Annotated in this window: 110 protein-coding genes, 1 tRNA gene and 1 other RNA gene (2 of these 112 only partly in view); 62 read left to right on the forward strand and 50 right to left on the reverse strand. The window is 60.1% G+C overall.

From position 1 onward, the window contains the following. The 8 genes from Q1A32_RS18025 to Q1A32_RS18060 all read left to right on the forward strand — a co-directional run. A protein-coding gene (locus tag Q1A32_RS18025; protein ID WP_299656257.1) for a dihydroxyacetone kinase subunit DhaK crosses the window boundary here: on the forward strand, positions 1–1,179 show its 3' portion. 444 nt of this gene lie to the left of the window's left edge; only the last 1,179 of its 1,623 coding nucleotides appear in the window; the start codon falls outside the window, past its left edge; its stop codon occupies positions 1,177–1,179. 4 nt (positions 1,180–1,183) lie between these two features. Further along, positions 1,184–2,236 carry a LacI family DNA-binding transcriptional regulator gene (locus Q1A32_RS18030; RefSeq protein WP_299656260.1) on the forward strand — a complete coding sequence of 351 codons (1,053 nt, stop codon included), beginning with the start codon at positions 1,184–1,186 and terminating at the stop codon, positions 2,234–2,236. A gap of 22 nt (positions 2,237–2,258) precedes the next feature. Beyond that, entirely contained in the window at positions 2,259–3,314 is a 1,056-nt protein-coding gene (locus Q1A32_RS18035) for a sugar phosphate isomerase/epimerase (RefSeq protein ID WP_299656263.1), read from the forward strand. Further along, on the forward strand, positions 3,314–4,447 hold the full coding sequence (locus Q1A32_RS18040) for a Gfo/Idh/MocA family protein (protein ID WP_299656266.1): 1,134 nt from the start codon (positions 3,314–3,316) through the stop codon (positions 4,445–4,447). Before Q1A32_RS18035 ends, Q1A32_RS18040 begins: the two co-directional genes overlap by 1 nt. Before the next feature lie 63 nt (positions 4,448–4,510). Beyond that, positions 4,511–4,584: transfer RNA gene (locus Q1A32_RS18045), tRNA-Gly, on the forward strand. An 85-nt stretch (positions 4,585–4,669) separates the two neighbouring features. Continuing rightward, a complete protein-coding gene (locus Q1A32_RS18050) occupies positions 4,670–6,481 on the forward strand; it encodes an ABC transporter transmembrane domain-containing protein (protein WP_299656269.1) in 1,812 nt (603 codons plus the stop codon). A 218-nt stretch (positions 6,482–6,699) separates the two neighbouring features. After that, positions 6,700–8,598: an acyl-CoA synthetase gene (locus Q1A32_RS18055; protein WP_299656272.1), complete on the forward strand. Its 1,899-nt coding sequence runs from the start codon at positions 6,700–6,702 to the stop codon at positions 8,596–8,598. A 318-nt stretch (positions 8,599–8,916) separates the two neighbouring features. Continuing rightward, positions 8,917–9,384 (forward strand): thioredoxin family protein, encoded by a 468-nt coding sequence (locus Q1A32_RS18060; protein ID WP_299656275.1) that lies wholly within the window; start codon positions 8,917–8,919, stop codon positions 9,382–9,384. On the opposite strand, the gene Q1A32_RS18065 is transcribed toward Q1A32_RS18060, so the two are convergent. From Q1A32_RS18065 to Q1A32_RS18120, 12 genes are all read right to left on the reverse strand, one after another. Beyond that, positions 9,385–10,218, reverse strand: a complete 834-nt coding sequence (locus tag Q1A32_RS18065; protein ID WP_299656278.1) for an alkaline phosphatase family protein — start codon at positions 10,216–10,218, stop codon at positions 9,385–9,387. Between the two features lie 157 nt (positions 10,219–10,375). Continuing rightward, entirely contained in the window at positions 10,376–12,010 is a 1,635-nt protein-coding gene (locus Q1A32_RS18070) for an ABC transporter ATP-binding protein (protein ID WP_299656281.1), read from the reverse strand. Positions 12,011–12,080: 70 nt separating this feature from the next. After that, on the reverse strand, positions 12,081–12,899 hold the full coding sequence (locus Q1A32_RS18075; RefSeq protein WP_299656284.1) for an ABC transporter permease: 819 nt from the start codon (positions 12,897–12,899) through the stop codon (positions 12,081–12,083). A 12-nt stretch (positions 12,900–12,911) separates the two neighbouring features. Continuing rightward, a complete protein-coding gene (locus Q1A32_RS18080; RefSeq protein ID WP_299615116.1) occupies positions 12,912–13,868 on the reverse strand; it encodes an ABC transporter permease in 957 nt (318 codons plus the stop codon). 117 nt (positions 13,869–13,985) lie between these two features. Next, complete coding sequence (locus Q1A32_RS18085; RefSeq protein WP_299656287.1) at positions 13,986–15,578, reverse strand: ABC transporter substrate-binding protein; 1,593 nt, start codon at positions 15,576–15,578, stop codon at positions 13,986–13,988. 139 nt (positions 15,579–15,717) lie between these two features. Beyond that, entirely contained in the window at positions 15,718–17,670 is a 1,953-nt protein-coding gene (locus Q1A32_RS18090; RefSeq protein ID WP_299656290.1) for a CocE/NonD family hydrolase, read from the reverse strand. 151 nt (positions 17,671–17,821) lie between these two features. Beyond that, positions 17,822–18,922: a DUF4147 domain-containing protein gene (locus Q1A32_RS18095; protein ID WP_299656294.1), complete on the reverse strand. Its 1,101-nt coding sequence runs from the start codon at positions 18,920–18,922 to the stop codon at positions 17,822–17,824. Positions 18,923–19,747: 825 nt separating this feature from the next. Then, on the reverse strand, positions 19,748–20,194 hold the full coding sequence (dtd, locus tag Q1A32_RS18100) for a D-aminoacyl-tRNA deacylase (RefSeq protein ID WP_299656297.1): 447 nt from the start codon (positions 20,192–20,194) through the stop codon (positions 19,748–19,750). Further along, positions 20,191–20,862 carry a nitroreductase gene (locus Q1A32_RS18105; protein WP_299656300.1) on the reverse strand — a complete coding sequence of 224 codons (672 nt, stop codon included), beginning with the start codon at positions 20,860–20,862 and terminating at the stop codon, positions 20,191–20,193. Before Q1A32_RS18105 ends, dtd begins: the two co-directional genes overlap by 4 nt. Continuing rightward, complete coding sequence (locus tag Q1A32_RS18110; protein ID WP_299656303.1) at positions 20,859–21,980, reverse strand: TFIIB-type zinc finger domain-containing protein; 1,122 nt, start codon at positions 21,978–21,980, stop codon at positions 20,859–20,861. Before Q1A32_RS18110 ends, Q1A32_RS18105 begins: the two co-directional genes overlap by 4 nt. Next, a complete protein-coding gene (locus Q1A32_RS18115; RefSeq protein WP_299656306.1) occupies positions 21,977–22,396 on the reverse strand; it encodes a hypothetical protein in 420 nt (139 codons plus the stop codon). Before Q1A32_RS18115 ends, Q1A32_RS18110 begins: the two co-directional genes overlap by 4 nt. Positions 22,397–22,674: 278 nt before the next feature. Beyond that, the gene (locus Q1A32_RS18120) at positions 22,675–22,911 is read right to left on the reverse strand and encodes an RtcB family protein (protein WP_299656309.1); all 237 of its coding nucleotides are present in this window, start codon (positions 22,909–22,911) and stop codon (positions 22,675–22,677) included. Here Q1A32_RS18120 and Q1A32_RS18125 point away from each other — a divergent pair. From Q1A32_RS18125 to Q1A32_RS18140, 4 genes are all read left to right on the forward strand, one after another. After that, positions 22,903–24,078 (forward strand): RNA repair transcriptional activator RtcR family protein, encoded by a 1,176-nt coding sequence (locus Q1A32_RS18125; protein ID WP_299656312.1) that lies wholly within the window; start codon positions 22,903–22,905, stop codon positions 24,076–24,078. The genes Q1A32_RS18120 and Q1A32_RS18125 overlap by 9 nt on opposite strands. 121 nt (positions 24,079–24,199) lie before the next feature. Further along, on the forward strand, positions 24,200–26,269 hold the full coding sequence (locus tag Q1A32_RS18130; RefSeq protein WP_299656315.1) for an EAL domain-containing protein: 2,070 nt from the start codon (positions 24,200–24,202) through the stop codon (positions 26,267–26,269). A 1,023-nt stretch (positions 26,270–27,292) separates the two neighbouring features. Continuing rightward, positions 27,293–28,081 (forward strand): hypothetical protein, encoded by a 789-nt coding sequence (locus Q1A32_RS18135; RefSeq protein WP_299656318.1) that lies wholly within the window; start codon positions 27,293–27,295, stop codon positions 28,079–28,081. Beyond that, positions 28,074–29,279, forward strand: coding sequence for an MFS transporter (locus Q1A32_RS18140; protein WP_299656321.1), 1,206 nt, complete (start codon positions 28,074–28,076; stop codon positions 29,277–29,279). The genes Q1A32_RS18135 and Q1A32_RS18140 overlap by 8 nt, the downstream gene beginning before the upstream one ends. Before the next feature lie 266 nt (positions 29,280–29,545). On the opposite strand, the gene Q1A32_RS18145 is transcribed toward Q1A32_RS18140, so the two are convergent. From Q1A32_RS18145 to Q1A32_RS18170, 6 genes are all read right to left on the reverse strand, one after another. Beyond that, complete coding sequence (locus Q1A32_RS18145; RefSeq protein ID WP_299656324.1) at positions 29,546–30,244, reverse strand: Stf0 family sulfotransferase; 699 nt, start codon at positions 30,242–30,244, stop codon at positions 29,546–29,548. Positions 30,245–30,352: 108 nt separating this feature from the next. After that, the gene (locus Q1A32_RS18150; RefSeq protein ID WP_299656327.1) at positions 30,353–31,456 is read right to left on the reverse strand and encodes an SPFH domain-containing protein; all 1,104 of its coding nucleotides are present in this window, start codon (positions 31,454–31,456) and stop codon (positions 30,353–30,355) included. Positions 31,457–31,476: 20 nt separating this feature from the next. Then, on the reverse strand, positions 31,477–32,439 hold the full coding sequence (locus Q1A32_RS18155; protein ID WP_299656330.1) for a DUF2927 domain-containing protein: 963 nt from the start codon (positions 32,437–32,439) through the stop codon (positions 31,477–31,479). Positions 32,440–32,451: 12 nt separating this feature from the next. Further along, entirely contained in the window at positions 32,452–33,648 is a 1,197-nt protein-coding gene (locus tag Q1A32_RS18160) for a toxic anion resistance protein (protein WP_299615151.1), read from the reverse strand. Between the two features lie 10 nt (positions 33,649–33,658). Then, positions 33,659–34,564: a 5-bromo-4-chloroindolyl phosphate hydrolysis family protein gene (locus tag Q1A32_RS18165; protein WP_299656333.1), complete on the reverse strand. Its 906-nt coding sequence runs from the start codon at positions 34,562–34,564 to the stop codon at positions 33,659–33,661. Positions 34,565–34,822: 258 nt separating this feature from the next. Beyond that, positions 34,823–35,617 (reverse strand): pseudouridine synthase, encoded by a 795-nt coding sequence (locus tag Q1A32_RS18170; RefSeq protein ID WP_299656336.1) that lies wholly within the window; start codon positions 35,615–35,617, stop codon positions 34,823–34,825. A 56-nt stretch (positions 35,618–35,673) separates the two neighbouring features. Between Q1A32_RS18170 and Q1A32_RS18175 the strand changes: the two genes are divergently transcribed. Then, entirely contained in the window at positions 35,674–36,123 is a 450-nt protein-coding gene (locus tag Q1A32_RS18175; RefSeq protein ID WP_299656338.1) for a nucleoside deaminase, read from the forward strand. 11 nt (positions 36,124–36,134) lie between these two features. Here Q1A32_RS18175 and Q1A32_RS18180 read toward each other — a convergent pair whose 3' ends face one another. After that, on the reverse strand, positions 36,135–36,827 hold the full coding sequence (locus tag Q1A32_RS18180; RefSeq protein ID WP_299656341.1) for an NAD(P)-dependent oxidoreductase: 693 nt from the start codon (positions 36,825–36,827) through the stop codon (positions 36,135–36,137). Between the two features lie 66 nt (positions 36,828–36,893). Beyond that, positions 36,894–37,586 (reverse strand): metal-dependent hydrolase, encoded by a 693-nt coding sequence (locus Q1A32_RS18185; protein WP_299615161.1) that lies wholly within the window; start codon positions 37,584–37,586, stop codon positions 36,894–36,896. A 386-nt stretch (positions 37,587–37,972) separates the two neighbouring features. Here Q1A32_RS18185 and Q1A32_RS18190 point away from each other — a divergent pair, with 386 nt between their 5' ends. Next, on the forward strand, positions 37,973–38,617 hold the full coding sequence (locus Q1A32_RS18190) for a ceramidase domain-containing protein (RefSeq protein WP_299656344.1): 645 nt from the start codon (positions 37,973–37,975) through the stop codon (positions 38,615–38,617). Here Q1A32_RS18190 and Q1A32_RS18195 read toward each other — a convergent pair. Next, positions 38,596–39,009: a VOC family protein gene (locus tag Q1A32_RS18195; RefSeq protein WP_299656347.1), complete on the reverse strand. Its 414-nt coding sequence runs from the start codon at positions 39,007–39,009 to the stop codon at positions 38,596–38,598. The two genes, Q1A32_RS18190 and Q1A32_RS18195, sit on opposite strands and share 22 nt — an antisense overlap. A gap of 120 nt (positions 39,010–39,129) precedes the next feature. On the opposite strand from Q1A32_RS18195, the gene gatC reads away from it, so the two are divergent. The 5 genes from gatC (at position 39,130) to rnpB (ending at position 42,920) form a co-directional block, all read left to right on the forward strand. Further along, a complete protein-coding gene (gene gatC / locus Q1A32_RS18200; RefSeq protein WP_299045669.1) occupies positions 39,130–39,417 on the forward strand; it encodes an Asp-tRNA(Asn)/Glu-tRNA(Gln) amidotransferase subunit GatC in 288 nt (95 codons plus the stop codon). Next, positions 39,417–40,901: an Asp-tRNA(Asn)/Glu-tRNA(Gln) amidotransferase subunit GatA gene (gatA, locus tag Q1A32_RS18205; protein ID WP_299656350.1), complete on the forward strand. Its 1,485-nt coding sequence runs from the start codon at positions 39,417–39,419 to the stop codon at positions 40,899–40,901. The genes gatC and gatA overlap by 1 nt, the downstream gene beginning before the upstream one ends. Before the next feature lie 34 nt (positions 40,902–40,935). Then, on the forward strand, positions 40,936–41,745 hold the full coding sequence (locus tag Q1A32_RS18210) for a hypothetical protein (protein ID WP_299656352.1): 810 nt from the start codon (positions 40,936–40,938) through the stop codon (positions 41,743–41,745). A gap of 50 nt (positions 41,746–41,795) precedes the next feature. Then, positions 41,796–42,410 carry an N-acetylmuramoyl-L-alanine amidase gene (locus Q1A32_RS18215; RefSeq protein WP_299656355.1) on the forward strand — a complete coding sequence of 205 codons (615 nt, stop codon included), beginning with the start codon at positions 41,796–41,798 and terminating at the stop codon, positions 42,408–42,410. 114 nt (positions 42,411–42,524) lie between these two features. Beyond that, positions 42,525–42,920: RNase P RNA component class A (gene rnpB, locus Q1A32_RS18220), an RNA gene on the forward strand. A gap of 70 nt (positions 42,921–42,990) precedes the next feature. On the opposite strand, the gene Q1A32_RS18225 is transcribed toward rnpB, so the two are convergent. From Q1A32_RS18225 to Q1A32_RS18235, 3 genes are all read right to left on the reverse strand, one after another. Then, positions 42,991–43,479, reverse strand: a complete 489-nt coding sequence (locus tag Q1A32_RS18225) for a YHS domain-containing (seleno)protein (RefSeq protein ID WP_299656358.1) — start codon at positions 43,477–43,479, stop codon at positions 42,991–42,993. A 115-nt stretch (positions 43,480–43,594) separates the two neighbouring features. Then, positions 43,595–43,966, reverse strand: coding sequence for a hypothetical protein (locus tag Q1A32_RS18230; protein ID WP_299656361.1), 372 nt, complete (start codon positions 43,964–43,966; stop codon positions 43,595–43,597). A gap of 116 nt (positions 43,967–44,082) precedes the next feature. Next, a complete protein-coding gene (locus tag Q1A32_RS18235; RefSeq protein WP_299656364.1) occupies positions 44,083–45,051 on the reverse strand; it encodes an AraC family transcriptional regulator in 969 nt (322 codons plus the stop codon). A gap of 252 nt (positions 45,052–45,303) precedes the next feature. Between Q1A32_RS18235 and rpmG the strand changes: the two genes are divergently transcribed. Further along, positions 45,304–45,471, forward strand: a complete 168-nt coding sequence (gene rpmG, locus Q1A32_RS18240; RefSeq protein WP_039682682.1) for a 50S ribosomal protein L33 — start codon at positions 45,304–45,306, stop codon at positions 45,469–45,471. Between the two features lie 75 nt (positions 45,472–45,546). Next, positions 45,547–46,338, forward strand: coding sequence for a GNAT family N-acetyltransferase (locus Q1A32_RS18245; protein ID WP_299656367.1), 792 nt, complete (start codon positions 45,547–45,549; stop codon positions 46,336–46,338). A 4-nt stretch (positions 46,339–46,342) separates the two neighbouring features. Here the strand turns inward: Q1A32_RS18245 and Q1A32_RS18250 are convergent, their stop codons facing one another. The 3 genes from Q1A32_RS18250 to Q1A32_RS18260 all read right to left on the reverse strand — a co-directional run bounded on the left by Q1A32_RS18250 (position 46,343) and on the right by Q1A32_RS18260 (position 48,054). Next, positions 46,343–46,804 (reverse strand): cupin domain-containing protein, encoded by a 462-nt coding sequence (locus tag Q1A32_RS18250; RefSeq protein WP_299656370.1) that lies wholly within the window; start codon positions 46,802–46,804, stop codon positions 46,343–46,345. A 70-nt stretch (positions 46,805–46,874) separates the two neighbouring features. Beyond that, positions 46,875–47,654: a Bax inhibitor-1/YccA family protein gene (locus Q1A32_RS18255; protein WP_299656373.1), complete on the reverse strand. Its 780-nt coding sequence runs from the start codon at positions 47,652–47,654 to the stop codon at positions 46,875–46,877. 184 nt (positions 47,655–47,838) lie between these two features. Continuing rightward, positions 47,839–48,054 (reverse strand): DUF1127 domain-containing protein, encoded by a 216-nt coding sequence (locus Q1A32_RS18260; RefSeq protein ID WP_299656376.1) that lies wholly within the window; start codon positions 48,052–48,054, stop codon positions 47,839–47,841. Between the two features lie 122 nt (positions 48,055–48,176). Between Q1A32_RS18260 and Q1A32_RS18265 the strand changes: the two genes are divergently transcribed. The 5 genes from Q1A32_RS18265 to Q1A32_RS18285 all read left to right on the forward strand — a co-directional run bounded on the left by Q1A32_RS18265 (position 48,177) and on the right by Q1A32_RS18285 (position 52,457). After that, entirely contained in the window at positions 48,177–49,061 is an 885-nt protein-coding gene (locus tag Q1A32_RS18265; protein WP_299615191.1) for a LysR family transcriptional regulator, read from the forward strand. Positions 49,062–49,478: 417 nt separating this feature from the next. Further along, positions 49,479–49,850 (forward strand): helix-turn-helix domain-containing protein, encoded by a 372-nt coding sequence (locus Q1A32_RS18270; RefSeq protein ID WP_299615193.1) that lies wholly within the window; start codon positions 49,479–49,481, stop codon positions 49,848–49,850. Between the two features lie 56 nt (positions 49,851–49,906). Further along, the gene (gene hisN / locus Q1A32_RS18275) at positions 49,907–50,701 is read left to right on the forward strand and encodes a histidinol-phosphatase (protein WP_299656379.1); all 795 of its coding nucleotides are present in this window, start codon (positions 49,907–49,909) and stop codon (positions 50,699–50,701) included. Beyond that, positions 50,698–52,038, forward strand: a complete 1,341-nt coding sequence (locus Q1A32_RS18280; protein ID WP_299656382.1) for an 8-oxoguanine deaminase — start codon at positions 50,698–50,700, stop codon at positions 52,036–52,038. Before hisN ends, Q1A32_RS18280 begins: the two co-directional genes overlap by 4 nt. Beyond that, entirely contained in the window at positions 52,035–52,457 is a 423-nt protein-coding gene (locus tag Q1A32_RS18285; protein ID WP_299656385.1) for a CAP domain-containing protein, read from the forward strand. Before Q1A32_RS18280 ends, Q1A32_RS18285 begins: the two co-directional genes overlap by 4 nt. On the opposite strand, the gene guaD is transcribed toward Q1A32_RS18285, so the two are convergent. Further along, positions 52,454–53,740 (reverse strand): guanine deaminase, encoded by a 1,287-nt coding sequence (gene guaD / locus Q1A32_RS18290; RefSeq protein WP_299656388.1) that lies wholly within the window; start codon positions 53,738–53,740, stop codon positions 52,454–52,456. The two genes, Q1A32_RS18285 and guaD, sit on opposite strands and share 4 nt — an antisense overlap. A 114-nt stretch (positions 53,741–53,854) precedes the next feature. Here guaD and mgtE point away from each other — a divergent pair, with 114 nt between their 5' ends. The 6 genes from mgtE to Q1A32_RS18320 all read left to right on the forward strand — a co-directional run bounded on the left by mgtE (position 53,855) and on the right by Q1A32_RS18320 (position 60,027). Further along, positions 53,855–55,249: a magnesium transporter gene (mgtE, locus tag Q1A32_RS18295; protein WP_299656392.1), complete on the forward strand. Its 1,395-nt coding sequence runs from the start codon at positions 53,855–53,857 to the stop codon at positions 55,247–55,249. 8 nt (positions 55,250–55,257) lie between these two features. Beyond that, the gene (locus tag Q1A32_RS18300) at positions 55,258–55,815 is read left to right on the forward strand and encodes a 5-formyltetrahydrofolate cyclo-ligase (RefSeq protein WP_299656395.1); all 558 of its coding nucleotides are present in this window, start codon (positions 55,258–55,260) and stop codon (positions 55,813–55,815) included. 119 nt (positions 55,816–55,934) lie between these two features. Next, entirely contained in the window at positions 55,935–56,744 is an 810-nt protein-coding gene (locus Q1A32_RS18305) for a TIGR00282 family metallophosphoesterase (protein ID WP_299656398.1), read from the forward strand. Next, the gene (locus Q1A32_RS18310; protein WP_299615209.1) at positions 56,741–57,667 is read left to right on the forward strand and encodes a DMT family transporter; all 927 of its coding nucleotides are present in this window, start codon (positions 56,741–56,743) and stop codon (positions 57,665–57,667) included. The genes Q1A32_RS18305 and Q1A32_RS18310 overlap by 4 nt, the downstream gene beginning before the upstream one ends. A 24-nt stretch (positions 57,668–57,691) precedes the next feature. After that, positions 57,692–59,470 (forward strand): SLC13 family permease, encoded by a 1,779-nt coding sequence (locus Q1A32_RS18315; RefSeq protein WP_299656403.1) that lies wholly within the window; start codon positions 57,692–57,694, stop codon positions 59,468–59,470. 59 nt (positions 59,471–59,529) lie between these two features. Next, positions 59,530–60,027 carry a hypothetical protein gene (locus Q1A32_RS18320; protein WP_299615213.1) on the forward strand — a complete coding sequence of 166 codons (498 nt, stop codon included), beginning with the start codon at positions 59,530–59,532 and terminating at the stop codon, positions 60,025–60,027. Here the strand turns inward: Q1A32_RS18320 and Q1A32_RS18325 are convergent. From Q1A32_RS18325 to Q1A32_RS18335, 3 genes are all read right to left on the reverse strand, one after another. Beyond that, positions 60,010–61,668, reverse strand: a complete 1,659-nt coding sequence (locus Q1A32_RS18325; RefSeq protein ID WP_299656406.1) for an FAD-binding dehydrogenase — start codon at positions 61,666–61,668, stop codon at positions 60,010–60,012. The two genes, Q1A32_RS18320 and Q1A32_RS18325, sit on opposite strands and share 18 nt — an antisense overlap. Positions 61,669–61,677: 9 nt before the next feature. Further along, a complete protein-coding gene (locus Q1A32_RS18330; RefSeq protein WP_299656409.1) occupies positions 61,678–62,535 on the reverse strand; it encodes a bile acid:sodium symporter family protein in 858 nt (285 codons plus the stop codon). 63 nt (positions 62,536–62,598) lie between these two features. Beyond that, a complete protein-coding gene (locus Q1A32_RS18335) occupies positions 62,599–64,371 on the reverse strand; it encodes an SLC13 family permease (RefSeq protein ID WP_299656412.1) in 1,773 nt (590 codons plus the stop codon). Positions 64,372–65,089: 718 nt separating this feature from the next. Here Q1A32_RS18335 and Q1A32_RS18340 point away from each other — a divergent pair. Next, positions 65,090–65,836 carry a YebC/PmpR family DNA-binding transcriptional regulator gene (locus Q1A32_RS18340; RefSeq protein ID WP_299656723.1) on the forward strand — a complete coding sequence of 249 codons (747 nt, stop codon included), beginning with the start codon at positions 65,090–65,092 and terminating at the stop codon, positions 65,834–65,836. A 36-nt stretch (positions 65,837–65,872) separates the two neighbouring features. Here the strand turns inward: Q1A32_RS18340 and Q1A32_RS18345 are convergent, their stop codons facing one another. Continuing rightward, positions 65,873–66,580, reverse strand: a complete 708-nt coding sequence (locus tag Q1A32_RS18345; RefSeq protein ID WP_299656415.1) for a class I SAM-dependent methyltransferase — start codon at positions 66,578–66,580, stop codon at positions 65,873–65,875. Between the two features lie 199 nt (positions 66,581–66,779). Then, complete coding sequence (locus Q1A32_RS18350; RefSeq protein ID WP_299615223.1) at positions 66,780–67,016, reverse strand: hypothetical protein; 237 nt, start codon at positions 67,014–67,016, stop codon at positions 66,780–66,782. 317 nt (positions 67,017–67,333) lie between these two features. On the opposite strand from Q1A32_RS18350, the gene Q1A32_RS18355 reads away from it, so the two are divergent. From Q1A32_RS18355 to Q1A32_RS18380, 6 genes are all read left to right on the forward strand, one after another. Further along, positions 67,334–68,236: a DMT family transporter gene (locus tag Q1A32_RS18355; RefSeq protein WP_299615225.1), complete on the forward strand. Its 903-nt coding sequence runs from the start codon at positions 67,334–67,336 to the stop codon at positions 68,234–68,236. A 69-nt stretch (positions 68,237–68,305) separates the two neighbouring features. Beyond that, positions 68,306–68,881, forward strand: coding sequence for a transcriptional regulator BetI (gene betI, locus Q1A32_RS18360; RefSeq protein WP_299656418.1), 576 nt, complete (start codon positions 68,306–68,308; stop codon positions 68,879–68,881). After that, a complete protein-coding gene (gene betC, locus Q1A32_RS18365; RefSeq protein WP_299656421.1) occupies positions 68,878–70,386 on the forward strand; it encodes a choline-sulfatase in 1,509 nt (502 codons plus the stop codon). The genes betI and betC overlap by 4 nt, the downstream gene beginning before the upstream one ends. Before the next feature lie 41 nt (positions 70,387–70,427). Continuing rightward, the gene (betB, locus tag Q1A32_RS18370) at positions 70,428–71,885 is read left to right on the forward strand and encodes a betaine-aldehyde dehydrogenase (RefSeq protein WP_299656424.1); all 1,458 of its coding nucleotides are present in this window, start codon (positions 70,428–70,430) and stop codon (positions 71,883–71,885) included. 263 nt (positions 71,886–72,148) lie between these two features. After that, a complete protein-coding gene (betA, locus tag Q1A32_RS18375) occupies positions 72,149–73,795 on the forward strand; it encodes a choline dehydrogenase (RefSeq protein ID WP_299656427.1) in 1,647 nt (548 codons plus the stop codon). A 126-nt stretch (positions 73,796–73,921) separates the two neighbouring features. Then, entirely contained in the window at positions 73,922–74,500 is a 579-nt protein-coding gene (locus Q1A32_RS18380) for a thermonuclease family protein (protein WP_366141241.1), read from the forward strand. A 27-nt stretch (positions 74,501–74,527) separates the two neighbouring features. Here the strand turns inward: Q1A32_RS18380 and Q1A32_RS18385 are convergent, their stop codons facing one another. Together Q1A32_RS18385 and Q1A32_RS18390 are read right to left on the reverse strand one after the other, a co-directional pair. After that, positions 74,528–75,928: a short-chain fatty acyl-CoA regulator family protein gene (locus Q1A32_RS18385; RefSeq protein WP_299656433.1), complete on the reverse strand. Its 1,401-nt coding sequence runs from the start codon at positions 75,926–75,928 to the stop codon at positions 74,528–74,530. A 65-nt stretch (positions 75,929–75,993) separates the two neighbouring features. Next, a complete protein-coding gene (locus tag Q1A32_RS18390) occupies positions 75,994–77,211 on the reverse strand; it encodes a multidrug effflux MFS transporter (RefSeq protein WP_299656436.1) in 1,218 nt (405 codons plus the stop codon). 179 nt (positions 77,212–77,390) lie between these two features. Here Q1A32_RS18390 and Q1A32_RS18395 point away from each other — a divergent pair, with 179 nt between their 5' ends. From Q1A32_RS18395 to Q1A32_RS18425, 7 genes are all read left to right on the forward strand, one after another. Further along, positions 77,391–78,923 (forward strand): acyl-CoA carboxylase subunit beta, encoded by a 1,533-nt coding sequence (locus Q1A32_RS18395; RefSeq protein WP_299615243.1) that lies wholly within the window; start codon positions 77,391–77,393, stop codon positions 78,921–78,923. A 337-nt stretch (positions 78,924–79,260) separates the two neighbouring features. After that, positions 79,261–79,656 (forward strand): cupin domain-containing protein, encoded by a 396-nt coding sequence (locus Q1A32_RS18400; protein WP_299656439.1) that lies wholly within the window; start codon positions 79,261–79,263, stop codon positions 79,654–79,656. A gap of 131 nt (positions 79,657–79,787) precedes the next feature. Then, positions 79,788–80,141 carry a DUF6497 family protein gene (locus Q1A32_RS18405; protein WP_299615249.1) on the forward strand — a complete coding sequence of 118 codons (354 nt, stop codon included), beginning with the start codon at positions 79,788–79,790 and terminating at the stop codon, positions 80,139–80,141. 178 nt (positions 80,142–80,319) lie between these two features. Further along, positions 80,320–80,463, forward strand: a complete 144-nt coding sequence (locus tag Q1A32_RS18410; protein ID WP_299615250.1) for a hypothetical protein — start codon at positions 80,320–80,322, stop codon at positions 80,461–80,463. A gap of 57 nt (positions 80,464–80,520) precedes the next feature. Further along, entirely contained in the window at positions 80,521–80,877 is a 357-nt protein-coding gene (locus Q1A32_RS18415) for a hypothetical protein (RefSeq protein WP_299615252.1), read from the forward strand. 367 nt (positions 80,878–81,244) lie between these two features. Next, positions 81,245–81,448 (forward strand): hypothetical protein, encoded by a 204-nt coding sequence (locus tag Q1A32_RS18420; protein WP_299615254.1) that lies wholly within the window; start codon positions 81,245–81,247, stop codon positions 81,446–81,448. A gap of 132 nt (positions 81,449–81,580) precedes the next feature. Further along, positions 81,581–81,784, forward strand: a complete 204-nt coding sequence (locus Q1A32_RS18425) for a hypothetical protein (protein WP_299656442.1) — start codon at positions 81,581–81,583, stop codon at positions 81,782–81,784. A gap of 112 nt (positions 81,785–81,896) precedes the next feature. On the opposite strand, the gene Q1A32_RS18430 is transcribed toward Q1A32_RS18425, so the two are convergent. Next, on the reverse strand, positions 81,897–83,096 hold the full coding sequence (locus Q1A32_RS18430; RefSeq protein WP_299656445.1) for a DcaP family trimeric outer membrane transporter: 1,200 nt from the start codon (positions 83,094–83,096) through the stop codon (positions 81,897–81,899). A gap of 320 nt (positions 83,097–83,416) precedes the next feature. Between Q1A32_RS18430 and Q1A32_RS18435 the strand changes: the two genes are divergently transcribed. Both Q1A32_RS18435 and Q1A32_RS18440 read left to right on the forward strand, forming a co-directional pair. Next, positions 83,417–85,438 carry an acetyl/propionyl/methylcrotonyl-CoA carboxylase subunit alpha gene (locus Q1A32_RS18435; RefSeq protein WP_299656448.1) on the forward strand — a complete coding sequence of 674 codons (2,022 nt, stop codon included), beginning with the start codon at positions 83,417–83,419 and terminating at the stop codon, positions 85,436–85,438. 7 nt (positions 85,439–85,445) lie between these two features. Next, the gene (locus tag Q1A32_RS18440) at positions 85,446–86,294 is read left to right on the forward strand and encodes a hypothetical protein (protein ID WP_299656451.1); all 849 of its coding nucleotides are present in this window, start codon (positions 85,446–85,448) and stop codon (positions 86,292–86,294) included. A gap of 187 nt (positions 86,295–86,481) precedes the next feature. On the opposite strand, the gene Q1A32_RS18445 is transcribed toward Q1A32_RS18440, so the two are convergent. Next, positions 86,482–86,931, reverse strand: a complete 450-nt coding sequence (locus tag Q1A32_RS18445) for a DUF4174 domain-containing protein (protein ID WP_299615267.1) — start codon at positions 86,929–86,931, stop codon at positions 86,482–86,484. 166 nt (positions 86,932–87,097) lie between these two features. Here Q1A32_RS18445 and Q1A32_RS18450 point away from each other — a divergent pair, with 166 nt between their 5' ends. The 7 genes from Q1A32_RS18450 (at position 87,098) to Q1A32_RS18480 (ending at position 93,557) form a co-directional block, all read left to right on the forward strand. Then, positions 87,098–88,033: a hypothetical protein gene (locus Q1A32_RS18450; RefSeq protein ID WP_299656454.1), complete on the forward strand. Its 936-nt coding sequence runs from the start codon at positions 87,098–87,100 to the stop codon at positions 88,031–88,033. Continuing rightward, a complete protein-coding gene (gene scpA, locus Q1A32_RS18455) occupies positions 87,996–90,131 on the forward strand; it encodes a methylmalonyl-CoA mutase (protein WP_299656456.1) in 2,136 nt (711 codons plus the stop codon). The genes Q1A32_RS18450 and scpA overlap by 38 nt, the downstream gene beginning before the upstream one ends. A gap of 244 nt (positions 90,132–90,375) precedes the next feature. Continuing rightward, the gene (locus Q1A32_RS18460) at positions 90,376–90,984 is read left to right on the forward strand and encodes a VOC family protein (protein WP_299656459.1); all 609 of its coding nucleotides are present in this window, start codon (positions 90,376–90,378) and stop codon (positions 90,982–90,984) included. Continuing rightward, positions 90,981–91,484, forward strand: coding sequence for a GNAT family N-acetyltransferase (locus Q1A32_RS18465; RefSeq protein ID WP_299656488.1), 504 nt, complete (start codon positions 90,981–90,983; stop codon positions 91,482–91,484). The genes Q1A32_RS18460 and Q1A32_RS18465 overlap by 4 nt, the downstream gene beginning before the upstream one ends. 9 nt (positions 91,485–91,493) lie before the next feature. Continuing rightward, the gene (locus Q1A32_RS18470; RefSeq protein ID WP_299615279.1) at positions 91,494–92,174 is read left to right on the forward strand and encodes a molecular chaperone DjiA; all 681 of its coding nucleotides are present in this window, start codon (positions 91,494–91,496) and stop codon (positions 92,172–92,174) included. Further along, on the forward strand, positions 92,174–93,175 hold the full coding sequence (locus Q1A32_RS18475) for an endonuclease/exonuclease/phosphatase family protein (RefSeq protein WP_299656491.1): 1,002 nt from the start codon (positions 92,174–92,176) through the stop codon (positions 93,173–93,175). The genes Q1A32_RS18470 and Q1A32_RS18475 overlap by 1 nt, the downstream gene beginning before the upstream one ends. Before the next feature lie 7 nt (positions 93,176–93,182). Further along, entirely contained in the window at positions 93,183–93,557 is a 375-nt protein-coding gene (locus Q1A32_RS18480; protein WP_299656494.1) for a hypothetical protein, read from the forward strand. On the opposite strand, the gene Q1A32_RS18485 is transcribed toward Q1A32_RS18480, so the two are convergent. From Q1A32_RS18485 to Q1A32_RS18500, 4 genes are all read right to left on the reverse strand, one after another. Next, positions 93,554–95,104 (reverse strand): Ppx/GppA family phosphatase, encoded by a 1,551-nt coding sequence (locus tag Q1A32_RS18485; RefSeq protein WP_299656497.1) that lies wholly within the window; start codon positions 95,102–95,104, stop codon positions 93,554–93,556. The genes Q1A32_RS18480 and Q1A32_RS18485 overlap by 4 nt on opposite strands. Positions 95,105–95,237: 133 nt before the next feature. Then, entirely contained in the window at positions 95,238–97,406 is a 2,169-nt protein-coding gene (locus Q1A32_RS18490; protein WP_299656500.1) for an RNA degradosome polyphosphate kinase, read from the reverse strand. Between the two features lie 52 nt (positions 97,407–97,458). Continuing rightward, the gene (locus Q1A32_RS18495) at positions 97,459–98,130 is read right to left on the reverse strand and encodes a DnaA/Hda family protein (protein WP_299656503.1); all 672 of its coding nucleotides are present in this window, start codon (positions 98,128–98,130) and stop codon (positions 97,459–97,461) included. 3 nt (positions 98,131–98,133) lie between these two features. After that, the gene (locus Q1A32_RS18500; RefSeq protein ID WP_299656506.1) at positions 98,134–99,213 is read right to left on the reverse strand and encodes an AI-2E family transporter; all 1,080 of its coding nucleotides are present in this window, start codon (positions 99,211–99,213) and stop codon (positions 98,134–98,136) included. A gap of 231 nt (positions 99,214–99,444) precedes the next feature. On the opposite strand from Q1A32_RS18500, the gene proS reads away from it, so the two are divergent. The 6 genes from proS to Q1A32_RS18530 all read left to right on the forward strand — a co-directional run bounded on the left by proS (position 99,445) and on the right by Q1A32_RS18530 (position 105,480). Next, entirely contained in the window at positions 99,445–100,782 is a 1,338-nt protein-coding gene (gene proS, locus Q1A32_RS18505) for a proline--tRNA ligase (protein WP_299656509.1), read from the forward strand. Positions 100,783–100,789: 7 nt separating this feature from the next. Beyond that, entirely contained in the window at positions 100,790–101,782 is a 993-nt protein-coding gene (locus Q1A32_RS18510) for a serine hydrolase (protein ID WP_299656512.1), read from the forward strand. After that, the gene (locus Q1A32_RS18515) at positions 101,779–102,282 is read left to right on the forward strand and encodes a DUF2937 family protein (protein WP_299656515.1); all 504 of its coding nucleotides are present in this window, start codon (positions 101,779–101,781) and stop codon (positions 102,280–102,282) included. The genes Q1A32_RS18510 and Q1A32_RS18515 overlap by 4 nt, the downstream gene beginning before the upstream one ends. Positions 102,283–102,332: 50 nt before the next feature. Then, the gene (locus Q1A32_RS18520; RefSeq protein ID WP_299656518.1) at positions 102,333–103,619 is read left to right on the forward strand and encodes a lipoprotein-releasing ABC transporter permease subunit; all 1,287 of its coding nucleotides are present in this window, start codon (positions 102,333–102,335) and stop codon (positions 103,617–103,619) included. Next, positions 103,612–104,301, forward strand: a complete 690-nt coding sequence (locus tag Q1A32_RS18525) for an ABC transporter ATP-binding protein (RefSeq protein ID WP_299656521.1) — start codon at positions 103,612–103,614, stop codon at positions 104,299–104,301. Before Q1A32_RS18520 ends, Q1A32_RS18525 begins: the two co-directional genes overlap by 8 nt. Positions 104,302–104,493: 192 nt before the next feature. Continuing rightward, positions 104,494–105,480, forward strand: coding sequence for an Ldh family oxidoreductase (locus Q1A32_RS18530; RefSeq protein WP_299656524.1), 987 nt, complete (start codon positions 104,494–104,496; stop codon positions 105,478–105,480). 1 nt (position 105,481) lies between these two features. On the opposite strand, the gene Q1A32_RS18535 is transcribed toward Q1A32_RS18530, so the two are convergent. Together Q1A32_RS18535 and Q1A32_RS18540 are read right to left on the reverse strand one after the other, a co-directional pair. Beyond that, complete coding sequence (locus Q1A32_RS18535; RefSeq protein WP_299656527.1) at positions 105,482–105,916, reverse strand: DMT family transporter; 435 nt, start codon at positions 105,914–105,916, stop codon at positions 105,482–105,484. A gap of 48 nt (positions 105,917–105,964) precedes the next feature. Then, a complete protein-coding gene (locus Q1A32_RS18540) occupies positions 105,965–106,645 on the reverse strand; it encodes a hypothetical protein (RefSeq protein WP_299656530.1) in 681 nt (226 codons plus the stop codon). Positions 106,646–106,789: 144 nt separating this feature from the next. Here Q1A32_RS18540 and Q1A32_RS18545 point away from each other — a divergent pair, with 144 nt between their 5' ends. Next, on the forward strand, positions 106,790–107,116 hold the full coding sequence (locus Q1A32_RS18545) for a hypothetical protein (protein WP_299656533.1): 327 nt from the start codon (positions 106,790–106,792) through the stop codon (positions 107,114–107,116). A gap of 92 nt (positions 107,117–107,208) precedes the next feature. Here Q1A32_RS18545 and Q1A32_RS18550 read toward each other — a convergent pair whose 3' ends face one another. The 7 genes from Q1A32_RS18550 to Q1A32_RS18580 all read right to left on the reverse strand — a co-directional run. Then, the gene (locus tag Q1A32_RS18550; RefSeq protein ID WP_299656536.1) at positions 107,209–107,424 is read right to left on the reverse strand and encodes a hypothetical protein; all 216 of its coding nucleotides are present in this window, start codon (positions 107,422–107,424) and stop codon (positions 107,209–107,211) included. A 181-nt stretch (positions 107,425–107,605) separates the two neighbouring features. Beyond that, the gene (locus tag Q1A32_RS18555) at positions 107,606–107,800 is read right to left on the reverse strand and encodes a hypothetical protein (RefSeq protein WP_299656539.1); all 195 of its coding nucleotides are present in this window, start codon (positions 107,798–107,800) and stop codon (positions 107,606–107,608) included. Between the two features lie 537 nt (positions 107,801–108,337). Next, positions 108,338–109,120: a hypothetical protein gene (locus tag Q1A32_RS18560; protein WP_299656542.1), complete on the reverse strand. Its 783-nt coding sequence runs from the start codon at positions 109,118–109,120 to the stop codon at positions 108,338–108,340. Further along, positions 109,117–111,072 (reverse strand): type IIA DNA topoisomerase subunit B, encoded by a 1,956-nt coding sequence (locus tag Q1A32_RS18565; protein WP_299615320.1) that lies wholly within the window; start codon positions 111,070–111,072, stop codon positions 109,117–109,119. Before Q1A32_RS18565 ends, Q1A32_RS18560 begins: the two co-directional genes overlap by 4 nt. A 78-nt stretch (positions 111,073–111,150) precedes the next feature. Next, positions 111,151–111,810, reverse strand: a complete 660-nt coding sequence (locus Q1A32_RS18570; RefSeq protein ID WP_299656545.1) for a hypothetical protein — start codon at positions 111,808–111,810, stop codon at positions 111,151–111,153. A gap of 63 nt (positions 111,811–111,873) precedes the next feature. Continuing rightward, on the reverse strand, positions 111,874–112,737 hold the full coding sequence (locus Q1A32_RS18575; protein WP_299656548.1) for an alpha/beta fold hydrolase: 864 nt from the start codon (positions 112,735–112,737) through the stop codon (positions 111,874–111,876). After that, positions 112,737–113,548: the 3' portion of an alpha/beta fold hydrolase gene (locus tag Q1A32_RS18580; protein ID WP_299656551.1), read on the reverse strand. 478 nt of this gene lie beyond the right edge of the window; the window shows 812 of its 1,290 coding nt (coding positions 479–1,290); its start codon lies off the right edge, out of view; its stop codon occupies positions 112,737–112,739. Before Q1A32_RS18580 ends, Q1A32_RS18575 begins: the two co-directional genes overlap by 1 nt.

The following is a 113,548-nucleotide window of genomic DNA, read 5'->3' on the forward strand; positions in this document are numbered from 1 at the left end:
GGCGTTGCAGGCACGCTTTTTGTGCACAAGATCGCGGGCGCAATGGCCGAGACTGGCGCGCAGCTGGATGACGTCGCCGAAGTCGCGCGCCGGGTGATCGAAAACGTGGCCTCAATCGGCAAGAGCCTCGATACCTGCACTGTGCCGGGCTCTCCGAAAGAGGCGCGGATACCCGCGGGAAAAGCGGAATTGGGGTTGGGCATTCACGGCGAGCCAGGCGTCGAACAGGTCGATTTCACAGGCGCGTCTCAGGCGATGGACACCGTGCTCGACAAGCTGCGACATCACGCAGGCCGCGGCCCATGCGTCGCGCTGGTCAACAACCTCGGGTCCACCACGCCGCTCGAAATGTCGGTGCTGTGCCATGGTCTGGCCCAGTCCGGGATTGCCAGCCACGTGATTGGTCCTGCGCCGATGATGACATCGCTGGATATGCACGGGTTTTCTGTTTCGCTTTTGCCTGTCGCGGCCGAAGAACTGTCGGCGCTGGCCGCGCCTGTGCCCATGCCAGCCTGGCCCGGGTTGCAAGCGTTGAGCGACGTGTCGATCACCCCTTTGCCCGATGGATTGACCCCGATCGAACCCATCCCATCCGCGAATGCGCAGACCCATCAGATCATCTCGCATGTCGCTGATTTGCTGATCGGGGCGGAGGCAAGCCTGAACGAACTGGACGCGAAATCCGGGGACGGAGATACCGGCAGCACGCTGGCCACGGCAGCGCGAGCGCTCAAGGACCGGCTGGATGCGATGCCGCTGGCCGACCTGACGCAGCTTTTCCCGGCCTTGGGCAACGAACTGAGCCAGACCATGGGCGGTTCGTCCGGCGTGATTTTGGCCATATATTTCAACGCCGCCGGTGATGCCTGCGCCGGGGGCGCCCCGGTGCACAAGGCGCTGTCAGACGGGCTGAAACGGGTCAGTGACGTTGGTGGCGCTCGTGTCGGAGATCGGACCATGATCGATGCGCTTGCGCCAGCGCTTGATGCGATTGGTGACGGCATCGATGCCGCTGCGCGGGCGGCGCGCGCGGGTGCAGACAGCACGGCAGATATTCACCGTGCAAAAGCGGGTCGGGCTGCGTATGTGCCGTCCGAGAATTTGAAGGGCAACAACGATCCTGGTGCCGAGGCGGTCGCGCTGGTCTTTGAAGGATTGGCAAAGGCCATGAAAGGGTAGGCGTTTGAACAAACAGGACACGAAGGCTGGTCTGAAACCGACCGTCAATGACATTGCCCGTGTGGCGGGTGTGTCGCTGGCGACGGTGGACCGTGTCCTGAACGCGCGCCCGGGCGTGCGGTCGGTGACCATTGACAAGGTCAATCAGGCGATTGCCGAACTTGGTTATGTCCGGGACACTGCGGCAGCCAACCTGGCACGGGGCCGTGTCTACAACCTGCTGTTCATCCTACCGGATACCGCCAACGAATTTGTGGTGGCTCTGCGCCATCACGTCACCGAACAGGCCGCAAAGCTGCGGCATCAGCGGACCACGCTGGACACCGTGCGCGTTCCGCCCTTTGACCCCCAGGCGATTGTGCAGACACTGGACGCCGTCGATGCCAGCCAGACCGATGGGATTGCGGTGTTTGGTCCCGAAACGCCGTCCGTGCGTGACGCGGTCAAGCGGGCGCGGGCGCGGGGGATCGTGGTGGTGGCGCTGGTGGCCGATTTGCCCAGTTCAGAACGGGACCACTTTATCGGCGTCGACAATGTTGCTGCGGGCCGCACTGCGGCGCACCTGATGGGGCGCTTTACCCGGCAACGCGGCCGGGTACTGGTCATTACGGGATCACGTCTGGCGCGTGACCACCTGGAGCGGCGCAAGGGGTTCGACGCGGTGATGTCGGCCCAGTTCCCCGAACTGGACGTTGTCGCGTCCATCGAGGGGCGGGATGATCCAGATCTGATCCGCAAGATGTTGCCCGAGGTCTTTGCCGCCTATCCCGATCTGTGCGGCATCTATTCGTCGGCGGCGGGCAATCCGGGGCTGATCCGGTATCTTAGTGAAACCCCGCATCCCGGCCTTGTGGTGATCGCGCACGAGTTGACGCCCACATCGCGCACGGCGTTGGAGAGCGGCGTGTTTGATGCCATCATCTCGCAGGACACCGGGCATCTGGTGCGCTCTGCGGTTCGGTTGATGAAGGCGACTGCCGACCGGCAGCCCATCGATCACACGCAGGAACGCATTCGCATCGATATCTATTTGAAGGAAAACATGCCCAAGGTTTGAGGGCGTGGAGGGAGGAGACATCATGAAGACCATCAAGGGCCCGGCGCTGTTTCTGGCGCAGTTCGCGGGTGATGACGCGCCGTTCAACTCGTGGGACGCGATCACCAAATGGGCGGCCGATTGCGGTTACAAGGGCGTGCAGGTGCCCAGTTGGGACGGGCGGCTCTTTGATCTGGCGCAGGCGGCAGAGAGCAAGGACTACTGCGATACGTTCAAGGGGCAGGCGGCGGAGAACGGCGTTGAGGTGACCGAGTTGTCGACCCACCTGCAGGGGCAGTTGGTGGCGGTGCACCCGGCCTATGACGCGGCGTTTGACGGCTTCGCCGCCGAAGAGGTGCGCGGCAATCCCAAGGCACGGCAGGAATGGGCTGTGGATCAGGTCAAAAAGGCAATCTCCGCCTCGGCCAATATGGGCATCGGCGCGCACGCGACTTTCTCGGGTGCGCTGGCGTGGCCTTATGTGTACCCATGGCCACAGCGGCCCGCGGGGCTGGTGGAAACCGCGTTTGACGAGTTGGCGGCGCGTTGGCGACCCATTCTGGATCATGCAGAGGAAAACGGCGTCGACATCTGCTATGAGATCCATCCGGGCGAGGACCTGCATGATGGCGTTACATTCGAGATGTTCCTCGAGCGAGTGGACAACCACCCACGCTGCAACATGCTCTATGATCCCAGCCACTACGTGCTGCAATGCCTTGATTACCTGGACAATATCGACATCTACCGCGATCGCATCCGCATGTTCCACGTCAAGGATGCGGAGTTCAATCCGACAGGTCGGCAAGGTGTCTATTCCGGCTATCAAAGCTGGGTGGATCGCGCCGGTCGTTTCCGGTCCTTGGGCGATGGCCAGGTCGATTTTGCGGCAGTGTTTTCCAAGATGGCAGCGAATGATTTTGACGGGTGGGCTGTGGTCGAATGGGAATGTTGTCTGAAACATCCCGAGGACGGCGCGCGGGAAGGGGCACAATTTGTGTCGGATCACATCATCCGCGTGACCGAACGCGCCTTTGATGACTTTGCCGATGGCGGCACGGACGAAGCCTCTAACCGAAAAATGCTGGGGATTGACTGATGGCGGACCGTATCAAACTTGGCATGGTGGGCGGCGGCAATGACGCCTTTATTGGCGGGGTGCACCGTATTGCCAGCCGCATTGATGATCGGTTTGAGTTGGTGGCGGGGGCGCTGAGTTCGACGCCTGAGAAGTCGCAGGCCAGTGGCGCGGCTTTGGGGTTGGCCCGCGTCTATGATGACTACAAACAGATGGCGCAACGCGAGGCGCGGCGGAAAGACGGCATTGATGCCGTCAGCATCGTGACGCCGAACCATGTGCACTATGCCGCCGCGCGCGAGTTTCTGAAGCGTGGCATTCACGTGATCTGCGACAAGCCGCTGACGTCGACGCTGGCCGATGCCAAGAAGTTGGTGAAGGCGGCCGAGGACAGTGAGGCGCTGTTTATCCTGACGCATAACTACACCGGCTATCCGATGGTGCGGCAGGCACGCGAGATGATTGCGAACGGCGATATCGGGAACATTCGCGTGGTGCAGGTGGAATACCCGCAGGACTGGCTGACGGTTGAGCAGGATTTCAAACAGGCCGAATGGCGGACCGATCCCGCGCGCTCAGGCGCAGGCGGGTCTACCGGGGATATCGGCACGCATGCGTTTAACCTTGCCTGCTTTGTCACGGGGTTGGAGGTCGAAAGTTTGGCCGCTGACCTTGAGGCGTTCGTGCCGGGGCGGCAGGTTGATGACAACGGCCATGTCATGCTGCGCTTTGACGGCGGTGCCAAGGGGATGCTGTGGTGCAGCCAAGTGGCGCCCGGTAATGAGAATGCGCTGCGCATCCGTGTCTATGGCGACAAGGGCGGGTTGGAATGGGCGCAGGAAGACCCGAACTATCTGTGGCACACGCCGTTTGGAGAGCCTAAGCGCCTGATCACCCGTAATGGTGGTGGAGCAGGGGATGCGGCGGCGCGTGTGTCCCGTATTCCACCGGGCCACCCAGAGGGATATCTGGAAGGATTCGCCAACATCTATACCGAAGCCGCAACGGCCATCGCCGCCGTGAAAGCGGGGGAGCCTGTGCCGTCCGAGGTGATCTACCCCACCATCCATGACGGGTTGAAAGGCGTGCAGTTTGTGTCGGCCTGCGTCAAATCCTCGGCCCGCAATGCGGCGTGGGTGAAGCTCGATCACTGACAGAACGGGGTGCGGGGCGACTTGACCCGCCCCGGCCCTTGGCATATCCCATTCCCCGGAGCTGCGGGCGTTGTGTAGTGGTAAGACCTTAGCCTTCCAAGCTAATGACGCGGGTTCGATTCCCGCCGCCCGCTCCAAACCTTTCCTCCGTGCCATGCTGTCCACTTGACCTTACGCGCGCGGTACGGGCATGTGCGGGGTGCAAAAACCGCCGGAGACCGCATGGCCGACCAGATGCCCGCCCCAGTGCCGCCCAACGCTGGCACGCAAGAGCGCGAAAAATCCAAAAAGATTGGTGCGTTGCGCGCACTATGGCCGTTTGTCCTGCCCTATTGGAAGCTGATGCTGGCGGCTATTGCGGCCCTTGTATCGACAGCCATGGTCTCGCTTGCCTTGCCCTTGGCGGTGCGGCGCGTGGTGGACAATTTCAATACCGAACAGTCCGAGATACTTGACCTGTATTTCCTCGCGGCGATTGGCATCGCCGGGCTTTTGGCGATCGGCACAGCGTTGCGGTATATGCTGGTCACCCGTTTGGGCGAACGGGTCGTGGCCGATATACGCAAAGCGGTGTTCGACCGTGTGATCGGCATGTCGCCCAGTTTCTACGAAAACATCATGACGGGCGAGGTGCTGAGCCGGATCACCACCGATACCACGCTGATTCTGAGCGTCATCGGGTCCTCCATCTCAATCGCGCTGCGCAATGTCCTGATCTTCATCGGCGGTCTGATTCTGATGCTGCTGACATCGGCCAAATTGACGGGGCTGGTCCTGTTGATCGTGCCAGCAGTCATTGTGCCGATCCTCGTGCTGGGTCGCCGTTTGCGTGTGCTGAGCCGGGAAAATCAGGACTGGATTGCAGCGTCTTCGGGGAAGGCGTCCGAACAGTTGAGTTCGGTCCAGACGGTCCAGGCATTTACCCACGAAGCGGCCAGCCGTGAGATGTTCTCGGACGTAACTGAAGAAAGCTTTGGCTCGGCCAAGCGGCGGATCACCACACGGGCGCTGATGACGGCCATCGTGATTTTTCTGGTCTTTGTTGGCATCGTTGGGGTGCTGTGGATCGGCGCGAATGACGTGCGGGCGGACCTGATGACCATGGGTGCACTGATCCAGTTCGTGATCTATGCAGTGATGGTGGCCGGGGGCGTGGCCGCCCTGTCCGAGATCATTGGCGAATTGCAGCGTGCTGCAGGGGCGACCGAGCGTCTGGTGGAGTTGCTGCAGACGGAAGATACGGTGCAGGACATCTCTCAACCCGCCCAGCTTGTGGCCCCCGTCAAAGGCCATATCACATTTCAGGACGTCCGTTTTGCCTATCCTGCCCGGCCTGCAATCAACGCCTTGGACGGGGTCAGTATCGATATCCAGCCAGGTGAAACTGTAGCCTTTGTTGGTCCCTCGGGTGCAGGTAAGACCACCATTATTCAGATGCTTCTGCGGTTCTATGATCCGCAGGAAGGGCGTATCCTGCTGGACGGCACGGATGTGGCGCAAATGGCGCGCGAGGCATTCCGCCAACATATCGCCCTGGTGCCGCAAGACCCGATTATTTTTGCAGCCTCGGCTATGGAAAACATCGCGTTTGGTCGTCCTGACGCATCCAGGGCCGAGGTCGAGGCTGCAGCGAAGGCAGCGGCGGCGCACGACTTCATTACCTCCCTGCCCAACGGGTATGACAGTCCGCTGGGCGAACGCGGTGTGATGCTGTCGGGTGGGCAAAAGCAACGGATCGCCATTGCGCGCGCGATCTTGCGGGATGCACCTGTGCTGCTGCTGGACGAGGCGACAAGTGCGCTGGATGCGGAAAGCGAACGTGCGGTGCAAGAGGCCGTCGACCGGCTTGCCGAAGGCCGCACAACCCTGATCGTTGCGCACCGTCTGGCGACAGTCAAAAAGGCGGATCGCATCGTGGTGCTGGATCAGGGGCGTGTCGTGGCGCAAGGCCCGCATCACCAACTGGTGGCAGAGGACGGGCTGTACGCAAGGCTCGCCCGCTTGCAGTTCACCGATGGGGTGGCTGCCGAGTAACCGCCGCGACTGCAGGGCAGGGCGTATCGGCAAACTGCTTGTGCCGTGTTGCCCTTGTGTCGACCGATTGTGACCTAAGGTCATTTGTTTTGACGCCGCGTCCGCGCCCGGCGGTCGCCCTTGCCATGCTTGATCATTGCGGCATTCCACCGCATCTTGTCATGCGAGGGATCATTGCGCCGCACACAAAAATATTGGGCGCTTCAGGGAGGATGACCATGCCATTTGCCGGGATCGCGGACCGCGACGCCATTCAGAACGAGATGCCCTGGGAAGAGCGCGACGTCGCAAAAACCCTGTTCGGTATGTTGACCGCAACAGCCGAAAAACACCCAAATCACAACGCGGTCAGCTATCAGATTTTCTCTGATCCAAAGTCGAAGGCTGAAACTCTGACATGGTCGCAGATGCGGGACCGCACGGCGCAATGCGCCAACATGCTGCGAAAGCATGGCATCGGCCCGACGGACGTTGTCGCCTATATTCTTCCCAACGCGACGGAGACGGTTGTGGCCTTGTTGGGCGGTGCGACGGCGGGGATCGTGAACCCGATCAACCCGCTTCTGGACGCCGAACAGATTGGTGCGATCCTGCGTGAAACGGGTGCCAAGGCCGTCATCACATTGCGCGCCTTTCCCAAGACGGATGTGGCGGAAAAGACGACCGAGGCGGTCAAGCTGGCGCCCAACGTCAAGACTGTGTTCGAGGTGGATTTGCTGGGCCATGTGTCGGGCCTCAAATCGTTCATCATCCCGCTGATCCGTCCAAAGTTCGACAAGGCACCGGGCGTGACCTACCTGAATTTCAATGCAGAATGCGCAAAAGAGCCCAACACCCTGCAGTTCGAGGATGTGCAGGAAGACCGCATTGCCTGCTACTTCCACACAGGTGGTACGACGGGCATGCCAAAGGTCGCGCAGCACAAGTATTCGGGCATGGTGTACAATGGCTGGGTCGGGGCCACCGTTTTGCTGAGCGCCGAGGATAACATACTGGCACCGTTGCCACTTTTCCATGTCATGGCGGCACATGTGCTGTTGATGGGAGCCGTTGCATCCGGTGCACACTGCATCTTCCCCACGCCGCAAGGATACCGGGGTGAGGGTGTGTTCGACAACATCTGGAAGCTGACAGAGCGGTGGAAGATCACCTTCATTGCATCCGTTCCAACGGCCATCGCTGCCATGATGCAGCGGCCCATTGATGCCGATATCAGCACTGTGAAATCCACCTTCTCAGGCTCGGCGCCGCTGCCGCAGGAGCTGTTCAAGCGGTACGAGACGGCGGCGGGCGTGGACATTGTCGAAGGTTACGGCATGACAGAGGCGACCTGCCTTGTGTCGGGCAACCCCATCGACGGCGAAAAGAAAATCGGGTCTGTGGGCATTCCGTTTCCGTACACGGATGTGAAAATTTACAAGGGCACGCCCGAGGGGCCGGTTGAGGCGGCTGTAGACGAGATCGGTGAGATATGTGTGAGCAACCCGGGCGTCTGGGCGGGCAACACCTATACCGAGGCCGACAAGAATAAGGACCTGTATTACAACGAAAAATACCTGCGCACGGGCGATCTGGGCCGGATCGATGCGGACGGATATGTCTGGATCACGGGGCGCGCCAAGGACCTGATCATTCGCGGTGGTCACAACATCGATCCGGCCGAGATTGAAGAGGCGTTGCTGGGTCACGAGGCGGTGTCGTTTGCGGGTGCGATTGGTCAGCCGGACAAGCACTCGGGGGAGATCCCGTGCGCGTATGTTGAACTTGTGGATGGTGCGAATGTCACGCCGGACGAGTTGCTCGCGTTCTGCAAGGAACACGTGCATGAGCGCGCGGCGCAGCCCAAGCACATGACCATCATGGACGAGCTGCCGAAGACCGCAGTGGGCAAAATTTTCAAACCGGACCTGCGCAAAGAGGCGATCACCCGCATCTACAATGCGGCGTTGACCGACGCTGGATTGAAGGCGCAAGTGGTGTCCGTGACCGAGGACAAGAAGCGCGGATTGGTGGCTCAGGTTGCAGCCAATGGTGACGGCGAGACGGCGATCCAGACGGTTCTAGGCGACTTTGTTCGGCCTTGGGAAATGGCGTCAGCGGCGATGGCCGCGGAATAACTTTGACGCTCTGTACGGTGCGGATTGAGATAAAGGAAGGCGCGGAACTGCAAAGTTGGCCGCGCCTTCTGCACATCTTGGGGTCGGGAACCTTGTCCGGTTTCGGGTTGGTTTTGGCCAAGTGCATTGTTCGGGACGCAAACTGCGCATTTTGACCCTTTGGGCAGGATGTACTGGCTGTTTTCCAACGGACCATCTCTAGCCTTCGGGAGGGCGAATATGCGTGGTGGTCCTTGTGTCCTACCATGACACAGACGTGACCCATGCTTGAACCAATGATGCGCTATCTGTCCTTCAAGCGAAGATGTGAGGGACACCATGCCGAAATCCAAAAAACGTGTGAAAGCGATTGCGGCGCAGCCTAAGTCCACCCCCATGTCGCGCCGGTACGTTCTAGGCGGCGGGGCTGTGGCCTCGGCCGTTGCGCTGGGTGGCGGGGTCTGGGGGCTAAGTTCCTTTCGCACCTATGCGTCTGAGCATGATTTGAGCCGGGTCGGAAATGGCGATCTGGCGATTGTGCAAATCCACGATCCGCAATGCCCGACCTGCACCGCGTTGCAAAAGCAGACGCGCAGGGCGCTGCGCGACTTTGACGATTGCGGGCTGTCTTATCTGGTCGCAGACATCAATACGGATGAGGGTGCGGCCTTTGCTCGCCGGTTTAATGCGCCGAATGTGACGCTGTTGCTGTTCGATGGGCAAGGGGCGTTACAGCGCCGGGTGCAGGGGATGCAGCAAGCCTCGGCCTTGGCAGGGGTATTCGCGGCGCACAAAGCCACCGCTTGATCAACTTAGGAACGGTTTAGCTTTCATGGTTTCAGGTATGTCGGCGCCAAGCCGGGTGAGGATCGTGGGGGCCAGTTGCAACTGGTCAATGACTGTGGCCTCGTCGGCCCCATTGGCGTCCCCGAAGTAATAAAGCGCTGTTTCCTGCTGCAGCGCGCCGCGCCCACCGTGGTGGCCGCGATCGTCCTGTCCGTGGTCCGCTGTCACGATCACGTCGTAGCCCATGTCCCGCCAGCGCGGGATGAACGGGGCGAGCATTTCGTCCATCACGAAACAGGCGTGGTCCATTTCCTGGCTCTCGTGGAAAAAGCGATGCCCCATGCTGTCGAGCGTGCAGGTGTGCAGCATGCCGTAGCTGAGGTCGAACCGCGCACAAAGGTTGGTCAGTGTGCCGAACAGGTCCACGTCCGAGGGCGTCATCTGGTTGTTGGCCCCGTAGCCCGTCATCGTGTGAAAGCGGCCGTGATTGATCGTTGTGCTGTCCGGTTCATCATATTCGATGTCACGGACAAAATCGAACGGGTGGCGGTTGAAGAATTCCGACCAGAAGGAGTGGGCCACGGCCCCTGTGGTGCCACCGGCCTTGCGAACCTGTCCAAAGACGTCCGGGTGGGTCAGGCGGAAGACGTTGCCGTTGCCGGTGCAGCCATGCTCGGCTGGCGTCACGCCCGTGTGGATCGAAGCGTAGCAGGAGGCGGAGATCGACGGGATCACGGCGCGGTGCGTCCATGTTTGCGCGTCGCCGCTGTCCACCCAGCCTTCGAGATTGCCAAAGAGACGGCGGAAGTTTCTGAGCGGCACGCCGTCGAGGATGATGAGGAGAAGCTTGGTCATGGGGCTGATGTCCGTTTGGGTGAGGATACCCTAGGCATTCGCGCCCGTTTGGGCGAGCCTGCAGTTTCGCAACCGGGGTTTTGGAGTTGGCCGACGGGTCGGACGCGCTTTGCCTTTGGCAAAGGCGCCCCGCCCGCCGTCCCATGGGCGTTGGCCCTCAGTTCCCGGCGCTTTCCATCTTGCGATTGGCGATCACGTCTTCGAGCCAGCCGAGTTTCATTTCCGGCACGGAGCTGAGCAGCAGGTCGGTGTAGTCGTCATAGGGAGGGGTCAGCACTTCGGACTTGGTGCCGTAGCGTTGCACGCGGCCCTGGTACATCACCGCGATGCTGTCCGAGATCGCTTTGACCGTGGCCAGATCGTGCGTGATGAAGAGATAGGCGACGTCTTCGATCTTTTGCAGGTTCAGGAGCAGCTTGAGGATGCCGTCAGCGACCAGCGGGTCGAGGGCGGATGTGACCTCATCGCAGATGATGAGTTTCGGTTTGGCGGCGAGCGCACGGGCGATGCAGACGCGCTGCTTCTGGCCGCCGGAAAGCTCTGCCGGGTAGCGGTCCTGAAAGCCTGTGCCAAGCTCGATCTCGTCCAGCAGCTCCTGGATGCGTTTCTGTTTCTCGGCCCCTTTGAGGCCGAAGTAGAATTCCAGCGGGCGCCCGATGATCGTACCCACGGTCTGGCGCGGGTTCATGGCCGTGTCTGCCATTTGGTAGATCATCTGGAGTTCGCGCAGGTCTTCCAGTGAGCGGCTGGGCTGGTCTGGGGTGAGGGTGCGCCCGGCGAAGGTGATCTTGCCATCGCGTGGGGGCAGGAGGCCGGTGATCACGCGGGCGAGGGTGGATTTCCCGGAGCCGGATTCACCCACTACGGCCAGCGTCTGGCCGGGGCTGATGTCGACGCTGACGTCGTGCAGGACGTCGAAATTGGTGCCTTTGTAGCGCGCGGTGATGTTTTTGACCCGCAGCACCGGTTCGGTGGGCTGTTTTTCTGCGTGTTCGATCGAGCGGACCGAAACGAGGGCCTGCGTGTACTCTTCCTGCGGGTTGTTGATGATCTGATCGGTGGTGCCGTATTCGACCATTTGCCCCATGCGCAGCACCATGATGTGGTCGCTGACCTGCGCCACCACGGCAAGGTCGTGGGTAATGTAGAGCGCAGCGACACCGGTGTCGCGGATGGCGTCCTTGATCGCTTTGAGGACGTCGATTTGTGTTGTCACATCAAGCGCTGTGGTGGGTTCGTCAAACACCACGAGGTCAGGTTCGGGGCAGAGCGCCAGCGCCGTCATGCAGCGTTGCAGCTGCCCACCCGAGACCTGATGGGGGTAGCGGTTGCCGATGGTGTCGGGGTCGGGCAGCCCCAGCTTGGTGAACAGCTCAACGGCGCGCTTCTGCGCCTCTTGCTTGGTGAATTTGCCCTGACCCACGGCGGCTTCGATCACTTGTTCCATGATCTGCTTTGCCGGGTTGAAGGAGGCGGCCGCCGACTGGCTGACATAGGTTACCTCGGCACCGCGCAGGTTGCGGATGTCCTTGAGCGGGGCTTGGCGCACGTCGCGGCCATTCACTTCGACCGTGCCACCCGTCAGGGTCACTCCGCCGCGCCCGTAGGCCATTGTGGCAAGCCCGATGGTGGATTTGCCGGCACCGGATTCACCGATCAGCCCAAGCACCTTGCCGGGTTCGACGTCGAAGTCGACGCCGTGCACGATTTCGATGTCATGCGGTTTTTCACCCGGTGGGTAGACGGTGGCACCGATTTTGAGGCCGCGGACTTTCAGGAGAGGTGTGGTCATGGTTGGATATCCCCGGGGGCGCTGCCCCCGGACCCCCGGAGTTTATTTGGCAAGATGAAATGGGATCTGGTCATCCGCGGCCCCCTTTGAGTGAGGTGGTGCGGTTGAGGATCCAGTCAGCAATCAGGTTCACGCTGATGGCCAGTGTGGCAATGGCGACGGCCGGGTAGAGGGCGGCGCCGATGCCGAAGTTGATCCCTTCCTTGTTCTCTTTCACGATGCCGCCCCAATCTGCGAGCGGGGGTTGCACGCCGATGCCCAGGAACGACAGCGTCGAGATGAAGAGCACCATGAAGATGAAACGCAGACCCATTTCGGCGACCAGTGGCGAGAGCGCGTTGGGCAGGATTTCGCGGAATATGATCCATCCGAGTTTTTCGCCGCGCAGGCGGGCGGCTTCCACATAGTCCATGACCGAGATGTCGACCGCGACGGCCCGAGCGAGCCGGTAGACGCGGGTTGAGTCGAGCAGGCCCATGATGACGATCAGAGTGACCACTGTCGCCTCGATGCTGCTGAGGATCACAAGCGCGAGGATCAGGGATGGGATCGACATGAAGAGGTCGACAAGGCGGCTCATCACCTGGTCGATCCAGCCGCCCGACACGGCGGCGATGAAGCCCAGCACCGAGCCGGTGGTGAAGCTGAGGATCGTGGCGGCGGTGGCGATGAAGATCGTCGTTTGCCCGCCAAAGATCATGCGTGTGAGCAGGTCACGCCCGATCTGGTCGGTGCCAAGCCAGAACTGGGCGGAGGACGGCTCCCACACGTCGCCAACGGTTTCGGCCATGCCGTAGGGGGCAATCCACGAGGCGAAGATGGCCGCGAGGAAGTAGGTGCCGGTGATGATCAGGCCGATGGCGGCGGAGAGGGGAATGTTCTTGAGCATGGGTCCTCTCCCTTACTTCGGGTGGCGGAGACGCGGGTTAGCCAGAATGGACACCACGTCAGCGACGATGTTGAGAAGGATGTAGACGGCGGCAAAGATGACTCCGCAGGCGAGCACCACCGGCACGTCGCGTTTGACCACAGCGTCCACAAGGTATTGGCCCATGCCGGGATAGGCGAAGACCACCTCGACCACGACGACGCCCACAACAAGATAGGCGAGGTTGATCATCACCACGTTCACGATGGGCGCGATGGCGTTTGGAAAGGCGTGGCGGTAGATGACCTTGAACGTCGTCAGGCCCTTCAATTCAGCCGTTTCGATATAGGCCGATTGCATCACGTTCAGGATGGCCGCGCGCGTCATACGCATCATATGTGCCAGCACCACCATGGTCAGCACGGCCACGGGCAGTGAGATGGCGTGCAGTTGATCGAGAAGCGGCATGCCGGGCGAAACGGACGCGAAGGACGGGGCCCAAAAGAGTTTCACCGCGAAGAAGAACACCAGAATGTAGGCGATCATGAACTCGGGCAGCGAGATGGAGGCGAGCGTGATGCCGGAGATCAGCTTGTCCGGCCAGCGGTTCTGGTAACGGACGGCGATCAGGCCAAGCAGGATCGCCAGAGGGACCGAGATGATGGCGGCCCAGAAGGCGAGGAACAGCGTGGACGACATGCGCCGGGCGATCTGGTCCCCGATAGGCAGCTTGTTGGTCAGTGCGGTGCCCATGTCGCCGGTCAGGATGCCACCGAGCCATTCGAAATAGCGGGTGATGGCAGGCCGGTCGAGGCCCATTTCTGCGCGCAGGTTGGCAAGGTTTTCTTCGGTGGCTGCCTGACCAAGGATCGCCTGCGCCGCGTCGCCGGGCAGGATTTCAGTCAGGCCAAAAATCAGCGCCGACGCGGCCAGAAGCAACAACAGGCCAAGGCCCAGACGTTGTAGAACGAGTATGAGAATAGGGTGCATGTGTTGTGTCAGTCCTGGTGGCACAGGCGCGGCGCGGGAAAGCGACAGCGCGGTGCGGACTCTGGGTCGCCAAAAGAAAAACCGCGCCCGGATGAGCCGGGCGCGGTGTCAGAAGCGTTATGCTTTCCAGGTGTATTTACCGGTTTTCCAGTACATCTGGGGACCGTTCGGGTTCGGCTCCCATCCTTGGATCTTGGTCGAGACCGCGTCCACGAAGTCGTTGAACATGGGCACCATCAGGCCGCCCTCTTCGTTCAGCATGCGGCCCATGTTGGAGTAGATTTCCTTGCGCTTGGCCTCATCAATCTCGGCGCGCGCTTCGAGCAGCATGGCGTCAAACTCGGGCCGTTTCCAGCGTGTGTCGTTCCAGTCGGCGCTGGACAGGTAGGCCGTCGTGTACATCTGGTCCTGCACGGGACGACCGCCCCAGTACGAGCAGCAGAAGGGTTGTACGTTCCAAACTTCGGACCAGTAGCCGTCATTGGGTTCGCGCTTGATTTCAAGCGGGATACCTGCGGCTTGTGCCGACTGCTGGAACAGCGCGGCGGCGTCGACGGCACCGGGGAAGGCGCCATCTGCGGTGCGCAGGATGATGGGTGAGCCATCGTGGCCTGACTTCTTGTAATGTTCGGCCGCTTTTTCCAGATCGAACTCGCGTTGCGGGATCGTATCGTCAAAGAGCGGATAGGCCGCATTGATCGGCATGTCATTCCCGATGGAGCCGTAGCCCTGCAGGATCTTGTCGACCATTTCCTGACGGTTCAGCGCATGCTTCAGAGCCAGTCGCAGTTCGTTTTCGTCAAACGGAGCGGTGTCGGTGTGCATGATGAACACATAGTGGCCGCGCCCTTGGGTCGACAGCACGTTGATTGTGGGTGCGCGGTCCAGCAGCTTGGCGATTTTGGGTTCGACACGGTTGATCGCATCTACTTGGCCTGACTGCAGCGCCGCTGTCCGGGCGGTTGCATCGTTGAGCACGATGATCTCGACCTGGTCGTAATGTGCGACCACGGATTGGTCGCCTTCCCAATAGTCGGGACGGCGCGCGAACACCATGCGCACGCCCGGCTCATCGCTTTCCAGCGTGTAAGGACCGGTGCCGATGGCTGCTGCGGGGGCATCAAAGCCACCACCGGGTTGGATGATGAGGTGGTAGTCGGCCATCAGGTAGGGTAGGTCGGCGTTGCCAACGCCCAGTGTGACTTCGAACACGTCGCCATCGACGCGCATGCTTTCAATGCCTTGCACAATACCGAGCGCACCCGATTTCGAGTCTTCGTTCGAATGCCGTTCCATCGTTTTCATGACGTCTTCGGCAGTGACGGCGGTGCCGTTCGAGAAGTTGACCCCGCTGCGGATCTTGAAGCGCCAGACGGTCGCATCGTCCGATCCTTCCCAGCTGTCCGCGACCAACCCCTTGAGGGTACCGTCTGAGTTCAACTCGACCAGCGGTTCACCCCATAGGAAGCCACCCGCGAGTGGCACATCGGATGCCCATGACGCGGGATCCTGGCTGTTGGTGGATTCACCGCCCTGAATGCCCATCTTGAACGTGCCGCCCGCGACGGGGGCTGCTTTCGCTTCGGCTGGCAGCAATGCGGTCGCAACAGCGGCGGCCACGCCCAGTGCGGCCGCGCGGCTCATGAATTCGCGACGTGTCATCTTGCCTGCCGCCACCTTGGCGGACAGGTGTTCCAGTTCTCTTGACATAAGTGTCTCCCGGTTGGTCCCTCGCGCCTTTGTGGCGCGTTTTTTGTTTGCGCGGTCAGGGTACCCATTTGATACCCCCCCGCAAGGGCTAATCCCCAAAACATGGCGGCTTTGTGAGCGTGAAGGGTGGTTTGTGGGCCTACAAAAGCGTACGCGCAACGCTGTCTGTCACTGTGCGATCATGGATCAGTGTGCCATTTTCGTAGGTTTCCAGCGTCGAGCTGAGGTGAAAATGGGTGGCATCCGACCACATCTCGCAGCACGCCTCGGTTCGCAATTTGATGTCGTCGCGCTCAATCTCGTCCGTCCAATGGCAGGTACCGCGCGCGCTCAGTGGGTCGTCCGGGTGGATGTCCCAGCGTTCGCGTGCAATTGAGCCGTGGATGAGCCCATGGTCCAGATCACGGACCTTGCCAAAGTCATCTTCGATCACCAGCGATGTGACCCCAGTCACCATGTCCGTTTCCTGACGCCTGATGTAGTTCTCCGGACGCAATTCCTCTGTTTGCCACGGCGGAGCCGCATCTGGTTCAGGAAAGGTCCATCCGCTGGCATCCGTGAGCGCATCGACAGACAACAGGCCCGCGTGAAGGGTCAGAGTGGTCACTTGCGGCGACGGCCAGATCAGCGGCCAGTAGGCGGTTGAAATTGATAAACGCAGGTGGTGCCCCGCTGGAACAGTGTAGGCAATGTGATCAAGTGCGAGCTTGATCGTTTCATTTTGCCCCGGTTCGAGCGCGCGCTCGAGGTGGTTGGCGAGGTTCAGAACGCCATAAGTGATGCGGGTCGAAGCCCCGTCGGGATGCACGTGGTTCAGCCGCACGGCCATCTGGGCGACGGGTCTATCCGCGCAGAGTGTGAGGTCGAGTACAGGTGCGCCGGTGATGGCCAGATCGTCTTCAAGCGCGTCAGTGTCGAAGGTGACGCTGAGTGCATCGTCGCTGCGCTGATCGCCGGGCAATTCCGGGCCAAGCCAAATGGCGCAGTATTCCCCAGCATCCGCACCTGTATTCTGGGGCGAAGACACCTTGCGGTGCAGTCCTTCCGGGTCTGCCGTGAGCCCGGTGTTTGACAGGTGCCAATGCCGCACTTCACTTTTCGCGTCGGCCAACCAGCGCCCGGGGCGGTCGGTGTACCACGTTGCCGGGCGCACCCCATCCATCAAATAGATCCGCAGCGCTGGGTCCTCTTCGACGCCAGTGTCTTCGTCCTTCAGCCAGCGATCCCACCAGCGCAGCGCCTCTTGCAGGAAGCCGATGCGCGGCTCGGGCACAGCGAAATGCGGATACTTGTGGACCCATGGCCCGATAATGCCCTTGGCGCCGGGGAGGTTGTCCACGATTTGCGGGACCGCATTCTTGTAGGCATCTCCCCACCCCCCGACAGCCAGCACCTTTGCCTTGATCTTGTCGTAGCTTTCGCAGATCGACCCGTGCTTCCAATACGCATCACGGCTTTGATGACGCAGCCATGTCGACGGCAAGAAGGGTTCGTTGTTCAACCGCTCCAGCCACATCTCGCGCCAATCGTCGCGCAGGGCGGGGTCAGGCGCGCGACTGGAATAGCTCCACATCGTGGCACCCCAGCCGAGGTTCTCGTTCAGCAGACAGCCGCCCTTGTAATGAATGTCATCGGCGAACCGATCGACCGTCGAACACAGTGTGATGACCGCTTTGAGCGGCTCTGGTGCCATCGCGGCCACCTGAAGTCCGTTGAAGCCGCCCCAGCTGATCCCCATCATCCCGACATTGCCATTGCACCAAGGCTGCGCGGCAGCCCAATTGATCACCTCGACTGCGTCGTCGAGTTCTTGCTGCGTGTATTCGTCTGCCATCAGCCCGTGGCTGTCGCCATTGCCGCGCATATCGACACGCAGGCAGGCATATCCACGCTGCGCGAAATAGGGATGGGTCAACGCATCACGGGCACATGTGCCGTCGCGTTTGCGGTAGGGCAGGTATTCGAGGATCACCGGAACGGGCGCATTGTCTGCATCGGCCGGTTTCCAGATACGGGCGGAAAGGCGGGTTCCGTCGCGAAGGACAATGCCAACATCCGGAAGCTCTTCTATGTCTCGCAGGGTGTTTTTCATGTGCGCACGGTGGTCAGTGTAGGGACATGATGTCAAGCTGGGGAAGGACGCCAGCCGCCTCGCGCTTGCGCTCGCCGACCGCCTATCGCTGACATCCTTTGCAACAGGGTACGCCGGCCACGGTTCACGCTCTTAGGTAACTTCTGCTGAGCTATGACTTATGAGCGATGAGCAGGTCCATGACGTTTGTGCCAGTCGGCCCTGTCACCACCAATGCGCCCCGGTCTTTCAGCCATGGATATGAATCGGCATGGGCCAGCGCATCTGCGCCACTTTTGTCCCATGTCCGTCCATCTACAATGGCTCCGGCGGCATCCGTGGACCCGTCTGTTCCGTCCGTGCCTGCCACCAGGATGCGGAGGCCCTCCGTGCCTGCGATCTCGCGGGCCAGAGCCAACCCAAGCGCCATGTTGCGGCCGCCTTGCCCCGGGTTCTTGGGCAGATGAACGACAGGCTCTCCACCAAAAATGTGCAGGCCAGGGGCCGCATCCCGCAGCATGTGACCCAATTGTGGGGCAAGCTCGGCCACGTCGGCATAGAGTGTTTCGCTGTTGGTCCGGACAGGGACAGGGCTTGCTGCTGCGACTGCATCGCGGGCGATTGCGTTGCTGGCGATGATCCTTGCATCGAAGCTGAACGTAAAATCGTCTGGCGCGTTTCCGACACCAGAGCCGATGGTGCCAAGGTTGTCACCCTCCACATCCGACAGGGCCAATGTAGTGACACGCGCCCCTTTGAACCAGGACAGCAATTTGCCTCCCTTGATCTGTGACCGCGTTGTGCGGTGGGTGTTCATCTCTCTGATCGGTGCGCCAGAGGCCAACAGCGCTTGGGTTTCGGCCTTGAGCGCGTCCAATGACATGCCGGGCGCCGGGACTTCGGCAAGGGAGGATGCGCCACCTGACACAAGCATCAGCAAATGACAGCTTGATTGACAGCCATCCACTACATCCATCAAAGCCTGACCCGCTTTGACAGAGGCGGCATCTGGAACCGGATGCGCGGCCTCGATGACGTGCGCATGCGCAGGCGCACCTGCCGCGTGGTGATATTTGGTTACGATCAGACAGGGCACGTCGGGCCACTTACGGGTGGCGGCGGCAGCCATTGCGGTTGCCGCTTTTCCAACCGCTATTATTCGGTCCGGTGTTGGGACATCACCTACGCAAATGGTACGCCAGACCGCGACGTCGCCTCCAACGGCGTCAACACCGGCTTGCCAAAGTGCAAGAATATCAAGGTCATGTGGCATGTGAGTGGCCTTTTTGTTTGCGCATTTTGAGTGAGGTCCAACACATAATCTATCCTGAACCGTTGCGAATTGTGAGCGTCATTCCAAAGGAAGCAAGCCCGGAAAACACAATCGCGTAGCAGCGCCGATACAACGAGTGGTCAGCGTGGCGAAATACGATCTCCGGCGCGTTGAATGAACGGTATTGCATCAAAGCGGTCAGAAGCGAAATGGCAATAGATTTTGTCGTCAGCGAAGGTATGGGCGCATTGCAGCGTGGAAGCGTGCCAACGGAGGGCGCTACGATGGGTACGCTCACAGGTGGCCGGCACGCTTTGTTAAATCCGAGGCACTCCTTGGTCATAAAGCACCTCAAACTTCTGTAAAATATCAATAATCTCTTCCGGTCTATGTCGTTTTATTTCAGTCTTTGATCCACCGACTCCTGACAAAAAGAGCGGGTCAATCTAGTGTAGAGGATCAGAGGTGCGCGCGCCCAAGCACATTGAAGGCACCCGCCCAGAACAGGAGGAAAGTCTAGGGCGAATTGAATGAGATTATGCGATTTGATGGGGCTCTCCAGAGTGTGGTGAAACGGATCTCGGCGGATAAGTCTAAGCACAAACGCAAGCAGGATGGCGATTTGCGTTACAGAATAACGGTGCTTGTGAGCATGCCTTCAATGAAAGAACAGCGGAGGTTCATCCCGGCCCGCCCTGGCAGACAGGCCTAGGTGGAATTGCACACCGGATCGAACAGTCTGATGAAGCATCCAATGAAGCCGTTTTGCGAGTCGCATGGGGTGTCTCGCGAACCCTGAGGCGGGAGATTTTTCGTACGAAAAATCTAGGCCGCGTCCGTGTCCAGCCAGAGTGTGACAGGGCCATCGTTCGTAAGGGTCACGGCCATGTCCGCACCGAATTTGCCTGTCTCCGTCGCGACACCAAGGTCTTGCAAGGCTTTTGCGAAATGCAGGTAGAGCCGTTCCGCCTCGTCCGGTTTCGCTGCCCCGGAAAACCCCGGGCGATTGCCGCGTGAAGTATCTGCGGCAAGGGTGAACTGGCTGACCACCAGTGCACTGCCGTCCGTTTGCAGGATCGACAGGTTCATCTTGCCTGCGTCATCCTTGAAAAGGCGCAGCTTTGACACCTTGGTCGCAAGGGCGTTGGCCGTGTCAGGCGTATCGCCCGGCATGGCGCAGATCAGGATCAGGAGGCCCGGACCGCACTGCCCGACGATCTGTCCGTCAACGGACACTGACGCCTCTGTCACCCGCTGCAAAAGTGCTCTCAATCCTTCCACTCCAAGACGTTCTGCACCTTCTCACGATCCGTGCGGAACTGATTTGCCGGATGATCTGAATCGGCATAGCCAAAGGAGATGGCGCAGAGGATGTTGCGGTCGTCTTCTATGTCGAAATGGTCGTGGACGAAGGGGCCTTGGGCCGCAATGGCGGCCTGCGGAATCGTTGATACGCCTAGCGCTTGGGCGGCCAGACAGAAGGCTGTTACAAAGCCGCCCGTGTCCATAGCCCCATAAGGCCCCAACACCTTGGGACTTGTAACGATGGCCACATGAGGCGCGCCGAACAGGCGGTAGTTTTCCATCATCTGCTGGGCTGATGCGGCGCGGTCGCCTTTTTCTATGCCCACAGCGTCATACAACTGAAAACCGCAGGCACGGCGGCGGTCCCCGTAGATGCCCGGGTAGCCTTCTGGCCATGGCATGTCGGGTGTTGGGGGCATGGACATGGCGGCGGCGTAAAGGGCGTCGCGAAAGCGGTCGGTTTCCACACCTGCTGTCACGATCAACTGCCACGGCTGTGCATTGCACCAGCTGGGCACCTTCTGCGCGGCGGCAATGATCCGTTCCACAATTGCACGCGGCACAGGGTCAGGGCGGAACGCACGGCAGGAAAAGCGGGCCGACAGGATCGCATCGAGAGTGTCGTAGTCTGTCACTGCTGCATCGCCACGACGAAGCCCACGGCGCCAGCCAAGATCAGGCCGACAAGCACGGCGATGGCGATTTTGCCCGCTGACCATGGTCGTTCACCCTGCACTCGGCCTGTGCGTCCGTTGACAACAAAACGGTAGGTTTCGCCCCGGTATTTGTAGGGGGCCAACCAGACCGGCAGCAGCACATGTTTGAAGGTGATCGCGCCGAGCTTGGTGTTGACGGAATGGATGCGCTGGCGATCCCCGCCGATGTCGAACTTCACGTCGCGGGCGATGATGCGGTCCATGTGCGCGCGCGCCTCTTCGAACCCTTCTTCCAATTCGACCGCGTACCCTTCGGCACGGAAACCGGCCAGAAATTCAGGCGTGTAGGGTTCAAGCGAACTCAGGTCCCAAGGTTCAAGCGCATCTGTGAACCGCTTGGGCAACGACTTCGAGGCCAGCACCAGCACATCGTCAAAGAACCGGGCGACCTTGCCCCGAGTGCGCCGCCACCGGACTTTGGCCACACGCACCTGTTGGCGTTTGCCGTCGCGCATGACCGTCTGGGTCTCGTGGTACACCGTACCCCGCTCGCCGGTATAGGCGCTGCGGGTGTCCGCATCAAAGGTCCAGTAGGGAACGTAAATGCCCTGCATCGTACGCCCCTTGCGGGCGTAGTCCTGCAACCCGTTGGGGGCGAACCACAAGCTGCCAAGCCAGTCCGTCATGGCCTTGCGCGCTTGCGCTTCTGTCATGGCAAACGGCAGAACACCCCGGGGTTTGATGTGTCTGTGCGCGCCGGTGTCGGTGACAACCGGTGTTGCGCAGAACGGGCATTCGGTCGCGTGGATGTCGGCGTCAAATTCAACCTGTGCCGCGCAATTGGGGCACTTGGAAACGCGGGTTTCCTCGATCTCGGCCTCTGGCAGGTCGGCGGTGAGGGCTGCGCGGTAGTCCAGTTCGGCAATCGGTGCGACTGCACGTGGGGCGTCGCTGTCCATCGCTGCCGTATTGCCGCAATGGTCACACACCAATTGCCCCGCGCCGGGATCAAATCGAAAATCAGCTCCGCAATTGTCACAGGGAAACCTGTGGTCTGCTTGCGGCGCCGGGCGGGTCAGGTCGGGCAGGTCACTCATAACACACTATGCATGGACTTGGGCGTGATCCGGCGCAAGGCCCCGTCTCCGAGTGCCGTGTGTCGCCACAGGTGAAAGATGGCATGCAAGGACGAAGCGGACAAAAGGTAGAAGTGCAGATTGACCAGCGGGGGGCCGGACCATTCCCCACCTGCAAGCTGCCAGCCTGTGACCAAAGCCACAAAGCCCAAGGCCACATACATCGCGCGGCTCAACCACGGATGTGCCGCTCGCAGTGTTCCTTCGAGTTTCGGGCCGGGGCCACTCATCAGTCCGCGCACGGCGGCCACCGCGCACATCAGAAGGCTGCTAAGAACGAAGGCCCAGCCGATAGCCGGGATCGGGCCACCTGCCACCAGAAGGATCAACAAAACAAAGCTGAGCCAATGTAGGCTGATCGTGGCAGTGCGGCGCATGTGCTCTCTGGGCTATTGGGTGGACTACGCTAACGTAGTGGCGTTGCATGGCATTGACCACATCGAAAGGCGGTGCTCTTGTGTCCAGCGCGCTATTTGTGCCGGGTATTCCGACAAGGCGGGAAAATGCAGTCGGCCGCACGGTCCGGTTGGCGATGCTGAATGCGTCATTCCGCATTTATTCCTGGATCGCTTGACTGATTTTGGTGATGTGAACAGCGTTGGACAGCAAACGGAATTGATCGGCCCGACTGAAGCCAGCCGGGCCGGTCAATTGTTTACCTGCGCCCTTTGGGCCTGCGGGTGAACCGAGGCATTTCACCTGCCATGATACAGCCGTAAGGGTCGATCCAATCGACAATCTCGGCCAGATCAAACGCTTCGATCTGTTCTGCGACCGCTTTGGCGGGCTTGTAGCTTGACGGCAGTTCGGAGGCATCGACCTTTCCCGCGTGAAAACGGATATCGAGCCCTGCTGTTTCGCCGATCAATGCCTCCTGCTCGGTTTGATCCAAACCGGACCACCGCGTGGCGAAGAGTCCAAAGGCACATTCGACCTGATCGATCTGGACCTCAGCCGCTATGACGCTCTTCAGAAACGGTTTGACCAGCAATCACGGGAATATGGTGACTTGCTGAAAGGCGGGATCGAGACCCGAAACGCGCCCTACCATGCTCTGATCGATCGGATAGAACAGGTCGCTGGGTTATCTGATGCACCGATCCTTCTGCAGGGTGAATCCGGCACAGGAAAGTCTGAACTTGCGCAGCGCATCTACGAGTTGAAGTTGCAGAGGCGTCGCGTCAAAAGGCGGCTGGTGCAGGTCAATTGTGCAACGCTGCGCGGCGGGTCAGCCCTTGCGACCCTGTTTGGGCAAAGACGCAGCTACACCGGACAACCCGGCACCGAACGCGCGGGCCTGTTGCGCGAAGCTGATGGTGGTGTCCTGTTTCTGGATGACATCGACGAGTTGGGGCTGGAGGAGCAAGCCCTTCTTTTGCACGCAATCGAGGCGGGCCGATACTACCCTCTGGGATCGGATTCAGAAGTCACAAGCCGGTTTCAGGTCATTGCAGGTGCCAGTCAGGATCTGATGAAGCTTGCGTCGAACGGCACATTCCGCATCGATCTTTTGTCGCGTCTCAACCTTTGGACATTTCGTCTTCCGCCGTTGCGTGATCGACCTGAGGACCTCGAGGCCAACCTGCGTTTTGAATTGGCGCGCGCCGAGAAGGCGCTTGGCACGCGCGTTGGCTTCAATGCCGACGCAGCAGAGGCTTGGCTGCGGTTTGCGAAGGCGCCGTCGACCCTATGGCCCGGTAATTTCCGTGACTTCAGCGGCGCCATCCTGCGGCTTTGCACCCTTGCCCCGCGCGGGCGGATCACGCGCGCGCAGGTCGCGGACGAGATTGCAACACTGGAACGTCGATGGCGCGCCGCCGATGGTGATGCGGATGGTAAGCTGGTTGCAGAATTCGTAAACACGCGACTCGATCCGTTCGACATTGCGCAGCTTGCTCAGACCATTCGAACCTGCCGGAGTTCGAGCTCACTCAGCGACGCTGGAAGAAAGCTGTTTGCCGTATCCCGCGAAGATCGCAAAACCCGGAACGATTCCGGCAGGTTGCGGAAATACCTGTCAAAGTTCGACCTCTCCTGGAATGACATCAGTACACGCTAAGGGTCATTCCGACCTGAGGCACCGCCAAGCCTTTGTGCTGCGCCTCAAGCTCTTAAACCAGGCTTGCAGGGATGCCGCTGACGGTCTGGTGATCGTATGGAATTTGACCTTAGGTTAATCCGTGCGTTTGGGGGAAGGGCGACCATTCGGTTCAATGGGTTGTCGGCATGAGCACGATGTCCCGCAAAGGTGCCAAGTGGGAATGCGGCGCTTGAGACCGGATTGGACACCAAAGGCGGAGAATAATTTAATTTTTCAACAAAGAAAGGCGCCGCGTAATGCTGCTTTAACGGTTTCTATTGGCACAGCGGCTATGGACTCTGCACTTGCCAGCAGGAAAGCCATGATACCGCCCGAAATCTTCAATCAAATCGAAGACAAGTGTACCGAAGGCCTCGCTCTTGCCCGCGCGAGCGCTGACGACGGTGCCGTCATGGAGCTGCAGTGGTGCAACAAAGCATTTGTCAACGTAACGGGGTACAGCGCGGAGGAGGCGCTGGGACAACGCGGAACGATCTTGATTGGCGCGGACCTTGAGCAGGGTGTGCACCTTTACATCATTGAAAAGTTGATGGGATGGGAAAACTTTTCGACAGAGGCAACGAACAACCGAAAAAACGGTGAGGCGTATTGGCAGCGAATGACGTGGACCCACCTGTCGGACCCCGCAACGGGTGATCATTGGTGGTTGTGTTCCATCATAGACTTGGGGAACCGGCAGGCCGAGCCTTCTGTAGAAGGACGCCCGCTGGCGGACCAAGTCGATGCACGCAGCCATGCCAAAACGCTCGAAAAGGTGCACCGTCTGGAAAAAGAGAATGCACGGCTGCACGATCTGGCGAAATCTGTGGCCAAGGACGCGAACGAGGATGCGTTGACCGGGCTATCCAATCGTCGGCATTTCGAGGTGGAGGTCAGAACCTGGATTGAAAGGTTGAAGCGGCACAAGAAGGAGTTTGCCGTTCTCTACATCGACCTGGATCGCTTCAAATTCGTCAACGACACGATGGGGCATGATGCCGGCGACAGGCTGCTGGTGTCTGTCGCCGACATGCTGCGTGATCTCACGGACGAGTCGGATTTGGTTGCGCGTCTGGGGGGGGATGAGTTCGCTATTCTGCGCCCCCTCGGCAACAGCGCACTGGAGATCAGCAGTCTCGCTGATGAGATCGTAATGCGGATGCAATCGCCATTCCTGTGCGATGGAAAATCGACGTCCTGTAGCACCAGCATCGGTGTCGCCATCGCCAAATCCCATATGGAAGACCCGGCAAGGGTGGTCGCTGACGCAGACGAGGCGTTGTATCATGCGAAGGCTCAAGGGAAGGGGCGCTGGTCCTTCTTCACGGAGGAGATGCACGCGCAATCCATCGCGACCAAGAAACTGGCGTCGGATCTGTTGCTGGCGTGTGAGCGACAGGAATTCGTCCCCTATTTTCAGCCTCTGATAGATGCACAAACCGGCGTAATCGCCTCTGCCGAGACGCTGGTACGGTGGGCTCATCCCGCCAAAGGCATTCTTGCCCCGTGGGCATTCCTGGACACCGCCGCAAACATGGGGATTCTCAAGCGGATTGACGAGATCATGTTTGCAAGCCTCAAGGGCGCATTGTCCTACTTTGACGAAACGCATGTGGATCTTCCGCGCGTCGCGGTGAATGTGTCGGCCGCGCGGTTGGCGGATCCCACCTTCATCCATGACATTCGCAGTTCGGGGATTGCACCCGATCGCTTGACCATCGAAATCCTCGAGTCCGTGTATCTTGATCGAATGGGCGAGGTCGTTCGGTGGACAATCGATGAACTGGACGAATTGGGCGTGACCATCGCACTGGACGATTTCGGCACCGGACACGCCTCGGTGCGCGGATTGCTGGAAATCAGGCCATCCGTCTTGAAAATCGACCGGCAATTCATTCAACCGGTCGTCGAAGAGGCGAGCACGCGGTCGCTGGTCGCGTCGATCATAGGAATTGGAAAAAGCCTGGGGATGCGCATCGTTGCGGAGGGCGTCGAAACGGAAGAGCACGCGTGGATTGTTCGTGATATGGGCTGCGACTACCTGCAGGGCTACTATTTCGGCAAGCCCATGAGCATGGACGATTTGCGAGACAAGCTTGTCGAGACCAGGGGTGTATTCTGGCCTGACGCGATGCTGGCTCAACCGAAAAAAGCGCGTCGGGCTGTGTGACAGTCGGCTGAGGGTAGGTTTATTTGGGGCTGGTTTGGATGGCGCATTCATCCAATGGCCAATGGTCAATGAACGCAGGCGATACCGAACATGGATTCACGTGCTTCGTAAAACTCCGCCTTCGCACCACTGGCCCACGGCTTTTCCTATCGGACAACAGCGAGAAACGATCTGATAGGGCTGAATACTAGTCATAAGCGCTTCAGGCCGCGGCTGTTGCAGCGAGGTCCATGGCGCGGGATAGCGCCTCGTGTTCCGAGGCGCTCGGACTGCTGTCGCCGCACACCTGCCGTTGACCCGGTCCAACCTCGTAGATGCAAGGCACGTAAGCCCCATTGGCAACGGCTGACGCACAGGGGATCCACCGTCCTCCCGGGCCTTCCACGGCCGCGCCAAAGCAGACGTTAACGGAACCCGGCGGTGGGGATGATACGTGTACAAGTGTGCGAAATATCTGTTCGAAACCCATGGCATACCTCTTTGTTTGCAACAGTATCCGGGGCTGCTTCGGCCAAAATAGGGCGCTATATGAAGCATTGCCGCGATGGTGCCCCAATTGGCAATTTGACTGGGTGCGAAACCGCAGACCAGAGCGTTGCGGAGCATGGGTAGTGTGGATGTCGACGGAAAAAGGAGAAAAATAACAGGCCTGTAGCGACCAATCGCATCAGTTAAAAATTTCGCTTGAATTGCCGTATTCTCCCTCTTTTGGTCAAAAATCAGAGATCCACCGATCCGGGTGCCGCTGCGACGCTGTGGGAGAACGTTTCGGAATGTCGGGTACGGACTACGTCCCCTTGTACTGTCGCCACTTTGCACCCGATGGGTGAATGCAAAGCGGGATCATCAAACCGAATTTCGGTCCGTCACAAGCGAGCCCCGAAAGATGTACCCGTGTCGAGACTTGCAAAAGATCGTTTACGCAACTGTCCGGATGCAAGGCTGGTTTAACTCTTCGTTAACTATTCAATGGTCTAGCCCAAACCAGTCGTTGTTAGAATTTTGCATCAGAAAGCCGTCAACATGGGCCCCCGACCAAGTCGTGTATTTGAAACGCTCACCCGCTTTTCGGGCATTCAGCGCGATCTTGAAGACGCAGGGATCCAGATCAAGGTCGGGGATGACTTTCAGGAATACCGCGCACATCGCAACAACCAGGCTGATCGCGGCACGATCTACCCGATGTTCGATGTTGCGAAGTCCTATGTTGATCACACCAATGGTTTCTGGATATGCGGTTTCGATCCGAACGGTGAATTGGTCCATACTCAGGCAGTGCGCCTTCTTGACCTGTCCGACATGACGCTCGCCTCGCACCTGCACGTCCATCGCCACAAGTACATCACCCCTGATTCAACGCCCGACCCCGATCAGACCTTTTTCACCGGGCCTGATGCGCTCAACAGGATTACCGGCACGGTTGGGTATCAAGGGGATTTTTGGCTGCGGGCAAAGGGGCTTGCGGGTCCACGCAGTCATGGGGCGACAGCGCTTCTATCCCGTTTCCTGCTCGAAATGACGGTCGCCGTCTGGAACCCATCGTTCATGTTTGCATTTGTGCCAAAGCCGTTGGCGGCCAAGGGCGCGCATCTTCGGTACGGGTACACGCATTGCGAACCGGGCCGTTGGATTGGCCCCGACCAACAGGTCACGGACGAAGACTACCTGATCTGGATGAGCAGCAAGGATCTGGCCGCGTCGCTTGCCCAAGCGCCCCTAAGTTCACCGCGCCCGGCACGCGTTGAGACCGAGCGGACCGCGACCGCTACCCCTACGCCACTGGCGGACCTGAATTCCGCAGCGAATGCCTGATCCGCGCCATTCTCCTGTGCGGATCGGCGGGCCAAGCCAAGGCGCACCCTTCGCTCCCGGTCTAGGCGCGCGCGCCACCATACTCGGACCGGTCGCAGCACACATCGCCTTTGTGATTGAGCTGACTTTGGTTCCGCTGCTTCTGCCCGCGATGCGGTCCCAATTCGAACTGTCACTCAGTGAACTTGCGTGGGTGTTCAATGCCTACAGCGTGGCCGTCGCGCTTGGTGTTCTGGTGGGCGGGTTATTTGGCGACACTTTCAAAACCACGAAAGTTTTCGGCTACGGAGTCTTCGCTTTTTTAGGTGGCTCGGTTTTGCTGGCCGCGTCGACCAATGCCGAAATGCTGATCATCGGGCGCATCTTGCAAGGCTTCGGGGCGGGCGTGTTCTCGCCCTTGATCCCGGTTCTGCTCACTCGGAGCGCGCCTGACAAACCGGGTCGCGTGCTCATTCTGTGGGGCAGTCTTGCTGGGTATGTGGCTGCTTTTGCGCCTTTGATTTACAGCGGCGTGCTCGGGTCGGAAGGCTGGAACCTTGCCTTTGGTTTCATCGCGGCCATCGCTGGCCTTTCGCTGCTTGTCCTCAACTGGTCGCCTGCCACCGGTAAGCCCGAGGTAATGCAACGCGAAAAACCGAAATATCTGGCGATCTTCCAGGCCAGAGACCTGTGGCTGACCCTCGCCTATGTGTTTTTCACCTACGGCGCGATAACCTATTTCTTGTTCCGACTTCCGCTTTGGCTGTCCGAGACCGGTGCAGAGACCACCAGCATTGGATTTGTGCTTTCGACATTTTGGCTCACATTCTCGGGTCTAAGCGCGCTTTTGCGGAACAAGGTCGATCAACATCACGTTCAGACGATCATGCTTGCGGCACCGCTGCTGATCGCTGCCGGATTACTGACCTCGTACAATGCCAACACAGTGTTGCTTGTGGGATCGGCAATCCTTGTCGGGGCTGGGTTGGCGTGCAGCAATGCCCCCTCGACACAGTTGATCCTGCGACACGCGCCCAAGGGACTGAGCGCCGTTTCAACAAGCTTGGACATAACTCTCGCACGGTTTGGCGGGATAGCGGCAGTGGCGGTACTGGCTGAAACAGGAGTGTCCGTTGCCGGCCCGGTGATTTGCGCATCCTGCCTTGTTGCGGCGTTTTGCACGATTGCGATACGCAAGCAGGCACCCCAAAGCGCTTGAGCTTTCGTTAGGGCTTTTGCCAGATGGACCGGCTTTGCGTCAGGCCGGGCTTGTGCCTTCGATTGCCGGGCGATTTCGACATATCACGTATTTGGATTGTACGGTTTGCTGCACTTCAATTGCGGCGAAGGCACCCAAGCTGCTGTCCTGCGATCGTTGGCTGCCAACGCGCCCCGGATTAGGTAGGAAACCGTAACTAGCAATTGAGACTGCTGTGGCTGCTCATGGGGTCAGAGGCGGGGCATAATTCGGCGACAATCATCAACTCAGGCGGTCTGCAGCACCGTGCTCGTAACTAGAAATCTTGAAAATACTGAAGCGTTCAGCCGATCGATCACTTCTTTCTCATTCAGAATCCGAAGCATTTTGTTGGTTAGTGTTCCGCTTTTGAACGATGATTTCGTACCTGAGTTCTCGACCTGCAAGTAGTCTGTCACTTCAGTCAAAATACACTCGCTGTTTGAAGCAAGATCTTCATAGGTCACTTCCAGAAGATCATGGTTTTCAAAATCTGCCTTGATGTTGTGTAGAGTGGCGTAGAGGCTGTTCAGTTGGTGCATCATTCGTTGAATGTCGACTTTGACTTCGACCGCTTCGGCGTAGTCATCAGTCCAATTTTTTCGGTTCTTGGGGTGCCAAATCCCGGATTTCTGCGCTCTAAGGTCACTTAAGTGACGGTCAAGCAAGTTCCGTCTATTCATGAAAATCAGCTTGATGTCTCGGCGGTCTTTCAAGTGCTGCCAGATGTCGGCAGACCTTGCGTCTTCACGACAGTGAAAAAAGAACAGCTTGCATTCAATCGTTTCGGTGGGTTCAGCAGAGGAAAACACACGATTGTTCAGGAAATGGGCTGAACTGGCCGATGTTTTACATTTTTTTCCATCAACCTCAGCCCGCTTTTCTTCGTGTTGGTTGAATGGTTCGAAATGAATTTTGGTTTTCGGGCAGGCCGCCAAATTGTGCATCAGGAAATTCGTTCCGGCCCGGCCATGGTACAGAACAAGGAACTTTTGCTGTTCTAATGATATCAGTTCAGTCTCGCTCGCTTCGCGGGGCCATCGCTGTGTTGCCCATCAAATCCCGGGCGGGGGTGGCGGTGGCATGATGGTGAAAAGCTGTGCCAGTTCGGTGACGTCTTCAGCCTTCATCCAGCCATCTTGGCCAGCGGTCCAAACATAGGTTTCACGGCTCAATTCACCGGCCTGCGCCATACGACCAAGCTGGGCTTTGGAAAACGGGCCTGTGGTCTGGCCGTTTTCGGCCACGTGCCATACATGTTCCACGGGTGGGGGCGGTGGAGAGGCCGCCCCACGTGCGGGCTGCGCGCCCCAGGGACCGGCGGCCATTTGGCCCATTTGCATCCCCATGGCTGCCCCAAGGCCCGCTTGCATGGCGCCGCTGGCGTCACCGCCGTCACGACCAAGCGCTTCGGCTGCTTGGAACTGCATGTATTCGCCCAGGTTCCCAATCACGCCCATGGACGAGCGTTTGTCCATCACCGCCTCGACCGCAGGCGGCAGAGAGATGTTTTCGATATACAGCTCGGGCAATGTCAGACCATATTCCGCGATTTGCCCGCTGATCTCCTTGGCGACCAACTGGCCCAACTCGCGGGTGTTCGCGGCCATGTCCATCACGGGGATGCCTGATTTTGCAAGGCTGCGCGACATTTCCTGCACGATGATGTTGCGGATCTGGAAGCTGATCTCATCCATGGTGAACTCACCATCGGTGCCCACAATCTCCACCAAGAAGCGGGCGGGATCCGTGACTTTGACGGAATAGGTGCCGAAGGCGCGTAGACGCACTGGACCGAATTCGGGATCGCGGCAGATGATCGGGTTTTTGGTGCCCCATTTCAGGTCGTTGAAACGGGTGGTGTTGACGAAATAGACCTCGGATTTGAACGGACTTTTGAAGCCGTGATCCCAGTGCTGCAGCGTCGTCATGATGGGCATGTTGTTGGTCTCGAGCATATAGAGACCGGGGGTAAACACGTCCGCCAACTGACCTTCGTGCACGAATACCGCCGCCTGTCCTTCGCGGACTGTCAGCTTGGCGCCGTACTTGATCTCGTGGCCTTCGCGTTCAAACCGCCAGACCATGGTGTCGCGGCTATCGTCCACCCAATGGATGACGTCGATGAACTGGCCAGAGAGGAAATCTAAAATGCCCATGATGGGTCTCCTTTAAGTCGTCAGGACGGGCCCTGGTTGGTGGCCTCGCGGGCGAGGGTGCGGACGATGGGCCGCGCCTCGGTCAATCCGATGCCGGGGCGCAGTCGGTCGTCATAAAGCATGCCCAGCAGATGTTCGTCGTGATCGGTCAGCAGCGCAAATTCGTCGTCATCATTGAAGATCGACGGGCGCGCATCGGGGCTGTCATTGGCAAGGCCAAGGCCTTGAGCCATTTCCTCGTGAATGCAGGACAGACGCAGCAGATCGGGGTTCTCGGCGCGGATCACAGCCACCGCTGCGGTATAGGTCGACCGGTCCGTCCCGCTGGCATAGGCCGCAACTGCACAATACGCATCAGTGGGCAGGTCGCGCACGGGCGCCAAATTGGTGCGGTTGACGCCCGACAGGCGCGGCGCGCGGGCATTTAAAGTGGCTGTCCTGTCGTCTTCGGATACGAAAAACACGAGGAAATTGGGGTTGCTGGATACGGAAACGGGGTGCCCCGTTGCCTGGCTCAGCCGTCGGGCGTAGGCGATCACGTCATTGGTGTCACGCGTGCGCTGGCTGGGTGGTACGGACGCGCCAAATTCCAGGCCAATGCGCACGGGAACAGTCCACCGGCGCAAGGCGCTGGCGGACCCGGGGCGCACGCCCGGCCCGGCATATTCATTGAAGAACACGATCTGTTCGAAGTTGCGCGCCAGCATGCCGGAGGAAAAGGGCGTGTCAGGTCCGCCCCCATCCTGCCGCAACAGGCCCGAGGTCAACTGGCTGGATTGCACTTGGGCAAGGTAGGCACGCAGTTCCGCGCTTTGCTGTGATGTGGGCTGTACCCTGGGGGCCGGGGGCGGGACCAAGCCTGCGGGCCGCGCGCGTGGCGTCAGCACGGGCTCCACAGGCATGAGCATGTCGCACGCCGCAACAAGACCCAGAGCGGCAATGCCGCCCCATAAGCCGATCCGACGTGTGATCCGTGTCCTCATCATCGCTTGTCGTTAGCCCGGCACAGCGGTGCCAGCTGTGTCGCCGATGCCGTCCTTGCGCGCTTTGGCGGATGCCAATGTGTCGCGCAGTTCGGTCTCCATCTTCTTCAGTTCTTCCTCGGCGGCGGCGCGCTTGGCTTTGCCTTCGTCTGCGATCTCCAGCGACTCCTGAATGGTGCCGATCAAGTCCGCATTGGCTTGCTTGACCGCTTCGATATCGAAGACGCCACGCTCCATCTCCGTCCGGATCGCCTTGTTGCTTTCGCGCAGGTTGGCGGCGTTGGAGGTCAGCAATTCATTGGTCAGGTCGTTGGCGTCGCGCACGGCGGCAGCGGCTTCGGCGCTGCGCTGGATGGTGACGGCCTGTGCCAGTTGAGTTTCCCAGAGCGGCACGGTGTTGACGAGGGTCGAGTTGATCTTGGTCACGAGGCTCTTGTCGTTTTCCTGCACCAGGCGGATGGAGGGCAGCGATTGCATCGTCACCTGACGCGTCAGTTTCAGGTCGTGCACCCGGCGTTCCAGATCGTCACGGGCGGCGCGCAAGTCGCGCAGTTCCTGCGCTTTCATCACCTGATCATCCTCGGGGGCGGCGTTTACCTCGGCCTCTTTGGCAGGGATGGTGGTGTCGTCCAGCTCTTTGATCTTTTCTTCGCCCGCCGCGATATAAAGCGCCAGTTCATCATAGAATTGCAGCGTCTTTTCATAAAGCAGGTCGAGGGACTTGATGTCCTTCAGCAGCGTGTGTTCGTGCGCCAGAAGGTCATCGGTGATCTTGTCGATCTGGCCCTGCACCGTTTCGAACTTGGCAGTGAATTTGGCAAAGGGGGCCGCGCGACCGATCAACTTTTCCCAGAAGGACCGTTCGCGGCGCACGTCGAGTTCGGAGACCGAGAAGCCGCGGATCGCGGTGACGATGTTGCGCAGGCTGTCGCCCGCAGGCCCCACATCCTTGTTGCGTACGTCCTGCAACATGGCCTGACTGATTTCCTGCAATTCCGCCTGCGCGGCAGAGCCGAAGGATACGATGGACTGCGTGTCCTCCATATCAATCTCGTCCATACGGGAGCGGATCTCGGCGCCCACCGGCGCGTCGGCCTGTGCAAGCGGGACGATGGCCGTGGCCTCGGTCGGTTCGGGCAGCACAACGGCGGTCACTTCCTCGACTTGAGCGAGGGCGGCTTCGGCCTTTTGGCGGACTGTTTCTGACATGGTTTAACCCTTACTGTTGGACGTCATCGGCGGGCGACACGCGCACGCCTTCGCGCTGCAAACGGTCGCGCAGCACGTCTATTTCAATGGTGAGGTCGGTGCGATCCTCGGTGAGCAATTTGCGGGTGCGCGCGGCAAAGTTCTCTTCGAGATCATCGAGAAGTGACGCGTAATCGGAGCGGGCCTGCGTGTCGCGGCTGCGGCCATAGATGTCGGCGAACTTGATCGTCGCGTCGCGTGCGCCGATCAGATAGACGCCCAGATATTTGCGGGCGGCGGTCAGGTCGCGGGGGTCTTCCTCGACCGTCTGGATCAGGTCGCGGACGGTGGTTTGGAACTGGTCCAGCCGTAATTCCATCTTGCGGTCTTCGGCCCGTTTCATGGCGTTGCGCATCTCGGTCAGTAACTCTTCGGCCCCATCGACGACGCGGGCCACCCGGTCCTGTTGGAAACTGTCGACCCCTTCGAGGCCTTTGGACTTCAGCGGATCAATCCCGAAGGCCGCAAGATGCAGACCAAAGGCGGCAAGGCCAAAAAGCAGCGGTGCAATGATCCCCGGCTCTGACCTGTAGGCGGCCAGCGTGATGCCGAAGCCCACAAGGAACGCCGCGATGGTCTTGCGGGGCAGGGCGGGCCTGCGCGCAACCTTGCGGGCGTTGAACGCCGCTTCGGCCTTGAGGCCCTCACGCAGCAGAAATGCACCGCCGGTCAGGAATGCAGCGGAAACAAGCGCGGTCACAAGGCCAGTGGCCCCGTCGTTCAGGGCCAGAAAGACCATTGGAATGGCGGGGATGAACATGATGTTCGCACGCGCGCCCACCGGATCGACGTGAGCCTTGTCAAAGGCAGGACGATCGCCTGTCGTTGGTACGTCGGTGGGATCCGGGCTGTATTTTCCGCCGAAACGTTTTGCCATTGTGTCAAAGCCCTCCGAGCAGGCCGGTGGTCACGCCGAACATCAGCGCAATCAGCACCGCGAATGCGATCTTTTGAAAAGCTGTAGGCTCCATCCCGTAAGTCCCCGTTGGCTTTCGGACATATAGCTCGTTTGCGGATGCAGCACTAGGGGCGCGCCGTGTTCCGTTCGTGCATCAGAGGTGTGGCGCGCAATTGGCGGGCGCAAGGGGAATTTCTGCCGATTTTGATCAAATACGGATGCGTAAGCTGCCGCGGCTTAACGCGGTTTTCGGGTGCGTTTGGGTTTGCCCTTGGGTTTCGCCGTGCCGGTGGGCGGCTCGGGATCAAGCCCCAATTGATCGCGCATGATACGGCGCCGCACTTCTTCGACGGCTCCTTGCTTCAACTCACCCAACTGAAACGGGCCGTAGCTGATGCGGATCAAACGGTTCACCGACAACCCGATGCTGTCCATGGCGCGCCGGATTTCGCGGTTCTTGCCCTCGCGCAGGCCAATGGTGAGCCAGGCGTTTGCGCCCTGTTGACGGTCCAGCGTGACCTGCATCGGCTGGAAACGCTCGCCTTCAATGGTTACGCCCTTGCGCAGGGGGTCAAGCTGCGGGTCGGTGGGCCGCCCGTTGACCCGCACCCTGTAGCGGCGCATCCATCCGGTCGACGGGAGTTCGAGCTTGCGCTTGATGCCGCCATCATTGGTCAGCAGCAGCAATCCTTCGGAATTGAGGTCAAGCCGACCAACGGTCATCACGCGTGGCAGATCATCGGGGAGCGCGTCGAAGATGGTCTTGCGCCCCTGTTCGTCCTTTGTGGTCGTCACCAGACCCGTAGGTTTGTGATAAAGCCACAGCCGTTCCGGCTCGGGCGCCTGCAGCGGTTTTCCGTCGACGCTGATCTTGTCCGCATCCGTTACATTCAGCGCGGGGCTGTCGATCCGCTTGCCATTCACGGACACGCGGCCTGCGGTGATGATCTCTTCGGCGCCGCGACGGCTGGCGATGCCCGCGCGGGCCAGAACCTTGGCGATGCGGTCGCCTTTGGGTGTGCTTTCAGTCATGCGCAGGCCATAGCGGTGGGTTGCAAGGCAAGCAAGCGGCGTGGCAGGGAATGGCCATGGAGTTTCGGTCGTTCATGGAGCAGGCGCTGGAGGAGGCGCGGGCCGCGGGTGCACGTGGCGAGGTGCCTGTGGGCGCGGTGGTGGTGTCCCCGCGGGGACAGGTCGTGGCGCAGTCGGGAAACCGGACGCGCGAGTTATCAGACCCAACCGCGCATGCGGAGATGCTGGCCATCCGCGCGGCCTGCGCCGCTGGAGTGTCAGAGCGTTTGGTGGGCCACGATCTCTATGTGACACTGGAGCCGTGTGCGATGTGTGCGGCGGCGATTGCGGCAGCCCGGATTGCACGTGTTTATTATGGTGCATCCGATCCGAAATCCGGTGGGGTGGCACATGGCGCGCGCGTGTTTTCGCACCCTCAGGCGCACCATGCGCCCGAGGTCTATGACGGCATCGGTGCGCAAGAGGCGGAGGCGTTGCTGCGCGGCTTTTTCACTGCGCGGCGCTGATAAGTCGTTGTTCAGGCAACCATATCTCGCGCCACGGCAGCGGGCGAGGTGGCCGACGCATCCTCGGGGCGCGCAAGTGCAGGCGTCTGGTGCAGCCAGTCTTTGCCTTCGGCCAGATGCAGCATGAAGTGAGCGAGGTCGGCGTGACGTGTACGCACCATGTCTTCCGGGATGACGTTGGCCTGCACGGTGTAGTCGCGGGTGATGTCACCCTCCATCAGCCAGCCGGCGCGCACAGCGGTCCAGTCGAGGTTGGTGCGTTTGTGCAAGTTCGCCTCCATTTCGGCCATCTGTTCGAAGACGCGGATCAGGCCGGTCATGGCGGGCAGTTTGAACCAGATCGGGCCGCGGTTCTTTTCTTCGACGAAGCTGGCAGAGATGACGATCAGACGCTTGCATCCTGCCGGCTCCATCGCGTCGCAGATGCGGTCCGTGCCCCTTGAATACAAGGGCGGGGGCGAGGCGAGGGTGCCAAGGTCGTTGCCCACGCCAAGGCAGGACAGGACAGCATCTGCGCCGTCGACCAACGCGGTCAGATCGTCTTTGAGCACATCGGCTTGGTGGACAGTGAAATCGTCTCGGCCCTGCAATGGATGGTCACCGTCGTGGTCGGCGGCACGCACGGTATGACCGGCCTCAAGAGCCTGAGCACAGGCGTGCAAACCGGTGGCGCCGGATGCGCCGAAGATCGTGATGACAGCCATGAATTGCCCCTCGTGCTTGTCGCGTTCGGGGGGTAACGCCGTGGGGGACGATCCGTTCCGGTGCTGCTAGAGCGCGATGGGGTCCAACACTTCGGGTTCGATCACCTTGACGCCCGGCAGGCCGTCACGCAGCACCTTGGCTGACTGTTCGAGGATGGGAAAAGTCTTGTAATGACAGGGGATTACGGTGCCGAAGTGGAAGTAGTGGCGGGCGGCGTAGGCGGCGCCGGCCATGTCCATGGTGAAGTAGCCACCTGCCGACAAGATACCGATATCAGGCCTGTAGACGTCGCCGATCCATTGCATGTCGGCCATGATGGCGGTGTCCCCGGAATGGTAGATCGTCTTGTCTTCGCCCCGGATGATGAACCCGCATTCCTGACCCATATACACGCCCCGCCCGTCCACGACGATGGACGATGAATGCGAGGCGGGCACAAGCGTGACGCTCACATCGCCGAATGTCACGGTGCCGCCCCTGTTGTAGGCGTGCCCTTCGGTCGCGCCCTGACTGTAGAGATATTGGGCCAGTTCGTACATGCCTGAGACCGGCAAGTCTTTGTCTTTGCTCAACTTTGCGACGTCTTGCGTGTGGTCGAAATGGCCGTGGGTGACGAGGATTTGCGTGGCATCCGCGATGGCCTCGGGGACGCGGTCCTCGGGCAGCATGGGGTTGCCTGACAGCCACGGGTCGATCAGCAGGATCTGGTCCCCGATCTCGATGCGAAAGCTGCCGTGGCCGAGCCAGATGATGTTCATGATGTCCTCCCTTTTGACCGAGTGTAGCGCATGTTCGAGGGCGCGGGAGCCTTCGGTGGGGACTTTTTTGAAACGGGGAAGGCGGATGCGATTCGCCGCCTGATTTACCCAATGTTCATTGAGTTTAAGAGCGTATGGCAGGGTGTCACCCCCCGTGCACCATCCGTACACCCCCTGTGCACCCCCAACGGGCGCTGAGGCTGGGGTTAACGCAACGTGCGTTGCTTTGCGGGCGCTGACGCGACACGATTCCGCTTTGATGGGGGCTCTGCCCCCAAACCCCCGGGATATTTTTGGCCAAGAGAATTCAATTTGGTTATAGCGTATAACTGCTTTGGCATTCCCTGTATCTTGACCTGAATGCCAAGTGCCGTAGGTCGGGCCACATGGAATTGTTGCGCGAGATTGACGGGTATTGCGAACGGATGGGGCCGGGGTACTGGGCCGAGCCTGTGAATGCCGTGACGAACGTCGCCTTTGTCATTGCCGCGGTCTGGATGTGGCGGCGCAGTGTGGGTGTGCCGATGGCGCGGGCGCTGTCGCTGGTGTTGGGTGTCATTGGATTGGGCAGTTACCTGTTTCACACCCATGCGCAGGTCTGGTCCGCGATTGCGGATGTGGCGCCGATTGCCGGGTTCATTCTGCTCTATATCTTTGCGATCAACCGGGATGTGTGGGGGATGCGGACCGTTTGGGCGCTGGGGGCGACGGCCCTGTTCTTTCCCTATGCCGTGCTGACGGTGCCGCTGTTTCAGGGCCTGCCCGTGCTGGGCGTGTCGGCGGGGTATGTGCCGGTGCCTGTTCTGATCCTGATCTATGCCGGGCTGTTGTGGCGGCGTGCGCCAGCATTGGCGCGTGGCTTTGTCATCGGGGCTGTGATCCTGTTGGTGTCGCTGACGGCCCGGTCGGTGGACGAGACGCTGTGCGCGCAACTTCCCCTTGGCACGCATTTCCTGTGGCACATTCTGAATGGCCTCATGTTGGGGTGGATGATTGAGGTGTATCGCCGCTATGTGTCGTCAGAGACTTGATGTACTTCGATGACGTTGCCGTCTGGGTCGTAGAAGAAGATCTGGTGCCAGCCTTCGACCGCTTGGTTGCCCCAGTCAGCATATGGGATGTTTTGCGCGTCGAGATGCGCCTTGAAGGCATCGAGATCGTCGGTGCGATAGGCGATGTGCCCGTGGCTGACCGGGTTGACCATCTGCCCTGAGCGGAAGCCGGCCAGCGGGTCCTTTTGTGCCAGATGCGTCTGGATATCGCCGTCCGTCACAAAGGCCACGTCGCCTGCGTAGCCCTTGTTTTTCTCAAGCGTGGGCAGGCCATCGGTTTCGCGGGTCAGCCCCAGCACGTCGCGGTAGAACGCATCCATCCGCTGCACGTTGTCGGTCACAAGGTTCACGTGATGCAGTTTCAGTTTCATGGTGCGCTCCCCGCCATTTGCTCAAATCTGTGGCAGATGGGGGCGCGCGGCAAGGGCCAAGGCTTGAAGGTGGGGCATGGCTTCGCTATTGCCCGATCTGACGAGACCACGAGGAATGTCATGTCCATCGATCAAAGCACCGCCGCCCGTGTGGCGAAACTGGCCCGGATCAAGGTTGAGGAAGATCAGCTTCCCGCCCTTGCGTCCGAATTCAACACCATTCTGGGCTTCATCGAGCAGTTGAGCGAAGTGGATGTCGAGGGCGTGGAGCCGATGACATCCGTGACCCCGCAGCGCCTGAAGCGCCGCGCCGATGTGGTGACCGATGGCGGGCAGCAGGACAAGGTGCTGGCCAATGCGCCCGATGCGCGTGAGGGGTTCTTTGCGGTGCCGAAGGTGGTTGAGTAATGGCTGAATTGAACAAGCTGGGGCTGGCAGAGGCCCGTGATGCGCTGCGTGCGGGCGACGTGACGTCCGTCGAGTTGACCGAGGCGTGCCTGACCGAGATTGAGGGGGCGGGGGCGCTCAATGCGTTCGTCCACAACACGCCAGAGATTGCGCGCGATCAGGCCAAAGCGGCGGATGTGCGCATCAAGGCAGGCGATGCGCCGGACATGTGCGGCTTGCCGATTGGCATCAAGGATCTGTTCTGCACCAAGGGTGTGCCGTCTCAGGCCGGGAGCCGCATTCTTGAGGGGTTCCTGCCCGAGTATGAGAGCACCGTGAGCGGCAATCTGCTGGATGCGGGTGCCGTCATGCTGGGCAAGCTGAACATGGACGAGTTTGCCATGGGGTCGTCGAACGAGACGTCCGTTTATGGCAATGCCGTGAACCCTTGGCGGCGTGGCAATGATGAGGCGGCGTTGACGCCGGGCGGGTCGTCGGGCGGGTCTGCGTCCGCTGTGGCGGCGGACCTGTGTCTGGCGGCAACGGGCACCGATACAGGCGGGTCGATCCGCCAGCCTGCGGCCTTTACCGGCATCACCGGCATCAAGCCGACCTATGGGCGTTGTTCGCGCTGGGGTGTGGTGGCGTTTGCGTCCTCGCTGGATCAGGCGGGACCGATGACCAAGTCGGTGCGCGATGCGGCGATCATGCTGGAAACGATGTGCAGCCATGACCCGAAGGATTCGACATCTGCGGACCTGCCTGTGCCGAATTTTGAGGCCATGCTGACCGGCGACATCAAGGGCAAGAAGATCGGTATTCCGAAAGAGTACCGCATGGACGGGATGCCGGACGAGATCGAGACGCTTTGGACCCGTGGCCGTGAAATGCTGGCCGATGCGGGGGCGGAGATTGTCGATATCTCACTGCCGCACACCAAGTACGCTTTGCCTGCCTATTACGTGATTGCACCGGCGGAGGCGTCCTCGAACCTCGCCCGCTATGACGGGGTGCGCTATGGCCACCGGGCGACGCTTGCCCAAGGCGATGGCATCACCGAGATGTATGAAAAGACCCGCGCCGAAGGCTTTGGCGATGAGGTGAAGCGTCGGGTCATGATCGGCACGTATGTGCTGTCGGCGGGGTTCTATGACGCCTATTACAACCGTGCCCGCAAGGTGCGGACGCTGATCAAGAAGGACTTTGAGGATGTGTTTGCCCAGGGCATTGACGCGATCCTGACGCCTGCGACGCCGTCTGCCGCCTTTGGGCTGGGCGAGGCGTCGGATGATCCGGTGCAGATGTATCTGAACGACGTGTTCACCGTGACTGTGAACATGGCGGGTCTGCCGGGCATTGCTGTCCCCGCGGGGACGGATGCGAACGGGCTGCCGCTGGGTCTGCAGCTCATTGGCCGCCCATGGGAAGAGGGTGATTTGCTGAACACCGCTTATGCGCTGGAGGCGCGGGCCGGGTTTGTGGCAAAACCTGCGAAATGGTGGTAATCGGTGCCGACCAAACCCAAAAAGGGTAGAGCAGATGATAAGTTTCCGCAGTTTTCTGGTGCTGGGCGCCGTTGTCGGTCTGGCCGCGTGCCAGCCTGTGATCCCTGACAGCAATCCGGGTGGTTTTGTCGATCCCGGGCGCGGCGTGGGCTTTGACAACCCCAATACGTTGGCCGCCCGCGACGCGCGCGAAGCCGAACTGGCCGCGCCCACGGTGGGCGCTGCACCGGGTGTGCAGGCGCAATCCCTGCCGCCCTCGGGTGCGCAGCCTGTCGGTGGCACGACGCCAACTGCCGGTGCGACCCCCCGTGCGGTGTCGAATCCGGCGGGGCTTGATGCGGAACTGGCGCAGATTGCGGCACAGAATGATGCCGCCGCAGCGCAGGCCAATTCGGGGCAACAGGTGGTGAATGCCAGCCCGTCAAACGCGGCCCCCGTGATCCTGAACAATCCCGGCATCTCGGACGAGAACAATTTCGACGCTGTGGCATCGCGCGAGTCCATCGAAAGCGATGCGGCCCGTATTCAATCGAACCGGCAGCAATATCAGGTTGTGCAGCCCACGGCCCTGCCGTCGCGCACAGGCAGCACGCAGCCCAATGTCGTACAATACGCCCTGCAGACCCGTCACCCCAAGGGCACGCGGGTGCATCGGCGCTTCAACGTTGCGTCGGCCTCGAAATTCCAGCGCAATTGCGCGGTCTACAGTTCTGCCGACGAGGCGCAGATCGACTTCCTGTCCCGTGGCGGACCCGAGCGGGATCGCCGTGGTCTGGACCCCGATGGCGACGGCTATGCCTGCAACTGGGACCCGGCCCCGTTCCGTCGGGCGGCCGGCAACTGATCCAAAGGCACGCGCATCCGTCCCCGAATTGCGGGCTGCGGCGCGATGGATTGACGCCGCGTTTTGTGGTGTTGCACTACACGGCCATGGCGACGGCGGATGCCGCCATAGAGCGGCTTTGCGATCCCGCTTCGGACGTGTCGGCGCATTACGTGATCTGCAAAAGCGGGCGGGTGACACAACTTGTTCCCGAGGGGCTGCGCGCGTGGCATGCCGGGGCGGGCGAGTGGCGCGGTCTGACCGACATCAATTCGCGCTCCATCGGCATCGAATTGGACAATGACGGGCAGACGCCCTTTGCGGAGCCATTGATGCACAGCCTTGAGCACCTGCTGACCGGCATTCTGTCGGCATGGAATATCCCGCCTGAGAATGTCATCGGCCATTCGGACATGGCGCCGGGGCGCAAGTTCGATCCCGGCCCCCGGTTCGATTGGGCGCGGCTGGAGGCGCAGGGGCTTGCGGGACGACGCGGCCACGACATCGGCCCGTCCGATCCAACCCCCCAAGGTTTTGCTCAGGTCGCGAAACAGGCCGGGTACACAGCTGATGTTGACCCGGACACTTTGCTTGCAGCGGTACGTCTGAGATACCGACCGTTCGAAACCGGGCCACTGGACCCGCAGGACTACACACCCCTTGGGCATGCGGCACGTTGGGCCTAGTGCCCCATCCGTTTCTTCTGACTGAAAATACCACCGCCGGAGGCTCCGGCATGTGCAATCCGTGCATCAATGCCCATTGACGCCGCCGGGCCCACACGCGTATGCGCGTCCGGCGTGGAGGGGCGGATGGCCGCTTAGGGGCATTGGCTGGCGCCAATACCCTGAGAGGAAAGTCCGGACTCCAGGAAGCAACGGTGCCGGGTAACGCCCGGGCGGGGCAACCCGACGGACAGCGCCACAGAAATCAGACGGCCTTGCATGCAGGGTCAAGGTGAAAAGGTGGGGTAAGAGCCCACCGCGGACCGGGCAACCGGGACGGCATGGCAAGCCCTACCGGGAGCAATGCCAAATAGGGACCGCGTGGGCTGGCAACAGTCCGGGGATGCTTTTGCCCCAGCAGGTCCGGGTTGGCAGCTAGAGGGGTGTTGGCAACAGCATCTCAAGAGGAATGGTCATCTCGGGGCGGGCAACCGCCCTAGACAGAATCCGGCTTACAGCCTCTCCACGCGCATCACTCCGTGCCAGAACAGGCAAGCGGGGTGCCGCTTGCCTGTTCCGTTCTTGTGCATCACCGGATCGGTCAGAGGTCTTCGACCGCTGTGCTGCGGATGTCTGACCAGTTTGTTGCCGCCTTGGCGATGACGCCGGTGCGGTCCTCGTTGAAGGCTTTGAAGATGTCTTCGTTCAGGAAGACATAGAGCTTGTCGTCGATGACCGCGGCATAGTCCGGATCGCCGTCAAACTTCTTGCCGACCGAGACGCCGAAGGTGCAGAACCCACCGTTCTGGGGCAGATACGCGGCCGGGTCGGCTTTGAACGTCGCGCCGTTTTCTGCGGTGGCAAAGCGGTAGGCCACGCCGTCATGCACAATTGTGTGCTGCGCTGCGCCGACCACCGGATCACCGGAGGCGATAAACGCCACTGGATCGACGCCGTGCAGGCCAAGCGGAGCGCCCGCGCCGGTCAGGCCGGTCGACACGTTGTATTCGTCGGCAGCCATGGCGCCAGAGGCCAGCGAGAATGCGGCCGCGCAGGCCATGATGGAAGCGAGAGTGAGAGTGCGAAACATGGATTTTCCTTTCGTTTCGAGGGTGATCGGGCACAGCCCGGTTGGATTGACGCGGTGGGTCCGCGCCAAGACGTGAGGGGTGTCTTGGAGGAGGGAGTGCGGTGGGCGTGGCCGCTTAAAGCAGTCCGGGTGCTGCCGTTTCACCTTTGTGCAGCGAAACGACCAAAGCGACGGTGGCGCCCAGACCCCAGTAATAGGCCGCGTCCAGCCCTGAGAACCCGAGCAAAAAGGGTGCGATCAGGAATGTGGCTCCGACAGCGCCATCCACCGCGAGGTGAAACGTGTAAGGCAGGACACGGAACAGCCCCAGATGATGGTCTGTCAGCACCGTCAGCACAAACGCGGCGATGCCCGTCACAACCGACAGCCAGAAGGCCAGCGGGTGCGACTGACCAAGACCCAGAAGGCTAGGCATCGCGATGAGGCCGATGGCGACCGGATAGTCGAGATAGGCGTGTATTTCCTTGCTCACGAAACGCAGAGACATGTTGGTTCCTTTCCAATCTGCGCGACCTGTGGCCGCTGTGATGAAAGGAATGTGCCCACTGCGCGGACCGTTTTCTATTTCAGGGCGTTCAGTGGTTTTTACTGATCGTTCAGAGTTCAGAACGATGTGTGTTCGAGGGCGCGCGTTGGGCTGTGGTCGTTCCGAAACGCCGCCGGGCTTTGACCTGTTTCCCGTTTGAACACCCGCGCGAACGCCGAATCCGAGGCATAGCCCACGTCGCGGGCGATATCGGTGATGGGCTTTGTGCGCGCGATCAGATCCTGTTGGGCAATCTGGATGCGCCAGCGGGTCACATATTCCATCGGGGCAAGCCCCATCGTTCTGGAAAAGTGCATGGCGAACCCGGTGCGCGATTGGCCGGCCGCGCGGGCGAGACCTTCGACCGTCCACGTGATGCCTGGATCGCGGTGGAAGGCTGCCAGAGCGCGGGAAATATGCGGGTCTGCAAATCCGGCAAGGCCGACGCGGGCTGCCGCATCTGTTTCGATGAACGTGCGCAATGCCTGAACAAAGAGGATTTCGGAGATCTTCTGCGCGATGAGATCACCGCCGAACCGGTCTTGGCCCACTTCATCCGCGATCAGGCGCAGGGATGTGTCCATCCAGCGCCCTGCATGTTCGCCGTAGTTCCGGATCAGGATGTAATCGGGCAGCTGGTCAAACAGCATGTGCGACGCCCGCGGCGCGAGCGAAAAATGCCCGCAGATCAGCTGTGTTTCGTGATCATCCGCATCCCCGCCATAGACCAGAACACCGCGGCCGTTGTAGCCGGACCGTTCCAGAACGGTATCGAGCGGCAGGACGGCGCTGTGCGGGTGTCGTCCGCAGATCAGGTCATGTGCCGCCCCGTGCGGAATGATGATCAGATCGCCTTGGGCCACAGTGACCGTCGTGTCGGTCGAGCATATGCGAACGCGGCAGTCCCCGCGGTGGGCAAAGTGGAACCGGGCGACATTCTCGTATGCAGGCACGGCAATGCCCCATGGCGGCGTGAATGCCGTCCGGAAATAGAGCGTACCGTTGAGGGTCAGCCGCGTGAGAATATCGCTGAGCGGGTCCAACATGGCATCAGGTTGGACACGGGCTGTGCCAACTGTCCAGCCGCCTGAACGATCGGCACAGAGAATTGAACTTTCTGCAGGGGCTGGCCTGTTTGATTTGGCAGAATTCCGGCCCGCGCTGCAAATGATGAATTTGGGTGCTGAACACGAAGTGGATGGGGTTGACTCGGGGCAGGGCGCAGGTAAAAGCGCGGTTCATACGAATTTCCCGTCAGCGGGCCTATATGGCTTATCTGGCGATGCAGGAGACAGCAGATGGCCAAGCCAACCACGATCAAGATCCGCCTGAACTCGACCGCAGGCACTGGCCACTTCTATGTGACCAAGAAAAACGCACGCACCATGACCGAAAAGATGGTCGTACGGAAGTACGATCCCGTGGCGCGCAAGCATGTCGAATACAAGGAAGGCAAGATCAAGTAAGATCGCCCACCCTTCGAGATGACAAAGGCCGCGCCCACCGGGACGCGGCCTTTTTCGTTGTATGGAGATGACCCCATGGCCGTGTTCGCCCTGACGCGCCGATCAGACGGGCTTGAGTACCGGTTTGACCCCGTCCCGGGCGATGATGCGCGTTTCCGGCGTGCGGACCGCCCCGATCTGTGCGTGCACAAAGAAAGCGGGTTGGGGTGGGTGATGCGCGACCCCGACACCGGTGCGCTGGTGGGGCGGACGTGGGAGGTGCCGGTCGCGGCGCAAGGCATTTTGCCGCCCGCAGGCATGTGGGTCACCGCGAAGGGCGACAAAAGCTACATTTACGATCTGGTGTATACGATGAATGATGATCCCAACTTGCCGTCGGAGAAAGCTGTGATGCGGATACGTCCCAGCACCAAGGCTGACATGGCCGCTGTGGATGCGCTGTTGGCGCGGACCTATCCGAAGTTGCTGAAGGCGGATTATCCGCCCTCGGTGCTGGTCACGGCGTTGCCCATCATCAGCCGTGCGCGGCCCGAGTTGCTGGTGTGCGGGACGTATTACGTGGTGGAGGAGGGTGGCGCGATCCTTGGCGCAGGTGGCTGGACGCGGGACAAGGCCGATCCGGCGCTGGGCCATATCCGCCATGTGGTGACGGACGACCGGGCGCTGCGGCGTGGTGTGGGTCGGCTGTTGATGACCCATGCGTTTGCCAAGGCTCAAGACGCAGGTGTCACGCGCATGGAGTGCTGGGCCACGCGCACCGCGGTTCCGTTTTACACGGCTGTCGGGTTCACAGAGGTTGGCCCAATCGACGTGCCGCTGGCAGGCGGCATCACCTTTCCGTCGGTGCGGATGTTGCGCGATCTGTGAGGATCTATTCCGGCTTGGTGCTGGGCTGGCCGTCCAGCGTTTCGTAACGGCGGATGTCGTTGGTCCGGTCGTAGATCAAGACGCGGTCCAGCGTGGGGTAGGTGACGCGGTCATGTGCCACGCGCGTGCCGATGACAACATAGCGGGCGTCTGCGTCGCTATCGTTGCGCAGGTTGTGGCCGACCGGCGTGCCCGCGGCCCATGTCGCGGCGTCCCCTGCGACAAGCGTGGTTTCGGTGCCGTCCTCGGTCAATGTGAGTGTGCCGGAGAGCATGAGGATCATCTCGTCCTCGGTCGTGTGCCAATGGTTGTGGGATGAGACAGAACCGGGTGGCAGCGTTTCAACAAACGCTCCGAACTGCGTGAGGCCGCCCGTGTCACTGAGCAATTCGGCGGTGTAAGGTCCCAGGGTGCCCTCGGCTCCGCCTTTGTCCATGCGTGCCGTGCCGCGTTTGATGACTGTCATCGAGACCTCCGTTGAAACGAAAAAGGCCGGTCACTGAGGACCGGCCTTTGGATAGTCGATGCGGTGCAGGCTATTCCTGCTGACCCATGAACATGAGCAGGAACTGGAACATGTTCAGGAACGCGATATAGAGGCTGAGCGCGCCGTCGATTGCGGCCTTGTCCAGCCATTCCTGATCGCCGTGGGACGCATGCGCCACGTAGGTGTTCTTGATGTCCTGCGTGTAGAACGCGGTCAGACCGGCAAAGATCAGAACGCCGATGGCGGAGATCGCGAACATCATTGCAGGCGATTGCAGGAAGATGTTGATGATCATCGCCACGATCAGGCCGATCACACCCATCATCAGGAAGGTGCCCATGCCGGACAGGTCCTTCTTCGTGGTGTAGCCATAAAGGCTGAGACCCGCGAAGGCGATCGCTGTGACCAGGAAGGTCTGCGTGATCGAGTAGGGCGTAAAGACCAGGAAGATCGAACTCATCGACACGCCCATGACGGCGGCGAAGATGAAGAAGCCCAGTTGCACGGTGGCGGCAGAGCCACGACGCATCAGCGCGCCCCAGCCGAACAGCAGGAAGGCCAGCGGTGCGAACATCACAACCCAGCGCAGAGGCGTGGTGTAGAGCAACGTGCCAAGGCCCGTCAGGTATGTGCCTTCGCGCAGCGCGACGGTGGCCCCTGCCGGATCGGATGTGACGGCAAGACCCGCAATGGCCCAAGCGGCCAGTGCGGTGATCAGCATGCCCACGGACATTGTGCCGTAGACTTTATTCATATGGGCACGAAGGCCCGCGTCGATCTGGGCGGCGCGTGTACCGGCCGCGGACCGGATCGTATTCAACTCAGCCATGATTGACCTCCAAATTGATACCAGTTCCGATGGGTGATCCATCGATCGCGGATTTCCGCCCGCGTTGGATCAAATATTGGGTCAAATCCCCTGTCGTTCAAGGCTTTTTAGAGGGTTTCCCACCCTCAGGGTGCGACATTCCGACCGTTTTTGTCATAAATGCCGCACACCGGGTGGGGATTGTTCAGTCGCGCCAGTTGGCGGGCACATCCCAGATGGGTTTCGCGCTTTCGCGGGCTGCGCGTTCTGTATTCAAGCCGATGTCGTTGAGGGCTCGGGCATCAAGACGGGCCAGCGCACGCCGCGAGCGCCATACGTCAAACAGGGTGCGCAGCGAGAAAGTGCGCCGTGCTGCGGGTTGGGGTGCGACGTGGCGGTGTGTGATGTCGGTGAAAGCCATGGGGCGTCCTTTCTATCGTATGATGGTTCTATCGGGTTTCATCAAAGTTCTTGATGTATATGACGGATCATGACACATTCTTAAAGCGAATGTTTTTGATATGATGCATCAAGGAGTGTGATGTGAGAAATTTGGACATTACGACACTTCGGTCGTTCGTTGCCGTCGCAGAGAGCGGTGGCGTCACGCGGGCCGCAGGTTTTCTGCACCTCACACAGTCGGCGGTATCGATGCAGCTGAAGCGGCTCGAAGAGTTGCTGGGCCTTGATCTGTTCGACCGATCCGGGCGCACCATTGCGTTGACAGCATCGGGAGAGCAGTTGTTGGTCTACGCCCGGCGCATGGTGGCCTTGAATGACGAGGTGATCACGCGGCTGACCGATCAGGCCTATGAAGGTGAGATCACCCTGGGCGTGCCGCATGATATCGTCTATCCGGCCATTCCGCGTGTGCTGAAGCAATTTCATGCCGCGTTTCCGCGCGTGAAGGTGCAACTCGACAGTTCATACACCCGGCGTCTGAAAGCGGAATTTGCCAAAGGCGCGTGCGATATCATCCTGACCACCGAAACCGGGATCGACAGCGGTGGCGAGCAATTGTGCACCAAGCCTTTGTGCTGGGTCGGCGCGCCTGGCGGGTCGGCGTGGCGGCAACGGCCATTGAAACTGGCCTTCGGGCGTCAGTGCACATTCCGTCCGCGCGTGATTGAGCAATTGGACACCGCTGGCATTCCTTGGGATGTGGTTGTTGAAACAGAAAGTGATCGCACGATCGAGGCGACAGTCAGCGCGGATCTGGCCGTGCACACCATGATCGAGGGCACCGAGCCGCCGCATCTGGACCGCATTGAACATGGCGGGGCGCTGCCCGAACTGCCCATGCACAGCATCAACCTGTACGGAGCAGGCGGCGCCGTGAACGAGGTGCATGACGCCCTCGTCGGATTCTTGAGGCGGGCCTTTCACGCGACGGATACGGTGGCACTTCGCGCTGTTTCGACCCTGTAAAATCCCTCGAACATCGCCCGTTTGAGCGGATTTCAGCGCATGATACGCGCCGTTCGCTGCGTCGTATCTGACTACTAAAGTCTTAATTTTCTTCGAAAAAGCGTGCGAGGGTATACAATTAAGGGTGGTGTAAGAGGTGTCATTTTATCGCGTAACGTGTTGAAGCGACCGGACAAAGTTGCACCGCGACGACTTTATGTCTTTTCACATAGCGGGCGGTCCGACAGAAGATGCGCCGCAGCGCTTGCGTCCAATGGGAGAGCGGAGCGCGCGCAATTCACGTTCAGCGGGTGGAATTCGTTGAAAACAACCTACATGCAGCGTATGGTTATAGAACGCGCTCTGGCTGTACGGCAGAAAAGCCCTCTGACGATCACGCTGCGAGAGTGCATTTGTAATAATTAGGTTGGGATCACCATGGCACATTTGGTAGACGTTCATGTCGGCAAACGTATCAGACAACGCCGGTGGCTGATTGGGATGACTCAGCAAAAACTGGCTGACATGGTCGGTATCAAATTTCAGCAAATCCAGAAGTACGAAACGGGTGCAAACCGTGTCAGCGCATCGCGCCTTTGGGACATCGGTGAAGCGATGGGTGTGCCGGTTGCGTTCTTCTTCGAAGGGCTGAAGGAAGACCTGAGCCAGGCGGCGACGGAAGGCAATGTGCCTCCGGACATGCTGAGCGACAAGGAAGCGATGGAACTGGTGCGTACCTATTACGCGATCCCCGAAAACCAGCGCCGCCGTCTGTTCGAACTGGCCCGCGTCCTCAGCGACGTCGCCTGATCACGACCTGACAGTCTGTACTTGCGTCACGGGTGCCAGTCTGGCACCCGATTCATATGAAAAGTCTCATTCCCGAACTGATCGATGTAGCGCATGCAATGGCGGAGGCGGCCCGCGCGGCGATCCTGCCCCATTTTCGCACGCGCGATCTTGATGACGAGAACAAAGCCTCTGATGGCTATGATCCGGTTACAATCGCCGACCGCGCCGCCGAGCAGGCGATGCGGGCCGTGTTGGCCAAGCGCCGCCCGGATGACGCGATTCTTGGCGAAGAGTATGGCGCTCAATCCGGCTCAAGCGGGCTGACATGGGTTCTTGATCCCATCGACGGCACACGCGGCTTTGTGGCGGGCACACCGACATGGGGCGTCCTGATTGCCGTGGGGGGCGAAGATGGTCCGATCATGGGTATGATTGACCAACCCTATATCGGTGAACGGTTCTGGGGCGCAGATGGCGCTGCATGGATGCGAGGCCCTTCAGGCGAACGCGGACTGGTCACGCGCCAACCGCGGGATCTGGACGCGGCCGTGCTGTTCACCACATTTCCCGAGGTCGGCACTGCCTCGGAACGTAATGCGTTCGGTGCGGTGGCGCAGCGCGTGAAGCTCGTCCGGTACGGGATGGACTGCTATGCCTACGCCCTTGTGGCAGCCGGCCAGGTGGATCTGGTGATCGAGGCGGGTTTGAACAGCTATGACATCCAGGCCCCCATTGGGCTGATCGAAGGCGCGGGCGGCATCGTCACTGACTGGTCCGGCGGACCCGTGCACGAGGGCGGCCGGGTTGTGGCGGCGTCTCATCGGGACGTGCATCGTGCGGCGCTCGATATCTTGGCGGACCATCTGTGACCGAGACGCTGATCCGTGCCGCGTCTTACGTGGTGAGCATGGACGATGATCGGCGCATCCTGCGCGATGTCGATGTGCTGCTGCGCGATGGGCAGATTGCAGACATCGGGCCGGACTTGCACACCTCGGGCGAGGTCATAGACGCAAGCGCCTGTGTTGTCACACCGGGCCTCGTCAACACGCATCACCATCTTTACCAGACGCTCACCCGCGCTGTGCCTGCGGCGCAGAACGCGCTGCTGTTTGGGTGGTTGCAAACGTTGTATCCAATCTGGGCCCGGTTTACGCCGGAGCATATGTTCGTGTCGGCCCAGATTGGCCTGGCCGAATTGGCCCTGTCTGGTTGCACGTTGTCGTCGGATCATTTGTACCTGTATCCAAACGGCACGCGTCTTGAAGACACCATCGCTGCGGCGGCTGAGGTCGGGCTGCGCTTTCATCCGACGCGCGGTGCGATGAGCATTGGCGAAAGTGACGGTGGATTGCCGCCCGACAGTCTGGTCGAGCACGAAGCGGACATTCTGACCGACATGGTGCGGGTTGTGGACGCGTTTCACGATCCAAGCCCCGGCGCGATGGTTCGCGTCGGTGTCGCGCCGTGTTCTCCGTTCTCGGTCAGTCGGGATCTGATGCGCGAGGCGGCTGTGTTGGCCCGCGACAAGGGCGTGATGATGCACACCCATTTGGCGGAGAATGACGAGGATATCGCGTATTCACTGGCGCAGTTTGGCTGCAGACCGGGGCAATATGCCGAGGATCTGGGATGGGTCGGTAGCGACGTCTGGCATGCCCATTGTGTAAAGCTGGATGCGTCAGAGATTGATTTGTTTGCCCGCACTGGCACTGGCGTAGCCCATTGTCCCTGTTCGAATTGTCGCCTCGGGTCTGGCATCGCGCCCGTGCGCGCCATGCGGGATGCAGGTGTGCCGGTGGGCCTTGGTGTCGACGGATCGGCCAGCAACGACGCGGGCAATCTGGTGGCCGAGGCCCGGCAGGCGATGTTGTTGCAGCGTGTGTCCCGAGGGGCCGATGCGATGAGCGCCATGGAAGCGCTGGAGATTGCGACGCGGGGCGGAGCCGACATACTGGGCCGTGCGGACTGCGGGCGTCTGGCTGTCGGGACCCGCGCCGATGTGGCGATCTGGGATGTCAGTGGGATCGAGGCAGCCGGAAGCTGGGACCCTGCGGCGTTGCTGCTTGCAGGGCCTACGACCGTGCGGGATCTGTTTGTTGAGGGTCGGCAGGTTGTCCGCGACGGGCATGTGGCGACCTTTGACCTGAGCGCAGCCATTCAGCGGCAGAATGCAATGGCTTTGGCGTTGAGCGAGGGCGCATGATGCGGTTCGTAGCTGTCTTCGCAACCGTCCTTTGGGCGGGCGTGGTGTCTGCTGATCCCGCTGTTTTGGCAGCCGTCAATGCTGAGCGCGCCGCCCAGAACCGAGCGCCGTTGATCTACGACAGCGCGCTTGAGGCTGCGGCCCGCGCTCATGCGCAGGACATGGCACAAGCCGGGTTCTTTGATCATACCGGATCAGATGGGTCTGACATCGGGCAGCGATTGACGCGGGCTGGATACCGTTTTTGCTTTGGGGCCGAGAATATCGCGGCAGGCCAGCGTGACCTGACCGAAGTGATGGCCGGGTGGATGGCGTCGCGTGGGCATAGGCGCAACATCCTGCATCGCAGGGCTGAAGCGGTGGGGTTGGCCCAAGCGCCGGGCAATCTGTGGGTGATGGTGCTGGCAGCGCCCTGCTAGGTGCGCCGTGCGCCTGCAATCCAAACATCTGCGACGGCGCGGTCATCGCCCATCATGATGGTCGGGAACACGGCATCCCAAATATCCTCGGCCCGCGCGTGGCGCTGCGCGATGGCGGGGGTGGAGGCGAGATCGAGCACGCAGATATCCGCATCTAGGCCGGGGGTGATGCTGCCAATCTCGTCCCCGCGGTGCAGCACACGGGCGGACCCTGCCGTCGCGAGCCAAAGGAGTTGGGCCGCATGGACGGCGACGCCGCGCAGTTGCGCGATCTCATACGCCGCGGCCATGGACCGCAGCATGGAAAAGGACGACCCGCCCCCTGTGTCGGTGGCAAGGCCCGCAGGTATGCCGCGCCCCGTCAGGCCCATCAGGTCAAAGAGGCCCGAGCCGATGTACGTGTTGGATGTGGGGCAATGCACGACGCCCGCGCCCACGTCGCGCAGGCGGTCAATCTCACGGGCCTCCAGATGGATGGCGTGGCCATAGAGGCCACGTGCCCCCAGAAGCCCATGTTTTTCGTAGGTGTCCAGATAGTCCCGCGTGTCGGGGTAGAGGTCGCGGACCCATGCGATTTCGTCCACCTGTTCGCTGAGATGTGTCTGCATCAGCGCGTCTGGATGTTCGGCCCAAAGCGCGCCAAGCGCGGCCAACTGATCTTCGGTCGAAGTGGGGGAGAAGCGGGGCGTGATGGCGTAGCGGGCGCGGTCCCGACCGTGCCACTTCTGCAGCAGCGCCTTGCTGTCGTCATAGGCCGATTGCGCGCTGTCCCGCAGCCCGTCGGGGGCGTTGCGGTCCATGCAGGTCTTGCCTGCGACGACGGCCATGTTACGTGAGGCCGCCGCTTCGAAAAGGGCTTCGACGCTGGTGGGATGGATGGTGCAGAAACTTGCCACTGAGGTCGTGCCGTGATCCAGAAGCAGGTCCAGATAGCGGTCTGCGGTGGCCTTGGCGTAATCCGGATCGCCGAACCGCATCTCTTCGGGAAAGGTGTAGGTGTTGAGCCAGTCGATCAGCCGTTTGCCCCATGAGGCGATGATGGCCGTTTGGGGGTAGTGTGCGTGGGCATCAATGAAGCCCGGGCAGATCAGGTGGCCGGGATAGTCGTGTCGTTCGGCGTCCGCCCCGTTGGCCAGCGCATCCTTGCCCACAGCCGCAATGCGCCCATCCTCAATCAGCACGGCACTGTCTTCCAATACACGCACCGCATCCGCCCACGGCTGCGCAAACGGGTCGCCGTCGAAGGTCAGCACGTGGCCGGTCAGAAGATGAGTCTTTGTCATGGCTGTCTTATGCCGGGGCCGCGCAGACAGCGCAAAGCGAAAACCGGGCCATTGTCACCCCCCATGGGCCGCCCTATGGTCTGGCGAGATGCCAGCCAAAGGGAGACGCACGCCATGTCAGATCAGACCGACGTGACTGAACCCGGCGCAGACGACAACGCCTATGTCCTTGAACGCAAGGACGTTTCCGCGATCCTTTATGCCGTTGATATCGAGGACCGCGACCAGCTGACCAAGCTGATGGAACCGCTGCACGCGGCCGACATTGCCGACCTTCTGGAACAGATCAACGCCTTTGATCGATCCCGCCTGATCCGTCTTTATGACCGCGAATTTGACGGCGACATCCTGTCGGAACTGGACGAGTCGATCCGCGAAGAGGTGATCGGCGTTCTCAAGCCCACCGTCCTGGCCGACGCCGTGCGCGATCTGGACAGCGACGACGTGGTCGACCTGATCGAGGATCTGGACGACGTCCAGCAGGAACAGATCCTCGATGCGCTGGAAGACACGGACCGGGCGCTGGTCGAACAGTCGCTGGCCTTCCCCGAATACTCTGCCGGGCGTCTGATGCAGCGCGAGGTCGTCATGGCCCCGGAACACTGGACCGTGGGCGAGGCCATCGACCGGCTGCGTAGCGCCGAGGAAGCGGACCTGCCCGATCAGTTCTATCATATTGTGCTGGTCGATCCGCGCCTGCACCCTGTGGGCAACGTGACGCTGGGCAAGCTGATGCGGTCGCGGCGCGAGGTGCTGCTCTCTGATCTGGTGGAGGAGACGTTTCAGATCATCCCGGCCAGTCAGGATGAAAGCGACGTGGCCTATGCGTTCAATCAATACCACCTGATTTCGGCCCCGGTGGTCGATGACGAGGGGCGGTTGATTGGTCTGATCACCATTGATGACGCCATGGCCGTGTTGGATGAGGAACACGAGGAAGACATTCTGCGTCTGGCCGGTGTGGGCGAGGAATCTGCCCTGTCGGACCGGGTGCGAGAGACCACCAAGCGGAGGTTGCCGTGGCTGGCAGTGAACCTTGTGACGTCTATCTTGGCATCGCTGGTCATTGCCCAGTTCGAGATGGCAATTGCGCAGATCGTGGCACTGGCCGTGTTGATGCCCATCGTGGCGTCGATGGGCGGGAATGCAGGCACGCAATCGCTGACCGTGGCCGTGCGTGCGCTGGCGACTAAGGATTTGACCGGGGCAAACGTCTGGCGTGTGATCAGGCGCGAGGTTCTGGTGGGCCTGATCAACGGCGCGGTCTTCGCTGTCGTCATGGGCATTGTGGGCGTGATCTGGTTCGGCTCACCTGCGCTGGGCTATGTCATCGCCGCGGCGATGGTGGTGAACATGGTGGTGGCGGGGCTTGCGGGCACGGGCATTCCCATTGTGCTGGACCGGATCGGCATCGACCCGGCGCTGGCTTCGGGTGCCTTTGTGACAACCGTGACCGACATCGTTGGCTTCTTTGCCTTTCTCGGCCTTGCGGCCATCGTGTTGCTGTAGGGTTTCAGATGACCCTGACAGAGCAGAAGGCCGCTGTACGCAAGCAGGCGTATGAGGCGCGCAAGGCGGCGTTTGATCTGGATGCGGGCGGTGCCTCTGGCCTGTTGTCGTCTGTGCTGGCTGGTTATCGCGGCGTGCCGCTGGCGGGTTATATGCCCATCCGATCCGAGATTGACCCGCTGCCCGCCATGGCGGAGGCCGCGGCGCATGGTCCCGTCGCAGTGCCGGTGATCCTGGGGGACGGCAAACCGCTCTCCTTTTCCCGATGGACGCCTGACAGGCCGCTGCGTGAAGGTCCATTTGGTGCGCGCGTGCCCGAGGTCGACGACTTCCTTGAGCCGGAAATCCTGATCGTGCCGCTTGTCGCCTTCACCCGCGCTGGTGGGCGGTTGGGCTACGGTGGTGGATTTTACGACCGGACGCTGGAGCAGTTGCGCGGACGTCGTGCCACGCTGGCCATTGGCTTTGCCTATGGCGCGCAGGAAATGGAGGCTCTGCCATTGGAGCCCACGGATCAGACGCTCGATATGATCGTCACGGACAGTGAAGTGATCGACATCAGTTGATGGAGGAGCCTGACGGGGAAGGACCTTCCTGAGCCGTCTTTTGGGCGTTGTGATTGCGGTCTGTCGCGTCACGCGGCTTTGCGCTTGCTCTTATGGGGGCGTGCCGCATATGGGACGGTATGAAAATGATGTTTCTGGGTGATGTGATGGGCCGCGCGGGCCGTCAGGCAATCACCGATCACTTGCCACGATTGCGTGCCGACTGGGATCTCGATTTCGTTGTGGTCAACGGCGAAAACGCGACGTCTGGCATGGGGCTGTCTGGTGCACATGCCAAGGCACTGCTGGATGCGGGCGCCGACTGCTTGACGCTGGGCGATCACGCTTTTGATCAAAAGGACATGCTCGCCTTTATCGAACAGGAGCCGCGCATCATCCGCCCGTTGAATTTCTCAAAGGCGGCACCGGGCAAAGGCGCGCGTCTGTTCACGGCGCGGGGAGGTAAGAAGGTACTGGTTGCGCAGGCCTTGGGGCAGGTGTTCATGAAACGCCCCTTCGATGATCCATTCTCGGCGCTTGAAAGAGTGTTCCGCAGCCATCCTCTGGGCGGGCAGGCGGATGCGATCATCGTGGATTTTCACTGCGAGGCGACGTCAGAAAAGATGGCGATGGGGCATTGGTGCGATGGGCGCGCGAGCTTGATGGTCGGTACCCACACGCATGTGCCAACGGCGGATGCGATGATCCTGTCGAAGGGATGCGCCTACCTGACCGATGCCGGAATGTGCGGCGACTACAATTCGGTCATCGGCATGCAGCGGGACGAGCCGTTGCGTCGCTTTATCACCGGGATGCCCAAGGAACGTTTCCAACCGGCCCTGGGTCCTGCAACCCTTTCGGGTGTGTACATTGAAACGGGCACTGATGGCCGTGCCACACGGATCGAGATGGTGCGCGAAGGCGGATTGCTGCAACCGAGCACCCCATGACGGGGCGGGCGGCCTTGGGGTTCACGGCTGTCCTGATCCTGCTTGGCGCAGGCTGGGGCCTGACCATGCCGCTGACGAAAATCGCGGTCAGCACCGGATACCAGCATTTTGGCCTGTTGTTCTGGCAAATGGCCATCGGTTCGGTGGTCATGACCGGGCTGGCAGTGCTGCGCCGTTCAAGGCTGCCGCTGGGACGGTCGCACGTGCGGGTGTATGTGGTCATTGCGTTGATCGGTTCGGTCTTGCCCAACTCCGCGAGCTATCAGGCGGCGGTGCATTTGCCATCGGGCATCATGTCGATCCTGCTGAGCATGATCCCGATCTGGGCTTTTCCAATCGCTCTGTCCCTGAGCCTCGACCGGTTTGAATGGCGGCGGTTTTCGGGCCTGCTGGTTGGTCTGAGCGCAGTTCTGTTGATCGTGTTGCCGAACGCACAGATGAGCGGCAGTATTCCCATATTCTGGGTGTTTGTCGGCCTGATCTCGGGCTTGTTCTATGCCTTTGAAGGGAACTATGTGGCCCGTTGGGGCACGGCAGGTCTGGATGCGATCCAAGTGCTTTGGGGTGCGTCTCTTGTCGGGGCTTGCATTGCCTTGCCGTTGGCGCTGTTCAGCGGCCAGTGGATTGATCCGCGCCCGCCGTACGGTGCGCCCGAAATTGCGCAGGCGGTCGGCTCGACCATGCATGTGCTGGTTTATGCTGGTTACGTATGGCTGGTCAGTCGCGCCGGGCCCGTTTTTGCCGTACAAGTCAGCTTTCTTGTCACGCTCTTTGGCGTGTTCTGGGCCCGTCTGATCCTGGATGAGGCATACGCCCCGACGGTTTGGGCGGCGCTGGCATTGATGCTTGTTGGCATGTTTCTCGTTCAACCGCGCAGCAGCCGGGTTGAAGCGCGTGCACCGATAGGGGACAGTGCGCGCTGACAGGCGCAAAAAAGGGCCATGCCCATGGGGCTGATCGAGCTTTCGCAGACCGGCAATGCCATCCTGACACTGGTGGTCGTGGGCGTGATGTTTGTGCTGTTTCTGCGCGAAAGTTTCCCTGCGGAAGTGGTGGCGATTGGTGGCGCTGCCTTGATGCTCGCCACCGGTGCGCTGCCCTATGACGATGCGCTAAGCGTTCTGTCGAACCCGGCACCATGGACCATTGCCGCGATGTTCATCATCATGGGGGCATTGGTTCGCACCGGCGCTCTTGAGGCCTTTACCGGGCTTGCTGACAGGCAGGCACGCACCAACCCGGCGCTTGCGGTTGTTATGCTGATGGCCTTTGTCATCTTCAGCTCTGCAATCGTGTCCAACACGCCGGTGGTTGTCGTGATGATTCCTGTCATCATTCAACTGGCCAAGACCATGGGGCTGAACCCGTCCAAGATGCTGATCCCATTGAGTTACGCCGCGATCCTTGGCGGTACTCTGACCCTGATCGGCACCTCCACCAACCTGCTGGTGGATGGCGTGGCCCGCACCCAAGGGATTGAGCCCTTTACCATTTTTGAGGTCACGCCGCTTGGCATCGTACTCGTGATCTGGGGCATGATCTATTTGCGGTTCTTCGGACCAATGCTGCTGCCTGACCGCGACAGCATGGCGGGGCTGCTGAGCGATCGCAGCCGCATGAAGTTCTTTACCGAAGCTGTCATTCCGCCTGAATCCAACCTTGTGGGTCGCGAAGTCACCGGCGTGCAGCTGTTCAAGCGCGATGGTGTGCGATTGGTCGATGTGATCCGTGGGGATCAATCCCTGCGCCGCAACATGCAGGGCGTCGAACTGCGGGTGGGTGACCGCGTGGTCCTGCGCACCCAGATGACCGAGCTTTTGAGTCTGCAACGCAACAAGGAACTCAAGCGCATTGATCAGGTCGGGTCGGTTGAGACGACCACGGTCGAGGTGCTGATCACCCCCGGCTGCAAGATGGTGGGTCGGTCGCTTGGCGCGATGCGGTTGCGGCGTCGGTATGGTGTGTACCCGCTTGCCGTGCACCGGCGGAACCAGAATATCGGGGTGCAACTGGACGAACTGGTTGTCAAAGTGGGTGACACTTTGCTGCTGGAGGGCGCGCCCGAGGACATCCAGCGGCTGGCCAGCGACATGGACATGGTGGACGTCTCCAAACCGTCACAACGCGAGTTCCGGCGCAGCCATGCCCCGATTGCGTTGATGGCGCTGCTGGGCATTGTCGTTCTTGCGGCCTTCGGGGTGGCTCCGATCCTGATGCTGTCGGTGCTGGCCGTGGCTATCGTTCTGATCACCCGCTGCATTGATGCGGACGAGGCTTTTTCCTTTGTGGACGGCCGTCTTTTGGCGCTCATTTTCTCGATGCTTGCCATCGGCGCGTCCCTGGAGGCGACGGGGGCTGTGTCCCTCATCGTGGATGCCATTGCGCCGGGTCTGATGGTTCTGCCGCCCTTTCTGATCGTGTGGGCGGTCTATCTGCTGACCTCAGTGCTCACCGAATTGGTCAGCAACAACGCCGTGGCTGTGGTGGTCACGCCCATCGCCATCGGTCTTGCCACGGCTCTCGGGATTGATCCGCGGCCACTGGTTGTCGCTGTCATGGTCGCGGCCTCGGCGTCGTTTGCGACACCGATTGGCTATCAGACCAACATGTTGGTCTATGGTCCGGGCGGATACAAATTCACCGACTTCATGCGCGTTGGCATCCCGTTGAACCTGAGTGTCGGCTTGCTGGCCTCTGCAGTCATTCCACTGATCTGGCCCCTCTGATCGCAAGAGACTGTTAAGGCGTGCGTGCTAGGCCAAGGAACCGTTAGATCAGACATGCCATGCCCGAAAGTCGCCGCCCCATTCACAAGATCACGCCCGTTTACGAAGACAACGGGTTGTTCCGCTCGCCCGTGCGTCGGGTCACGGTGGGGCTTGTGCCTCAAATCCACCGTAACAACCGGCAGGACCTTGTCGTGCGTGCGTTTGTGCGGGATGGCGCAGCGATTCAAATCCTGTTTGCGGGGCGTCGGGCCAAGCAGGCCAAAGCGGTTGAGGCACGCTTGCGTGCGATGCTCTTCAAGGCGCGATCCAAGACACCCGGTTGGAAAGCCGAAGGCGTGGATACAATCCAGTTGCCCCTGCGGATTGAAGGGGTGTGGCGCTCACGGTTTTCTCGCGATGCATGGGGATGCGAGACGCGTCATTTTCAGCTGATCGCCGCGCGCTGGGCGATGTTCGATGATGCGGGTGTTGCGCATCTCTTTGGCGAAGCACCGGTGCATTTGGTGCCAACGCGCCCGGCTCAGATTGACCAGATGTCAGGCGATGCTTTGTGAGCGCCCTGCGTTGCGGCCAGAAAAAATACAGCCGCCCAGGAACGTGCCCTCAAGCGCGTTGTAACCGTGATACCCACCACCGCCAAAGCCCGCGACCTCTCCGGCCGCGAAAAGCCCCGGCACAGGCTGGCCGTCCGCCCCGATCATTTGACTGTTGAGTGTCGTATGGAGCCCGCCCAGCGTCTTGCGCGTGAGCACATGCAGTTTCACTGCAATCAACGGACCGTTGGACGGATCAAGGAACTTGTGCGGTTTGGCCGTGCGCAACAACCGGTCGCCGCGATAATTTCGAGCCGCATGGATCGCCATCATCTGCGCGTCTTTTGAGAACGGATTGTCGATCTGGGCGTCGCGCGCTTCGATCTGGGCACGCAACTTTGCCTCGTCAATCAGGTTGCCGCCACCCACCTGGTTCATGCCGCGCACCAGGGTACTGAGGTCATTGGCAACAACGAAATCCTCGCCCTTTTCCTTGAACGCCTCAACAGGGCCAGTTGCATTCTTGCCCGACAGGACACGCTGCTTGATCACCTCCGCCCATTTCTTGGACGTCAGGTCCGGGTTCTGTTCGGAGCCTGACAACGCGAACTCCTTCTTGATGATCTTCTGGGTCAGCACGAACCAGCTGTAGTCGTACCCGGTGGCGAGGATGTCGCGCAGGGTCGACATGCTGTCAAAGCCGGGCAGGGCAGGTGGCGCAAAGCGGTTTCCTTCCGCGTCGAACCACATGGATGAGGGGCCGGGCAGAATACGGATGCCGTGGCTGGGCCAGATCGGATCCCAGTTTTTGACCCCTTCGGTATAATGCCACATGCGGTCGCCATTGATGACATGGCCGCCGGCGGTTTCCGAAATGCCGATCATGCGGCCATCCACGTGGGCGGGCACACCTGCCACCATGTCCTTGGGTGCCGGGCCAAGGCGGTCGGTTGGCCAGACCTTGCGCACCATGTCGAAATTGCCGCCGATGCCGCCGGATGTCACGATGACGGACGGCGCGCGCAGTTCAAATTCTCCCACAGCATCGCGGTTGGTCTTTTGCCCACGCTCCGCCCCATCCTCGGCCAACACCGTGCCGCTCACCCCCTTGGCCGCCCCGTTCTCCATGTCGATGCGGTCGACCTGATGACGGAAGTTGAACTGGATCAAACCGGCTTTCTCGTGTTCCTCGCAGCGGCGCACGAAGTGTTCGATGATGCCGGGGCCGGTGCCCCATGTGATGTGAAAACGTGGTACGGAGTTGCCGTGCCCATCGGCAAAACTGCCGCCGCGTTCGGCCCATCCCACAACCGGGAACCAGCGCAGGCCCATACCGTGCAACCACGACCGCATCTCGCCTGCGGCAAAGTCGATATAGGCTTCGGCCCATTTGCGCGGCATCGCATCTTCGTCCCGGTCGAATTGCGCGCTGCCCATCCAGTCGTTCAGGGCCAGCGCGCGACTGTCCTTGATCCCCATCCGGCGTTGTTCGGGTGTGTCGACCATGAACAGGCCGCCCAACGACCAGAACGCCTGACCTCCCAAGAAGCTGCGGGGTTCCTGGTCCACGATGATGACCTTTTTGCCCCGGTCCCCAAGCTCGGCAGCGGCGGCAAGGCCCGCAAGGCCCGATCCAACGACGATGGCGTCTGCGTGATCCATGAAGGTCTCCTACCTGCTGCGATACCAAGCCACGAAGGGCGCGGCGACGAGATACATGGTGATCCCGTACACTGCTGAGGGCAAGGCCATGGTGCTGAACCCGTCGGACTGGCCCGAGATCAGAGCCGCGAGGGTGATGCCCAGTGTCGCGTTCTGAATTCCAGTTTCGATCGATACCGTCTTGGCCTGCTGCCAGCCAAGCGACACGACACGGGCGAGGCCGAGGCCAAGCAGCAGAAGCACCACGTTCAACAAGATCAAGGCAGGACCGAGGGCGCTGAGGTTGTCGATGAAGATCGCCCAATTGCCCGCCAGAGCGGCCACAACGATTATGACAAAAAGGACCGTGGCAATGATCGACAACGTGCCGTCGATCGCCTGTGCGATGCTTGGCGCGAAATGGCGCAGCGTCACGCCGATGGCGACGGGCAGCGTGGTGATCAGGAAGACGGCGATTGTCAGCGATGCGATGGACACGTCAAGCGCTGAGCCGCCCAGAAACCACTCCACCGTCAATGCGGTCAGTCCGGGTACGGTCAGCAGACTCAGGAGGCTGATCACAGCGGTCAGGGACACGGACAGGGCCACGTCGCCCTTTGCCAGTTTGGACACCATGTTCGATGTCACGCCACCCGGGCAGAAGCTGAGCAGCATGAACCCCACCGCGATTTCGGCCGGTAGGTCGAAGACCATGACCGTGGCAAAGGCAGCCACCGGCAGCACGATCACCTGGCTGAAGGCCCCAATGGCAAAGGCTGCGGGTGCTTTCAGAACGCGGGTGAAGTCCGCAAGGGTCAGGCCGACCCCAAGGCTGAACATGATGATGGCCAGCGACAGTGGCAGGACCACATTTATCAAGATATCCATGTTCCTACTCCCTGCCGGTGACGTTAGACGCGGCCCTTGCGCCGATGCAATACTGACACAAGGTCAGAGCGGCCAGAATACGAGAATGGCGGGGATGGAGACGGCGATCACGATCACCTCCAGAGGCAGGCCGATGCGCCAGTAGTCCCCAAAGTGATAGCCGCCGGGGCCGAGGATCAACGTGTTGTTCTTGTGCCCGATGGGGGTGAGGAACGCCGATGAAGCAGCCACCGCCACGGCCATCAGAAACGGGTCTGGACTCACGCCGAGCGTCTGCGCCATCTGGATGCCGACGGGCGCTGCGACGATGGTGGTAGCGGTGTTGTTCAGCACGTCCGAGAGGCTCATCGTGACGACCATCAGCACGGTCAGCACGGCCCACGCGGGCAACCCGTTTGTGAGCGTCACCAGCCAGCCTGCGATCAGTTCGGTGCCGCCCGAGCTTTCGAGGGCCGCCCCCAGTGGGATCATGGAGCCAAGGAGCACGATCACGGGCCATTCGATATGGGTATAGAGTTCGGACAAAGGCACGATCTTGGACAGGACATAGGCGATCACAACCAGACCGAGGGCGATGGGCAGGTAGAGCAGGCCGATGCTGGCTGCGGCCACAGCGCCAATGAACAGGCCAATGGCCAGCCAGACCTTGTCATCCGCTGTGACGGCCAGACCACGTTCCGCCAGGGGCAGGCAACCAAGCCATTGGGTGACGTCTGCGCCGGTGTCGCGGGGCACGAGTAGGAGGAGGATGTCGCCCGTGCGGATTTCAGTCTTGCGGATTTGGCGGGTGATGCGCACCCCTTCGCGCGAAACCCCCAAAAGCACAGTGTTCTGCCGCCATGCAAGGCCAACAGATTGCGCCGTGCGCCCCACAAGGCGGCTGCTGTCCGTGACCACAACCTCAATGATCTCAACACCCTCTCCGGCAGCGTGCAACTTCTCTTCGCGTTCGGCATCGGCTACGGCGAGACCTGTCGCCGCGCGGAATTCGTCGAGCGCATCCGGGGTTGCTTCGATCACGACGGCGTCACCCGCGCGGAGTTCGGAGTTGCGGGCGCGGCCATAGCGGCGCTTGCCCTCGCGCAAGAGCCCAACGATGGCGACGTCGGATTTGTCGGCGTCGTCTTCCAACTCGCCCAGACGTTTGCCGATGTGCTTGCTGTCGTCCGGCACGACCAGTTCGGCCACGTAGCTTCCGATGTCTTCGAGCTCTGCGCAGGCGTCGGCGCGGGCCGGGATCAAACGCCACCCGATCAGAGCCACGAATATCAACCCGGCGATGGCAGCAACCCCTCCGACAGGTGCGAAGTCGAACATCTTAAAGGGTTCGCCCAAGCTGTCTTCGCGGATGGTGGCGATGATGATGTTTGGCGGCGTGCCGATGAGTGTGACCATCCCGCCAAGGATGGTGGCAAAGCTGAGCGGCATCAGGCTGAGCCCGGGTGAACGTCCGGCCTTTCGCGCTGTCTGGATGTCGACGGGCATCAGAAGCGCAAGGGCCGCGACGTTGTTCATGAAGGCCGAAAGCACGCCGCCGATCGCACCCATGAGCGTGATGTGCGCGCCGAGTGACCGGCTGGCATCGACGAGGGTGCGGGTGATGAGAAAGACCGCACCGGAGCGGACCAGACCGGCCGAGACAACAAGCACCAGGGCGACAACAAGTGTGGCGGGATGACCAAAGCCAGAGAACGCCTCGGCACTGGGCACAACACCCAGAACGACCCCCAGCATCAAGGCTGAAAAGGCGACAATATCGTAGCGGAAGCGGCCCCAGAGCAGCATGCCGAACACGGCGCCGAAGAGGCAAAAGAGTATAATCTGATCAGTGGTCATCCCCGCACCCTAGGGTCGGGGGGCAGGGGGTGCCAGTTGTTTCTCACGTCATATTGTAGGGGTCTGTGTTCGGTATATTTCCATGGAGGTTTATGCCCAGCACAGGGCGTCGCGACCGTGTAACAGAAAAGGTCGCATAGCCCGGCGATGGCGCGACGGGCGCTGGTAAAAGGACGCTGACGCGACGCGATTTTGTTGGGATGGGGGCTCTGCCCCCAAACCCCCGTGGTATTTTCAGTCAGAAGAAATCGAATTGATGATGGGCTGTGACCAAGGTCATGGAGGGACGACGGTCATGCGGTTACGCAAGGAGTTCCAGTTGATTTGGGGGTGCCCTTGATGATGCCGAAGAGGTATCCAACGCTATGCGGGGCGATATGGCCCAGGTGTTGCTCGTCGCGGCGAGCCATTCCGGCTCCGCTTGGCCGGGCAGACAGTGCTCGTATGCCTGCTGGTCAGTTGGGGGTGCCCGTGGTTTCGGCGACGCCGCATCTATTCGAGTATTTGCGGACCGCTTCGAGGGGTGAACTTGTAAACAGCATTGTTCGCCTGGAGCTATAGAGGTATCGGACCGGCATTGCGTTTGAGCCGCGTGACCACCTCTGGATCGTGGCCCAAGGACGTGGCTTCCGTTCCGGTGCACAAGGTGGCCTTGCCCCGCCTGCGTGCCATGTCCTATAGACGCCCGGACCACCACATTCCGGGACAGGAGGCGCGCATGGCCGGCCACTCAAAATGGGCAAACATCCAGCACCGCAAAGGGCGGCAGGACAAACTGCGCGCCAAGCTGTTTTCCAAGCTGTCAAAAGAGATCACCATTGCCGCCAAAATGGGCGACCCGGATCCCGACAAGAACCCGCGCCTGCGTCTGGCCGTCAAAGAGGCCAAGGGGCAGTCGATGCCCAAGGACAATATTGACCGCGCCATCAAGAAGTCGATTGCGGGCGAGGGCGAGGATTACGAAGAAATCCGCTATGAGGGGTATGGCCCCAACGGTGTGGCTGTCATCGTCGAGGCGATGACGGACAACCGGAACCGGACGGCATCGACCGTGCGGTCGACCTTTACCAAGAACGGCGGCAACCTGGGCGAGACGGGCAGCGTGGGCTTCATGTTCGAGCGCAAGGGCGCTGTGAGCTATCCCGTGGAGGCGGGCGATGCGGACACCGTGATGATGGCCGCCATCGAAGCGGGGGCCGAGGATGTGGAGAGCACCGAAGAGGGCCATGTGATCTGGTGTGCGGACACGGACCTGAACGAGGTGTCGACTGCGCTTGAGGGTGATCTGGGCGAGTCAGAGTCTACCAAGCTGGTGTGGCGCCCAACCACGACGACCGAGATGGATCTGGAAGGCATGCAGAAGCTGATGAAGCTGATAGATGCGCTGGAAGATGATGACGACGTGCAGAACGTCACTACGAATTTCGAGGCGAGCGACGCGGTCATGGAGCAGTTGGACGGGTGATCTGGATCCCGTGATGCCCAGCACCTTTGAGGCGATCTATGGGCCTTTTTGCCACTCCATGATCAATTGATAGGGCGCATTGTTGTAGGCCTGTTCCTTCGAATTTTCCGGGTGCAAAACGGAAGGTTCATCGAAATGCGTGAGTGTCATGCCGCGCTGCAACAGTTCTGTCATGTAGAATGAGAGGGGCCGATGCCAGTTGGTGACGGTAATTCCCTTCCACTCCGCAACGGTTGCGTGAGGTTCGAGATAGCGGCGCACCACGATCTCGCGCCCGCCGTCGGGCAAGATGCGCCAGCCACCCGCCTTGATGTCAGACGCGGTGGCGAACCCTGTGAGGTTCGCAATCAGGAAGCGTCCGCCGGGGCCCAGGACACGAACTATTTCGTCCAGCGCGGCCTCGATGCCTTCAATGTCCAGAAGGCTGAGATAGGCCACAACCATGTCGAAGGTTTCAGATGCAAACGGAATTGCCTCGGCCCGGCCGCTCACGAACTGTGCGCCGCCACGTTCCGCCGCTTTTGCCAGCAAGGCTGGCGACGGGTCGAGCCCCACCAGTGTTTCGACCTTGTTTTGGAGGAGGCGGCAAAAACGTCCTTCGCCGCAGCCCAGATCGAGAAGGTGGCGCGGCGCGCACGCATAGACGCGGTCCAGCATCGGGGCATCAAGGACGCGTCGGCGGCTGAAGTCGCCGTGGGCGCCTTGCGCTTCAATCCATGCATCTGCGGAGCTGTCCCAATCCATGATGCATAACCCTTAGCATGGCAAGGGCGCCTGCGCGACGGTCCGTCGGGATGTCACTGTGATCGTCAGAGCCGGTTTTCACCAGATGCTTCCACACTCGGACGTGCGCGTTCGTTTTCGGGTTATCAAAAAGCAAAACGCCGCCCTGTTACCAGGCGCGGCGTTTATTTCTTGCCTTCGGGGGCTGTCCTCGGACGGATCAGAAAAACAGCTGACGGGCTACCTGGCTCCAGCTTTGGGTGCTGTCGGCATGAGGTGCCGGTGTCTGGCGACGCAAGCGGCGCATCAATCCCTTGAGATCATTCAGTCGCGTGCGCGCAGCAGAACCGCCCGCGCGGCTTTGCACGGACAGAATCTTTTCCTGAGTCTGCAACGCAGCCTCGATCAGTTCGAGGTCCTGCTTGGTCAGATCAACGGTATGTGTATCGTCGAGCATCGGATTTCATCCTTGTTATCGTTGACCAGCATATGGGGTCTGTAAGGTCATACGCCAATCATCAAATATCAGATCACCGTGATACCCGCGTCAGTTGACATTTGCTGGCAGTAGAGTTGGCGTGACAGTTCACGTCGGTCGTGCGGATATAGGGAAGGTGCGTCTGGAATGCTCTGCTTATTTGCGCAACGCTGATGTGCAAAAAACGTATAGCTCGTGCAGAGTTGTCGTCCGGACTTCAACAAACGTCCTTTCGTCGTGATCGTGGCGCACTTGCACAGCTTGCGCTTGGTCGCGCTTTGCGCATTGATGCGCGGATGACTGCCGCCTCTTCTCGCCCGCTTGTCGCGATCTTCTGGATGCTGGTGACCGGCTTTTGCTTTGTCGCTGTGACGGCGCTGGTCAAATATCTGGGCGACGGGGTTCCGCCGGCCCAAGCGGCGTTTTTACGGTATCTGCTGGGCATCGGGTTCCTGCTGCCCATGTTGCCGGCCGTGCGTGCGGCGCATGTAACCCGTCGGCAATGGTGGCTATTTTCCTTGCGAGGCGTGTTTCACACGGGCGGCGTGATCCTGTGGTTTTACGCCATGACCCGCATCCCCATCGCCGAGGTGACGGCGATGAACTACCTCGCCCCCGTCTATGTGAGCATTGGCGCGGCCATCTTTCTGGGCGAGCGGCTGGCCTTGCGCCGGATTGCGGCCATCGTTGTGGCGTTGATCGGCACGGCGGTGATCCTGCGCCCCGGATTTCGCGAGGTCGCACCCGGTCACATTGCCATGCTGTTCTGCGCCATAACGTTCTCGGGGTCCTATCTGCTGGCCAAGATCATGGCGGACGAGGCGAAACCGGCTGTTGTCGTCGCGATGCTGTCCATTTTCGTGACCATCGGGCTGGCCCCCTTCGCGTTGGCCAATTGGGTGACGCCAACGGGGGCTGAACTGGGCCTGCTGTTTCTGGTCGCCTGCTTTGCCACCGCGGGGCACTACACGATGACGATGGCCTTTGCCGCGGCCCCGGTGACTGTGACGCAACCGGTGACTTTCCTGCAGCTTGTCTGGGCGGTGCTGCTGGGGGCCATCGTATTTGCCGAACCGGTCGATGTGTGGGTCATTCTGGGCGGCACGCTGATCCTTGCCTCTGTCACCTTCATCACGTGGCGTGAAGCGGTTCTAAAACGCCGTCCGATCACGCCGCCAAGCCCTGCGACGAAGCTCTGATTTTTATTGATTGACGAGTCAATAAAAGATCCCCACGGTGCGCGCCAGCATTGAAGGGAGCGTGCACGCGTGCCAAAAATGGGAATGGAACCGATCCGCAGGGCGGCCCTTGTGCAGGCCACGATTGCAGAGATCGGGGCGGCGGGATCGCTGGATGTGACCGTCGGCCAGATTGCCAAGCGGGCAGGCATGTCCACCGCTCTCGCGCACCACTATTTTGGCGGCAAGCATCAGATCTTTCTGGCGGCCATGGGCCAGATCCTGCGGGATTTCCAGGCTGAGGTGGTTGAGGAACTGCGCGCCGCGCGGACCCCAAGAGGGCGGGCCGAGGCGTTGATTGCTGCCAGCTTTGCGCCGTCCTGCTTTGCCCCCGCCACGATCAGCGCATGGATGACGCTGTACGCTCACGCCACCACCCATCCCGAAACGCACCGTTTGCTGGTGATGTACCAGCGTCGGTTGCGGTCCAACCTGACCCACGCCTTGCGCCCGATCTGCGTGGACGCCCGTGCGGGGGCCGAGATGTTGGGCGCGCTGATCGACGGGCTTTACCTGCGTGCGGCATTGGCCAAGGATGCGTCCCCCGACGCGGCCAAGACAACGGCCCTGCGCGCTCTGGACACTCTGACCGGAGCGGATGAATGACCAAGCCCAACATCCTGATTTTCATGGTGGATCAGTTGAACGGAACACTGTTTCCGGATGGTCCCGCCGACTGGCTGCACGCCCCGAACCTGAAGAAACTGGCCGCGCGCTCGACCCGGTTTGCCAACAGCTATACTGCATCGCCACTTTGTGCACCGGGTCGGGCGTCCTTCATGTCCGGTCAGTTGCCGAGTGTGACCGGTGTCTACGACAATGCCGCAGAATTCGCATCGTCCATCCCCACGTATGCCCACCATCTGCGCCGCGCGGGCTATCAAACGTGCCTGTCAGGCAAGATGCACTTTGTGGGTCCCGACCAGTTGCACGGCTTCGAGGAACGGTTGACCACGGACGTTTACCCACCCGATTTCGGCTGGACGCCGGATTATCGCAAGCCAGGCGAGCGGATCGACTGGTGGTATCACAACATGGGGTCTGTCACCGGGTCCGGTGTGGCCGAGATCACCAACCAGATGGAGTTCGATGACGAGGTCGCCTATCACGCGACGCGCAAGGTGTACGATCTGGCGCGCGGGCATGATGCGCGGCCCTGGTGTTTGACCGTCAGCTTCACGCATCCGCATGATCCCTATGTGGCGCGCCGGAAATACTGGGATTTGTATGCCGATTGCGCGCACCTGATGCCCGAGGTGGGGCCGATTGCCTATGCCGAACAGGACCCGCATTCGCAGCGCATTTTGGACGCCAATGACCGCGACAATTTCAATATCTCGGACGAGGATATCCGCCGGTCGAGACGCGCTTACTTTGCCAATATCTCGTATCTCGATGACAAGATCGGCGAGGTGATGGCGGCGCTGGAGGCCACGCGGCAGGAGGCCACCATTCTGTTCGTGTCCGATCACGGCGACATGCTGGGCGCGCGGGGGCTGTGGTTCAAGATGTCGTTCTTTGAAGGCTCCGCCCGGGTGCCGCTGATGATCTCTGCCCCGTCGATGGAACCCGGTCTGGTCATAGATCCGGTCAGCAATATCGACGTGTGCCCGACGCTGTGTGATCTGGCGGGTGTGGACATGTCCGAGGTGGCCCCATGGACGGAAGGCCAATCACTGGTGCCGCAAGGGCAAGGGGTGGAACGGACCGAACCGGTGGCGATGGAATATGCCGCTGAAGGATCTTACGCGCCGATGGTGTCGCTGCGGTATGGCAAGTGGAAGTACAACCGCTGCGCGCTGGACCCCGATCAGCTGTTTGATCTTGAGGCGGACCCGCATGAGTTGACCAACCTGGCGGATGTGCCCGCCCATAAGGGCACACTGGATCAGTTGCGCGCCAAGTCAGAGGCCCGCTGGGACCTTGACCGTTATGACGCCAACGTGCGCGCCAGTCAGGCCCGCCGCTGGGTCGTCTACGAGGCACTGCGCGAGGGCGGCTATTTCCCCTGGGACTACCAGCCCCTGCAAAAGGCGTCCGAACGCTACATGCGCAACCACATGGATCTGAACGTTCTGGAAGAGAACCAGCGGTTCCCCAGAGGCGAATGATCCACTTTCATCTTGCCAAATAAACTCCCGCCGGAGGCGACATGACCTATCCAACCCAACCCACCGCCAGTCATTTCATTGACGGCCAATATGTCGAAGATACGAGTGGCGCGCCCATCGACGTGATCTATCCCGCCACGGGCGCGGTGATTGGCCGTGTGCATTCCGCGACACCGGCCATCATCGACCGGGCACTTGCGTCGGCCCGCGCGGCACAGGCGGCGTGGGCGGCGATGACGGGCACCGAACGGGGCCGTATCCTGCGCCGGGCGGCTGACATCATGCGGGAGCGCAACCATGATCTATCGGTGCTGGAGACGTTTGACACCGGCAAGCCTTATCAGGAGACGTCCGTGGTGGATGCGACCAGCGGGGCGGATGCGCTGGAGTATTTCGGTGGCATGGCCGCGACCCTGACGGGTGAGCATATCCAGTTGGGGGAGGATTGGGTCTATACCCGCCGCGAAGCGCTGGGCGTGTGCGTGGGCATTGGCGCGTGGAACTACCCCACGCAGATTGCTTGCTGGAAAGGTGCGCCGGCGCTCGCGTGCGGCAACACGATGGTGTTCAAACCGTCCGAGACGACGCCGCTTTGCGCCCTGAAAGTGGCGGAGATCCTGCACGAGGCAGGCGCACCTGCGGGCGTTTACAACGTCGTTCAGGGGCTGGGTGATGTCGGTGCGGCGTTGGTGTCAGATGACCGCGTGGACAAGGTGTCGCTGACCGGATCGGTGCCAACGGGCCGCAAGGTCTATGCCGCCGCTGCGGCGGGTATCAAGCATGTGACGATGGAATTGGGCGGCAAGTCGCCCCTGATCATCTTTGATGATGCGGATGTGGAGAACGCGGTGTCGGGGGCGATCCTCGCCAATTTCTATTCCTCAGGGCAGGTCTGTTCCAACGGGACGCGGGTATTTGTCCAGAAGGGCATCAAGGCGGCGTTTCTGGCGCGTCTGTCCGAGCGTTTGGGCGCGGCTGTGATTGGTGATCCGCAGGACCCCGAAACGAGTTTCGGGCCCATGGTCAGTGAACGGCAGATGGGCATTGTGCAGGGCTACATTGCCAAGGGGCAGGAGGAAGGCGCGCGGCTGGTCTATGGCGGTGCGCGGCTGGAGCGTGACGGCTTTTATCTGGAACCCACCGTCTTTGCCAATGTGACCGACGACATGACCATCGCGCGGGAAGAGATCTTTGGCCCCGTCATGGCGGTGCTGGATTTCGAGGATGAGGCCGAGGTGATTCCACGGGCCAATGCGACCGAATTTGGGTTGGCGGCGGGTGTGTTCACATCCGATCTGACCCGCGCGCATCGGGTGGCGGCCGGGTTCGAGGCGGGTACGTGTTACATCAACACGTACAATGATGCGCCGGTCGAGGCCCCGTTTGGCGGATCGAAACTGTCCGGTGTGGGGCGGGAAAACTCCAGGGCGGCCATTGCGCATTACAGCCAGTTGAAGTCGGTCTATGTGCGCATGGGCGATCTGGAGGCGCCGTTTTGAGTGGTTGGGACGCCCCTTTTTCGGCAAGCCGCCCACCCACCCACCCACCCACCCCGTCTTGCCGAAAAAGGGCGGCAGGGGGCCGGTGTGGCGCGATTTGAGATGTGAAGGATTTTTGCTGAGAGGTGCTTGAGGGATCGGTTTGATCCTCAAGTCACCTGTTCGAGTGTGAGATGCGATTCCCCGAAGCCTCAAGGACAAGCCGCGCGTGCGCGCGGTGCTGCGCATCCTTGATCCTTCGCGGAATCACCTGAGGGTGAGAGATGGAAGCGGATTATGTGATTGTAGGGGCCGGGTCGGCGGGCTGCGCCGTGGCCTACAGGCTGGCGGAGGCCGGAAAGTCCGTGCTGGTGATTGAGCATGGCGGCACCGATGCGGGGCCGTTCATTCAGATGCCTGCGGCTTTGTCTTACCCCATGAACATGAAGCGCTATGATTGGGGCTTTCGGTCCGAGCCTGAACCGCACCTGAACGGCCGTAGGCTGGCCTGTCCGCGGGGCAAGGTCATTGGCGGGTCATCGTCCATCAACGGGATGGTCTATGTCCGGGGTCATGCCATGGATTACGACCATTGGGCCGAAAGCGGAGCGGATGGCTGGGCCTATGCGGACGTGCTGCCTTATTTCAAGCGGATGGAGGCTTGGGACGGCAATGGGCATGGCGGTGATCCGGCGTGGCGTGGCACGGATGGTCCTCTGCATGTCACGCGAGGACCGCGGGGTAATCCGCTATTTTCTGCATTTGTAGAAGCCGGGCGACAGGCCGGTTATCAGACCACCTGTGACTATAACGGCCAGAAGCAAGAAGGCTTTGGCCCGATGGAGCAAACGGTGCACAAGGGGCAGCGCTGGTCGGCGGCGAATGCATACCTGAAGCCTGCTCTCAAGCGTGACAATTGCGATCTGGTGCGCGGGCTGGTCGAGCGGGTTGTGATGGAAGAGGGGCGCGCTGTGGCCGTGGCCCTCGCGGATGGCACAGTGGTGCGCGCCCGGCGCGAGGTCATTCTGGCCGCATCCTCCATCAATTCGCCCAAGATCCTGATGCTGTCGGGCATTGGACCCGGCGCGCATCTGGCGGAGCACGGCATTGACGTCGTGGCGGACCGTGCCGGTGTGGGGGCCAATCTGCAGGACCATCTGGAGCTTTACATTCAGATGGCAGCAAGTCAGCCCGTCACGCTGTTCAAACACTGGAACCTTGTGTCCAAGGCGATGATCGGGGCGCAGTGGCTGTTCACGGGCACCGGTCTGGGTGCATCGAACCAGTTTGAAAGTGCGGCCTTCATTCGCAGCCGGGCGGGCATCCCCTATCCCGACATTCAGTATCACTTCCTGCCCATTGCTGTGCGCTATGACGGGCGGGCTGCTGCCGAAGGGCATGGGTTCCAAGCGCATGTGGGACCGATGCGGTCGCCTTCGCGCGGGCGCGTCACTTTGCGGTCGCCCAATCCTTCGGACGATCCAGTGATCCGCTTCAATTACATGAGTACGGAGCAGGATTGGGAGGAGTTCCGGACATGCATCCGTCTCACGCGCGAAATCTTTGCCCAAGATGCCTTCGCGCCGTTCGTGAAGCACGAAATTCAGCCCGGTGCCGATGTGCAATCGGATGATGAGCTGGATGGGTTTATCAGGGAGCATGCCGAGAGCGCTTATCACCCGTGCGGGACCTGCAAGATGGGGCGGCTCGATGATCCGTTTAGCGTCGTCGATCCGGAAGGGCGGGTAATTGGCGTGGATGCGTTGCGGGTCGTGGACAGCTCGGTCTTTCCGCGCATAACCAATGGCAACCTGAACGGGCCGTCGATCATGACCGGGGAAAAGATGGCGGATCACATCCTGGATCGCCATCTGCCGCGCAGCAATGATGTGCCGTGGGTGCACCCGAACTGGGAAACGGCGCAGCGTTAACGACGCGGGCAAAGAACGTTTGAAATCCGGGCGTTCCGTGTCCATCTTAACGAAATGTTAAGAATTTGTTCCGTTCTTGTTCTCTGTCTTCTTCCCGCGTTTGTCACCGCAGACGTCCGTGGCCCCGTGCGTGTGATTGATGCCGACACATTGGATGTGGGCGGCGTTCGCGTGCGCTTGCATGCCATTGATGCGCCTGAAATGGATCAGATGTGTGTGACCGAACATGGCGCGGCCTTTGCCTGCGGGAGATGGGTGACTGATCAGGTGCGTGCGCGCTTTGATGGACGGATGGCAACGTGCGCCCGTGTCGACACGGATCGGCATGGCAGAACGGTTGCCAAGTGCCATGTGCAAGGCGTGGACATCGGCGAAGAGATCGTGAGCGCCGGTTGGGCTTTTGCGTATCGCCGGTATGGCATGGACTATGACCTCGATGAAAAGGCGGCCTATGTCGCGGATCGGGGCTTGCATGGCTTTCGTGTGCAATCGCCTGCTCAGTTTCGCCAGGCGCGGGCCAAGGGGCGCATCCCGCCCGATCCCGTGTGTCGCATCAAGGGCAATATCTCAAAGAACGGGCAGATTTTTCATATGCCGGGGCAAGAATTCTATGAACGCACGGGCATCAACGAGGCACGGGGGGAGCGCTGGTTCTGTTCCGAGGCCCAAGCAGTGCAAGCCGGGTGGCGACCCGCACGGCGGTGATGACCAGACAGGTGGGGAGTGATCCGCCTAGTTGACCGTGTAAGGCAGCACGCCACGCGTATCAGGATCGACGGACAATTGTCGTTCCAGAGGCGGGACGGAGCGCTGGTGGCAGGTTTTGCGCTCGCAAATGCGGCAGGAGATGCCGATGGGCTCAAACGCCTCGGCGCGGGTGATGTCCATCCCGTCGGCATAGACCAGTTCGCTGGCATGGGTGACCTCGCACCCCAGCGCGATGGCGTAGCGCCGCACGGGCGCGCCGAAGCGGCCCCCGGACTTTGACACATCAAGTGCAAGGCTGATGTAGCGCACCCCGTCCGGTGTTTCTGCCAATTGACGCAGGAACTGGCCCGGCTGTTCAAATGCCCTGTGCACGTTCCAGAGCGGGCAAGCGCCGCCGAAGCGAGCAAATTGCAAGCGTGTTGCAGAGTGGCGCTTGGTGATGGTCCCCGCCTGATCAACCCTTACGAAAAAGAAAGGCACACCCTTGGCCCCAGGGCGTTGCAGTGTGGACAGGCGGTGGCACACCTGTTCGATGGACGCCCCGAACGCCGTCGCCAATTGCTCCAGATCATGTCGCGTGTCCTGGGCGGCTTGAAGGAAGCGGGTGTAGGGCATCATTGCGGCCCCGGCGAAATAGTTGGCGAGGCCGATCTTGGCGATGGAGCGGGCTTCTTCCGTCTGAAAGCGGGCGAAGTCAAGCGTGGCTTCGAGCAGTTTATTCTGCCGCAAAAGCGCTACTTGTAGCAGCATCTGGAAGGTCTGACTTTCCTGACTGGCGCGGGTCGAAATGGTGAGCGTGAGCGTGTTTGGATCGTAGTGCCGGAGCGTGTCGGTGTCGGCGAGGGTGATGGAGGCTCCTACGTTGGCCAAGGCGGATACTGCTGCCGCACGGATGTCCCGGTGTTGCTCGTCGACACTGGCAAAATGTTCTGCGGCGCGGTCCACTGCGTCGATGTAATTGTCGCAGTAGTGGAAGAAGTCGCGCACCTCTTCCCATGGGCTGGGGCGGGCGCGTGCATCTTCGCGGCCTAGGGCCTCGTCCAATGAAGCGAGCCTTTCGTGGGTTTGCCTGTAGACGCGGTGCAGGTCGAGAAACGCATGCGCTAGGGCCGGAGCGTTGGACGCGGCCAGACGCAGGTCGGCCATTGGGGGCATGTCGCCCGAGAATGCGGGGTCTGCCAGCGCTTCGCGCATATCCGAGACCAGCCGCTCGCCGTCGCCGGAACTCAGTTCGGTCACGTCCAGGCCGAACTCTTGGGCCAATGACAGAACGACCGTTGTGCTCACTGGACGGTTGTTGTTTTCCATCTGGTTGAGATAGGGCAGGGATACGCCCAGCTTGGCGGCGAAGTCTTTTTGGGTGAGGCCCACGCGGGTGCGGACCTCGCGCAGCTTTGCACCGGCATAGAGTTTTGGGGCGGCCATGTGTGTCCGTCTTTGCGGATTTGCAGTCATCCCATGCTAGGTTTGCAAAGCGTCGCGCGCAACCGTTATGCGAGGGCCAGTCGCCGTTCGCGTCGGTAGACCGCACCGATCGCCAACAGAGCAGAAACGCCCGTGATGCACATGATGTAGAGCAGGGGGAACGCACCGGTTTCAGGGGTGAGCAAGAATCCTGCGAGGGCGGACAGCGCCGCACCGCCGCCAATCATGATTGCGCCGCCAAGGCCAGACGCGGTGCCCGCGAGGTGTGGTCGGACTGACAGCATGCCTGCGGTTGCGTTGGGGATAACAAGGCCGTTGCCCAATCCCACAAATGTCATCATGCCGAAGAACGACAGCGGTGTACCCGCGCCAACCATGAAGATCACCAAGGAAAGGAAGGTGCCGAATGCGTTTGCGATTGAGCCGCACAGGACAAGGCGGTTCACGCCAAAACGGGTGGCGTACCTGCCGCTGAGTCCGTTGCCAATGAAATAGCCGATGGCGGGTGCACCAAAGAAAAAGCCCAGCGTCGCGGGCGACATGCCAAACACTTCGGTGCCTACGAAAGGTGCGCCGCCAAGATAGGCAAAGAACGAGCCCGAGCAGAATGCAGCCGCAAGCGAATAGCCCCAGAACCGGGGTGAACGTAAAAGCTCGGGGTATTCCTTGAACTGCGCGATAAGCGTTTTGCCAGATGGTTGCGCCGTTTCGCCGACATCCTTGTGGACGAGCCATAGCAGCAGTCCACCGGTCAGGAAGAAGAACCAAAATACCGATTTCCATCCGAGCGCTTCGTCCAGAAGTCCACCCAACCCGGGTGAGATCATCGGCACCACGGCCATGCCCATGGTCACGTACCCGATCATTGAGGCGGAATGATCCTGATCGTACAGATCGCGGATGATGGCCCGGCTCAGCACCATTGCGACGGCGATCACGGCTTGACACATCCGGAAGAACAAGAAGACCTCGGCGGTCGGGGCATAGATGCACCCTAGCGTGGCCAGCATGAACAGACCAATGCCCCACATGAGCACGTCGCGTCGACCGATGTTGTCCGAAATGGGCCCGATGATCGTCTGCATGACCGCCGAGACGGCGAGATACAGCGCAACAGACAACTGCATCAGCCGGTACTCGGTGTCGAAATAGGCAGTCATGTTCGGCAAGCTGGGCAGGAACATGTTCATGACCATCGCCGACACCCCGGCCAGCAGGATCAGCGTTGCGATGTGAGGCGGGGTTGTGCGGTCCAGAAATCGGACCTTGGGTGGCACTTGCATTCTTGTGAGGTAAGTCGGGCAAAGTGAACTGTCCAGTGCAGTTATACACGGGTGGGTGTGCTTCGCTTATTTGCAGTTTGCAGGATCGCCATTGCAAAAACTTTGCAAATATTCTCATTGGCCCTTCAATCGGACGCTGTCGCATCGCTATACTACGGCAAACCACCAGCGGGGACAGCATGAAAGATATTCTGGCCGAATTGGAATCACGGCGCGCAGATGCGCGTTTGGGCGGCGGGCAAAAACGCATTGATGCACAGCACGGGCGCGGCAAGCTGACCGCACGCGAGCGGATCGATCTGCTTCTGGACGAAGGGTCGTTCGAAGAGTTCGACATGTTTGTCAGCCACCGCTGTACCGACTTCGGAATGGAAGATCAGAGGCCCGCAGGCGACGGCGTGGTGACTGGATGGGGCACGATCAACGGGCGGCAGGTTTATGTGTTCAGTCAGGACTTCACCGTTTTGGGTGGGTCCGTATCGGCCACGCACGCCGCGAAGATCTGCAAGATCATGGACAAGGCGGTCGAGAACGGCGCACCCGTCATCGGCATCAACGATTCAGGCGGTGCTCGCATTCAAGAAGGTGTCGACAGCCTTGCGGGCTACGGCGAGGTGTTCCAACGCAACATCATGGCTTCGGGCGTCGTGCCGCAGATCAGCGTGATCATGGGCCCCTGCGCGGGTGGCGCTGTTTATTCGCCCGCCATGACCGACTTCATCTTCATGGTCAAAGACAGCTCCTACATGTTCGTGACAGGCCCTGACGTGGTCAAGACCGTGACCAACGAACAGGTCACTGCCGAAGAACTGGGCGGGGCCACGACCCACACCAAGAAATCCTCGGTCGCGGATGCGGCGTTCGAGAACGACGTGGAGGCATTGGCCGAAGTGCGCCGGCTCGTGGACTTCCTGCCGCTCAACAACCGTGAAAAGCCGCCCGTGCGTCCGTTCTTTGACGAGCCGGACCGGGTCGAGACCAGCCTGGATACGCTGGTGCCTGATAACCCCAACATGCCCTATGACATGAAGGAGCTGATCGTGAAGATGGCCGATGAGGGCGATTTTTACGAGCTGCAGGAAGAGTTCGCCAAGAACATCATCACCGGCTTCATCCGGCTCGAAGGGCGCACCGTGGGTGTGGTTGCGAACCAGCCGATGGTGCTGGCGGGCGTTCTGGACATTGACAGTGCGCGCAAGGCGGCCCGTTTCGTGCGTTTCTGCGATTGCTTCGACATCCCAATCCTGACCCTGATTGATGTGCCCGGCTTCCTGCCCGGCACCACGCAAGAGTATGGCGGTGTGATCAAGCACGGAGCGAAGCTGCTCTTTGCATATGGTGAGGCGACGGTGCCGAAGGTGACTGTGATCACCCGCAAAGCGTATGGCGGGGCGTACGTGGTGATGGCGTCCAAGCATCTGCAGGCCGATTTCAACTACGCGTGGCCTACGGCCGAGATTGCCGTGATGGGGGCCAAGGGCGCGACTGAGATCATTCACCGTGCGGACCTTGGCGACGCCGACAAAATCGCACAACACACGGCCGACTACGAAGACCGCTTTGCCAATCCTTTTGTGGCTGCCGAGCGTGGGTTCATCGATGAAGTGATCCAGCCACGGTCAACCCGCAAACGCGTGAGCCGCGCTTTCGCATCCTTGCGGAACAAGAAAGCGCCGATGCCATGGAAGAAACACGATAATATCCCGCTCTGATGACTCGCACGCGTTGGCATATTCTGCAGGATGACGACAGTTTCACACTGTGCCGTCACTTGCCGCCGCGTTTTGATTTCGCGGTTTACACCGTGTTGCCATGCGGTGGCGCCATCCGGTTGGCCCATCAGATCCGGCAGGACCTGTGGCGGGCTTTGCAGAAGGTGCGCGGCTTTTCCCCGGTGGTTCGGTTGCAGCGTTTCGCTGACGGCTGGCGGATCGAGGCTGGTGGCAGGGTCGCCGGCCCTGTGGCGCTCCCAGTTATTGCGCGTGCGCAAGCGGTATTGGATGATGCCGGCAACCGGGCGCGTTGGATCAAAGCATCCAGGGGGCGATCATGAGCCTTTGGAAAAATCAGGCCTTCGCCATTTCTCATGCTGACAATGGCGTTTTCGAAGGGGCCGGACTACGCCCGTTTTTCGAATATCGCCAGCTTGGTATCGCTGAAGCAACACAAGGGGCGTATGGCGCGCACGTCATTCGGGCAGTGCCCGGAATGGAGAGTCCCGGCACATGGCATTCTCATGATCTGGACTTTCAGATGGTCTATGTCACCCAAGGATGGGTGGTGTTCGAATACGAAGGGCAGGGCGAGCATATCCTGCGCGCAGGCTCGTGTGTCCTGCAACCGCCAGGCATCATACACCGCGAAGTTCGGCACTCGGACGACATGGAATTGATCGAAGTCACCGCGCCTGCGGTCTTTACAACCAAAGAAGAAGATGCACGATGAGTGCGGACCGGCAACATACTGTGCCGAATGTAATAGTGCGACGGGTTATCACCGCACGCACAGCAGCCCCGGAGGGAGGAGCCTGTACCCCGAAATGGGAATGGGTCCGGGGCTGCCTTACAGCACTTTTCATGGTTGCCACTCCCGCTCTTGCTCAGGACGTGCCGTCCGGCCAGCCCGTCACCTTGTCGGAAGTGTTGGTGGACGCCGTCGGTACGGAGAACTGGCTGCGGTTCAGATTTGTGGCGCCTGAGATTGCGCGCGAGTCGGGTACGGTCAGTTACGTTGAGGCCGAAGGCGACTTCCAGGCGCTGTGCGACGCTGTCGCGTTGCCTTACATGGATGATTTCGATTTGACGGCCGACATCGTCATTATTTCCCTGATGGACCGACCTGTGCCCTTCGGCACCACGGAACCTGTCGCTACACAATTTTTCGAAGCGTTCCGCCCCGGTCCGGATGGTTGCGTTTGGGAGGCGTTTTGATGTCGTGTGACGTAGGCGTATCTGCGGCATTGAGGCCACAACCCGCGCAAGGGTGTTGCCCCCCATATCTTTCGCTCCAAGAATCCCGTATACGGTCCCCGAGGGGTCCCCAAGACCACCTTATCTCGTATTGGGCACGCGGATTTGCGTGCTTGGAACTAGACTACAGGAGAGACAGATGTCGAAGAGCATCAAAGTATTGGGCATGGTTAGCCTCATGGTTCTGGTCGCAGCTTGCGGCAACAACAACGACGAAGAGTTCGTGGTTGTGGAGCCTGAGCCCATCAGCCAAGAACCTGTCAGCACCGGCAAGTTCAAATAATTCTACAGGGCGGGCGTTACAGCCCGTCCTGACACCCCTTTTCGCGGGGGGCAGCGCATGCTGAAACATCGCGGATTTCCGGGTCGTCTGACCGGAACAGATTTCCAATTCACAATCCGTCGTCCGAACCCCAAGGGGGTGACACCGCTTCAGCGGCGAGAACGCTTTGCAGATCGCAAACCTGCTGATCGGCGTGCTGATGCAGGGTTCATGGCTGCGCTATGGGCGAATTTCGGCGCTGAACCGTTTGAGCGGGGCAACCTTGATGCCGGGCGGTTGTCGTGGCTCTTTGGTCGCGAGGTGATCCCGGCCACGGATCCCTTTGATCCTGCTGATTATGAAGCACTTTTGCAGATCGACGAAGGTGTTGCCCGCGCATCCTTTCCGGATGCGTTCGAGGGCGATTGGGAATGAGCGGACCCACTGCAATAGGCGCTTTTCCGCCACCAGATTCTCGGATTTGGCGAAACCCGGCTCATTCTTGCCTGTCAAGACACATGCCCTTTGTACGGTCGGAAAAACCATGCAAGCGTGTGATTGCGGGGTCGCTTCCCCAGGTTATCTGCGACGCCGTGTACCATTTCCGTACCCCTTCCCCTGGTGGGCAGCAGATGTCGCAAGATATTATGCTGCCCACCTTTTTTTTCGTGTTCCGTCAGGCGGTTGCGTCCGATGTTACAATGCGTCACGCAAATGCGTCCGTTTATGATATGGCGTCCCCCTTCCTTTTGGACCACACGGTTCCCAATTCATTCCCAGAGAATGAAAAGGAACTGAAATCATGTCACTCAAACTCGCTTCTGTCGCACTTGTTGCAACTCTTGGACTGGCCGCATGTGGCGACACCATCGGCGAACAAGCCCTGTCGGGGGCCGTTGTCGGCGCCGCGGGTACGGCCATTTTCAACGGCGACGTCGGGACCGGTGCCGTTGTCGGCGCAGTCGGGGGCGTTGCCTATTGTCAGTTCTCCAGCCGCTGCAACTGATCGTCGGCGACGGCGTGCCCCAGCGTACGGATTTCGGTGGCGCAATACGCACCCTTCATGCCCGGATTTGGAACCATTGATCCGGGCTGGCGTTTGTCACACGACACAGACGTCATACGAAGGAAAGACATCATGCGTATCAAACTCGCGATCCTCGCAACGGCCGCAGCACTTGGCCTTGCCGCATGCGGCGACACCGTTGGTGAACAGGCCGTTGTTGGCGGCGCTGTCGGGGGTGTCGGCACCGCAGTGCTTGGAGGCAATGCCATTGCAGGAGCAGCAGTGGGCGCGGGCGCCAATGTTCTGTTCTGCGACCAGAACCCCAGCCGCTGCTAACAGATCCAATAGACTAAATCGCCAGGCGCGTGTGACATTCGCCTGGCGATTATCAGCAAAGCGTTTAAACGCTGCTCAATACCCCAAATCTAAGGCACGCCTTACTGTTTCTTCAGAACCGGAACGTGGCAGAAACGCCCACCCGGCTGCCGTCATCAACACGGCCAGTAAAGTCATCTTCGCTCTCAATCCAAACATACTCTGCCGCCAGTGTGAAGCGTTCCACTGGCGTGTAGAAGACGTTCAGGTGAACGGATTGCAGGTCGGTATAGCCGCCGTTCCCAGGTATGCTCGCGTCAAACGGCGTGGCGAAATCGTAGCTTTCGTTACCGTACGCAACCCCGACACTTACCTGTTCAGTGACTTGTTGTGTCAATTCCAACGAGAACGATTGGGAGTCGTTTTCTTCGCCCGCACCGTTGGACCGCGCACCCCCCCCGATCAGCAAGTTCCCGAGAGCTTGACCGGTGGTGTAAGTTGCACCGAACCGGCCACCCTGCCACGGCACAAAGGTGCCGGACAAAACAATGCCGTTCGTATCAAGCTGTTCTTGAGTGCCCGCTTCGCTGAACGTACCGACAAGGCCCGCGACACGGACCGACGCGCTGTCCGAAATATTGTAAAGAAGCGCCGCAGTGGCCAAAGGATCTTCGGATCCACCAGTGGGAAATTCTGCGCTGCCGGCCGCTTCTTCGATGGAACCGGAAAACGTGAATCCGTTTGCGCTGTGTGTGTATCTCGCTTGGACGACACGGGCGAACGGGAGGCCGACAGGCCCATTGAATTCAACGGAACGCGGGTAGTGGATCGAGGGCATGAAGTTGGAGTTTTGCTGACCCAACAAAAACCTGTCATTTACGTTGATAAACGCCTTGCGCAGTCGGAGATCGGGAGACGACGTGGCCGAGTCCTCGCTGAAGAGGTCGAACTCAAGCTCCGTCTTGATTTGGCCGATATCCGTCGTCGTGTCAGATCGCACCCCCAGCCGCGACACGCGAACACTGGTTTCGAAGTCGCCATCGGTCTCGGCAGCTGGATCGCCAATGACGCTTGCAGTCGTTGCGTCCCCCTGCGCGAAGTTGAAGTCGTAAGCGGCCTCAAATCGTACGAAGCCATAGATTTGAATCTCAGTATTCTCCCCAATGTTGAAACGCAGTTGCGGACGACCCGGGTCGTCCAGCTCCGCTTCCAGCACTTCAACGCGTTCGCGCAGTTCGGCGAGTTCGCTCGCCTCGTCTGCAGCGGCCATGCTGGCACCGGCCGCAATTGCAAGGGCGGCCGTGCTGACACGGCCAAGTCGATTTGGTTTCATGAATGTCCTCCAGGCACCGCGGTCCCGTACGCGGCATTGCAGCAAGATGTGCGGCGGGCCGTTGCGTCTCAAGACACGAAGTCATTCAAACTATTGAAGTTTTTTGATTTGAAAGCAGATCGCGGCCAGCGCGTGATCCATCAGAAACAACAACAATCTGCCTGTGAAGAACAAATTTCTCACGCGCGGATCACAGAAAACAAACCAATGACGTGGGCGTCAGAAGAAAGTGATGCTCGCATGGGGAAAACCTGGGCGGAGATGTGGGAAAAACGTGCCACATATCCGGTCGGCCAAAGACCAAAGAGTGAGACAGCACCATGTTCAACAAGATTCTGATCGCCAATCGGGGCGAGATCGCCTGCCGTGTCATCAAGACCGCGCGCAAAATGGGCATTCCCACGGTGGCCATCTATTCGGATGCCGATGCCAATGCATTGCACGTGCAGATGGCGGACGAGGCGATCCACATTGGTCCACCCCCGGCCAATCAGTCTTACATCGTCATTGACAAGGTCATGGAGGCCATAAGGGCGTCTGGGGCCAAGGCCGTTCACCCCGGCTATGGCTTTCTGTCGGAAAACTCGAAGTTCGCCGAAGCGCTGGACGCGGCGGGTGTGGCTTTTGTCGGCCCCCCGGTTGGGGCCATCGAAAGCATGGGCGACAAGATCACGTCCAAGAAGATCGCGCAGGAGGCCGACGTCAGTACAGTGCCCGGGTACATGGGGCTGATCGAAGATGCGGACGAGGCGGTAAAAATCTCGAACCAGATCGGCTATCCCGTGATGCTCAAGGCATCCGCCGGGGGTGGCGGCAAGGGCATGCGGATCGCGTGGACCGACGAAGAAGCGCGCGAAGGCTTTCAGTCGTCCAAGAACGAAGCGGCCAACAGCTTTGGCGATGACCGGATCTTCATCGAGAAATTTGTGACCCAACCGCGCCACATCGAAATTCAGGTGCTGTGCGACACCCATGGCAACGGCATCTTTCTGGGTGAACGCGAGTGCTCGATCCAGCGCCGGAACCAGAAGGTGGTCGAAGAAGCGCCGTCGCCGTTCCTGGATGAAGCGACCCGCAAGGCGATGGGTGAACAGGCCGTCGCGCTTGCCAAAGCTGTCGGGTATGCCAGTGCGGGCACTGTCGAGTTCATCGTCGACGGCGACAAGAATTTTTACTTCCTTGAGATGAATACACGTCTGCAAGTGGAGCACCCGGTGACCGAATTGATCACCGGTGTTGATCTGGTCGAACAGATGATCCGCGTTGCCGCTGGCGAGCCGCTTTCGATTACTCAAGACGATGTAAAGCTGCATGGTTGGGCCATCGAAAACCGGCTGTACGCCGAAGACCCGTATCGCGGTTTCTTGCCCTCGATCGGACGATTGACCCGCTATCGTCCGCCTGCTGAAACGGCCAGCTACAGCCCCGGTGTGTTGCCGCAAAACGTTGTGATCCGGAATGACACCGGTGTGTACGAGGGGGGCGAGATCAGCATGTATTACGATCCCATGATCGCGAAGCTCTGCACTTGGGGACCAGATCGCGCAACTGCCATCGAGGCGATGCGCGTGGCTCTCGACAGCTTCGAAGTGGAAGGCATCGGACACAACCTGCCATTCTTGTCGGCGGTTATGGATCACCCCAAATTCATCTCTGGTGACATGACAACCGCCTTTATCGCAGAAGAATATCCCGACGGTTTCGAAGGGGTAGAGCTTGGCGAAGGCGACGTGCGCCGCGTGGCAGCGGCGTGTGCCGCGATGCACCGCGTGGCCGAAATTCGTCGCGCCCGCGTATCGGGCCGTATGGACAACCATGAACGCAAGGTGGGCACCGATTGGAACGTCAGTGTGCAGGGGCAGTCATATGACGTGCGCATTGCCGCTGACCATGATGGTGCCACCGTAACCTTTGACGGTGGTGATGCGCTGCGGGTGTCTGGGGATTGGACACCGGGCGACCAATTGGCCGAGATGACTGTGGACGGCGCACCGCTGGTGTTGAAGGTCGGCAAGGTGTCTGGTGGTTTCCGGATCAGGACCCGTGGCGCCGACTTGAAAGTGCACGTGCGTTCCCCCCGTCAAGCCGAGCTGGCGCGCCTGATGCCGGAGAAGACGCCGCCTGACACGTCCAAGATGCTGCTCTGCCCAATGCCAGGTCTGGTCGTGAAGGTCGATGTGGCCGAGGGCGATGAGGTTCAGGAAGGGCAGGCGCTTTGTACCATCGAAGCGATGAAGATGGAAAATATTCTGCGCGCCGAGAAGAAGGGCGTGGTGTCCAAGATCAATGCAGGTGCTGGCGACAGTCTGGCCGTCGACGACGTCATCATGGAATTCGAGTAGGCCTCCCTTGCCAGCGCTGGTCTGGATATCGGTTTTTCTGCTGGTGTGGGCGGGGCTCTGTGCCACGGTGATCGGATTTGGCGCCATTGAGCCGTCAATGATCATGGCACTGGTTATTCTGACGCTCATTGGTCTGTTGGCTGGCTATTGGCGCTGGGGCGAGCGGACGGTGGTACAGATGTTGCTGCGCGGAGCACTGGTGCTGGTGCCCGTGCTTGCTGCCGCTTTGGTTCCGATCATCTGGACAATGTCTGCCGATTGGATCGACGTTCGCTTGCGTCAGGGCATTCTGGCGGGGCTTGTCATTATATCGGGCTGGCTTGCGGGATTCCTGTTTCAGGAAGAGCGCAAACAGCGTGACAGGGACAACCGGCGCGCGGACACACTGACGGCGCTGCAAAGCGAGATCTACAACACGATCAGCAAGATCGATAATCAAGCCATCACGGACACAGCCCGCACGCAACAGGATCGAATGCTGAGGGGTGGCGAGGGGCCAATGGCGTACATGCCGTTCAGTACGTCAGAAAGTGCGCCGATCGTGTTCGATGCTGTGTCGGATGCCATTCCGCTGCTGCGCACCAGCACAATCAGGCCGGTTCTTCGCTTTTATGCAGAGTACGCGGACCTGCGTACAATTGTCGAAGATATGCGGTTGGAGGAGTTCAAGACCTTGTCGCCCGAACGGCGCGTGGCGGTACACAAGGAACTGACGCGGCGCCGGATTGTCACGCTGCGCTGGGGGATGCGCGCACTTATCGCGGTCAATATTGCGCTGGGCATGACCGAAAGCGAGGCAAAAAATATCGAGAGATCAGGGCTGAACCCAAAGATTACGCCCGAGGGTGCGGCATGAACGTGCGTTCAGAAATCGCCGCTAATGGGCGCTTCTTCATCGCGCTCGGGCTGTTTGGGTTGGTCACCGACCAGAATTCTGATGTCTTCCAGCATGTGTTTCCCTTTCCACGGTTCTGTCGTGCGTATCACACGATCCGTGAGCCATATATAGGGCAAATGACCGTAAATTGCAATCTGGCAGAGGTTTACGAGTCGTTACTGCGCCGTTCGCGTATTTCACGTTGCCGGATGGGCATCTTGTCGATGGTGCGTGTCAATTCACGCACATCCCACGGGAACGGTTTGCGTAATTTCACGCCACCATCCTTGCCCACAAGCACCAACATGAAGCCACGTGGCCGCAATTTCTGGCGCAAAGCACTTTCGACGGACGGGTCCGTGTCCGTCAGAACGATCACGTCACGGTCCGCCAACTCTTGGGCGCGCGCTTCGAGGAAATCCATTTGTTGCCCGAAATTCGGGTCGTTCGGGCTGTCTGCGAACACGATTATGGGCCGCTTTTCCCATACAAATTGGCTCAAATCTGACGTATCGCCGTTCAGGAAGATGGACGCCGTGCCGTCGACGGTGCTTTCAGCGACCGCCATCGGTCCAGTGAAAAGTCCTGCCAGAACAATGGGTAATAGGTGTTTCATCGGCCCTCCTGCTTGCCCCAATGTAGAGGCTTTTTCCGCAATTGCGACGGCTGCTCGCGCCAATTTTAGCTTTAATCGTTCGCCAAGCCTTTGCGTGGCACCCCTTAACCATGACCGCCGGGACCGCTCCGGGCGGCGCACGACCATGGTAAAGGACCAAATCGGCATGAAGGTTATCCTGCATATTGGTGCACATCGCACCGGAACCACGTCTTTTCAGGCCTATGTGCGCCAAAACTCGGATTTCATGCGGACAAGGCGCATTGGCTTCTGGGGACCCATGCGCACCCGCAAAGGGCTGTTTGCGGGTATTCAACCCGATGCAGGTGTCAGCCTGAAAGCGGCGCGTCATGCGCGCGGGCGTGTTATGCTGCAGGTGAATAAAACCGAACGCAACGGCATCAAGACGCTGGTTGTTTCGGACGAGAATATGCTTGGCACCATGCGCCGCAACATGCGGTCACGCTCGCTTTACGGCGATGTGGGTGAACGGATGGCCCGGTACGCGGCCGCCTTCGATGGCCAAATCGACACGGTGGTATTGTCAGTACGCGCGTTGAACCACTACTGGAGCTCTGCAGCGGCCTATTGCGTTGCACGCGGGCACACGCTGCTGGAGCCGGACCAATTGGTACGCGTGGCGTTTGGGCCACGCACATGGCGCGACGTGATCGCTGATGTGGCCTGTGCCGCGCCCGGCGCCAAGATTGTGATTGTACCGTTCGAACGCACAGCAGGGCGACCTGATGCGATGTTCCAGGGCGTCACGGGGCTGTATGGTCCACGCAACGCTTCGCAGACATGGCTGAACCGATCCCCGAGCGTGCCGGAACTGCGCGGAATGCTGGCGGACCGTGGCGAAGATCCCGACCTGATTACGGGAATGGCGCCGCGCTGGACCCCGTTTGACACTGCCGCCATCGCCGCAATGCGCGAGGCTTATATGGACGACATTCACTGGCTGACCGCCGGTGCGGATGGACTTGCAACACTGACAGAGGAATTGGACCAGAGAGGAGCGGGGCAAACCCTGCCGCATGGTCCGCTGACAAGAGGACAAGGATATGACGACCAAGAAAGACGATTGGCGGAACCTGGCTGAGGGCGAGCTGCGCGGCCGCCCGGTCAACGACCTGACCTGGAACACGCTTGAGGGCATCGACGTTGCCCCCATCTATACCGAGGACGATCTAAGTGGGGTTGATCATCTGGGCACCATCCCCGGACAGGCCCCGTTCACCCGTGGGGTCAAGGCGACGATGTATGCGGGCCGCCCATGGACCATCCGACAATATGCCGGGTTTTCCACTGCCGAGGAATCCAACGCTTTTTATCGTCGCGCCTTGGACGCAGGTCAGCAGGGGGTGTCCGTCGCCTTTGATTTGGCCACGCACCGTGGCTACGACAGTGATCATGAACGCGTCGTAGGTGATGTGGGCAAGGCCGGTGTCGCCATTGACTCGGTTGAGGACATGAAGATCCTGTTCGACGGCATCCCGCTGGACAAAGTGTCGGTGTCGATGACCATGAACGGGGCCGTGATCCCGATCCTTGCCAACTTCATCGTCGCAGGCGAAGAGCAGGGCGTGGACAAGGCAGCCCTGTCCGGAACCATTCAGAACGACATTCTGAAAGAGTTCATGGTCCGAAACACCTATATCTATCCGCCGGAACCCAGCATGCGGATCATTGCGGATATCATCGACTTCACGTCGAACGAGATGCCCAAGTTCAACTCGATCAGTATTTCGGGCTACCATATGCAAGAGGCGGGCGCGAACCTCGTGCAGGAATTGGCCTTTACCCTCGCTGACGGGCGCGAATACGTTCGTGCCGCCATCGCGCGGGGCATGGATGTGGACAAGTTCGCCGGGCGCCTGTCGTTCTTCTTTGCCATCGGCATGAATTTCTTCATGGAAGCGGCGAAGCTGCGTGCGGCCCGCCTGCTTTGGCACCGCATCATGTCTGAGTTCGAGCCGAAAAACCCCAAATCGTCGATGCTGCGCACCCATTGCCAGACCAGTGGCGTGAGCCTACAGGAGCAAGACCCCTACAACAACGTGGTGCGCACCGCGTTTGAGGCGATGAGCGCTGTTCTGGGTGGCACGCAGTCCTTGCACACCAACAGCTTTGACGAAGCCATCGCGTTGCCCACTCAGTTTTCCAGCCGCATCGCGCGCAACACGCAGTTGATCCTGCAGAACGAAACGGGCGTTACCAATGTGGTCGATCCGCTTGCAGGCTCCTACTACGTTGAAAAACTAACCCATGACCTGGCCGAAGAAGCCTGGAAGCTGATCGAAGAGGTCGAAGAGATGGGAGGAATGACCAAGGCTGTGGCCTCTGGCATGCCCAAGCTGCGGATCGAAGAAGCAGCCGCCAAGCGGCAGGCCATGATCGACCGTGGGGACGAGGTGATCGTCGGCGTCAACAAATTCCGGCTCGAGAAGGAGGACGAGATCGACATCCTCGATATCGACAACGCCGCTGTGCGTGACAGCCAGATCGCGCGGCTCGAACGGATCAAGTCAGAACGGGACGAAAGCGCTTGTCAGGCGGCATTGGACGCCCTGAGCGCGGTTGCTACGGCAGATGGCAATCTTTTGGAGGCCGCAGTCGACGCGGCGCGGGCACGTGCAACGGTGGGAGAGATCAGCATGGCCATGGAAAAACAATTCGGACGTCACAGGGCAGAGGTGAAAACGCTAGCCGGGGTGTATGGCGCTGCCTACGAGGGGGACGAAGGGTTCGCGGCCATCCAGAAGTCGGTGGAAGATTTCGCCGACGCCGAAGGCCGCCGCCCGCGTATGCTGGTGGTCAAAATGGGTCAAGACGGACACGACCGTGGCGCCAAGGTGATCGCGACGGCCTTTGCCGACATCGGTTTCGACGTTGACGTGGGTCCGCTGTTCCAAACACCGGCAGAAGCTGCACAGGATGCGGTCGACAACGATGTGCATGTTGTCGGTATCTCCTCGCAGGCTGCGGGGCACAAGACGCTGGCACCGCAATTGGTCCAAGCGCTGAAAGATGCAGGGGCCGAAGATATCATCGTGATCTGTGGCGGTGTGATCCCGCAGCAGGATTACCAATTCCTCTATGATGCCGGGGTCAAGGCCATCTTTGGGCCCGGGACCAATATTCCAGACGCGGCACAGCACATTCTGAACATCCTGCGCGGCGGCGACGCTGCAGCTTAAGAGGCGCCAGTGGTCGCCCGGCTATGGGCGGCCAGCTGTTCAAAGTCGGTTGGCGGCTGCACCAAGCGGGCGCCCGCAATTCCTTTCCCTTTACAGCCTAGAAATTGACAGTTGCAGCAAACCAAATGATGCAAACTTGGCTCGGCTGCCTCCAAACCTCTTCATTTCGTTGAAGAGGACTGCGATAACGTCAGCCGAATTGCAGCTTTCTGCGGCCTGCGAATAGGCCAGAGCAGGAGAACCCATGATTTTCGACCATCTCGTTGTCGGGGCCACCGACCTTGAAGCGGCACGGGCCCATGTCGAAGAGGCATTGGGCGTATCCATGCAGCCAGGCGGGACACATGCCGTGTTTCAGACGCATAATGCGCTGATGGGGCTTGAGGACGGCCTTTACCTTGAAGCGATTGCGCCGAACACGGCGGTACCTGCACCAACACGACCACGTTGGTACGATTTGGACCGGTTTTTCGGTTCTGCACGGCTGTCAAATTGGGCGTGTTCCGTAACGGATATGGACACGGCTCTGGACCAGATGCCCGACGGCACAGGCGTGCCAGTGGCCGTCAGCCGGGGCGATTTGTCGTGGCGCATGGCAGTGTCACGCGACGGCACGACACCCAACGACAACCTTTGGCCCGCATTGATCGAATGGGCCGTTGGCGTGCATCCTGCGCCGCACCTGACCCGAACCGGAATTCGCCTGTTGCGATTCACGCTTGTGCATCCACAGGGCGACGCGCTGGCGTCGGCGTTACGAGGTCAACTGTCAGATGATCGGGTGAAGGTTGAAACGGGGGCCGTGGCCATGCAGGCGGTCTTTGAAACGCCGCATGGTAAACGAATGCTATGATCCGAGACGCGACTGCAGAGGATGCGGGCTGGATTGCGGACATCTGGAACGACGTGATCGCAAACAGCCAGATCACCTTTACCACAACTCTCAAGACTCACGCCGAGATGGCACAAATGATTGCCGATCGCGTGGTTCTCGTTCTGCCCGACCAGACCGGATTTGCCACGTTCGGACCGTTTCGAGGTGGGCCGGGGTACAGCGCCACGGTCGAACATACAATTCTTCTGGCCGACCGCGCGCAAGGACGGGGGCAGGGTGCGGCACTCCTGTCCGCCCTGGAGGCGCGCGCGGCGGCGGCGGGCCATCACATCATGGTGGCCGGGATCAGCGGTGCCAATGCTGGCGCCATTGCCTTTCATCGTGCCATGGGGTTTGCACAAGTCGCCCGCATGCCCGAGGTCGGACGAAAGAACGACACATGGCTGGATTTGATTCTGATGCAAAAACGTCTGGGTGCGACCGACAGCGCTAACGCCACCCGCGACGATACGGTATAGGGTGCAGCCATGTCATTGTGGGCCCGCATATCCGATGCGCTTTCAGCGCTGAGCGCAGGCGAAAGCCTGACGCAGATCTTTGACAAACTGCGTGCGCCGCCCGAGCGCAGCGTTGCTTTTGCCATTGCCGTCATTGCGCTTGGGGCCAAGATGGCCAAGGCAGATGGTCATGTCACCCGGGACGAAGTGACCGCCTTCCGCGAAGTGTTTCACATCGCCGACAAGGACGAGGCGGGGGCCGCCAAGGTGTTCAATCTTGCCCGCCAGGACGTCGCCGGGTTCGAGGACTATGCCACTCGCATCCACGCCATGTTCGCCAGCCAGCCCGAGACGTTGAACGATCTGATCGAAGGGTTGTTTCATATTGCCATGGCGGATGGGTTCTATCACCCGAACGAAGATGCTTTCCTTGAGGAGGTCGCGCATATCTTTGCGATCTCGGACGCAGATTTCCGGGCGCTCCGGGCGCGCTTTGTGCCGGACGCCACGCCAGATCCATTTTCGGTCTTGGGTGTTGATCCATCGATGGAGATTGAAGCCATCCGCAAATCCTGGCGCAAGCTGGTGCGTGAAAACCACCCCGATGCGATGATGGCCCGTGGCGTGCCGGAAGAAGCGGTGCGCTTGGCCGAAAAGCGTATGATCGACATCAACCGCGCGTGGGAAGAGATTTTGGGAAGCCGCGACTGATGCGCCTGGCGACCTATAACGTCGAATGGATGCACAGCCTGTTCGACGAGAGCGACCAGCTTTGGAATGACGGGGAGTGGTCCGCGCGCTACGACGTGACCCGTGCAGATCAAACCGACGCATTGCGCACCGTGTTTCAGGCACTTGATGCCGATGCGGTGATGGTGATTGAAGCGCCCGACAACAGCCGGAGCCGCGATACGGTCAAAGCGCTGGAAGCGTTTGCAACCTTTGCCGGGCTGCGCGCACGCCGGGCCGTCATCGGCTTTTCGAACGACACGCAGCAAGAGATTGCATTGCTGTATGATCCGGATGTGATGGACGTGCGGCATGACCCGCTGGTGCATCCTGATGCGCCGCGTTTTGACGAAAGTTTTGACATAGACTTGGATATTGATTCGACGCAGGACACTGTCGTTTTCTCCAAACCTCCTCTTGAGTTGGCAGTGGAAACCACGCAAGGCATCCAACTGCGCCTGATCGGCGCGCACCTGAAATCCAAGGCCCCCCACGGTGCCCGTAATCACGATGAGATCATGCGCATCTCAATCGCGAACAGACGCAAGCAACTGGCACAGGCAATCTGGTTGCGCGCGCGGATCGACGCTTTGGTCGGCGATGGTCATCCAACGGTTCTGTTGGGAGACCTGAACGACGGCCCGGGTCTTGACGAGTACGAGAACCTCTTTGGCCGATCTTCCGTCGAAATCATTCTGGGTGCTGGGGATACCGCCTTGTTTGACCCTCATGCGCGGCAAGCCTTGCAGCGCAGGTTGGGGGCTACGCCGACCACCGCGCGCTTCTGGATCAGGCCGGAACGGCGGTTTCTGCAAGCGTTGCTGGACTACATCATGGTATCACCCGATCTGGCCGCGCGGGCACCGACCTGGCGCATCTGGCACCCGATGGACGATCCGGAATGCTGGTCGCAACCCGCGCTGCGCGATGCGCTGGTCACAGCCTCTGACCATTATCCCGTTAGCTTGGATATCGCGCTATAGTGCCCATATGTTGGTCATGAAACGGCTCTTACCTGCCCTCTGTCTCTGCGCATTTGTCTCGCCTGCCTTCGCGCAGGACACGGATGATGACCGCGGCCTGTCTCTGATGGAGCGCGGTGCGCAGATGCTCATGGAAGGGCTCAGGCGCGAAATGGAGCCGGCCATCGACGGGCTGCAGGACATGGCCAAAGAGTTCGGTCCGGCATTGCGCGATTTCACGGCTCATATGGGGCCAGCCTTGCGTGATCTGTTGGAAGACGTTGAAGACTGGAGTGTTTATCACCCACCAAAGATGCTGGATAACGGCGACATTATCTTCCGTCGGAAGTCGCCCGAAGATCGGGAAGCCGATCCCGCTCCGGGCGTTCAGATCGACATTTAGCGTCGTCGCTGCTTGACCGTAACCTTGGCGTCCAGTGAGCTTGCGAGCGAGTTCAGGCGGGCCTCAGCCACTTCGCCGAACAAGGGCATCGCGTCCGGAGACAGATGCAACTCAAGTTGTCTTTTCTTTGGGAACCACTTGAAGGCACCGCGTTCGGCGTCTTTTTCCATCCAGAGCATCGCGCCAAAGCGCATGGCCTTGCCGACGATTTCGGCGTCGCGCCGGGTTTTTTCGTCAATCAGCGCATATAGGTCCTCGAAATGGGTGCCTTCGCGTTTATTGGTGTACCTGTGCAGCAGGGCCAAACCGAGGAAGACACGTTCCGAATGTTTCAGGCCACCAAGATTGGCCCGGGTCGCATTGTCAAAGCAGACCTCGTGTCGATAGTCGGGATGGGCCCGCCAACTCACATCATGGAGCAGGCAGGCGGCCTTGATCAGGCGTTTGCGTGTGTCGGGCACCGATTTGAAGATCGGCTCGATGAACTGATAGAGCAGCTTGCCAAAGCCTGGCATGCGTGCGTCCTTGGCCTCGGCAAAGCGGCAGGCCTCGATCAAGGGGTCTCGATCGCGCAGGCGCTGGGGCATCTGTTCATACAGCATCCCTTCGCGGATGCCGTAGCTGGACACGGCGATGTCCTTGGGCTTGAACGTTTTCACCAGTCGCCACAGGACTTCAGCGGCAAGCGGGACCAATGCCATCCGCGTCGACGAGATGCCGCATGCGCCGCGCAATGCGTCATGGTCTTCGTGTTCACGGATGAATTTTGCAGTGCGTTGCACAGATTGCGGAGACATCCGGTACTCATGCAACACATGCAAAGGATAGCCGCGGCGGTGCATATCCACCCGTGCAATGGCCCGCCATGATCCTCCCACAAGGAACAGGCGGTCACGTTGCGGACCCATCTCGGACTGCAACTGTTCCATGACGGCTTTGATATGGGCGCGGCGCCCTTTCTTGCCACCTTTGACGGTTTGCAGTTTCAGCGGGCCCAGGTCGGAGGTGACGCGGCGACCAACAGTGCCATCGGATATTTCGGCAAGCTCCATGGATGACCCGCCAATGTCACACACGAGACCGTATGACCCCGGCCAGCCCAACAAAACGCCTTGCGCTGACAGTCTTGCCTCTTCGCGGCCATCTATGACGCGGACGTTCAAACCGGTGTCCCGCAGCACATCCGACCGGAAATCAAGCCCGTCGCTGGCATCGCGCACAGCTGCCGTGGCCACGACAGACAGATCGGACAGACCCATCCCTTCGGTCAGACGCTGGAACCGTTTGAGCGCATCAAGCGCTCGCACGCGGCCCTGAGGGTTCAGGTGGCCTGTATCGGACAGACCCGCGCCAAGGGCGCACATGATCTTTTCGTTGTAAAAATATGCCGGTGACCGGGCAGCGCCATCGAAAACCACCAAACGGACGGAGTTCGATCCAACATCGACAACGCCGACGCGGGACAGGGCACGGGCGGATGGATCTTCGAACAGGGGGCGACCGAAAAGGCTGCCGTCGCCTGTCTGTGGCGAAACAGAAACGTTCATGGACCCCCCGTGGCACCTCGTTTGATCACGTTGATGGACCAGCCTGTCGCGTGGGTCAATGATTTGGGTCGTTCGGGTGGCTCTGTTTCGGCATACGCCGAAATGCGCCCACCCGCCGACCCTTCGCCGCGTGTCAGTCTTCAGTGTGTGTCAGCTTCGGCACATCAGCGGCACCTGCTGATCCCCGACCTGACAGGGATGGGTTTTCCATGAAAAACCGGTGGCAGTTGAAGGCAAATGTGCCCTCGGGCAATACGGGGCGTTTGAAGGTGCCGTCCGGCGCCATAACCCAGCTTTGCGCAACATCGGCGAGGTTCGCCGCCATGACTTGGCTTACGATCTGGGCCTTTACCGTATTGTTTTCGATCTCGATCAGGGTTTCGACGCGGCGATTGAGGTTCCGGCCCATCCAGTCGGCAGACGAGATAAATACCCGTGCTTTCTTCGACGGCAACCCATGCCCGTTGCCAAAGCAGACGATGCGGGAATGCTCAAGGAAACGACCAACGATGGATTTGACGCGGATATTCTCTGACAAGTCTTTGATGCCGGGCCGCAGGCCGCAAATACCACGGATGATAAGGCTGATCTTTACGCCAGCTTGGCTGGCTGCATAGAGCGCGTCGATGACCTCGCTGTCGATGAGCGAGTTCATCTTGGCCCAGATCTCCGCCGGTTTGCCGGCCTTTGCATGTGCTGCTTCGGCCGAGATCATGTCGAGCAGGCGTGGCTTGAGTGTGGTGGGCGAGATCGCAAGATTGTCGAGCCCTTCGGGCGGCGCGTACCCGGACAGGTAGTTAAAGACCTTGGTGGCGTCGCGCCCCAGTTTGGCGTCGCAGGTGAAGAGTGACAGATCGGTGTAGATGCGCGCTGTAATCGGGTGATAGTTACCGGTGCCGTAGTGGGTGTAGGTGACCAGTTCCTTGCCCTCGCGACGCACCACCGTGCTGATCTTGGCGTGGGTCTTGAGGTCGAGGAACCCGTATACGACATGCGCACCCGCCCGCTCCAGACGGCGCGATTGGCGGATGTTGGCTGCCTCATCAAAGCGGGCTTTGAGTTCGACCAGAGCGGTGACGGATTTGCCGTCTTCGGCAGCCTCGCACAACGCTTCGACGATGGGTGAGTTCTTGGACGTGCGGTACAGCGTCTGCTTGATCGCCACCACGTTTGGATCACGGGCGGCCTGTTGCAGAAATCGGACCACCATATCGAATGTCTCGTATGGGTGGTGCAGCAGCATGTCCTTTTGGCGGATGGCGGCCAGCATATCGCCTTCGAAATCGGTCACCCGTTCGGGTACGCGCGGCGTGAACGAGGGCCAGAGCAGATCGGGGCGGTCATCGAGAACCAGTTCGCTCAGGTCAGACATGCCCAGCATGCCGTCCACCTCGATGACTTCGGCGTCGCTGACGCCCAACTCTCGCATGATGACGGCCTTGAGGGCTTTGGGCGCGCCTGCAGAATGGGTCAGTCGCACGACTTCGCCCCTACGGCGTCGTTTCAGGGCCACTTCGAATTCACGCACGAGGTCTTCGGCTTCTTCCTCGACCTCAAGGTCGCTGTCGCGCAGCACGCGGAAGCCGAAATGGGCCTTGAGCCTGTATCCTGGAAACAGGCTTGGGATGTTCAGAACCAACAGCTCTTCGAGGGGCAGCAACCTGTGCCCGGGACCGGGCAGGGCGACGAAGCGGTCGATCTGCGCCGGGATGGGCAGGAGTGCTTGAAGGGACCGTTTGTCGTTTGTCCGTTCAAGCTGCAGCGCAAGCGCGTGACCGGTGTTGGGGATGAACGGGAACGGGTGCGCGGGATCAATCGCCAGCGGCGACAAGACCGCAAAGACGCGGCGCAGAAACACATCTTCGAGATATTTCTTGTCCGCATGTGTCAGATCGCTTGCGGTCAGGACCGAAATGCCCTGACTTTCCATGTCAGACTGGAGGCCTGCCAGCACGGCGGTTTGGCGCAGGATCAGTTGGCGGGCGTTTTCGTTGATCAGGACCAGTTGTTCCGCTGGCGTCAGGCCATCCGCTGCGGGCGTCGTGTTGCCCGCAATGGCCAATTCCCGCAGACCTGCCACACGGACGGTGTAAAACTCATCAAGGTTGCCGGCGCCGATCGACACAAATCTCAGACGTTCCAACAATGGGACACGTGGGTTTTCCGCCTCTTCCAACACACGCCAATTGAACGCCAGCCAGCTGAGTTCACGGTTGAAGAACCGGCCCGAACCGCTTGTGTCCAGATCGGGCAGCGATGTGGGCGCGGGAAAGTCCGAGCCAAGGAAGTCAGCGTTTGTCATGCGCAGCTTATGTCGAAGGGGTGTAAAGGTTGAGTGACAGTTATCTGCCGGATCACCCCTGTTTGTCCAGACACGTCGCTGCAAGTGCCCGCGTTATGGGCTTTTTCTGCGCAAGGCTGGTTGCATCCAGATCGGCTACAATGCCGCGTGCGGCGGCAAAACTGCGTTCCATATGGGTGACCAGATACGGAATGACATCTGGCCGTGGTGTCAGTTGCCTGTCTGAAAACAGTTTGGCCAGAACCGCACCAAGCAGGCTGTCATCCGGGGCATCAAGTGCTGCGTGGCCTGCTGCATCCACACGGCTTTGCAAATCGGGCAGTGAAAGTTGCCACAGGTTGGGCGCCGCTTGACCGGTCATGAGCAACGAAAATCCGGCTGATTGCAGGGCATTGTGCAGGTGAAACAGCGCTGTTTGCTTGTCGTGGTCTTGCGCGATCTGATCTACATCTTCGACTGCAATGGGCGCGTCAAAGAAAGCATCGATAGATGCGTCCTGGAGGTCAGTGGCGGATACGATCCGCGCGCCGCTGTCGACCGCCCAGACGTGGGCAAGGTGGGTCTTGCCAGACCCTTCGGGACCGGAAAGCACGAGCTTGGGGGGTGACCACGTACGCCAGGCATCGACCATTGACAGGGCCACTGCATTCGAAGGTGCGACCAGAAAATCGTCGCGCCCCAGTGCGGTCCGCACCGGAAGATCAAAACCAAGCTGCTGGGCCATTGATCAGTCCTCGGCCTCAGGCGCTGATATGCCGCTGATCCCGGTGTAAAGGCGGCTTTGTTGATATTGCTCGATCACAAAACGTACCAACACGCCGAGAGCTGCGGCCATGGGTACTGCGACAAGCATACCGACAAACCCAAACAGAGCGCCGAAAACAGACAGGGACAAGATCAGCCACACAGGGTGCAGTCCGACGCTGTCGCCGACAAGTTTAGGGGTCAGGAAGTTTCCTTCGGCAATCTGACCGATCTGAAAGACAATGGCGACGGCAACGATCCACCACCACTCGCCCCAGAATTGGAATATCGCAAGGCCGACGGCCAGAAGCCCACCGACGATGGCACCCACGTACGGAATAAAGGTCAAAAGGCCAGCGACAAAGCCAACTACAAGGCCAAATTGCAGGCCGATCAGCATCAGGGCGATGGCATAATAGGTGCCAAGGATCAGGCAAACGGTGCCCATACCGCGAATGAACCCTGCAAGCGTTTTGTCGACGTCGCTCGCGAGTCTGCGGATCACTGGGGCGTGGTCGCGCGGCAAAAGCGTGTCGACACGGGCAATCATGCGGTCCCAATCCAGCAACAGATAGACGGCAACAACGGGGACGATGACGAACAGGACAACGATGTTGATTAGGCTGGCTGCTGATGTGAGCGCCGTTTCAAGCAGCTGTCCGCCGCGTTCGGATATGGTCTGACCAAGCGAGTTGAGCGTTTGGCGAACGGTCGAGTTCTCATCCAGCAAGCTGGGGAACCGTTCCGTCAGGAATGTGCCAAGATCCCGCGCGACTTGCGGTGCTGCGTTGAAAAGCTCGATGGCCTGTTCGACGAGGGTTGGAATGACCAAGAGCACCAAAATGACAAACACAATTATCGCGCTGACAGTGATAATGCCTGTTGCAATCCCGCGGCTGCATCCGTGTGCTTCGAGCCAGTCAGCCACAGGATCGAGAAAATAGGCGATGGCTGCCCCAAGAAAGAACGGCAACAGCTGATCGCCAAGCGCATAAAGCAGCAGCAGGAAGATCGCCGCTGCGATCCCCCAATATTTGAACTGTTCGCGAACGGGCAGGGCCATTTTCAATCCATGAATTGCGCTGCGCCTAGAGATGCGGGGTTTTTGCCGTCGCTTCAAGGGGCGCTGTATCGAGTCTGATCCAATTGCGCGCTTTCGCGCATGCCTTTTGTCTTGTGGGGGCGCTGCCCCCGGCTGCACCGCCTCGGGGATTTATTCAAAACAGATAAGGGGACGTTGCGGGTGTGCGGGCTTTGTCCTAATCAGGTCGAAATCTTTTGAGGGAGCGCGCACATGCGTTTGAGCCGTTATTTTCTGCCTGTGCTGAAGGAAAACCCAAGCGAGGCACAGATTGTCAGTCACCGACTGATGCTGCGCGCGGGCATGATCAAGCAATCCAGTGCCGGCATCTATTCCTGGCTGCCGCTGGGCTTCAAGGTGCTGCGCAAGCTGGAAAACATCGTGCACGAAGAACAGGTGCGCGCCGGGCACATCCCCATGCTCATGCCCACGCTGCAATCCGCTGATCTGTGGCGTGAAAGCGGGCGCTATGATGATTACGGGCAGGAAATGCTGCGTATCAGCGACCGTCATGGCCGCGACATGCTGTATGGACCCACAAACGAAGAGCTGATCACGGATATCTTCCGCAGCCACGTGGGCAGCTACAAGGATTTGCCCCTGACGCTCTATCATATCCAGTGGAAGTTTCGGGATGAAATCCGTCCGCGCTTTGGCGTGATGCGAGGCCGCGAGTTCTTTATGAAAGACGGCTACAATTTCGACCTGACCAAAGAGGACGCGTTGCACGCCTACAACCGCCACCTCGTCACTTATCTGCGGACCTACGAACGCATGGGGCTGCAGGCCATTCCGATGCGCGCCGACAGCGGTCCAATTGGTGGCGACAACACGCACGAGTTCCTTGTGCTGGCCGACACGGGCGAGAGCGAAGTGTTCTATGACAGCGCAGTGACCGATCTGACCTTCGGCGACCGGGTGATCGACTATGACAGCGTTGAACAGTGCCAATCGGTGCTGGAGGAGTTCACCTCGAAATATGCCCGCACGGATGAAACGCACGACGAAGCCGTGTTCAACGCCATCCCCGAAGACCGCCGCCGCGTGGCGCGTGGCATCGAAGTGGGGCAGATATTCTATTTCGGGACCAAGTATTCGGAGGCGATGAATGCCGTTGTGCAGGGACCGGACGGCAAGCAAGTGCCCGTGCATATGGGCAGCCATGGGATCGGTGTCAGCCGCCTCGTGGGCGCAATTATCGAAGCCAGTCACGATGACAAGGGCATCATCTGGCCCGAAGGTGTCACGCCATATCACTGCGGTATCGTGAACCTGAAGCAAGGCGACGACGAAGCTGACGCGGCTTGCGACGCGCTGTATGCGAGCCTCACCGCGCTGGGTCTTGAGCCGCTTTATGACGACCGCAATGAGCGGGCCGGTGGCAAGTTCGCGACCATGGACCTGATTGGTCTGCCTTGGCGCATCACTGTGGGGCCGCGCGGCCTCAATAACGGAGTGGTCGAGCTGACCTCGCGCCGGACCGGCGAGAGCGAGGAATTGCCGCCCGAAGAGGCCGTTAAGAAAGTGGCGGAGATTTACGCAAACCTGTGATAGCCTCATGATAATGCAGGCGTTTTTCAAAATAGCGGCGTGTGCCGCATTGGTGGTGTTCCCGACAGGCGCTGCGTCCGAAAGCGACACGCAGGCACTGCACGACGGGATGGACGCGGCGTTTGGTACATGGCGCGAGACGCATACGGTATCGGGTGCGCTGGCCACAGGTGTTCTCGACGCTGCGGGCAAGTGGGACGTTGCAAGGCTTGGCGACCACGGCGTGGCAGAATTGGCCAGTGTGTCCAAATCTGTCACGGCGGTTTGCGTTCTGGAGTTGGTCGAGGCGCGGCGGTTGGCGTGGTCAGACAGCGTGGATAGCATTTTGGGTGATGCGCCTGACGTGACTGTGGCCGAACTGGTCACGCATACATCCGGTCTGTCTCCGGACGCGACGCAACTGGCAATGGCCCTTTGGCTCGACCAGACAAGCGCGGATGGCAGGCATTTCAGCCAAGAAGTGCTGGGTCTTGTTAATGCACGCACGCCGCGGACCGGCACGCAGGGCAGCTATCTTTACAACAACGAAAATTATGCGTTGTTGGGGTTGGTGATCGAAGCCGTTACACAGCAACCTTTCTTTGATTTCTGTCGTTCAAAACTTGAGCTGGGGCCGACCTTCAAACCGAGTGTGCGGACTGCAGGGTTCCAGCCGTGGGGCGGCCTGGTGGCGTCGCCTGCAGATTATCTTGGGTTTCTTGTCGATCACTTTGGCCCGGGCAGCGTGATTGCGAATGATCCGCTCGCTTTGCCGCATGTTGATGTGGGGGATGGGGCATATTACGGCATGGGCATGTTCTTTCGGCGCTTCGGGACCAGTTTCAATTTCTGGCATTTTGGCTTGCTGTGCTTTCCCGGTCGCCTGAACATCGGAAGCTATGCGGTCATATGGGAAGGACGCGCCAGCGCGGTCGCCACCTATGATGGTTGCTTGGATTGGGACACAAAAATTGCGCTTGATAACGATCTGAGCGCTGCCGTGTATCAGAGGGAACCATGATCGTACGTGCGCTCATGCTGGCAGGGGGGCTCGCAGGCGGGGCCATCACATCGCAATTGCCGGAGTATTCCCAGCAATACCGCCAACGGCTTGGCGGCGCGGTCGATGCGTTGACCGAGGTCGTGACTGACTTTGATGCCTCGGCCCAAGCCGAGGGGTTGAGCAGGCAAGACGCGCTTGCACAGATGCAGGGCACATCCTTTATAGAACGGCGCAAGGCGGACATGACGCGGACTTTTGACCGCTATGCCCGGCTCCAATTAGATCTTGAGGCGCTGGAAGGGGCGGGACCGTTCATGCGCGCCTATCATGTGATGCAATCCGCAGATGCCGAAGTGGCGGCGGCCGCACTGGAAACTTTCGAGCCGGCCGTGCCGCTGACCACGGCGGGGGGCATCTTTGCCGGGACGGGGTTTCTGGCTGGTCTGACTGCCGTCTGGGGTGTTCTCAAGCTGATGCTCTGGCCCATTGGGCGGCGGCGCACCGCGCGCGGGGCTTGACCTCCGGGGCGGACCCGGCCACATCTCGTCCACCCGAGCAGGAGCCGTAAATGGCCAAACAAACCGCCCCCTTTGCCCCGTTTGAGTGGATGATCGCATGGCGCTACCTGCGTGCGCGCCGCGCAGAGGGGGGCGTGAGCACGATGACATGGATCAGCTTGATCGGGATCACGCTGGCTGTCTTTGCCCTGATCGCGACGCTGGCCGTGCGGTCCGGGTTTCGGGCGGAATTCGTCGACACGATCCTTGGGGCGAACGCGCATGTCACCGTCTACCAGATTGGTGAAGTGACCGAAACGGGCCGGATCGACAGAACAATCACTGACTACGAAGCAAAGGCCCAAGCGCTGGCGAATCTGCCGGGGGTCGTGCGCACGGCACCACTGGTTCGCGGGCAGGTGATGGCGAACCTGCGCAGCCAGAATGCCGGGGTTCAGGTCTTTGGCATGAGCGCCGCTGATCTTGCGGGCCTGCCGCGTATTGCTGATCCGGAAACCTCTCAGGGCGACATTGGACGTTTCGAACAGGGTGTCGCAATCGGATCCGGTGTGGCGCGTGAACTGGGTGCCCAAGTGGGGGATCGGATCAAGTTGATATCGCCAAATGGTGTTCGCACGGCATTTGGCACCAGCCCCCGGATCAATGCCTACGAAGTGACATACATCTTTTCGGCAGGGCGTTACGACATCGATCGGGTGCGCGTCTACCTGCCCCTCTCCGAGGCGCAAAGTTTCTTTAATCGCGAGGATGTAGCGGACGAAATTGAAGTGATGGTTGAGGAGCCGGAGGCGATAGATACCTATCTGCCCATAATCCTGCAAACCGCAGGCGAACGGGCACAGGTCTGGACGTGGCGCGATGCCTCGGGCGGCTTCCTGCGCGCGCTCGAGGTCGAGGACAATGTGATGTTCATCATCCTGTCGATCCTCGTACTCATTGCAGCAATGAACATCGTCTCCGGCCTGATCATGCTGGTCAAGAACAAGGGCCGTGATATCGGCATCCTGCGCACGATGGGCCTGACTGAAGGTTCCGTGCTGCGCGTGTTCTTCATCTGCGGCGCATTCACTGGGATCATCGGGACCGCGATGGGCGTGATCCTTGGCTGCCTGTTTGCGATCTATATCGATCCACTGTTTTCGCTGGTGAACTACGTGATGGGCGGCGGGGTGTGGGATCCGTCGATACGTGGCATATATGCCTTACCCGCCGAACTGCATCTGAAAGATGTTCTAAGCGCCGTCGCATTGTCGCTGGGGCTGTCGTTCATCGTCACAATCTTCCCGGCGCGTCGCGCGGCACGCATGAACCCGGTTGAGGCGCTGCGCTATGAGTGATCCGGTGTTGTCACTGGCAGGGATTGCCAAGACCTATAACGCGGGTCTGCCAAGCCAGGTGGACGTGCTGCACGACGTTGATCTGGACGTGCAACGGGGCGAGGTTGTGGCCCTTGTCGCCCCCTCAGGTGCTGGCAAGTCGACACTGTTGCACATCGCGGGCTTGCTGGACACGCCGGACGCGGGTTCAGTCACGCTCAATGGGCAAAACCTGAGCGGTCAATCTGACCGCAGACGTACGCTCGCTCGGCGGGCAGAGGTGGGGTTCATCTATCAATTCCACCACCTGTTGCCGGAGTTTACCGCTTTGGAAAACATCGCTTTGCCGCAACTGGCGGCAGGTGCATCGCGTGCGGACGCGGATGCGCGCGCCCTGTCTTTGCTGGACAAGGTCGGGGTTGCGCATCGGGCGACGCATCGGCCTGCGGAATTGTCTGGTGGCGAGCAGCAGCGTGTTGCCTTTTGCCGCGCGCTTGCCAATGAACCCGCATTGCTGCTTGCTGATGAGCCGACGGGAAATCTCGATCCGGCCACATCGGATCAGGTCTTTGACGCGTTGATGGCGTTGGTGCGGGACACTGGGCTGTCGGCCTTGATCGCGACGCACAATCTCGATCTTGCTTCACGGATGGATCGGACCGTGCGGCTGGACGCAGGTCAATTGCAGGCGGACCCGAGGTAGGGTCAGTGACGCGCGGCGGAGAGGCAACCAGTTTCAGCACCAGCAACGGCGATCTTCCAGCACGGCCACGGGTCCCGAACGCAACAATCTGTTGCATCTGATGTGCTCGGAATACCACCGCCCGCTTGACGCCTGCGTTTGGGTTTGCTCTGACTTGATCCCGCGGCATGGGACGCGGGGGATAGAAGAACGATGGCGGCGATCAAAAAGGCCGAAATAGAGCGTACGGTGCAGGCTGCGCTTATGGCGCATGGTGCTCAGGCCTTTCCGGCGGCAGAAGTGGCGCGCGCCGTTGCGCAAGCGGAGGCGGCAGGCAACCGGATTTGCGGTCTTTACTACCTCGAAAGCTACTGCAAGCAGTTACAGACTGGCCGCGTCAGGGGGGACGTTGTGCCGGTGGTCACCGCACCGCGCCCCGCAACCATTCACGTTGACGCGCTGATGGGCTTTGCGCAGCCGGCCTTTGCTTATGGTTTGGCACCTGCGCTGGATGCTGCACGCCAGTTCGGCGTGGCGACCCTTGCGATCGGACATGCCCATACCTGTACCGCCCTTGGATATTTCACGGAACAGATTGCCCATGCCGGATTGATCGGGCTGGGCCTGACCAACGCGTCCCCCATCGTGGCGCCACCCGGCGGCAAGACACGGATGATCGGCACCAACCCGATCGCCTTTTCCGTACCGGACGGCGAAGGAGGGCTGGCGATGCAATTCGATCAATCCACGACAACCGTCGCTCTGGGCAAGATCACAATGGCCAAAGCGGCAGGCGAGATGATCCCCGAAGGCTGGGCCTTGGATGCGGATGGCAACGCCACAACGGATCCAACGGCCGCTCTGGCCGGGTCGCTCGTGTCGATGGGCGGCTACAAGGGCTGGGGCTTTGGCCTCATGGCTGAACTGCTAACAGCCGGGATGACCGGCGGCATCCTCAGTCGGGACGTGCACCCTCTCAAAGCACCCGACGGACCCCCGCACGATCTGGGGCAGTACTATGTTTTGATCGATCCAAGCACATCCGGCGCGTTCATGGATCGGCTGGAGCAGTTCAAAGCCTTTTTGGCGGAGGACAGCGCGGGACGGATGCCGGGCCAGCACCGCGATCTTGCGGACCCGGTCGATGTGGACCCGGCCGCATGGGCACAGGCGCAGGAACTGGCGGGTATCGACGCCTGAATCAGGCGAGTTGCGTCATCCAGACGCCCGCCGCCATCAGGGCGATACCCCCAATGCGGGTCAGGCTTAACGCGGCCGGCTGCGCGCCAAACAGACCGAAATGGTCGATGGCCGCGGCGGAAATCAGTTGACCCAACAAGACGAAGAACACCGCATTGCCGACACCGAAATGGGGCGCGATGTAAGTAATGGTCAGGACATAAAACGCGATCAGCACACCGGCCAGCAGCAGATGTTTGGGCGCGGATGACAGCTTTGCGAGACCTTGAGCGCCGGTGAGTACGAATACGGTTGCGGCAGTGCCGAAGGCAATCACGAACAGCACGGTCGCAGCGGCCGCCGGGCTTCCCAACCGGGTGCCCAAGGCGGCGTTGAGGGCAGCAAGGATCGGAATGCCAATCCCGGCCAGCAGCATGATGAACGCGTATTGGGCCATTGCGGCACCTCCTTGGTCGTGTCGCGTTGGGCGCAGGACACCTGCGCCTTACCGGCAAATCCCCTCGATCTGGACACCGTCCCACGGCAACCGCACGTCGTCTTGACGCGACTGCGGCAATGGGGACACGGGCATGGCTTGGGAAATCAGCGCATGCAGCCGCTCTGTTCTGGCACCTTGCGGGTCCAGTGCTCGGCAGCAGACGAACTCTTCGACAATCGACCCCTGCTGTTCAAATCCGAAATCCAGAAACTTGCGTTCCGCAGAAACATCAAAGAGATAGGGATCATCGCTCAACCTGTGTTCGCGCGCAGCCCTGAGCGGGGAATACCCCGTGATGTCCCGGTTCTGCCACTGCCAGACATGTGTCAGTTCATGCGCCAGAAGCATCGCGGCGATCAGATTGATCTCACCCGGATAGTCGGGAACGTAATCGTCCAGATACCAGTCCTCATCGAACAACACGTTTTGCCACAAGGCCACTGCTGCGGGTTTTGCCGTAATCGTGTCACTGGTTGGCGGCGGCAGGATTCGTTCACGACAGGTGGTGCGGGGCCGGGCCTTGCGTTTGAAGGTGACGGCGCGCGTAGGCGCACCGTCAATCAACCTCACCCGGTCTTTGTTCAACTGCGCCCCATGGATCGTATCAGCAAATGCCCGCTCGGCCTCGGTCAGTGGGCGACCGCAACCGGCAAGCAGGGCAAGGATCAGAAACACACGTAGGATCATATGGGCAGTAAGGGCGCGAAACCGGCTGAAATTCAAGACAATACCTTGTCATGTACTTGTTGACGCTGAACAGCGCCACATGCTAGGCGCACGATCATAAAAAGCGCGCATAACAATGCGCCCCTGTTACGGAAAGAACTCCCCATGAAGTGTGTGCGTATCTTTGGCGGTTTCGCCGCCTTGACCCTTGTTCTGTCGGCCTGTGTATCGCCCGAGGTTGTCCAGACCCGCAGTGTCGAGGACAGCGATCTCAGCTGCGATGACATCAAGATCCAGTTGAAACAGCTGGAGCAAATTCGTGAAGAGGCGGCCAAGGGGCAGCGCGCTTCCGGAGAGAATGTTGCAGCCGCAATCCTGTTCTGGCCTGCGGTCATCGGCAATTACCAGAATGCCAAGCAGGCATTGGAAGCCGCAAACGCGCGCAACGATGTATTGGTCGCTTTGGCCGAAAAGAAACGCTGTCGGTTCTAGCGCGGCACTGCAATGGTCGCTTTGACCAGCACGACGGTCTTGTCGGCGGGCAGGGCCGTCAAAGTGCGTTTGCGAAAAACGACTCTGGGCCCTTAGCGCGTCGCTTGCGCCCCGGCTCGGATGGTGTTGCCTGACCCGCGACGCAAGAATTGCGTGTCCTTCGTGACCGTTGCCACGGATATCATTCTGGTCAAGTGCGCGCCCACGCTTAGCACCGTGTAGATGTCTGCGAGTGTTGCGAGGGCACGGCTTGATACGATGCCGCCCACTCGTGTGATGAAGTGTGTGATGCGATTGAGAGGGGCCATATCGTCTGGCCTGATCGCCCCTACGCTGGGGGATAAGTCCAGCATCCACAAGGCAAAACGAACCTGCAAGAGGGCGTGACATTCGTCATCTGCGCAGCAGGGTAGGCGACCGGTACGGTGACAACTTTGTCTCCTCTCCGTGATCAGAGGTGATGGAACGGGGGCTTTTTGTGTCACCCGATCACGCCCAATTCCATTCCATCGCCGCAGGGATGACCTCTGCGGAATGCACCGCAGGCCACCACTCACGGGTTTCCCCGGTCTGCTTGGAAAGGAAAGAGAAGATGGAAAAAGTGATCATACCGACCGTGTTTGGATTTGCTGCAATGATGAGCCTGTGGGCCGTCGTGGCCGTCACGGTCTGATCCGCTTTCACCCCCGGTTTCCTTGGACGTCCCCGGGGTGATCCGCGCGGCGGAGGGCTCTTCCCTTGCCCCCCCCCCCTAAGGAGTTGGGCCCCCGCCGCCAAAACAACGTCTCGAAAATGCCTGAGTTTGGTAAACGGTCGTTAACCCTTGAGCGGCATATGAAGAACAACACGGGCAGCGTATTAGCCCGTTTTATTTAGTGAGTACCGGCGGAGGCGAAAGCCTCCGCCTATTTTTTTGCCAGCGTGCCGCAAGGCGGCGCGCGTCGCCCGGCAGCGTATCACGGAGTGATGCGCGAGAGGGTTTGTTTCAATCCACGCGACATCCCGAAAAAATCCACCTTCGAACGAAGCAACACAGGGCGGAATCAAGGCTGGAAGCCGCCGCCCCATCGCCGGGCCGCCCCTCGGCACGGCGATATGGTGGATGTATGCGCGTCGCTCGGATCGAAGATGTACGTGGCAGCCATAAAGCGCTGCAGAAGTCAAGTGGGATCGCCGCACCGCGGCCCGTTGATGGGGCTTGTTTCAGTGGAACGTCGCCAGTCACGGCTTATCAAGCCATCTTTTAAATTTTTCATCATCGCTTGGGTGCGGTGATAAAGAGTATAAAAAATTCCATCTTATGCCCATCTTATGTTTTTGCATCGGGATTGGCAGCTGAAAGAATAACAAGTTCAAACCTGATGATATAGTCATAACCAATCCAAGGCACGCTGCAGTTTTCTCATACCAAGGTGGGTTCGGTATCGAAAGAATATTAGTCAACTCAATGCCGACATACGCACCGATAGCAATGAGTGGTACTAGCAAACAACAAACGCCAAAAAATAAGAGAAGGGACAACATCTGCGGTATGGGAACCAGTGGCTTCAGGAACCGGCTATTTTGTTCAGGAACGCCCAAACCGCTCTCTTGTTCGTGAACGAGCACATCAAATGCATTTATGGAGAAGCCGTGGAGTAGTTCCTGCCCTGATAAGTCTGTTTTTGCCTTTATTGCTGTGATCATGTGGTTGAAACTGATGGAAGCCATCAGGAGTACAAAGGAGATCAAGGAAAGAAAGTAGACCGCCGGTGTGGCTACCGAAAAATCAGAAATTTCAAGAGTAATATTGGTACCTGATTTGAGGGACGACGCAACCAAATACCCAAGCGTTATTTGACCAAGCATTTTGCCAAACGATTTGATTGCATCGTTCTGTATCTTGGTAAACGTTTTTGACTTCTGCAGCCAAGTCCGATCCTCATTGGGAAACAAACGTAGCGTTGTATTCAGTTCGTGCGCTTTTAGTTGTCGTAGTGAGACCCATAAAACAGACCTAGTCAAACATCCAACTCCTCCACAAACCGCGCATTCTCCTGGATGTACTGAAACCGCATTTCTGGCTTCTTGCCCATCAGGCGCTCGACCAGATCACCGGTCTCGCCCGGTTCATCCTCGTCAATCGACACGCGGATCAGTTTGCGTGTCGCTGGGTTCATGGTGGTGTCTTTGAGGTCCTTCGCGTCCATCTCGCCCAGACCTTTGAAGCGGGACACGTCGATCTTGCCCTTGCCGCCCAGACCAGCCTCCATCAGCGTGTTTTTCTCAACCTCATCAAGGCAATAGACACGTTTCGCGCCTTGCGTCAGGCGGAATAGGGGCGGGCAGGCGAGATAGAGGTGACCGGCATCAATCATGGGCCGCATCTGGGTATAAAAGAACGTCATCAGAAGGGCGGCGATATGCGCGCCGTCCACGTCGGCGTCGGTCATGATGATGACCTTGTCATAGCGCAGATCATCCAGATTGAACTTGGTGCCCAAGCCCACACCAAGCGCCTGCGTGAGATCCGATATCTCCGCATTTGACCCCAGCTTGGACGATGCAGCCCCCAATACGTTCAGGATCTTGCCACGCAGGGGCAGCAGGGCTTGCGTCTTGCGGTCCCGCGCCATCTTGGCCGACCCGCCCGCGCTGTCGCCTTCGACAATGAACAATTCGGTCCCGTCGCGGCTGGTCGCGGAACAATCCACCAGCTTGCCCGGCAAGCGCAGCTTTTTCGTCGCCGTCTTGCGTGCCGTTTCTTTCTCTTGCCGGCGCCGCAGCCGCTCCTCGGCCCGCAGCACCAGAAAATCAAGGATTGCACCGGCGGATTTGGTATCCGCCGCCAGCCAATTGTCGAAGTGGTCGCGGACAGAGTTCTCGACCATCCGCTGCGCCTCGACCGTGGCCAGACGGTCCTTGGTCTGGCCCACGAATTCCGGTTCGCGGATGAAACAGGACACCAGCGCACCGGCCCCTGTGGTCAGATCCTCGCGGGTGATCGTGCTGGCCTTCTTGTTGTTCACCAACTCGCCATAGGCTTTGATCCCCTTGAGGATCGCGGCCCAGAACCCGGCTTCGTGCGTGCCGCCTTCGGGCGTGGGTACGGTGTTACAATAGGACTGGATGAACCCGTCGCGTGACGGCGTCCAGTTGATCGCCCATTCGACCTTGCCCGGCACTTTGAACTTCTCGAACGACACCGACCCGGCAAAGGGCGCGTCGGCATAGGTTGTGGCGCCGCCCAAGGCTTCTGTCAGGTAGTCGGACAGACCGCCCGGGAAATGGAAGGTCGCCTCGCGCGGTGTCTCGCCATCGTCGATCGCCGTTTTCCAGCGGATTTCCACGCCCGAGAACAGGTAGGCCTTGGACCGCGCCATCTTGAACAGCCGGGCAGGCTTCAATTTGAGCGATCCAAAGATCTCCTCGTCCGGGTGGAACGTCACTGCTGTGCCGCGCCGATTGGGGGCCGCCCCGATCTTCTCCAGCTTGGTCTGCGGCACGCCGCGTGCAAACTCCATCGCAAACAGCTCGCGATTGCGCGCCACTTCCACGCGCAGATGGTCGGACAAGGCGTTGACCACGGATGAGCCCACACCATGCAGACCGCCCGATGTCTCGTAAGAATCCCCGGAAAACTTACCACCCGCATTCAGCGTACAGAAAATGATCTCAAGGGCTGATTTCTCCGGGTCCTTGGGGTGCGGTCCCACCGGAATGCCCCGCCCATTGTCGCGCACCGACACATGGCCGTTTTCATGCAGCTCCACCTCGATCCACGTGGCGTGTCCCGCCACCGCTTCGTCCATGGAGTTGTCGATGATCTCGGCCACCATGTGGTGCAGCGCGCGGTCGTCCTTGCCCCCGATGTACATGCCCGGGCGCAGGCGTACGTGCTCCATGTCCTCCAGCACCTGGATGGAGGACGCATCATAGTCGGAAGGCGTGGGTGTCCCGCTCAGTAGATCGGTCATGGCAGCTGCTCTTTGTTGATTACAGCCACTATGCCAGAGCGGATCAGACGGGGAAAGAGCGGATCAATCCATCGCTTGTCACTTGGGCCAATGGGTGTCCATGACCCGTGCTGTTTGTTGTTCGTCTATGACGCGGCGGTAGTGTTTCATGCTGTGGTCAGGCCCAAAGACGGACGAGGCGGCCCGCGCGCGATGCACATGTCCCATGTGATGGAAGCTGCCCGGCAAGTCGCACACGCCATCATCATCGCGGTTGACGCACAAACACAAGTGAGAGTGCTTGATTGCACCGGGGCTGCGACGTGGACGTGGGGCGGCAAAGCCAATGCCGGGAACGCCATATGTGCGCACGAGGATCTGCGTGGCAGCTGCGCCGAGCGAATGACCAATGATGTATTTCGGACGGTAATTCTCGCGCTCCAGCCAGTCAAAAATCACCTTGGCGTGGCGCAGAAATCCTTGGTGCCAGACGGTGCCCGAGGCCCCTTGTTCTGTGTCATCATCGGCCAGCCGGTACCGCTTGCCGCCAATATTCAGCACGCGCAAATTGTACTTCAGGTAATCCATGACCGAATTTGATCCGGGGATCAGAAGAATGTCACCTTTCAGAAAAATCGCCTGCACATCGTGGTCGTCCAGATCGTCGCGCCATGCGGCTGCAAGGGATGCATTGCGGCGTCCGGCATAAGACGCTTCGGCCATCTGAGCGGCCAGCTTGATCTCGTATCTATGGCTCATCGGAATATCCTTGGTTGAATACTCACGACTATGGCGCGAAGCATGGCACCTGTGAAGAGGGGCCTAGGCCAGCCAGTCACGCACGATCCGGGCGACCTCATCTGGTTTCTGGTGCAGAACCCAGTGATCGGCACCCGGGACCGTCGCGCGGGTCAAATCGGGCGCAAAGGCTTCCAGCCCTTCGGTCGACACAGGCAAAAGCGCGGTATCGCCGTCGGCCCAGATTAGCAGGTGGGGGCACCGGACCATGAGCCGGTCCAGCGGCAGGTCGGGCATCTCTTCCGGCGTGCCGGGGTCTGCCACAATCAAGGGCGAGGCACGGTACCAGTGGATCATGCCGCGCAGGCCAGATTGCCGCCACACGGCCTTGTAGGCGTCCAACCGGTCCCCCGCCAACCAACTCATATCCATCTTGGCCGAGAAGAGCTTGAGCAACTTGGCGAAGTCGTTTTCTGCCAGCGCGTCTTCGGATCCATCGCTGCGCAGGAAGTTGATGTATTGGGATGCTTCGGATTGCGCGCCCCCTGCGGCCATCGCCCGCTGGAAGGGGACCGGATGTACGCCATTTGCAATGATCAGATGCGACACCAGATCAGGCCGGAACATGGCGAGACCATAGGCCACGGATGCACCCCAATCATGGCCCATCACGATCACTGGGGCGCGGTCGCCGATCAGGGCCACCATATCCCCCACCAGTTTCGATGTGGCATAGGCACCAATGTCATCGGGCGCATAGCTTTGGCCATAGCCGCGCTGGTCAGGTGCCACGCAATAGAACCGGTCGCTCAGGCGGGTTGCGATGTCCTCCCATGCGCCGCCATATTCGGGAAACCCGTGCAGCATCAAAATCATGGGATGCGCCGGATCACCCCATGCACGCACGGTGAAGTCGTGCTCTCCCAGCCGCTGGGTTGTGATCTGCATCATTGGCCCTTGGGCAAAGTCTCGAATTGCAATCCCTTGGCTGTGCGCGGCGCAAAGCCCCGCCAATATGTGTGGTCCTCGGTCGGATTGCCTGCATCATCCACATCGACAAGGCCATCGGCCGAGTTCGGCACAAGGTCAAAGAACCGTGCTTTTTCCGTGTCCTCTTTGAGGTGCAGATCAAGGAATGCGGTCGCGAAATGCTGTGCAATGTTGTTCATCCGGGTCGTATCCCAAACCGCGTCGGCGTAATGCTCGAACGGCACGAAATCGAGGCCTTCGACCGGCTCCCAGCTTTCTTTGGGCGCGGGCATTGGTGCGGCGGCGTTGTGGTTGGCATGTTCAAAGGTCAGCAAGTGCCGATCCGTGCCCACTGCGCCGACGAAAATCTCCCTCATGGCATCGTAGACGGACACGTCGTCATCGCTGCCCGCCACCAGCAATGTCGGAACGCGCAAACCGGCAATCCCGCTTGCATCCCAGAAACCGGCATTGTTGCCCCATGGACCTATGGCGATGATCGCCTTTACACGCGGGTCCATCAGCGCCTCGTGAGTGTCGGACATCGCGAGATGCGCCTCAAGCAGCCCGTTCGGCGCGCCCCAGCTGAACTCGGTCGAAGCTTGGGTCACACCCGCACCGCCAAAGATAAGCGCGCCGTAGCCACCCATGGAATAGCCAACCACAGCAGTGTTGTCAGCGTCGACGATATCGCCCAATGCCCCTTCCAGTCCCGCCATGTGATCCACGACAAAGGCCTGGTCCAGCGGGCGGTTGTACAAAGTTGACCCGAACGCGGCCTGATCGGAAT

The organism is uncultured Tateyamaria sp. (genome assembly GCF_947503415.1).
In the GTDB taxonomy this organism is placed as follows: domain Bacteria; phylum Pseudomonadota; class Alphaproteobacteria; order Rhodobacterales; family Rhodobacteraceae; genus Tateyamaria.

Excerpts from the sequence above, each read along its gene's own strand:
- Q1A32_RS18260 (WP_299656376.1), bottom strand. The coding sequence starts at position 48,054 with ATGGCTTTCACCGACATCACACACCGCCACGTCGCACCCCAACCCGCA.
- Q1A32_RS18320 (WP_299615213.1), top strand. The coding sequence starts at position 59,530 with ATGCCCGAAAGTCGCCGCCCCATTCACAAGATCACGCCCGTTTACGAA.
- Q1A32_RS18090 (WP_299656290.1), bottom strand. The coding sequence starts at position 17,670 with ATGAAAAACACCCTGCGAGACATAGAAGAGCTTCCGGATGTTGGCATT.
- Q1A32_RS18070 (WP_299656281.1), bottom strand. The coding sequence starts at position 12,010 with ATGACCACACCTCTCCTGAAAGTCCGCGGCCTCAAAATCGGTGCCACC.
- Q1A32_RS18535 (WP_299656527.1), bottom strand. The coding sequence starts at position 105,916 with ATGGCCCAATACGCGTTCATCATGCTGCTGGCCGGGATTGGCATTCCG.
- Q1A32_RS18145 (WP_299656324.1), bottom strand. The coding sequence starts at position 30,244 with ATGCACAATTTGGCGGCCTGCCCGAAAACCAAAATTCATTTCGAACCA.
- Q1A32_RS18410 (WP_299615250.1), top strand. The coding sequence starts at position 80,320 with ATGTCGAAGAGCATCAAAGTATTGGGCATGGTTAGCCTCATGGTTCTG.
- gatA (WP_299656350.1), top strand. The coding sequence starts at position 39,417 with ATGGCTGAATTGAACAAGCTGGGGCTGGCAGAGGCCCGTGATGCGCTG.
- betA (WP_299656427.1), top strand. The coding sequence starts at position 72,149 with ATGGAAGCGGATTATGTGATTGTAGGGGCCGGGTCGGCGGGCTGCGCC.
- Q1A32_RS18035 (WP_299656263.1), top strand. The coding sequence starts at position 2,259 with ATGAAGACCATCAAGGGCCCGGCGCTGTTTCTGGCGCAGTTCGCGGGT.
- mgtE (WP_299656392.1), top strand. The coding sequence starts at position 53,855 with ATGTCAGATCAGACCGACGTGACTGAACCCGGCGCAGACGACAACGCC.
- Q1A32_RS18390 (WP_299656436.1), bottom strand. The coding sequence starts at position 77,211 with ATGCAAGTGCCACCCAAGGTCCGATTTCTGGACCGCACAACCCCGCCT.
- Q1A32_RS18335 (WP_299656412.1), bottom strand. The coding sequence starts at position 64,371 with ATGACCACTGATCAGATTATACTCTTTTGCCTCTTCGGCGCCGTGTTC.
- Q1A32_RS18435 (WP_299656448.1), top strand. The coding sequence starts at position 83,417 with ATGTTCAACAAGATTCTGATCGCCAATCGGGGCGAGATCGCCTGCCGT.
- scpA (WP_299656456.1), top strand. The coding sequence starts at position 87,996 with ATGACGACCAAGAAAGACGATTGGCGGAACCTGGCTGAGGGCGAGCTG.
- Q1A32_RS18065 (WP_299656278.1), bottom strand. The coding sequence starts at position 10,218 with ATGACCAAGCTTCTCCTCATCATCCTCGACGGCGTGCCGCTCAGAAAC.
- Q1A32_RS18350 (WP_299615223.1), bottom strand. The coding sequence starts at position 67,016 with ATGCTCGACGATACACATACCGTTGATCTGACCAAGCAGGACCTCGAA.
- Q1A32_RS18395 (WP_299615243.1), top strand. The coding sequence starts at position 77,391 with ATGAAAGATATTCTGGCCGAATTGGAATCACGGCGCGCAGATGCGCGT.
- Q1A32_RS18430 (WP_299656445.1), bottom strand. The coding sequence starts at position 83,096 with ATGAAACCAAATCGACTTGGCCGTGTCAGCACGGCCGCCCTTGCAATT.
- Q1A32_RS18330 (WP_299656409.1), bottom strand. The coding sequence starts at position 62,535 with ATGGATATCTTGATAAATGTGGTCCTGCCACTGTCGCTGGCCATCATC.
- Q1A32_RS18285 (WP_299656385.1), top strand. The coding sequence starts at position 52,035 with ATGATGCGGTTCGTAGCTGTCTTCGCAACCGTCCTTTGGGCGGGCGTG.
- Q1A32_RS18255 (WP_299656373.1), bottom strand. The coding sequence starts at position 47,654 with ATGGCTGAGTTGAATACGATCCGGTCCGCGGCCGGTACACGCGCCGCC.
- Q1A32_RS18570 (WP_299656545.1), bottom strand. The coding sequence starts at position 111,810 with ATGAGCCATAGATACGAGATCAAGCTGGCCGCTCAGATGGCCGAAGCG.
- Q1A32_RS18225 (WP_299656358.1), bottom strand. The coding sequence starts at position 43,479 with ATGTTTCGCACTCTCACTCTCGCTTCCATCATGGCCTGCGCGGCCGCA.
- Q1A32_RS18465 (WP_299656488.1), top strand. The coding sequence starts at position 90,981 with ATGATCCGAGACGCGACTGCAGAGGATGCGGGCTGGATTGCGGACATC.
- Q1A32_RS18195 (WP_299656347.1), bottom strand. The coding sequence starts at position 39,009 with ATGAAACTGAAACTGCATCACGTGAACCTTGTGACCGACAACGTGCAG.
- Q1A32_RS18490 (WP_299656500.1), bottom strand. The coding sequence starts at position 97,406 with ATGACAAACGCTGACTTCCTTGGCTCGGACTTTCCCGCGCCCACATCG.
- proS (WP_299656509.1), top strand. The coding sequence starts at position 99,445 with ATGCGTTTGAGCCGTTATTTTCTGCCTGTGCTGAAGGAAAACCCAAGC.
- Q1A32_RS18540 (WP_299656530.1), bottom strand. The coding sequence starts at position 106,645 with ATGATCCTACGTGTGTTTCTGATCCTTGCCCTGCTTGCCGGTTGCGGT.
- Q1A32_RS18500 (WP_299656506.1), bottom strand. The coding sequence starts at position 99,213 with ATGGCCCTGCCCGTTCGCGAACAGTTCAAATATTGGGGGATCGCAGCG.
- gatC (WP_299045669.1), top strand. The coding sequence starts at position 39,130 with ATGTCCATCGATCAAAGCACCGCCGCCCGTGTGGCGAAACTGGCCCGG.
- Q1A32_RS18550 (WP_299656536.1), bottom strand. The coding sequence starts at position 107,424 with ATGGCCCCTCTCAATCGCATCACACACTTCATCACACGAGTGGGCGGC.
- Q1A32_RS18050 (WP_299656269.1), top strand. The coding sequence starts at position 4,670 with ATGGCCGACCAGATGCCCGCCCCAGTGCCGCCCAACGCTGGCACGCAA.
- Q1A32_RS18525 (WP_299656521.1), top strand. The coding sequence starts at position 103,612 with ATGAGTGATCCGGTGTTGTCACTGGCAGGGATTGCCAAGACCTATAAC.
- Q1A32_RS18405 (WP_299615249.1), top strand. The coding sequence starts at position 79,788 with ATGGTTGCCACTCCCGCTCTTGCTCAGGACGTGCCGTCCGGCCAGCCC.
- Q1A32_RS18190 (WP_299656344.1), top strand. The coding sequence starts at position 37,973 with ATGGAATTGTTGCGCGAGATTGACGGGTATTGCGAACGGATGGGGCCG.
- Q1A32_RS18230 (WP_299656361.1), bottom strand. The coding sequence starts at position 43,966 with ATGTCTCTGCGTTTCGTGAGCAAGGAAATACACGCCTATCTCGACTAT.
- Q1A32_RS18110 (WP_299656303.1), bottom strand. The coding sequence starts at position 21,980 with ATGAGTGACCTGCCCGACCTGACCCGCCCGGCGCCGCAAGCAGACCAC.
- Q1A32_RS18040 (WP_299656266.1), top strand. The coding sequence starts at position 3,314 with ATGGCGGACCGTATCAAACTTGGCATGGTGGGCGGCGGCAATGACGCC.
- Q1A32_RS18385 (WP_299656433.1), bottom strand. The coding sequence starts at position 75,928 with ATGGCCGCCCCAAAACTCTATGCCGGTGCAAAGCTGCGCGAGGTCCGC.
- Q1A32_RS18315 (WP_299656403.1), top strand. The coding sequence starts at position 57,692 with ATGGGGCTGATCGAGCTTTCGCAGACCGGCAATGCCATCCTGACACTG.
- betB (WP_299656424.1), top strand. The coding sequence starts at position 70,428 with ATGACCTATCCAACCCAACCCACCGCCAGTCATTTCATTGACGGCCAA.
- Q1A32_RS18415 (WP_299615252.1), top strand. The coding sequence starts at position 80,521 with ATGCTGAAACATCGCGGATTTCCGGGTCGTCTGACCGGAACAGATTTC.
- Q1A32_RS18530 (WP_299656524.1), top strand. The coding sequence starts at position 104,494 with ATGGCGGCGATCAAAAAGGCCGAAATAGAGCGTACGGTGCAGGCTGCG.
- Q1A32_RS18055 (WP_299656272.1), top strand. The coding sequence starts at position 6,700 with ATGCCATTTGCCGGGATCGCGGACCGCGACGCCATTCAGAACGAGATG.
- Q1A32_RS18235 (WP_299656364.1), bottom strand. The coding sequence starts at position 45,051 with ATGTTGGACCCGCTCAGCGATATTCTCACGCGGCTGACCCTCAACGGT.
- Q1A32_RS18520 (WP_299656518.1), top strand. The coding sequence starts at position 102,333 with ATGGCCAAACAAACCGCCCCCTTTGCCCCGTTTGAGTGGATGATCGCA.
- rpmG (WP_039682682.1), top strand. The coding sequence starts at position 45,304 with ATGGCCAAGCCAACCACGATCAAGATCCGCCTGAACTCGACCGCAGGC.
- Q1A32_RS18515 (WP_299656515.1), top strand. The coding sequence starts at position 101,779 with ATGATCGTACGTGCGCTCATGCTGGCAGGGGGGCTCGCAGGCGGGGCC.
- Q1A32_RS18485 (WP_299656497.1), bottom strand. The coding sequence starts at position 95,104 with ATGAACGTTTCTGTTTCGCCACAGACAGGCGACGGCAGCCTTTTCGGT.
- Q1A32_RS18270 (WP_299615193.1), top strand. The coding sequence starts at position 49,479 with ATGGCACATTTGGTAGACGTTCATGTCGGCAAACGTATCAGACAACGC.
- Q1A32_RS18300 (WP_299656395.1), top strand. The coding sequence starts at position 55,258 with ATGACCCTGACAGAGCAGAAGGCCGCTGTACGCAAGCAGGCGTATGAG.
- Q1A32_RS18095 (WP_299656294.1), bottom strand. The coding sequence starts at position 18,922 with ATGCCACATGACCTTGATATTCTTGCACTTTGGCAAGCCGGTGTTGAC.
- Q1A32_RS18355 (WP_299615225.1), top strand. The coding sequence starts at position 67,334 with ATGACTGCCGCCTCTTCTCGCCCGCTTGTCGCGATCTTCTGGATGCTG.
- Q1A32_RS18460 (WP_299656459.1), top strand. The coding sequence starts at position 90,376 with ATGATTTTCGACCATCTCGTTGTCGGGGCCACCGACCTTGAAGCGGCA.
- Q1A32_RS18075 (WP_299656284.1), bottom strand. The coding sequence starts at position 12,899 with ATGCTCAAGAACATTCCCCTCTCCGCCGCCATCGGCCTGATCATCACC.
- Q1A32_RS18305 (WP_299656398.1), top strand. The coding sequence starts at position 55,935 with ATGAAAATGATGTTTCTGGGTGATGTGATGGGCCGCGCGGGCCGTCAG.
- Q1A32_RS18400 (WP_299656439.1), top strand. The coding sequence starts at position 79,261 with ATGAGCCTTTGGAAAAATCAGGCCTTCGCCATTTCTCATGCTGACAAT.
- betC (WP_299656421.1), top strand. The coding sequence starts at position 68,878 with ATGACCAAGCCCAACATCCTGATTTTCATGGTGGATCAGTTGAACGGA.
- Q1A32_RS18420 (WP_299615254.1), top strand. The coding sequence starts at position 81,245 with ATGTCACTCAAACTCGCTTCTGTCGCACTTGTTGCAACTCTTGGACTG.
- Q1A32_RS18140 (WP_299656321.1), top strand. The coding sequence starts at position 28,074 with ATGCCTGATCCGCGCCATTCTCCTGTGCGGATCGGCGGGCCAAGCCAA.
- Q1A32_RS18450 (WP_299656454.1), top strand. The coding sequence starts at position 87,098 with ATGAAGGTTATCCTGCATATTGGTGCACATCGCACCGGAACCACGTCT.
- Q1A32_RS18060 (WP_299656275.1), top strand. The coding sequence starts at position 8,917 with ATGCCGAAATCCAAAAAACGTGTGAAAGCGATTGCGGCGCAGCCTAAG.
- Q1A32_RS18575 (WP_299656548.1), bottom strand. The coding sequence starts at position 112,737 with ATGCAGATCACAACCCAGCGGCTGGGAGAGCACGACTTCACCGTGCGT.
- Q1A32_RS18085 (WP_299656287.1), bottom strand. The coding sequence starts at position 15,578 with ATGTCAAGAGAACTGGAACACCTGTCCGCCAAGGTGGCGGCAGGCAAG.
- Q1A32_RS18185 (WP_299615161.1), bottom strand. The coding sequence starts at position 37,586 with ATGAACATCATCTGGCTCGGCCACGGCAGCTTTCGCATCGAGATCGGG.
- Q1A32_RS18340 (WP_299656723.1), top strand. The coding sequence starts at position 65,090 with ATGGCCGGCCACTCAAAATGGGCAAACATCCAGCACCGCAAAGGGCGG.
- Q1A32_RS18155 (WP_299656330.1), bottom strand. The coding sequence starts at position 32,439 with ATGAGGACACGGATCACACGTCGGATCGGCTTATGGGGCGGCATTGCC.
- Q1A32_RS18470 (WP_299615279.1), top strand. The coding sequence starts at position 91,494 with ATGTCATTGTGGGCCCGCATATCCGATGCGCTTTCAGCGCTGAGCGCA.
- Q1A32_RS18310 (WP_299615209.1), top strand. The coding sequence starts at position 56,741 with ATGACGGGGCGGGCGGCCTTGGGGTTCACGGCTGTCCTGATCCTGCTT.
- Q1A32_RS18150 (WP_299656327.1), bottom strand. The coding sequence starts at position 31,456 with ATGGGCATTTTAGATTTCCTCTCTGGCCAGTTCATCGACGTCATCCAT.
- Q1A32_RS18325 (WP_299656406.1), bottom strand. The coding sequence starts at position 61,668 with ATGGATCACGCAGACGCCATCGTCGTTGGATCGGGCCTTGCGGGCCTT.
- Q1A32_RS18165 (WP_299656333.1), bottom strand. The coding sequence starts at position 34,564 with ATGGCAAAACGTTTCGGCGGAAAATACAGCCCGGATCCCACCGACGTA.
- Q1A32_RS18565 (WP_299615320.1), bottom strand. The coding sequence starts at position 111,072 with ATGACCGATCTACTGAGCGGGACACCCACGCCTTCCGACTATGATGCG.
- Q1A32_RS18345 (WP_299656415.1), bottom strand. The coding sequence starts at position 66,580 with ATGGATTGGGACAGCTCCGCAGATGCATGGATTGAAGCGCAAGGCGCC.
- Q1A32_RS18135 (WP_299656318.1), top strand. The coding sequence starts at position 27,293 with ATGGGCCCCCGACCAAGTCGTGTATTTGAAACGCTCACCCGCTTTTCG.
- hisN (WP_299656379.1), top strand. The coding sequence starts at position 49,907 with ATGAAAAGTCTCATTCCCGAACTGATCGATGTAGCGCATGCAATGGCG.
- Q1A32_RS18115 (WP_299656306.1), bottom strand. The coding sequence starts at position 22,396 with ATGCGCCGCACTGCCACGATCAGCCTACATTGGCTCAGCTTTGTTTTG.
- Q1A32_RS18170 (WP_299656336.1), bottom strand. The coding sequence starts at position 35,617 with ATGACTGAAAGCACACCCAAAGGCGACCGCATCGCCAAGGTTCTGGCC.
- Q1A32_RS18245 (WP_299656367.1), top strand. The coding sequence starts at position 45,547 with ATGGCCGTGTTCGCCCTGACGCGCCGATCAGACGGGCTTGAGTACCGG.
- Q1A32_RS18180 (WP_299656341.1), bottom strand. The coding sequence starts at position 36,827 with ATGGCTGTCATCACGATCTTCGGCGCATCCGGCGCCACCGGTTTGCAC.
- Q1A32_RS18545 (WP_299656533.1), top strand. The coding sequence starts at position 106,790 with ATGAAGTGTGTGCGTATCTTTGGCGGTTTCGCCGCCTTGACCCTTGTT.
- Q1A32_RS18080 (WP_299615116.1), bottom strand. The coding sequence starts at position 13,868 with ATGCACCCTATTCTCATACTCGTTCTACAACGTCTGGGCCTTGGCCTG.
- Q1A32_RS18510 (WP_299656512.1), top strand. The coding sequence starts at position 100,790 with ATGATAATGCAGGCGTTTTTCAAAATAGCGGCGTGTGCCGCATTGGTG.
- Q1A32_RS18210 (WP_299656352.1), top strand. The coding sequence starts at position 40,936 with ATGATAAGTTTCCGCAGTTTTCTGGTGCTGGGCGCCGTTGTCGGTCTG.
- Q1A32_RS18250 (WP_299656370.1), bottom strand. The coding sequence starts at position 46,804 with ATGACAGTCATCAAACGCGGCACGGCACGCATGGACAAAGGCGGAGCC.
- Q1A32_RS18160 (WP_299615151.1), bottom strand. The coding sequence starts at position 33,648 with ATGTCAGAAACAGTCCGCCAAAAGGCCGAAGCCGCCCTCGCTCAAGTC.
- Q1A32_RS18475 (WP_299656491.1), top strand. The coding sequence starts at position 92,174 with ATGCGCCTGGCGACCTATAACGTCGAATGGATGCACAGCCTGTTCGAC.
- Q1A32_RS18480 (WP_299656494.1), top strand. The coding sequence starts at position 93,183 with ATGTTGGTCATGAAACGGCTCTTACCTGCCCTCTGTCTCTGCGCATTT.
- Q1A32_RS18175 (WP_299656338.1), top strand. The coding sequence starts at position 35,674 with ATGGAGTTTCGGTCGTTCATGGAGCAGGCGCTGGAGGAGGCGCGGGCC.
- Q1A32_RS18425 (WP_299656442.1), top strand. The coding sequence starts at position 81,581 with ATGCGTATCAAACTCGCGATCCTCGCAACGGCCGCAGCACTTGGCCTT.
- Q1A32_RS18445 (WP_299615267.1), bottom strand. The coding sequence starts at position 86,931 with ATGAAACACCTATTACCCATTGTTCTGGCAGGACTTTTCACTGGACCG.
- guaD (WP_299656388.1), bottom strand. The coding sequence starts at position 53,740 with ATGACAAAGACTCATCTTCTGACCGGCCACGTGCTGACCTTCGACGGC.
- Q1A32_RS18495 (WP_299656503.1), bottom strand. The coding sequence starts at position 98,130 with ATGGCCCAGCAGCTTGGTTTTGATCTTCCGGTGCGGACCGCACTGGGG.